A 112,616-nucleotide genomic window follows, 5' to 3' on the forward strand; every position below is an offset into this window, starting at 1 on the left:
CCCAATACCTTTGTGGTGCACAAAACACCGAGCGCTTTCGCCCACCATCCTCAGTACTCCAAAAAACTCACCCGTCGAGGTAGACCGTCACACTCTCGATACGCGAAGAGCCCGGCGCGAAGTCCACGAACACCACCCCACCCGACTCCCCCGTCCGCACACTGACACTCACCGTCCGCCCGGCCGCAATCATCTTGTCCCACTGCATAGACCGCACCATCTCACCGAATTCCGCAGGGCTCAACGTCTCCCCCGACGCCACCCGCACACTCGCCCGCCCGAGCAACTCTTCAACCCGCCCCGAGTCCCCACGAGCCGCCGCGACGAACAACCCCCGCACGATCCGCTTACCGTGCCCACCCACCCCACGCAACGCCCGCATCATCCCCATCGCCCCACCCACACCGAGCTCCCCGACCAACTGCGGCCCGAGTTTCGCCCCCGCGAGCACACCGGCCGACCCGGTCCGCATCAACCGCGCGACCATCACCCCCAACTCCCAGTGCGCGGCGAGCCGGATGATCCGCCACCCACCATCGGACGCCACCAGGTCGTAGCGCAGATGCATCGGCACGACAACGGTCGCGCCCGTCGACATGGTGGTCTCGATGTGCAGGTCGCGCACCACCGTGTGCCCGGCGACGATGTCGCGCTCGACGCGAAACGCGATGGTGTTGGGCGCGATGAAGACGTTGTAGAAGCGCGAGATCGCCTCGGGCCCGATGTGCGCACGCGAGCCGTAGGGGTCGTGCACCGCCGCCTGCTCGGCGAACAGCCCGACCCAGGCGGTCTTGTCGTGGGCAGCCACGGCGCGCGGGGATGCCAGCACCGCCGCCAGCAGGTCTTCAGCGGTCCGGTCGAGCGGCATCTGCGTCCTCCATTGTCGCGTTCCCCCTGCGCGATCCATGATAGAACGTGTTCTAGTTTTGCGTCGGCGATCGTGCCGGACGCCTGGACAGAGGATCTCGATGGACTGGTACACCGGGAACACGACCTACGACACGGTGCTGACCATCGCGTTCGGCTTCGCCGCGTTCGTCATCGTCGGCGGACTGTTCGCGCAGAGCCCGTACGGCCGCTTCGCCTCGAACGCGGTGGGCTTCAATCTGAACCCGAAGCTGGGCTGGTGGCTGATGGAGTTGCCCGCGACCGTGGTGTTCGCGGTGTTCTATCTGAGCGGACCCGACCGCTTCGAGCCCGTCCCGCTGGTGCTTGCCGCCATCTGGGTGCTGCACTACGGCAATCGCGGCTGGTTCTTCCCGCTGTCGATCCGGCAGGTGCCGGGCAAGAAGAGCACCTTCAATGTGTCGGTGGTCGGGGCAGGCGTTTTCGTGACGGCGCTGCACGGCTATCTCAACGGCGCGTTCTTCAGCAACGACTACAAGAACCAGTACGGCACCGCCTGGCTCACCGACCCGCGTTTCCTGATCGGACTGGTCGTATACCTGGGCGGGTTCGCGCTGCTGGTGCGGTCGGAGTCGATCGTGCGGAATCTGCGGGACAAGAACGACCCGGGCGCCGCCGAGTACCGCGTCCCGCACGGCGGCGGTTTCCGCTTCGTCAGCAGTCCGGCCTATCTCGGCGAGCTGATCGCATGGGCCGGGTTCGCGCTGCTCACCTGGTCGTTGGCGGGCGTGGCGATCTTCCTGATCACCGCAGGCAACCTGGTGCCACGCGCCTTCGCCACGCACCGCTGGTACCGCGAGAAATTCGCCGACTACCCGGCGAACCGAAAAGCCCTGATCCCCAAGCTGCTCTGACCAAACCGGCCCCCGCCCTCCCCGACCCCGAGGAGGGGACGCCGCGAAGCGGCGGTCGGCGGCCGTCCCGACGATCAGGCGCCGTGGCGTAGGCGACGAAGGAGCAAGCCACGGTGCCTGATCGTCGGGACCTCAGTGGCCGCCGACTCGAGCGCGCCAGCGCTCCAAAAACACAGCTCAGTTCTTGGGGAACTTCAGCTGGGACAGGTCGATTCCCTCGAGACCGGGCGGCAGCTGGTCGAGACCGGGCGGCATCTGCGAGAGATCCATCCCCGGCGGCATACCGGCGGGCATACCGGGGAACCCACCGCGCATCTTCGGCGGCGTGGGACCGCGCCCGCCCTTCTTGCCCTTCTTACCCTTCTTGGTGTTGCCGCGGCGCCCGCCGGGCAGACCCATCTGACGGCCCATCATGGCCATCATCTTCTTGGCCTCGAAGAACCGGTCGACGAGCTGGTTGACCTCGGAGACCTGCACGCCCGAACCGTTGGCGATGCGCAACCGGCGGGAGGCGTTGATGATCTTCGGGTTGTCGCGCTCGGCGGGGGTCATACCGCGGATGATGGCCTGCACGCGGTCGAGCTGCTTGTCGTCGACGGCCGCGAGCGCGTCCTTCATCTGACCCGCGCCGGGCAGCATGCCGAGCAGGTTGCCGATCGGGCCCATCTTGCGGATGGCGAGCATCTGGTCGAGGAAGTCCTCGAGGGTGAGCTCACCGCTGCCGATCTTGCGCGCGGTCTCCTCGGCCTGCTTGGCGTCGTAGACCTGTTCGGCCTGCTCGATGAGGGTGAGCACGTCGCCCATGCCGAGGATGCGCGAGGCCATCCGGTCGGGGTGGAAGACGTCGAAGTCCTCGAGCTTCTCACCGGTGGAGGCGAACATGATGGGCGCGCCGGTGACATTGCGCACCGACAGCGCGGCACCACCGCGCGCGTCACCGTCGAGCTTGGTGAGCACGACACCGGTGAAGCCGACACCGTCGCGGAAGGCCTCGGCGGTGCTCACCGCGTCCTGACCGATCATCGCGTCGAGCACGAAGAGGGTCTCGTCGGGGTTCACGGCGTCGCGGATGCCCGCGGCCTGGCGCATGAGTTCTTCGTCGATGCCGAGGCGACCGGCGGTGTCGACGATGACCACGTCGTACTGCTTGGCCTTGGCCTCTTCGATACCGCCCGCGGCGACCGCGACCGGGTCGGCGGCGGTGATACCGAGCGGGTTCTCGCCACCGCCGATGGAGGTGCCGCCGTGCGGGGCGAACACGGGCACGCCCGCGCGCTCACCGACGACCTGCAGCTGGGTGACGGCGCCGGGACGCTGGAGGTCACAGGCCACGAGCAGCGGCTGGTGGCCCTGACCCTTGAGCCATTTGGCGAGCTTGCCCGCGAGGGTGGTCTTACCGGCACCCTGCAGACCGGCCAGCATGATGACCGTCGGCGGGTTCTTGGCCAGGTTGAGGCGCCGGGTCTCACCACCGAGGATGGCGACGAGTTCCTCGTTGACGATCTTGACGACCTGCTGGGCCGGGTTGAGCGCCGCGGAGACCTCCGCGCCCTTGGCGCGTTCCTTCACATTGGCGATGAACCCGCGCACCACGGGCAGCGCCACGTCGGCTTCGAGGAGGGCGAGGCGGATCTCGCGCGCGGTGGCGTCGATGTCGGCCGGTGACAGCCGCCCCTTACCGCGCAGATCCTGCAGTGCACCGGTAAGCCGGTCGGACAGGGATTCGAACACCGATCGCGCTCCTGATCTGAAAGGGACCTCTATTGCCCTCCCAGGGTAATGGGTGTTATTCCCCGGAGCGCACGTGCGGTGGCGCGGTGCGGCGCAATTCGTGGTTCTCGATGTTGACCAGGTACACCGCCTCGCGCCCGGTGAGGCCGAGCTCACGCGAGAGCGCCTCGATCCGGTTCCACTCGGATTCGGCGGAATCGGTGTGGTGGGCGGTGGTCGAGGCGATGGTCATCGCGGCCAGGGCCTGAGCACCGGTGAGGGTGCGGCCCGGCAACCACGAAACCACCCACAGGTCACCGCCGACGCAGCGCGCGATGTGCGCGGTCGCGTCGCTGGTCATCATCGATGCGGAGACGACTTCGATAGCCACGGATCAGCTCCCCTCGAACGAGTGACAGCCGGACCTTTCGAATGCTATAGGTCGTGTTTCGACTTATCGGGCAGCGAGTAACCAATACGTAGCAACCCGATAGCAATCGGTGAGTAAACCGTGTCCTAACGTTTCAGGCGTCCGAACCGATATCGGTGGGCTGCGGCGGGGGCGCCGGGCGGGGAACCACGTCCAGAACGGCCTTTTCGATCCGTTCGCGCAGGGCGGGGCTGTCGGCGTCACCGAGTTCGAGGCAGAACGCGTCGACCACGGCCGTACCCATCGTGACCACCTTGGCCCAGCGCACATTCGCGCCCGCCGCGGCGAACGCGCCCGCGAGCCTGCTGAGCAACCCGACCCGGTCCTCGGCGCGCAATTCCAGGATCACCTGTCCCGGTGCGGGTGCGGACTGCCAGATGAGGCGTGGCTGGGCGCGCGCGTAGCGGCCGACGGTCTCGGTCTCGCGTTTCGCCAGCGCCGCTTGCAGATCCAACGCACCGCTGATGGCCCGGATCAGTTCCTGGCGGAGCAGACCCGCGTCGGGTGGGTCGCCGAACTTGGGGGTGACGACGAAGGTGTTGATCGCCGATTCGCCCACCCCGCCGAGCGAGGCCGACAGCACCCGCAGCGAATGCAGCGCCAGCACGCCCGCCGCGTCGGCGAGCAGACCCGGCTCGTCGGGCGCGATGACGGTGACCACGTGGGTGTGTTTGCCCTCCCCCGCGCTCAGCGTCACGTGCACACCGCCGGCTTCCGCCTTGGCGACCAGGTCGGGGTCGATCGGTTCCGGTTGCGGCAGCGGCTCTCCCGCCATCACCAGCCGGCACCGGCGGACCAGTTCGCCGATCAGCGAGGCCTTCCAGTCGCCCCACACACCGGGACCGGTCGCCATCGAGTCGGCTTCGGCCAGGGCGTGCAGCAATTCGAGCAGACCCACGTCGCCGCCGAGCGCGTCGACCACGTGGCCGACGGTGGCCGGGTCGTCGAGGTCGCGCCGCGTGGCGGTGTCGGGCAGCAGCAGGTGGTGGCGCACGATGGCGCTGAGGGTTCGCACATCTGAGGGCCACAGGCCGAGCCTGCGCCCGATGTGGGTGGCCAACTCGGCCCCTACCACGCTGTGGTCGCCGGTGCGTCCCTTGCCGATGTCGTGCAGCAGGGCGCCGAGGATCAGCAGATCGGGGCGGGCGACGCGGGTGCTGAGACCGGTGGCGTAGGCGACGGTTTCCATTAGGTGGCGGTCGACGGTCCAGGTGTGCAACGCGTCGCGCGGGGGTAGGTCGCGGACCGCACCCCATTCGGGAAAGAGCCTGCCCCACAGGCCTGTTCGGTCCAGGGCCTCCACCGCGTCGATCGCGCCTCGGCCCGCGCCGAGCAGCACGAGCAGGTCGTCGAGTGCGTCCTTGGGCCAGGGCTCGCGCAGTTCGGGGGCGTCTTCGGAGAGCCGGTTGAGCGTGGTCGCCGACATCGGCAGCCCGGTCTGGGCCGAGGCGGCGGCGACGCGCAGGATCAGGCCGGGGTCGCGTTGCGGGCGGGCGTCGCGGGCGAGGACCACTTCACCGGCGTGCTCGACCACGTCCTCGTCGAGCGGACGGCGTACCGGGAGGCGGCGCAGCCGGGCCAGTCCGCGCCGTGGCAGCGCGTTCGCGGCGGTGCGCAGACCCACGTCGGTCGAATAGCTCACCGTGCGTGCCGAATCGGTGAGGGTGCGGGCGAGGTCGAACCGGTCGCCGATGCGCAGGGCGGCACCGATCTCGTCGGCGTCCTGTGCGCGTAACTGGTCGCGGGCGCGACCGGCCACGCGGTGCAGCTCGGTGCGCACGTCGAGCAGGCGGCGGTGTGCCTGTTTCAGGCCGCCGCCGGGCACCTCGGGCCCCAAACCCGGTACGGCATCGGTCAATTGGGCGATGGCGAGGGCGTCGAGCAGCTGGATGTCACGTAGCCCGCCGCGACCGTTCTTCAGATCGGGTTCGGCGCGGTGGGCGATCTCGCCGCTGCGCTGCCAGCGGGTGTTCGCCTGGGCGATGAGGTCGTCGAAGCGGGAACGGATGCCGGTGCGCCATTCCCGGCGCACCCCACCGATGAGCAGGTTGCTCAGATCCTCGTCGCCGACGATGTGGCGGGCCTCGAGTAGGCCGAGCGCGGCGATGGTGTCGTCGGCGGCCACCCGAAGCGCCTGCGGCACCGTGCGCACGCTGTGGTCGAGTTTGATGTGGGCGTCCCACAGGGGATACCAGAGCTGATCGGCCACCTCGGCCACCACGGACTGGTCGACCCCGTCGTGCAACAGCACCAGATCGAGATCGGAATAGGGCAGCATCTCGCGCCTGCCGAGCCCGCCGACGGCCACCAGGGCCAGCCCGCTGTCGGGGGTGATGCCGAGTTCGTTGCCCTTGCTGGTGAGCCACAGGTCGAACAGGTCGACCAGCGCCGCGCGCAGCGCCTGTGGGTCGAGCCGCGGATTGCGGGTGCCCGCGCCTTCGAGCAGCGCCGCTCTGGCCTTCACCAGGTCGGCCGCCGCGTTGTTCTGTGTTCCACCCTTGCGCTGTTCCACTGCCCCACCACCCATTCATGCGGGCGGCCCCGCCCCGACCGAATCCGGTAGGAGCGGGGCCGCTCGATCGTTCGCCGTGCGACTGCGGCGAATTACAGTGCGTCGGTACCGCGTTCGCCGGTGCGGACCCGGATGATCGTGTCCACCGGGGTCACCCACACCTTGCCGTCACCGATCTTGCCGGTGCGCGAGGCCTCGACGATCACCTCGACGACCTTCTCCACCGAGGCATCGTCGACGACGACCTCGACGCGCACCTTCGGCACGAAGTCGACGGAGTACTCCGCACCTCGGTAGACCTCGGTGTGCCCCTTCTGGCGGCCGTAGCCCTGGACTTCGCTGACGGTCATGCCGAGCACGCCTGCCTGTTCCAGCCCGGTCTTGACGTCTTCGAGCGTGAACGGTTTGACGATTGCCGTAACCAGTTTCATGTTCGTCATGCCTCCTTGACGAGCGAGCGTGCCGTGCCACCCACAGCAGCGAAATCGTAAGCGGTTTCCGCGTGCTCGGACTCGTCGAGGCCCGCGGCCTCGGACTCTTCACTGGCGCGCAGGCCGATCGTGAACTTGATCGCGTACGCGATGACGGCCGTGGCGACCAGCGAGTAGGCCAGAACCACGAAGGCACCGACAGCCTGCAGCTTCAACTGCTCGACCCCACCACCGTAGAACAAGCCGGCGACGCCCGCCGGGGCTTCGCTGGTAGCGACGAGACCGACCATCAGGGTGCCGACCAGACCACCGACCAGGTGGACGCCGACCACGTCGAGCGAGTCGTCGAAGCCGAAGCGGAACTTCAGGCCGACGGCGAGGGCGCACAGCGCACCCGAGACGACACCGATGGCCAGGGCACCGATCACGTTCACCGAGGAACACGCCGGGGTGATGGCGACCAGACCCGCGACGATGCCCGAGGCGGCGCCGAGGGAGGTGGGGTGACCGTCGCGGATCTTCTCCACGAGCAGCCAGGCCATCATCGCGGCGGCGGTGGCGATGGTCGTGGTGAGGAAGGTGGCGCCGGCGATACCGTTGGCGCCGAGGGCCGAACCGGCGTTGAAGCCGTACCAGCCGAACCACAGCAGACCGGCACCGAGCATCACGAACGGCAGGTTGTGCGGACGGAACGGGGTCTTGGGCCAGCCCTTGCGCTTGCCGAGGATCAGGCACAGCACCAGACCGGCGGCGCCGGCGTTGATGTGGACGGCGGTACCACCGGCGAAGTCGATGGCCTTGAGGTTGTTGGCGATCCAGCCGCCGGCCTCGGCGGTGTAGCCGTCGAAGGCGAACACCCAGTGGGCGACGGGGAAGTAGACGACGGTGGCCCAGATTCCGGCAAAGACGAGCCACGAACCGAACTTCAGGCGGTCGGCGACCGCACCCGAGATGAGGGCGACCGTGATGATCGCGAACATGAGCTGGAAGGCTACGAAGACCGTGAGCGGGATACCCGAGGTGATCGGGGCCGTCGGGTCCTCCGGGGTCGCGGTGAACAGCGGGATGCCCGGGGAATCGGCGGCGGTGCCACCGAAGATGCTCTTCAGACCGAAGTACTGGAGCGGGTCACCGACCAGGTTGCCCTTGTCCTCGCCGAACGCCATGGAGAACCCGTATAGACACCACAGGACGGTGACCAGCCCCATGGCCGAGACGCTCATCATGATCATGTTCAGCACGTTCTTGCCACGGACCATGCCGCCGTAGAAGAACGCCAAACCCGGCGTCATCAACAGCACGAGCGCTGCCGACGCCAGCATCCAAGCGGTATCACCGGTATCCGGTGTACCGATCAATGGAAATGCCACCTTGTCTTCCTCCTCATCTCGGGCCTCGCCGATGACGGCAAAAAGGACCTGTACAGAAGGGTCGCGACTTGGTGTTTCATCCGTTGAGCTGTGGTGTTTCACCTGCGTGAACGGATCGGCCACTTGTGTTGCCACCAGGTTTCGCGAGTTTCGCCACAGCTTGGCAGCTCACCGTGAGGTCGGGACGCAGGTGCGGTTTGCCGCCCGTTCGCGCGGCGGGTCGCCGGTGCGTACCTGCCCTGGACACAGCACTGCCCGCCCGGTTCGCGGTGACCGGGCGGGCAGTGTCGTAGTGCTAGGAAGTGCCGCCGAGCAGGGCGTCGACGAAGGCGCTCGGTTCGAACGGGGCCAGATGGTCGGCGCCCTCGCCCAGGCCGACGAGCTTCACCGGAACACCGAGTTCGTGCTGCACCTGGAACACGATGCCGCCCTTGGCGGTGCCGTCGAGTTTGGTGAGCACCACACCGGTGATGTCGACGACGTCGGCGAACACGCGCGCCTGCATCAGTCCGTTCTGGCCGACGGTGGCGTCGAGGACCAGCAGCACCTCGTCGACCTCGGCCTTCTTCTCCACCACGCGCTTGACCTTGCCCAGTTCGTCCATCAGGCCGGTCTTGGTGTGCAGGCGACCCGCGGTGTCGATGAGCACCGCGTCGACACCGCGGTCGATGCCCGCGGTCACCGCGTCGAAGGCGACGGCGGCGGGGTCGGCGGCTTCCTTGCCGCGCACGGTCTCGGCCCCGACCCGTTCGCCCCAGGTCTGCAGCTGGTCGGCGGCGGCGGCGCGGAAGGTGTCGGCGGCGCCGAGCAGGACCCGGCGGCCGTCGGCGACGAGCACGCGGGCGAGCTTGCCGGTGGTGGTGGTCTTGCCGGTGCCGTTGACGCCGACGACCAGCAGGATGGCCGGTTTGTCGCCGTGCGGCAGCGCGTGGATGGACCGATCGAGTTCGGGGCGCAGCGCCTCGATGAGCACGTCACGCAGGGCGGCGCGGGCCTGTTCGGGGGTGCGCACGCTGCGCGCGGCCATCTCCTCGCGCAGCCGGGTGACGATGGCGGCGGTGCTCGCGGTGCCGATGTCGGCGAGGACGAGGGTGTCCTCGATCTCCTCCCAGGAGTCCTCGTCGAGGTCACCGCCGCCGAGCAGGCCGAGCAGGCTCTTGCCGACGGCGTTCTGCGAGCGGGCGAGGCGACCGCGCAGGCGGACGAGGCGACCGGTGGTCGGGTCGATCTCCTCGATCTCGGTGGCGACCTCGGGCTGGGCCGGGGCGGGGCTCGGCGCTTCGGGTGCCGGAGCAGGAGTGACCGGTGGCGCGGTGTCGGCCGGAGTGGTCTTCGGCGCGGTCTTCGGCGTGTCGGTCGGGGCGACCTCGGTAGGCGCGTCGGTCGTCGGCGCGGTGTCGGTAGGCGCGGTTTCGGCGGGCGGGGCCGTCGTGGGTGTGGTGTCCGGCGCGGGTTCGGTGGGCGCTACCGGAGTCGTGAGCGAGGAGGCGTCGTCCGGGACGACCACCGGCTCCTCGACCGATACGTCGCCCTCGGGCAGCGGCACATCGGTGATATTGCGGCGCGGGGCGTCGCGGGGGACGGCGGCGTCGTCACCGACGTGCGGTTGCCCCTCGGTGTCGGTGCGCTCGACGCGCGGCAGGGGTTCCGGACGCGGCGCGGTAGCCGTCGACCCGCCCTGGGTGAAACTGAATCCGCCGGACGCCGTGTAACCACCGGAGCGGTCCGTCAACTCCTTGTCCGGCTCGGGCGGCGCCAGCGAAATCTGGCGGCGCTTGTACAGGACGAAACCCGCGACGAGCGCCACCAGCAGCACGGCGGCGATCGCGGCGATCAGGATCCACGCTTGCGAACTCACTCGGCCGAGTCTATTCGGCTGCCTCGTCGCGGCACGTCGGCGGCGTCGTCCCGGCGGGTCGGGCGTGGGTTTCGGAGGTGTTCGCCGACCGGCGGAAACACTACAGATTCGTTGTCCTGCGGAACTTCTGGCGTTTCACCCATAGGATCGGCGGAGTGACCGATCGAAACGTGCTTGGGGGGCCGCTGGAAGAGTGCGGCACCGATCCTCTCACGGGCTTCTACCGGGACGGCTGCTGCAGCACCGGTCCGGAGGATCTCGGCAGCCACACCGTGTGCACCGTGGTGACGGCGGAATTCCTGGAACATCAGGCATCCATCGGCAACGACCTCAGCACCCCGCGCCCGGAGAACAACTTCCCCGGCCTGCAGCCGGGCGACCGCTGGTGCGTGGTCGCGGTCCGGTGGCTGCACGCCCACGAGGACGGTGTCGCCGCGCCGGTGGTCCTGGCCGCGACCCACGAGAATGCCCTCGAGGTCATCTCGATGGACATCCTGCGCAAATACGCAGTCGACGTCCCCGACGACGTCAGCGACCTGCTGTAGACGCTCACGCGCGGCGCAGCCGCGGGGAGTTCGACGAGCTGCGGAGCCGGTGGGCTTTCTGACGGCAGGCCGGGGAACAGTAGCGAGCCGGTCTGCCGATCGTCGGCCGGTGGACCGGTGCTCGGCAGACGGGGCACGGCGCCGGGCTTTCGCTACGTCTCGCCGTTTCGTCACGGTCGGTTTTCGCGAGTTCCGTTACGGCCGAGGACGGCGTCCGTAACGCGTCGAGGATGAGCGCGACGGCCGGTGCGACGGGATCTCCGGTCTGCCGATGGCGTTGGATCGCAACGCATCCGGTGAAGATGTCAAGCACGTCGGTGACAGTCACCTCCGCGCGCACCGCGCCCTGACGCTGGGCCGCGACGAGCAGCGCACCGAGGGCACGGTGGAAACGCTCGCCCGCGCCACGCAGCAGCGCACGAGGCCAGCCGTCGTCGGATTGCACCAGGTCGCAGAGGTCTTTGTTGCCCGGCGTCGTCACGATCACATGGGTGGACAGGGCGAAGAAGGCCGCGCCGGGATCCGGATCGGTCAGGTGTTCGGCGGCCAGCGCCGCCAGACCGTCGACCCGCTCCTGCATGACCGCTTCCAGCAGCGCGGTCTTCGTGGGGAAATGGCGGTGGACAGTGCCCGCGCCGACACCGGCGCGGCGGGCCACCTCCATCAGCGAGACGCTGGTGCCGCGTTCGGCCAGGGCACGCTGGGCGGCCGCCAGGATCAGTGCCCGGTTGCGGCGCGCGTCGGCCCGCACCGCCGGTTCCGTGCCGTTAGGGACCGTCATTTCGTTACGCCTTTCCCACTTCGGACGTGGCATACCCGGTCGTCGCGCCCGTACCGTCCGCAATACGGGTCGACCGACCCGATTGTAGACACAGGATCGATCACGAAACGGAGCTCCTCCGCCATGACGTCAGCACTTCCCGTCCTGATCACCGGCGCCACCGGCAAGCAGGGTGGCGTCACCGCCCGCAAGCTGCTCGCCGACGGCCACCGGGTTCGCGCGCTCGTGCGTGACCCGCACTCCCCCGCCGCGCGCGACCTGGCCGAGGCGGGTGCCGAACTGGTCGTCGGGGACTTCGACGACCCTGCCTCGCTGCGCGTCGCGGCGAAGGGCACTCGGGCCGTATTCCTCATCCCGCCCGCCGACTACGGGCCGAGCGGGTGGACCGCGGGTGACGAAGCCCGCCGCGGTATCGCCATGATCGAGGCGGCCCGCGCTGCCGATGTCGACCAGCTCGTGTTCTCCGGAATCGCCACCATGGGCCCGGCCGAGTCGTGGGGGCAGGAGGGCAAGCGCCGGATCGAGGCCGCGATCCGCGCGGTGGGGTTGCGCTACACCCTGTTGCGGCCGGTGCGGTTCATGGAGAACTACCTGATGAACGGCTCGCCGGTGGACGGCATCCGGGCAGGTGGGGAGCACCGCCACCTGTTCCCGGCCGACCGTCCGTTGCAGATGATCGCGCTCGACGACATCGCCGCCTTCGCCGCGCTCGCGTTCGCGGACCCGGACGGTTGGCACGGTCGTGAACTGGAGCTGGCCGGCGAGGCGATCACGCCCATCGAGGCGGCCGCCGCCATCTCGGTCGCCACCGGCCGCCCGATCCACTACCGCGAGGTCACCGAAGCCGAGGCCGCGGCGATCGGACCCCAGCTCGCCAACACCTGGCGGCTCATCCGCGAAACCGGTGGCTGGCACGCTGATCTGACTGCCCTGCGCACCCTCCACCCGGGCCTGACGAGCCTGCCGGACTGGCTGGCCCGTGGCGGCGCCGACCGCATCGCCGCCCAGATGGACTTGACGGCGTGATCGTCAGGCCGGAGCGGACGCCTCGACCGGGGCGGCGGCACGGGTGAGCCGCTGGGAGATCACCTGGGTGATGCCGTCGCCGCGCATACTCACGCCGTAGAGGGCGTCGGCGATCTCCATGGTCGGCTTCTGGTGGGTGATGACGATCAGCTGGCTCTTCTCCCGCAGCTGTTCGAACAGGCCGATGAGGCGGCGCAGGTTGGTGTCGTCCAGGGCGGCCTCCACCTCGTCCATCACATAGAACGGGGAGGGGCGGGCGCGGAAGATGGCGACCAGCAGCGCCACGGCGGTCAGCGACTTCTCGCCACCGGAGAGCAGCGACAGCCGCTTGACCTTCTTGCCCGGCGGCCGGGCCTCGACCTCGATGCCGGTGGTGAGCATGTCGGTCGGGTCGGTGAGCACGAGTCGGCCCTCACCGCCGGGGAACAGTTTGGCGAACACCCCGACGAACTCGCGTTCCACATCGGCATACGCCTCGGTGAACACCTGCAGGATGCGGGCGTCGACCTCGGCGACCACGTCGAGGAGGTCCTTGCGGGCGTTCTTGACGTCCTCGAGCTGGGTGGCCAGGAAGTTGTAGCGTTCCTCGAGCGCCGCGAACTCTTCCAGCGCAAGGGGATTCACCTTGCCGAGGGTGGCGAGGTCCTTCTCGGCGCGTTTGGCGCGGCGCTCCTGGGTGGCGCGGTCGTAGGGCATCGGCTGCGGCGCGGTGACCTGCTCGCCGCGTTCCTTGGCGTCCTCGTATTCCTGCATCTCCAGCGCCGACGGCGGCAGCGGCACGTCGGGACCGTATTCGGCGACGAGATCGGCCAGCGCGATGCCGAACTGTTCGGAGATGGTGGTCTCGAGCTGTTCGATGCGCAGCGCCGCTTGGGCTTTGGCCACCTCGTCGCGGTGCACGGCGTCGGTGAGCTGGGCCAGTTGGGTGTTCAGGGCGCGCGCCCGTTCCTTGACCTGCTCCACGGCCGACGCGACTTCCCCACGGCGCCGGACCAATTCGTCGCGCCGAGCGGCGGCCGCAGCCACCACCTGCTCGAGTTCCTTCGCGATCTTGGCACCGGACTCGGCCACCGCCGCCGCGACGGCGGCCGCCTGCCTCCGCGCGGCCTGCGCCCGTTCGGCCCGCGCCCGCGCCTCCCGCTCGGCACGTGCGGCGCGACGCAACGAATCCGCTTTGCCCCGAACGGATTCCGCCCGCTCCTCGGCGGTGCGCACCGCCAGCCGTGCCTCGACCTCCATGGTCCGTGCCTCGGCGAGCGCAGCGGCGGCTTCCTCGCGGGCCCGTCCAGCGGTCTCTGTACCGGCGGTGCCGTAGCTGTCGTCGCTGTCGTCGTGCTCGGTTTCGGCGTGGCGCAGCCGGTCCTCGAGCTCGGCGAGGGAGGCGAGGGACTTCTCCCTGGTCGCTTCGGCCTCGGCGCGCTGGGCGGTGAGTCGTTCGCCTTCGGTCTGCGCGGCGCGCGCGGTCTGCCCCACCCGGGCGAGCCGGTCGTAGATGGCCAGCAGCGCCTGATCGGATTCGTGCAGCGCCATCAGCGCGTGGTCGGCGGCCTCTTTGCGATCGGTCTGCTCCGCGAGCGCACCGGCCAGCGCGGCCTCGAGCTCCTCGGCGCGGCGCTGCGCGGCAGCCAATTCGGCGGTGGCGGCGTCGATGTCGGCCTGGATCTCGAGCTGACTCGGCATCCGCTCGGAACCGCCGATGACCCACCCCGACCCGGCCAGGTCACCGTCACGGGTGACGACCCGCAGTTCCGGTCGCTCAGCGGCCAGCGCCGTGGCAGCTGCCAGATCGTCAACGACTACAACACCTGCGGTGAGCGCGGCCAACGCGGACCGCACCTGCGCGGCACCGTCCACAACATCAGCGAGCCACCTGGCCCCTCCGGGCAGCGGCGCACGCTCGGCGTCTGCCGAGAGCGCACGACCTCGACCCGACCCCACCGAACTACCCCCGGCATCGGCAAGAGCGCGCGTCACAGCCGGGCCCGCCGACGAGCCGCTCTCAGCAGCGGACGAGGCCGAACTCGCGGTGGCGAAGACGAATGCCACCCGACCACCGTCACCCGCTCGCAGCTCGCGCACAGCCGCATCGGCGGCCGCGGCGGTGTCGGCGGTGATCGCGTCGGCCAGCGGGCCGAGCAAGGCGGCGAGGGCGGCTTCGAATCCCGCTTCCACGCGCAACAGGCCCGACAGCCGGTCGCCGACGCCGCTCACACCGTGTTCGAGCAGCCAGGCGGCACCGTCCTTACGGGCCAGGTTCATCTCCAGCGCTTCGATGCGCGCACCGAGCCGGGCGACTAGTTTGCTCGCCTCGCGGTCCTGCTCGCGCAGTTCACGCACCCGTTCGTCGGCCAGTTCCAAGGCGGCGACGGCGTGTTCGTGCTGGGCGTCGAGCCCCTTCTCCCCCGCGTCGAGTTCGCCGAGTTCGTCCTGCACGGTGTCGTATTCGGCCTGGGCGGCCTCGCCGCGGTGCCGGGCATCGGCGATGGCGACCGAGAGCCGCGCGATTTCAGCGTCCACAGACTGCGCGCGGGTGCGCAGCGTCTCCACTTGACCCGAGAGCCTCGCCAGCCCTTCGCGACGGTCGGCGATGGCCCGCACAGCGGCCAAGTGTGCCTGCTCGGCGGCCTTGGCGGCGTGTTCACGGTCGGCGAGCGCTTCCCGCGCAGCCTCGAGGGTTTCGGCGGCCATCTCCACCGCGTACCGCAGCTCGGCTTCCTCGGCCTCGATCCGGTCGGCCTCGGCTTCGAGCTGTTCTGGGTCGCGGCCGGTGCCCACGGGTGCCTCGGTGTGCAGGTTGCGGGCGCGATCGGCGGCGATGCGGATGGTCGCGTTGACGCGCTCGGCCAGCGCGGAGAGCTGGAACCAGGTCTGCGCGGCCGCCTCGGCGCTCGGGCTCAGCCGCGACAACTGGAACTCCTGCTGGGCAAGTGCGGCATTGGCGGCATCGAGCTCGGACTGCACGGTGATCTGCTGCTCGCGCGCGTAGGCCTCTTTGCTCAGCTGCGACTCGAGTTCGCCGCGCCGGGTCACCAGGTCGTCGGCGGCCAGGCGCAGCCGGGCGTCGCGCAGGTCGGCCTGCACGGTCTGGGCGCGCCGCGCCACCTCGGCCTGCCTGCTGAGCGGTTTGAGCTGGCGGCGCAATTCGGTGGTGAGGTCGGTGAGGCGGGCGAGATTGGCCTGCATCGCGTCGAGCTTGCGGACCGCCTTCTCCTTGCGCCTGCGGTGCTTGAGCACGCCCGCGGCCTCTTCGACGAACGCGCGCCGGTCCTCAGGCCGCGACTCGAGAATCGCCGAGAGCTGACCCTGTCCGACGATCACGTGCATCTCGCGCCCGATACCGGAGTCCGACAGCAGTTCCTGCACGTCCATCAGGCGGCAGCTGCTGCCGTTGATCTCGTATTCGCCCGCGCCGTCGCGGAACATGCGGCGGGTGATGGACACCTCGGCGTAGTCGATGGGCAGCGCGCCGTCGGAGTTGTCGATCGTCAGCGTCACCTCGGCACGCCCGAGGGGTGCACGTCCGCTGGTCCCGGCGAAGATGACGTCCTGCATCTTGCCGCCGCGCAGCGCCTTGGCGCCCTGCTCGCCCATCACCCAGGTGAGCGCGTCGACGACATTGGACTTGCCCGACCCGTTGGGCCCGACGACACAGGTGATGCCGGGTTCGAAGCGCAACGTGGTTGCGGACGCGAAAGACTTGAACCCTTTCAGCGTCAAGCTCTTCAGATGCAACGCCACCCGCCTCTCCGGGAGTTCTGGCCAGACCTAGGTGCGAGAGGGCAAGACACGCGGCCTGCGGTTGGAACATCGCACCGGGCTGTGTTGCCGCCCGTGTGCTCGCGTGAGCCTAGCCGATCGCCGTCGTGGCGCCGTGAACCTCCGGCCGGTCGGCGGACGAAGGGTTGACATTACACAGTGGAGGGTGGACGCTTGGTACCAGCAGATCACTGTGTTTGGTGAACGAGAGGTTGTCGGTATGGACATCACCCCCGGCACGCGCGCGTCCGATGCCGAGCGCAATGCGATCGTGGCCCAGTTGAGCACCCACCTGGCCGACGGCAGGCTCGATCTGGCCGAGTACGACCAGCGCGTCGCGAAGGTCTACGCGACCACCACCCGCGACGACCTCGCCCTCGTCCTGTCGGACCTGCCGGCCCTCCCGGACAAGCAGCCCGCCACCCCACCGAAGCAGGCGCCGCGCATCCCCGTGTGGCAGCGCATCGAAGCGGGCAGCTGGCTCGGCGTGAGCATCATCGTGCTGGTCATCTGGGGCCTGATCTCCCTGACCGCAGGCGAACTCACCTACTTCTGGCCGATGTGGGTGATCGGCCCGTGGGGCGCGGTCCTGCTGTTCCGCGTGATCACCGGCTGGGAGGCCCAGCCGGGCTCGGCCACCCACCTGCGTCAGCTACAGAAGCAGATGAAGCACATCAACCCGCACTAGAGGATGGCGAAGGCCACCACGAGGCCCAGAGCGAAGTGGGCGGCGGCCACGACGAGGACCTCGGGGGTGTAGGTGTCGGCGTGCAGGGTGCGGCCGATGTCGATGCCGGTGACCTTCTCGACCACGCGCACCGAGATCACCTGCGCGACGATGCCGACCAGACCGAACACGACCGCGGTGATCAGTCCCTGGGTCAGTTTGGCGCCCGGATCGGTGGCCAGCACCGCGAACACGACGATGAACGCCATGCTGATCATGCCCGCGGCCGAGACGATGATCGCGTTGGGCTTGCCCGCGATCACCAGGTCGCGCAGCTTGCCGGGGGTGGTCAGGTCGATGGCGAAGAAGCCGATCAGCATCAGGATCAGGCCGATCAGGCAGTACAGGATGATGGCGCCGACGCCTTCACCGAGCGCACTCCAATAACCCGATTCCAGGGCGAGGGCGGTCATCGTGGTCCTTTCGAAACAGTGTTGTGGTCAGTCGACGATGCGGTGCGGGACGAACGCGGCGCCGTCATCGGTGATGAGGCCCGCGGTCTCGCGGATACCGAGCCCGGCGGCGTTGTCACCGACGACCCACGCCCCGAGCACGGGACGCATGCCGTCGAATTCCGGGAGCGGGTCGAGCAATTGGTAGACGAAGCCCTCGGCGCCGTACACGCCACCGGTCGCGGTCTCCATGCCGGGACCGACGATGGTCATGTTGGCGCCTTCGCGGCCGAGCTTGGGTTTGCGGATGTATTCGGTGAGCTCGTGCGGGTCGTCGAGGTAGGCGGGCAACAGGTTCGGGTGGCCGGGATACATCTCCCACAGGATCGCCAGCAGCGCCTTGTTGCTCAGCAGGGTGGTCCACAGTGGTTCGATCCAGGCGGTCTGCGGGATGCTCGCGACGACACGCTTGCCGAAGTCGTCGTCGAGGATCCACTCCCAGGGGTACAGCTTGAAGATCGATTCGATCGGCGCCTCGGCGAGGTCGACGAAGCGGCCGAGTTCGGTGTCGAACCCGACCTCCTCGATCGGCAACGCGACGGTGTCGAAGCCCGCTTCGGCGGCGGTTTCCTGCATGTAGGCGGTGGTGACGTTGTCCTCGCCGGTGGCGTCGGCACCCGACCAGGTGAAGTGCAGTTCGGTGCCGGGCAGCACGTCACGCAGCTCGCCCCAGCGCTCGACCAGCTTCTCGTGCAGTGAATTCCACTGGTCGCCACCGGGATACACCTGCTGCAACCAGTGCCATTGGATGATGGCCGCCTCGAGCAGCGAGGTGGGGGTGTCGGCGTTGTACTCGAGCAGTTTGGCAGGACGGCGTGCGTCGTAGCGCAGATCGAACCGGCCGTACACGTAAGGGTCGCTGCGCCGCCAGGATTCGGCGATCGGGCCCCAACTCCATTCGGGCAGGCCGAAATCGGCGTACCGCTCGGTGAGCACCACGTGTTCGGCCGCGTGCAGACACATCGACTGCAGCAGTTCCACATCGGCTTCCAGCGCGAGGATCTCGTCCATCGAGAATTCGTAGTGCACCGATTCGTCCCAGTAGGGCCGTGGCTGACCGCTGGCATCGCGGCCGGGCACGCCGTAGACGAGTCCCTGGCTCTCGATGATCTGCTGCCAGCCCGGCCGGGGCGTACTCGCGACACGTCGCACTAAGACCCACTCCCACCGGACTTGCTGCCCAGGCCACCGCGCTGAACGGTGGTGCCGGACTTGGTCTTGATCTCGGCGTTGCGCGGTTTCACCGAGGTGCCCCCGCTCGGCGGCCGGCCGATGGTGGCGTTGCCGCCGTAGTGGTAGCGGTACTGCGGCCAGCCGAGCAGGATCAGGCTGCCCATGCCACCGGAGCTGTCGCTGCGGAAGTTGGTCTTGCCGTCACCGCAGTGCTCGTCCGGGACGACGACCTCCTGGCCGTTCTGGTCGATCTGCACGCAGGAGGCGGTGACCTGTTCTGGCGCGTTGACCGCCCGGTAGGCGAGGTAGCCGCCGCCGACGAGGGCCGCGACACCGACCACGGCGACACCGCCGATCATCACCCGTTTCCTGGTGCGGCGCTTGGCTTCTGCGGCTTCGGCGGCGGCCCGTTCGGCCTGCTCGGCCTGTCTGCGTGCCTTCTCGCGCGCCCGTGCCTCGGCGACCGTCGGCGGGCGGGGCTGGGTGCGGCCCGGTTCCTGCCTGGCCACCCGGCCGGGACGTGGTTGCGGCGGTTGTTGTGGTGGCGGAGGCCAGGTGGGCGGCGTGCCCGCGGGTTGTTCCGGCGGGGTCGCGCCGGAGTCGGGCGGGGTCCAGGGCGAGGATCCGCCCGGCTCGTCCGGCTGGTCGGGCGAACCAGGGTTGTGTGTGTTCACTGCCGCCTAACCCCCGAAGTCACTTCTACCGCTCCTCGAATCCGGTCATGTCACCGCGCGCGGGCTCCCAGCTTTCCACAACCAGGTCGACCCGCCCAGGCGCCTTGCCGGACCGTAGCAGTTCCAGCAACTTCTCGCCCGAGGTTCGTTGTCCCTCGGCCACCACGTGGACCCGTCCGTCGGCGTGGTTGCGCGCGTACCCGGTGAGACCGAGTTCCAGTGCACGCGAGCGTGTCCACCAGCGGAAACCCACACCCTGGACGTACCCGTGGACCCACGCGGACAGTCGGACAGGTTCGGTCACAGCGGCTCCTCGGGGTCAGGCGTCGATGTCGAAGTTCAAGGTCACCTTGGTGCCCGCCTTGAGTGTGCGGCCGACGGTGCACACCTTGTCGACGGCGCGCTGCACGGTGACGAGCAGCCGTTCGCGGGCCTCTTCGTCGAGTTCGGACAGGTCGAGCTCGAACACCTCGTCGAGCTGCGGGTACAGCTCGTTCTCGCGGTCGGCGTCGCCGGAGACACGGATGGTCGCGTCGAAGTCGTCGCCGAGGCGACGCGAGAGCGGCAGGTCGGAGCTGAGCCCGGTGCACGCGGCGAGGGCGATCTTCAGCAGCTCACCGGGGGTGAACGCGCCGGGCACACCCTGCGAGGCGATCAGTACCTCGGCGCCACGGTTGCTGCGTCCGGTGTAGGCCCGGGTTCCGGTGCGCTCGACCCACAGTTCGACGGGCGCGGTGGTCACGGGTGCGTTCTGCTCAACTGCCATGGATCTGATCCTGGCATGCCCGCCTCCCCGCGACTCATGCCGACCGGCAAGTGCCACGAAGGTCACGTACCGGACCTGCGTGAATGGGGCTCGAGTGACGAACGTGCCCGACGAGTTACCATGTGCTGACGAAATCACGAGCCGACTGTCATTCTTGGAAACGGTAGCCCATACCTGGTTCGGTGAGCAGGTGGCGGGGGTGGGCGGGGTCGTCCTCGAGTTTGCGGCGCAGCTGGGCGAGGTAGACCCGCAGGTAGTGGGTTTCGGTGGCATAGGCCGGGCCCCATACCTCGCGTAGTAATTCCTTGCGGCCCACCAGTTTTCCGCGATGGCGGACCAGCATCTCCAGCATTCCCCATTCGGTGGGGGTCAGGTGGACGGGTGCGCCGTTCTTGGTGACCTGTTTGGCGGCCAGGTCGACGGTGAAGGAGTCGGTGACGACCACCGGTTCCGCCTCGTCGGCCGCCCCCGCACCGCGCCGGACCGCCGCCCGCAGCCGGGCCAGCAGTTCGTCCATCCCGAACGGCTTGGTGACGTAGTCGTCGGCGCCCGCGTCGAGCGCCTCCACCTTGTCGGCCGAATCGGTGCGCGCCGAAAGCACGATCACCGGTGCCGAGGTCCACCCGCGCAGCCCGGCCAGCACCTCGATCCCGTCCAGATCGGGCAGGCCGAGGTCGAGGATGACCACGTGTGGCTGCTTCTCCGCGGCTACGCGCAACGCGGCGGCGCCGTTGCCCGCGGTGAACACCTCGTACCCGCGCACCGACAGGTTGATCCGCAGCGCGCGCACGATCTGCGGTTCGTCGTCGACCACGAGCACGCGGGTGGCGGACCCGGTCGACCGCGACTCGCCTGGCGGCGGCGCGTCCGTCCCCGATGAGTTGCTCATGTCCTCACTTTCCTCGTCGCGCGGCGGGGGCGGTCGAAGCAGACGCACCGGCAGGCAGGTCGAGCAGTACTGTCAGTCCGCCGCCGGGCGTGGGTTCGGCGTGGACGGTACCGCCCATGGCCTCGGCGAAGCCGCGGACCACCGACAGTCCGAGGCCGACGCCGGTGGTGTTGTCGCGGTCCCCGAGCCGTTGGAACGGTTCGAACAGGTGCTCCTCGCTGCCCGCGGGCACGCCCGGCCCGGTGTCGACGACCGCGACGACGACCCGGTCACCGACGCGGTCGGCGGTCACGCGTACGGGCGTGTCGCGTCCGGCGTGGCGCAGGGCGTTGTCCAGCAGATTCGCCAGCACTCGTTCGAGCAATCCGCTGTCGGCCGACACCGAGTTCTCACCCACCTCCACCGTCACCCGGTCCATCGCCGCGCGCCGTAGCCCCCTCGTGCCCATCCCCACGCTGACCAGCGCCCGATGCACCGCCTCGTCCAGATACACCTGCCGCGTCTGCGGGGTGACCACCCCGACCGCCAGTCGCGACGAATCCAGCAGGTTGCCGACGAGGGCGGTGAGCTGGTCGACGGATTCCTCGATGGCCTCGAGCAGCTCGCCGGTGTCCTCGGGCGAGAATTCCACGTCGTCGCTGCGCAGACTCGACACCGCCGCCTTGGCCCCGGCCAGCGGTGTGCGCAGGTCGTGGCTCACCGCCGACAGCAACGCGCGTCGCAACCGGTCGGCTTCGAGCAGCGCGGCCGCCGCCCCCGCCTCTTCGGTGAGTCGCTGCTGACGCACCAAGCCGACGGCCTGGTTCGCCACCGCGTTGAGCACGGGCCGCTCCCCCGGATCGAGCGGATGCCCGGCCAGCAGCAGCATGCTGGTCGCGTCGCCCGCTTCGATCGCGGTCTCCGCGTCGGCGACCCGATGCGGCGGGTCGGCTCCGACCGAGGCGATCACTTCGTCACCGCAGCGCAGGCTCACCGCGCGTTGCCCGTAGACCTCGCGGACCTGTTCGAGCAGACGCGGCAGATCGGCGCCGTGCAGCACCGCGCCCGCGAACAAGGTGAGCAGCTCGGCCTGGCGGGAGGCCTTGCGCGCCTGCCTGGTTCGCTTCGCGGCGAGGTCGACGAGCGCCGCCACCGCCACCGCGACGATCAACAGCACGACCACGGTGACGAAGTTGTCCGGTTCGGCGATGGTGAGGCTGTAGCGCGGCGTGGTGAAGAACCAGTTCAGCAACAGTCCCGACAGCAGGGCCGAGGCGATCGCGGGCAGCACCCCACCGAGCAACGCGACCGCGACGACCCCGACGAAGAACATCGCGCTGAGCCCACCGAGTTGCAGATGCCGGTCGAGCACCGCCCAGCAGAGCACGCTCACCAGCGTGGGCACGAGCAGGGCAGCCACCCAGGCGACCACGGGCTGGCGCGTCCGCAGCGGATTGCGCCGGACCCCACGGTTGGCTTCCTCGTGGGTCACCATGTGCACGTCGATCTTGCCGGAGCGTTGCACCACGGTGGAGCCGATGCCCTCGTCGAGCATCCGGGCCCAGCGCGAGCGCCGCGAGGTGCCGAGTACCAGCTGGGTGGCGTTGACCTCGCGCGCGAATTCCAGCAGGGCGGTCGGCACGTCGTCGCCGGTGACGGTGTGCAGCGAGGCGCCGAGCGCGGCGGCGAGTTCGCGCAGCCGCGCCAGCCGTTGCGCGGACACTCCGGCCAGACCGTCGCCCCGGACCACATGCACCACAACGAGTTCCGCGCTGGATTTCGAGGCGATCCGCCCGGCCCGGCGCACCACGGTCTCCGATTCGGGACCACCGGTCACCGCGACGACCACGCGTTCACGCGCCTCCCACAGCTCGGTGATGTCGTGGTCGGCCCGGTACTTCGCGAGTGCCGCGTCGACCTGGTCGGCCAGCCACAGCAGCGCGAGTTCGCGCAGGGCCGTGAGGTTTCCGGGCCGGAAGTAGTTCCGCAGGGCCGCGTCGACTTTGTCCGCGGCGTAGACGTTGCCGTGGGAAAGCCTGCGCCGCAGTGCTTCCGGCGTCAGATCGACGAGTTCGACCTGGTCCGCCCCGCGTACCACCGCGTCGGGTACGGTCTCGCGCTGTTCGATGCCGGTGATCTGGGCGACCACATCGTTGAGGCTCTCGAGGTGCTGCACGTTCACCGTGGAGATGACGTCGATCCCCGCGTCCAGAATCGCCTCCACGTCCTGCCAGCGTTTCTCGTGCGCACTGCCCGGCGCGTTGGTGTGGGCGAGTTCGTCGACGAGCACCACGGCGGGCCTGCGCGCGAGCACCGCGTCGACATCGAGCTCGGGCAGTTCGGTGCCCCGGTAACGCACCGCCTTCGGCGGGATCCGCTCGATCCCGTCGAGCAGCTGGGCGGTCTTCGCCCGCCCGTGGGTCTCGACCACGCCCGCCACCACGTCGCGGCCACGCTCGAGCCGCCGGTGTGCCTCACCGAGCATGGCGTAGGTCTTGCCGACGCCGGGTGCGGCACCCAGGTAGATGCGTAGTCGACCGCGTTTCACCGGTTCATCATCGCCCGCGGCACCGTCAACAACCCGCAAAGGCGGCGCCGGAGCGCGCTAAGGATCCGTAAGGAATGCCCGCGTCACCCATCCGAAGGCCTTGACTCGGCTTGGCGCCCCACGGTGGGGCGCGAGGAGGTCGGACATGTCTGTGGTGGTGTTCACGGTGCTCACCGTGGCGGTCTTCGCCCTGCTGGGCCTGATCCAGCGCGGGCTGGAGAAGCTGTGATCGCGAATCTGGTCGGTCTGGTGCTCGCCGCGGGTGTCGCCGTGTTCATGGTGGCGGCCCTGCTCTTCCCGGAGAGGTTCTAGTGACCACGACAACAGCGGGGATCGTCTTCCTCGCGGCCCTTGTGCTCGCGCTGGCACTGGCGCATGTGCCGCTCGGTGACTACATGTACCGGGTGTACAGCGGCGAGCGGCATTCCCGTGCCGAGCGGTTGATCTACCGCGCGATCGGCGCGCACCCCGACGTCGAGCAGACCTGGCCGGTGTACGCCCGCAGCGTGCTGGCCTTCTCGGCCGTCGGCGTGCTCGGCTTGTTCTTCTTCCAACTGGTTCAGGGCGCACTGCCGCTGCATCTGAACGATCCGGGCACCGAGATGACCCCGGCGCTGGCGTGGAACACCGCCGCCAGTTTCGTCACCAACACCAACTGGCAGAACTATTCCGGCGAGTCGACCCAGGGCCACCTGGTGCAGATGGCCGGGTTGGCTGTACAGAACTTCGTGTCGGCGGCAGTGGGTATGGCGGTGGCCGTCGCGCTGGTCCGTGGCTTCGCCCGCCACCGTACCGGTGAGCTCGGCAATTTCTGGGTCGACCTGGTGCGCGGCACCGTGCGCATCCTGCTGCCGCTCGCGTTTGTCGTCGCGGTCGTGCTGGTGGCCGGCGGGGTGATCCAGAACTTCCACCTGCACGACCAGGTGGCGCAGACACTCGGCGGCGGCGTGCAGACGATCACCGGCGGTCCCGTCGCGAGCCAGGAGGCGATCAAGGAACTCGGCACCAACGGCGGCGGTTTCTACAACGCCAATGCCGCGCACCCGTTCGAGAACCCGACCACGTGGACGAACTTCGTGGAGATCTTCGCGCTGATGCTGATCGCGTTCTCGCTGCCGCGCACCTTCGGGCGCATGGTCGGCAGCACGAAGCAGGGCTACGCGATCGTCGCGGTGATGGGAACCCTCGCGCTGGTGAGTGTTTCGTTGCTCAGCATGTTCCAGTTGCAACACCACGGAACCGTGCCCACCGCCGTCGGTGCGTCGATGGAAGGGGTGGAAACCCGCTTCGGCGTGGCCGATTCGGCCGTGTTCGCCGGGGCGACGACCCTCACCTCGACCGGTGCGGTGAATTCCTTCCACGACTCCTACACCAGCCTCGGTGGCCTGGTGACCATGGTGAACATGCAGCTGGGCGAGGTCGCGCCGGGCGGGGTGGGTTCGGGCCTCTACGGCATGCTGATCCTGGCCGTCGTCACGGTGTTCGTCGCGGGCCTGATGGTCGGGCGTACACCGGAATATCTCGGCAAGAAGATCACGCCGCGCGAAATCAAGCTCGCTGCCACATATTTCCTGGTGAGCCCGCTGATCGTGCTGGTCGGGACGTCGGTCTCGACGGCCCTGCCCGGGCCGCGCGACAGCATGCTCAACAGCGGACCGCACGGCTTGTCGGAAGTGCTGTACGCCTTCACCTCCGCCGCCAACAACAACGGTTCGGCCTTCGCCGGGCTGTCCGGCAACACCACCTGGTTCAACACCGCGCTCGGGCTGGCCATGCTGCTCGGCCGGTTCGTCCCGATCATCGTCGTGCTCGCGCTGGCCGGTTCGCTGGCCGCGCAGGGCCACACGCCCGCCTCCGTCGGCACCCTGCCCACCCACCGGCCGCAGTTCGTCGGCCTGGTGGTGGGGGTGACGGTGATCCTGGTCGCGCTCACCTTCCTGCCCGCCCTCGCGCTCGGGCCGCTCGCCGAAGGAATCCACTGACATGTCCGTTCCCACCCTCGCTTCCCCGCGCACCGAGCGGCCCACCGGTGGCGTCCTCGACCCGACGTTGTTGCGCACGGCGCTGCCCGAGGCGATCCGCAAACTCGACCCGCGCACCCTCTGGAAGAACCCGGTCATGCTGATCGTGGAGATCGGCGCGGCGTGGTCGACCGTGCTGGCGGTCGCCGAACCGTCGTTGTTCGCCTGGGCCGTCGTCGCCTGGCTGTGGCTCACGGTGGTCTTCGCGAATCTGGCCGAGGCCGTCGCCGAGGGGCGCGGCAAGGCGCAGGCCGAGAGCCTGCGAAAGGCCAAGACCGACACCGTCGCCCGTCGGCTCACCGACTGGGTGCCGGGCGCCCCGCTCGTCGAGGAGCGGGTCGCCGCCCCTGCACTGCGTCGCGGTGACTTCGTGGTGGTGGAGGCCGGCCAGGTGATCCCCGGAGACGGCGATGTGGTCGAGGGCATCGCGTCGGTGGACGAATCCGCGATCACCGGTGAATCGGCGCCGGTGATCCGTGAATCAGGTGGCGACCGTTCGGCGGTCACCGGCGGCACCACCGTGCTCTCCGACCGCATCGTCGTCCGCATCACCCAGGAACCCGGCGCGAGTTTCATCGACAAGATGATCGCTCTGGTGGAAGGCGCGAACCGGCAGCGCACGCCCAACGAGATCGCGCTGAACATCCTGCTCGCCGCGCTGACGATCATCTTCGTGTTCGCGGTCGCGACCTTGCAGCCGCTGGCGATCTTCTCGAAGTCCAACAACCCGGGCGTGGCCGACACCCTGGCGCTCGACGGCGACGGCATCACCGGCATCGTGCTGGTGTCGCTACTGGTCTGCCTGATCCCCACCACCATCGGTGCCCTGCTCTCGGCGATCGGCATCGCCGGGATGGACCGGCTGGTGCAGCGCAATGTGCTCGCCATGTCGGGACGTGCGGTGGAGGCGGCGGGCGATGTGAACACGCTGCTGCTGGACAAGACCGGAACCATCACCCTCGGCAACCGTCAAGCCGCCGAATTCGTCACCGTGCCAGGGGTTCTCGACGACGAGCTGGCCGATGCGGCGCAGTTGTCGAGCCTGGCCGACGAAACCCCGGAGGGCCGCTCGATCGTCGTCCTCGCCAAGGAAGTGTTCAACCTGCGCGAGCGCGGCGCGGGCGAACTGCCGGGCGCCGTCTGGGTGGAGTTCACCGCCCAGACCCGCATGTCCGGCGTCGATCTCGCCGACGGGCGCCGTCTGCGCAAGGGCGCGGCCGGTGCCGTCGCCGAATGGGTTCGCGCGCAAGGCGGTTCGGTACCGGCCGAAGCGCCCACCATCGTCGACGGTATTTCCGCGTCCGGTGGAACACCGCTGATGGTCGGTGAGGTCGACGGCGGCACCGCCCGCGTGCTCGGCGTCGTCCACCTCAAAGACGTGGTCAAACAGGGCATGCGGGAACGCTTCGACGAAATGCGGCGGATGGGCATCCGCACGGTGATGATCACCGGCGACAACCCGTTGACCGCCAAGGCGATCGCGGACGAAGCGGGCGTCGACGACTTCCTTGCCGAGGCGACGCCGGAGGACAAACTCGCTCTCATCAAGAAGGAACAGAACGGGGGCCGCCTGGTCGCGATGACCGGCGACGGCACCAACGATGCCCCCGCCCTGGCCCAGGCCGATGTCGGCGTGGCCATGAACACCGGCACCTCGGCGGCCAAAGAGGCGGGCAATATGGTCGATCTGGATTCGGATCCGACCAAGCTGATCGAGATCGTGGAGATCGGCAAACAGCTGCTCATCACCCGTGGGGCGCTCACCACGTTCTCCATCGCCAACGACATCGCCAAGTACTTCGCGATCATCCCGGCCCTGTTCGTGCCGTTGTTCCCCGGACTGGACGCGCTGAACATCATGCGGTTGGCCAGTCCACAGTCGGCGATCCTGTCGGCGGTGATCTTCAACGCGATCGTCATCGTCGCGCTCATCCCGTTGGCTCTGCGCGGTGTCGGATACCGGCCCAGCAGCGCCTCGGTCCTGTTGCGCCGCAACCTGACTGTCTACGGGCTGGGTGGCATCGTCGCGCCGTTCCTCGGCATCAAAGCCATCGATCTGTTCGTCCAACTCCTTCCCGGGATGTCCTGACATGCGTACTTCGACCTGGTTCCGCCAGCACCTGGCCGCCCTGCGTGCCCTCCTGGTACTCACCGCGATCACCGGAATCATCTATCCCCTCGCGGTTTTCACGATCGCCCAGCTGCCCGGTCTGGATCACCGAGCCGCCGGATCGCTCGTCGAGCGGGACGGGAGGCTGGTGGGCTCGAGCCTGATCGGGCAGTCGTTCACCGATGCCGACGGCACCGCCCTCGGGCAGTACTTCCAGAGCCGTCCGTCCGCGGCGGGCGAGGGCTACGACCCGCTCGCCTCCGCCGCGAGCAATCTCGGCCCGGAGGACATCGTCGACACAACCGACCGGACCAGCCTGCTCACCACCGTCTGCGCGCGTTCCGTGGAGGTCGGCGACCGTGAGGGGGTCGACGGCCGTCGTCAGTTCTGCACGGAAAGCGGTGTGGGCGCGGTTGTCTCGGTGCTCGGTCCGCGCGATGCCGACGGTGACGTGTCGCGGCCGGAGCGGGTGGTCAGCGTCAACGAGCCGTGTCCGACGCGCCCCTTCACCGCAACCTTCCGTGGTGTCGCGGTGGAATGCGCGCGAACCGGCGAGGACTACTCGACGGGCGTGCTCGTTCCCGTCCGCGGCGACGCACCGACCCACCCGGCGGTGCCCGCCGACGCGGTGACGGCGAGCGGCAGCGGCCTCGACCCGCACATCTCCCCTGAATACGCCGCCATCCAGGTCGACCGGGTGGCCCGGGCGCGCGGCATTTCCCCCGAGCAGGTGCGCACGGTACTCATCGCGCACACCCACGGTCGCACGCTCGGCTTCCTCGGAGAACCGCGCGTGCACATCCTCGAGCTCAATCTCGCACTGGACGAACAGTTCCCGCTGTCGCGCTGAACGGATGCGCCGGGCACCACGGGGGTTCCCGGCGCATCGCCGCGCTATTCGATCACCAGCTCCCAACCCTCGGGCAGGCTCGCGGTGAGTATCTCGGTGCCACGCACTTCCATGTCGATCGTGTCGGTGCCGAGCCGGAAATCGGCCAGGCGCACGATGCCCCACGAGGCGGGCACGCGCGGACGGACCGTCAGGGTCTTGGCGGGGACGTCCGGGTCGATGCCGACGAAGGAGCGGATGAGCAGCAGCGGCGCGGCGCTGGCCCACGCCTGCGGGGAGCAGGAGGTGGGATACGGCACGGGTGCGGCGAAGCGTCCACGGGGGAAACCGCAGAACAGCTCCGGCAGGCGGCCGTCGAAAGCCGCTGCCGCGTCGAGCAGCCCGGCCGAGAGCTGGGTGGCCAGTTCGATCGCGCCCGGCACGTGCTGATACCGCATGAGTCCCGCCACCGCGATGGCCGTGTCGTGCGGCCACACCGAACCGCAGTGGTAGCTCATCGGGTTGTAGGCACCCATGTTGGAAGCCAGTGTGCGCAAACCGAAGCCGGAGTCCATCTCCGGCGAGGACAGGTGCCGGATCAGGATCTCGGCGTGCTCGTCGGTGGCGATTCCCGACCACAGGCAGTGGGCCGCGTTGCTGGTGAGCGCGTCGACCTGGCGCTTGTTGCCGTCCAAGGCCACGGCGTACCAACCACACTGGGGTAGCCAGAACTGCTCGGCGAATTTCGTGCGCAAGGCGACGGCGCGTTCGCGCATCTTGCGGGCCAGCGGTTCGTCGTCGAAGGCATCGGCGAGTTCGGCGCGCGCCAGCAGCGCCGCGTAGACGTACCCCTGCACCTCGCACAGCGCGATCGGCGCCTGCGCGAGCTGGCCGCTCGCGAAATTGATGCCGTCGAAGCTGTCTTTCCAGCCCTGGTTGATGAGTCCACGGTCGGTGGCGCGCACGTATTCGACGAAACCGTCGTCGTCGCGGTCACCGAAATCGGTGATCCAGCCGATGGCGGCGTCGGCGGCGGGCAGCAGGGTGGCGATCGACGCGGGATCAGCGCCCCAGCGCAGACATTCGGCGAGCAGCATCACGAACAGCGGGGTGGCGTCGACCGTGCCGTAGTAGATCTGGCCGCCGAGGACCTGCCCGACGGCCGGGCCACGCCGCATCTCGTGCATGATGCGGCCCGGTTCCTCCTCGACCAGAGGATCCACTGTCTCGCCTTGCAATTCGGCCAGCTGCTGCAGCGTGCCGAGGGCGAGGTCGGTTTCCAGCGGCAGCGACATCCAGGCGGTGAGCAAGGAGTCGCGGCCGAACAGGGTCATGAACCAGGGCGCGCCCGCCGCGACGAACGGCCGGCCGGTCCCGGAATCGCTGTGGATCTGCAGTGCGCCGAGATCGCTTTCGCTGCGTCGCAGTATCCGGTTGAGCATCAGGGAATCGCTGGTGATGTCGGTGGCCGTGGCCCGCCAGGCCTGGATCTTCTTCACCGGCTCGCTCGCCCGGTAGCGTTCGCCCACCGAACCCTGCATCGGCGGGCGCTGGGCCGCGCCCGCGGGCAGGGCCGCGATCTCGGTCTGCCAGCGACCACCCGCGGGCACGACGATGCGCCAGATCATGGTGCCGGGCAACACCATCGGCTCCACCGTCGAGGTGAGGGCGAGCCCGCGCGCCAGGTCGGCGCGGTCGTGCAGCAGCAGTTCGCCGTCGGCGGTGGTCATCTCCGCGCGGCGCCCGCCCGCACGGCCCTCCTTCACCGAGAACAGGTCGACGAAGTCGGCGTCGACGTGCACCTCGAGCACGACCGCGGTGGCTTCGCGGCTCATGTTCTCGAGAGTGATCACCTCGTGCATGCCTTCGGCGACGAGCCGGTCGCGCACCACGAGCAGGGTGCTGTCGGCCATGCCCGCCTGGGGCGGCCTGCGCAGCACGAAACGCGCCGCGAAGGCCTCCGGGCTCAGCACCGACAGCGGCTCGGGCTTCTTGCCGTCGACCAGCAGTTCCCAGCGCGAGATGACCCGCGCGTCACGAAAGAACAAACCCTGCGGTTTGCCCGGCTCCACGTCACCGAGCCGGTCCGAGAGGCAGAAGGTGCCGCCCTCGACCAGGGTCACATTGCCGCCGTGGCCGCCGAGCCCGGCCGGTTCACCCGCGTTCAGCGGAGTCGGGCTCGGCTGCGCGTCGCTGTGGCTCATGCGCGCCCGGTGGTCGCCGCGACGGACGGCATCGCGAAGGCGCCGCCGTATCCGATCGTGGTGCGCGCCAGAATTTCCCGGTACACCTGTTCGTAGCCACGGCCGAGGGTGTCGGCACCGAAGTTCGCCTCCACGTGCGCCCGGCAGGCGGCCGGGTCGTAGGTGGCGACCTCGTGGATCGCGGCGGGCAGTTCGGCGGGATCCTCGCAGATGCGCGCGGTGACTCCGTCGACCAGCACCTCGCTCACCGCGCCGCCGCGCAGGGCGACAACCGGTGTGCCACAGACCATTGCCTCGATCATCACCATGCCGAACGGCTCCTCCCAGCGAATGGGGAACAGCAGACACCGAGCTCCGGCCAACAGTTTACGCTTGGCGGTCGCGTCGGCGAGGCCGAATACATGATCGTCCGCGGTGAGCCGGGGGCGCACGTATTCCTCGAAGTAGGCCTTTTCCGGCGGTTCGGAGCACTTGCCCGCCAGGATCAGCGGGATGCCGGCCTCGTGGGCGGCGTCGAGGGCCAGGTGCGGGCCCTTGTCCATCGAGAAGCGGCCGAGGAACAGCGCGTAGTTGTCCTTCTCCGGCTGGAAGGGCCACTGATCCGGACGGAGCGCGTTGTGCACGCGACCGGCCCAGCCCAGATCCGGCGCCAGTTCGCGCTGCCGATCGCTGATGGCGATCAGCGAGCACTCCTCGCCGAGTTCGCGGTAGTAGCGGTAGCAGTCGTCCTGGACGGGGCCGTGGACGGTGACCACGGTCGGCAGGCCGAGATTGGCGTAGGCGGGGGCGTTGAGCGGTCCGGCGAACGTGTGGTCGTGCACCAGGTCGATGCCCTCGGTGTCGGCCAGTCGCTCGATCGCGCGGCGCACGCGCAGCGCGTGGACCACCTCCGGGAACGGGTCGCCGAGCCGCTCGGGCACGATCCGGTCCCACAGCGGGACGAAATTCGCTTTGGTACCGGCCTCGCCCGCACCGAACAGGGTGACGTGATGGCCGCGCTCACACAGGGAATCGACCAATTCGGCGACAACGGCTTCCACCCCGCCGTACGCCTTGGGGGGAACATCGAAATACGGTGGCACGACCATCGCAATTCGCAGTGGGCCACCATTGTGCTCGATCGAATAGAGATCAGAACTGGAGAACCCGGTCGGCGACATTGCCGACATATCTGTACTCATGACCTTCCTTCCAGGGACACAACCTCGCAACACTTGCGCGAACAAGAGATGGCCGCCTCGGCGGGGTGGAGACCGAGAGCTTCACCGCCGTCCATGGGGCATGGTTGGCCTGGCCAGGCGCGGAGCGCACCGCTGGGGTGCCCGCCTGATCAGAGGGGCCGTCAAGAAACGTACCCCGCTACCGGAAAGTAAACCAGCATGTTGCTGGTTTTGTTGTACGCGATTCCCTGCCGCGACAGCAGATTCCGCCGTCACGGCCGGTCTACGCCGTACAGAGAATTGTCACGGCCGAGTCGCGCTGCGGTCAACCGGCGGCCGTAGCGCATCGAGCGACCGACCAGCACACTTCGATTACGGTTCGCATTCTGATCGCTTGGCCAACTCCAGGCAGGCGATGCCGCCGAATTCGGCGACGACGAGCCGCCCGTCACCATAGACGAGATAGTCGACGAATTTCGCGGCGAGCGATCCGGCGGGCATGTTGCCGCCCGGGTAGTCGTGGAAGGCGAATTCCACCGAGTAGAACGGGTAGCTGCGGTCGGCCACATGGGTTTTGGTCGCCGGCTGCCCATCGATGGTCACCGCGCGCAACCCCTCGCCGACGGTCGTCGCCTCGAGATAGCCCACCGCACCCGGCGTCGCGGCGACCACCTCGGCCATCTCCCCGGTCGAGCCGACCTCGCAGTGCACCAGTCGCGATCTGCCCGCACAGAATTCGGGATGATAGAGCGGGCGCTGCCAGTCGAGCAGCCGGGCTTCGAGGGCGAACCGCGACCCCGACCCGTGCTGGCGATCCACCACGACCACGGGCAGATCCGGACCACCGAGCATTCGCCAGTTGTCGATCTCGCCACGGAACAGGCGCTGGATCTGCGTGGTCGACAGATCGGCGATGCCGAGGTCCGGGTGGGTGACGACGGCGAACGGCGCCACCGCGAACGGTGTTTCGAACAGGTCGGGGAAGGTGTCGCGCTTGGGGCCCTCACCGATGGCGACGGTGTTCGGTGCTTGCTCCGGTTTGTCGAGGACACGCAGACCGTCGCTGGTACCGGCGAAATCGAAGGTGAATTCGGCACCGGAACAGTGTGTTTCGTAGTTTTCGGCGACCTCGCGGACCATCTTCTCCATGGCGGTGGAGCCGACGAGGGTGAGGTTGCCGTCGGCGCAATAGCTCGGTGGCGGGTCGGTGCGCGTCAGGGCAACGCCGAGCTGGACCAGGACGAGGACCAGTAGGAAGACGCTGAGCGCGATCAAGGGCCACGATCGCGAGCCGCTGCGCGTCGTTTTCGCCTGCTGCGCACTACCGCGCAGGCCTGTCAGCGTCGGCTTGTCGAACGCGGCGAGCCCGCGTTTGTTGTTCAGGACGGCGAGGATCTTGTAGTGGCCCTTACGGTCGATCGGCGCCTTCGGCAGGTCGACGATGCCTTCGAGCGTGTCGCCCGCATCGACGTTGCGCCAACCTATTCCCGACTCCGGCCCGAGGCTGCCCGCGTAGACGCCATCCAGTTCCGTGACCGCGACCGCGACCACCTGACGGCCCGGAAATGTCAGGTGCAGACCGGCTTTCGGAAGAGCGGGGTCGGCAAGGGCGTAATCGTCCTTTTCGATGGGCAGCGACCCGACATTCTCGATGCGCACCAGTGCCAGCGACAACTTGTGCAGTTCCAAGTCGTCGCCGCCGGGCGCCCCTGTCTGCAGATTCCGCAACGCCCCGGTGACATCGACCTCCCCCGGCGAACTCGGCGCGGGAAACTGGATCTGCCCGGTCACCGGGGTGTCCATCTGCACCCGGAACCCGATGCGCTTGTAACCGGGGAACACGAACTGCCGCAGGAAGGTCGCGACCGCGACCACCACGCCGAGCACCGACAGCACGATCTCGATCGGAAAGTTCACCAGTCCCCCACGCCACTCGTCCGAATCGAGTTGTATCAGAGGGAAACCCGTCGCCCGGCCGCCGACATCAGCTGTTGGGCAAACCTTCACCCAGCGGATTCCGCCGTCCAGGCGAGCAGGTCGTCCAGCGGCCACGTATTGACGACCCGATCCGCCGTCACCCCGTGCGCGACGGCGCGTTCGCATCCGTAGCCCTGCCAGGACAACTGGCCCGGTGCGTGGGCGTCGGTGTCGATGCTGAAGTAGCAGCCGACCTCGACGGCGAGGTCGATCAGCCGACCAGGTGGGTCGCGGCGTTCGGGGCGGCTGTTGATCTCCACGGCCGTGCCGTACTTGCGGCACGCCTCGAAGACGAGTTCGGCGTCGAACTGGGATTCGGGGCGGGTGCCGCGCCCGCCTTCCACGAGCCGGCCGGTGCAGTGGCCGAGCACGTCGACGTTCGGGTCGGCCACGGCGTAGACCATGCGTTTGGTCATGGTCGCGCTGTCATCGCGCAGGTGCGAGTGCACGCTGGCGACCACGATGTCGAGCCGTTCGAGCAGGTCGGCGCGCTGGTCGAGGGTGCCGTCGTCGAGGATGTCGACCTCGATGCCGGTGAGGATGCGGAAGGGGGCGAGTTCGTCGTTGAGTTCGGCGATCACGTCGAGCTGACGAAGCAACCGTTCGGCCGACAACCCGTTGGCGACTTTCAGGCGCGGGGAGTGGTCGGTGAGTGCGCAGTACTCGTGGCCGAGTGCGGCTGCCATGCGCATCATCTCGCCGATCGGGCTGCCGCCGTCGGACCAGTCCGAGTGGGTGTGCAAGTCACCGCGCAGCACGGTGCGCAGGGGTTCGCCCGCGGGACCGATGGGTTCGGCGGCGGCGCGCAGGTCGGCCAGGTAGGCGGGGATCTCACCGGCACAGGCCTGTTCGATGACCGTGGCGGTCTTGGGTCCGATACCGGGCAGGTCCTGCCAGCTGTGTTCGGCCGCGCGCGAGGCTCTTTCGCCCTCCGACAGCCCCTCGACCACGTCGGCGGCCCGCCGGTAGGCCTTCACGCGATGGGTCTGGGCGCGCGATCGTTCGAGCCAGAACGCGATCTCGCGCAGGGCGGCAACCGGATCGAGGCCCGTCATCGCTACCGGATCCGGCCGTACTTGAGGAAGGCGACACCGTCGGAATACACCCGGCTGGTGATCACCCGGAAGCGTTCGGGCTCGGGCAGTTTCATGCCCCCACCGAACAGTGGCCTGCCGGTGCCGAGCAGCACCGGATACAGCTTCAGGAACACCTGATCGATCTCGGGCAGCAGTGTCTGGGCGAGTTCACCGCCACCGCAGAGCCAGATACCCAGGCCCGCTTGCTTTTTGAGATCGCGCACCGCCGCGACCGGATCGCCCGAGATCACCTCGACACCGGGTGCAGGCGGCTCGGGCATCGTCGTCGACACGACGAACTGGCGCAGATGCTCGTACGGGCTCGCGGTGCCGGTGCGTACCCCGAAGTCGTGCGCCTTGCGCCCCATGATGACGGTGTCGAAGTAGATGTTGCCCGCCGCGACCCCGCGCGCCTCGCGCACCTTGGTCGGCAGTGTCTCCGGGTATTGCGAGATGATCGATGGCACGTGATCACCGCCCACCGGGAAGAAGTCCACCGACCCGTCCTCGGCGGCGATGAAGCCGTCGATCGTCGATGCCACGAAATACGTCAGCTTGCGCATACCCGTCCTCCTGGGACCCCACCTGCGGCAGATCTGTCAGGGAAACGGTATCGCGCGGCGATCAGCGCCGACGAGGCTTCCGCTGACACGTCGGACAGGAAAACGACGAGCGATTCATGAATTGCTCACGGATCAGCAGCGCCCCGCACCGGTCGCACGGTTCGTTCTCGCGGCCGTAGGCGGCCAGTGACCGGGAGAAATACCCGGATTCGCCGTTCACGTTCACATACAGCGCGTCGAAGGAGGTGCCGCCGACGGCCAGTGCCTCGGTCATCACGGCGGTGACGGCGTCGAGCAGGGTGCGCAGCGCGGGACGGGTCAGGCTCGCGGCGATGCGGGTGCCGTGCAAGCCTGCCCTCCACAGGGCCTCGTCGGCATAGATGTTCCCGATGCCCGAGACCACGGTCTGATCGAGCAGCACCCGTTTGATCTCGGTGTTCTTGGCCCGGATCGCGGCGACGACGGCTTCGCGATCGAAACGCGGATCGAGCGGGTCACGGGCGATGTGGGCGACCGTGTCGGGGACGACGCTCCCGTCGACCTCGACGAGACCGGCCAGCGACCACCCGCCGAACGTGCGCTGGTCGACGAACCGCAATTCGGCACCGTCGTCGAGGACCGCCCGGATATGGGCGTGCTTCTCGACGGGCGCGGCAGCGGGTTGAACGAGCATCTGCCCGCTCATCCCCAGATGCACCACCAGCGCGGTGTCTGAAGCACTCCCGCGTGGTGACACCGCACTACCGGCTTGGTGCGGACCAGCGCCCCGAGACGTGCTCGGCGCGGAGTGCCTGCGTGGATCAGCGATATCGGGCTCGTCGAAGGTGAGCCAGAGATACTTGCCGCGGCGGTAGGCGGCGTCGATGCGCAGCCCGGTGAGCTGCGCGGACAGGTCGGCCGGACCCGCCACATGCCTGCGCACAGCACGCGGATGGGTGACGGTCACGTCCTTAATGACCCGGTCGACGGCGTGCTCGGCCAAACCGCGCCGCACCACCTCGACTTCGGGAAGTTCGGGCACGTCAGGCTTGGGCGGCTTCGTCCGCGGCGGCGGTCTTCTCGGTGAGCGCCTTGTAGGCGGCACCGGCGGCCTTCTGCTCGGCTTCCTTCTTGGAGCGGCCGACACCCGAACCGTACGGATTCCCGGCGATCACCGTGGTTGCGGTGAACTCCTTGTTGTGATCCGGGCCGGTGGAGGTGATCTCGTAGGCGGGCACACCGAGACCGCGTTCGGCGGTGAGTTCCTGCAAGCTGGTCTTCCAGTCGAGGCCCGCGCCCATGCGTGGACCGCGCTCGAGGAGATCGGCGAACAGGCGAAGCACCACACCACGCGCGACCTCGATGCCGTGCTCGAGGTGCACCGCACCGAGCAGCGACTCCATGCCGTCGGCGAGGATGCTCGGCTTGTCGCGGCCGCCGGTGAGCTCTTCGCCCTTGCCGAGCAGCAGGTATTGACCGAGTCCGCCGTCGCCGAGGCCACGCGCCACTTCGGCGAGCGCGTGCATGTTCACCACACTGGCGCGCAGCTTCGCGAGTTCACCCTCGGACTTCTCCGGGTGCTCGGTGTAGAGGCGTTCGGTGATGCTCAGGCCGAGCACCGAGTCGCCGAGGAATTCCAGGCGCTCGTTGGTCGGCAGGCCACCGTTCTCGTACGCGTACGACCGGTGCGTCAGCGCGAGGCGCAGAAGCTCCGGTCGTACGTCGACACCGAGGGCGGCGAGGAGACTGGCGTGATCGGTCACGTCGCTACGTTTGATCGGACGATCAGACAGCAGCGGTGACCTGGCGGCCCTTGTAGGTACCGCAGGACGGGCACGCGATGTGCGGGAGGGTCTTCTCACCGCAGGCACGGTTCGGGCAGGTCACCAGGGTCGGCGCGACGGCCTTCCACTGGCTGCGCCGCGACCGGGTGTTGGAACGGGACATCCGGCGCTTGGGAACAGCCACGGCTACTTCTCCTCTTGGTTTTCGCTGACCACACGGGCGTCGTCTGCCCCGGGAGCGGATCGGTCTTGGGGGGTGGAACCCTCGGCGGGATCGCCGGTGCCGGGCGCCTCGGTGGCGAACGATGCCAACTTGGCCCAGCGGGGATCCAGTATCTCATGCCCATGATCGGGACCGGCAATCGCCATCCGCACACCGCATTCGGGGCACAGGCCCGCGCAGTCCGGCGTGCACAGCGGCTGCAGCGGAAGCTCCAGCCCGATGGCGTCGAGAATCACCGGCTCGAGGTCGATGAGGTCGTCTTCCATGCGGTAGACCTCGGCGTCCTCGGTCGTCTGCTCGGTCTTGCTGTCCGGATACGCGAACAGTTCCGTCAGACGAACCTCGACCCGGTCCTCGAACGGCTCGAGGCAGCGCGAGCACTCCCCGACCGTCGGCCCGGACACCGTGCCGGTGACCAGCACGCCCTCCGAGACGGCCTGCAACTGCAGGTCCAGGTCCACCTCGGCGTCGGCCGGGATGGCGATCAGGTCGAGACCCATCCGCTCGTGCTCGGTGACGGTGCGCCGCACCTCCCGCATGGTTCCCGGCCGACGGCCGAGATTGCGGACATCCAGCACGAAACCCGCGTCGGACACAGGACCGTTGCTGGTCTTGTGCGGACGCGAAGGCGAACCGGAACGGGCGGACATCACAAACTCACTTCTGCTGAGGGGATCGTGGGCAACCACTCAACAGTAATGCAGGACCCCGCCCGAATTCAAAACGTCACCGGCGGTGCTCGGCCGCGTATTCGGGATAGTCGGGCGCCGGAGCGCCGCGCATGTGCCTGCGGCCCCGGGTGATCGTGCGCCGGGTGGTGGTGAGCGTCTCCTCGAGTGCGGCGAGTTTGCCGTCGAATTCGGCCATCCGCTGATCGACGTATTCGTCGCATTCGGCGCGGACCCGGTCGGACTCGGCCTGCGCCTCGTCGATCAGGCGCGCGGACTCGGCGTGCGCGGCCCGCACCACCTCGGTCTGCGAGACCAGCCGGGCCTGCTCGGCCTCGCCGTCGGCGACCGAGCGTTCGTAGGAGGCCTTGCCCGCCTCGATGGCGCGGTCGGCATCGATCTGGGCGCGGCCGGTGAGTTCGTCGTATTCGGCGTTGCCGTCGGCGACCACCTGGTCGGCCTCGGCCTGCGCGGCGGCGACGAGCCGGTCGGCGTGCGCCGTGGCCTCGGCGACCATGCGGTCGGCGTGGGCTTTGGCGTCGGCCAGGATCCGGTCGGCCTCGGCGCGGGCGTCCTCGACGGTGGTTCGGGCCTGTTCGTTGGCGGAGGTGATGGTGGTCTCGGCGCCGGCGCGGGCGTCGCCGACGATCTTGTCGCGGTGGTCGAGCACGTCCTGGGCGTCGTCGAGTTCGCCGGGCAGGGCGTCACGGACGTCGTCGAGGAGTTCGAGGACGTCGCCTCGGGGCACGATGCAGCTGCGGGTCGGCGGGATGCCGCGCGCCTCCTCGACGATGGCGACGAGCTCGTCGAGTGCTTCGAATACGCGATACATGCTCACTACCCTCCTGCGGACTCACGGCGAAACGGCTACCGCCGTGCCCAGTCTGCCCGTGATCGGCCGGTGTGCCGAATGTCGGCGCGGTGTGTCGCGACAGTGTCCGAGATCGCACGAATATCAAGTGGAGTGCAACCCTCCACTTCGCTACGATCGAAGGGCACGACAACGGCGTCGACGCCTGTACCGCGATCGGAGCGATCATGACCGTCCTGGAAACACCGAAGTATCCGGTGACGAGCGTTTTCACACCCTGGTTCGCCCCGTACCCGACGACGATGCCCGCCGCACCCGCGGCCCACCCCCGGCTCGACCGCACCCTCGAGTACCTGCGCGGTGACCGCGCCTTCCCCCAGCTCATCCGCTTCGCCCTGGTCGGCGGCGCCAGCAATATCGCCTACGTGCTGCTGTTCTTCACGATGATCGGCACGGGCCCGCTGGTGGCCAATGTAGTCGGCTCGATCGTGAGCACCGTGATCGCCAACGAACTGCACCGTCAGCTCACCTTCCACGCCGCCGATCGCGTCGGCTGGTTCACCGCGCAGTGGGAAGGCGGTGGGCTCGCCCTGCTCGGGCTGGTGATCACGACGGCGAGCCTCGGCGCGCTCGGCGTCTGGGCCCCTGGTCTCGGCGATGTCGCCCAAGCGCTGGCCGTTCTCACCATCACCGCCGCCGTCGGCGGTCTGCGCTTCCTGGCGCTACGGGGCTTCGTCTTCTAGCCGCGCCGCTCGGCCAAGCGGTCGAGGAGGCGCTTGTGGACGGCCGGGGGGAGCATGTCGGTGACGTCGCCGCCGTAGGCCGCTACTTCCTTCACCAGGGAGCTGGACAGGAAGCTCAGTGACGGGTTGGTGGCGATGAAGAAGGTGTCGACGCCCGCCAGTTTGTGGTTCATCTGGGCCATCTGCAGTTCGTAGCCGAAGTCACCCGCGTCGCGCAGACCCTTGACGATCGCCGTGACGCCCACCTGCTTGGCGAAGTCGACGGTGAGCCCCTGCCACGACGCGACGCGGACGTTGGGCAGATGCGCCACCGATTCGCGCAGCAGTTCCATGCGCTCCTCGACGGTGAACATGCCCTGCTTCTTGGGGTTCACCATCACGGTGACGATGACCTCGTCGAATTGCGCGGCGGCGCGGGTGAACACGTCGAGGTGACCGTTGGTGACCGGGTCGAAGGAACCGGGGCACAGTGCTGCAGCAGCCATAGCTCAGACGCTAGCACCGAACTCGGCGAGCTCGATCCTCGTCTCCCCGTATTTGCGTGCCTTCAGCACCGAATACCCTGCGGGCCAGGTGATTTCGGGCGATCGGATGGAACGTTCGACCACCACGAGCGCCTCGGGGGCGAGCCAGCCGTGTTCGGCGAGGGCGCGCAGGTCGGCGGTGACGTCGTCGGTGCTCACGTCGTAGGGCGGGTCGGAGAACACCACGTCGTAGGCCACGGGAGCCGGACGCGCCAGCACCGAGGCGACGCTGCCGAGCCGCAGTTCGGCGCCGGGCAGGTTCAGCTCGGCGATATTGGCGCGCACCACCCCGCCCGCCTTGCGATCGGCCTCGATCAGCAGCGCCTGGGACGCGCCGCGCGAGAGCGCTTCCAGCCCGAGTGCCCCCGACCCGGCGTACAGGTCGAGTACCCGTGCGCCGTCGAGATCGAGCCGGGCGTCGATCGCGCTGAACAACGCCTCACGCACCCGGTCGGAGGTGGGCCGGGTACCGGCGGGCGGCACCGCGAGGCGCCGCCCGCCGGCCACACCGGCGATGATGCGGGTCATTCCGACTCGCGCGCGGCCAGTTCCACCAGCAGATCCCCACCTTCGACCTGCTGCACCTTGGCGGTGGCGATGCGCCGGACCACACCGGCGCGCGGCGCGGTGATGGCCGCTTCCATCTTCATGGCCTCGATGGTGCCGACGGTGTCACCGGCGTTGATGGTGTCGCCCTCGGTGACCGCGAGAGTGACCACACCGGCGAACGGTGCCGCGATGTGACCGGGGTTGTTCTTGTCGGCCTTCTCGGCGGCGGGCACCTCGGAGGCGACCGACCGGTCGCGCACCGCGATCGGGCGCAGCTGCCCGTTCATGATGCACATGACCGTGCGCATGCCCTTCTCGTCCGGCTCGGAGATGGCTTCCAGGCCGATGAGCAGGGTGACGCCCTTCTCCAGCTGCACCCGGTGCTCCTCGCCGCGGCGCAGACCGTAGAAGAACTGGTTCTCCGACAGGCCGGTGGTGTCGCCGTACTTGTCGCGGTGGGCCAGGAACTCGGCGGTCGGGCCGGGGAACAGCAGCCGGTTGAGGGTGGCGCGCCGCTCTTCGGAGGTGCCGTCGAGCCCGGCCTGATCGGCCGGGGTGAGCGGGGTTTCCGGCTTGGGTTCGTTGCGGCCGGCCAGGGCTTTGCTGCGGAACGGTTCGGGCCAGCCACCGGCCGGTTCGCCGAGTTCGCCGCGCAGGAACCCGATCACCGAGTCCGGGATGTCGTAGCGGCCGGGGTCGGCGGCGAAGTCCTCGATGTCGACACCGGAACCGACCAGGGCGAGGGCCAGGTCGCCGACGACCTTCGACGACGGCGTCACCTTGATGAGGCGGCCCAACAGCCGGTCGGCTGCCGCGTACTTGGCCTCGACCTCCTCGAACCGGTCACCGAGGCCGAGCGCGATCGCCTGCTGACGCAGGTTCGACAGCTGACCGCCGGGGATCTCGTGGGTGTACACGCGCCCGGTCGGTGCGGGCAGCCCCGACTCGAACGGCGCGTACACCTTGCGCAGCGCCTCCCAGTACGGCTCGAGATCGCACACGTTCTGCAGGTTCAGGCCGGTATCGCGCTCGGTGTGCGCGGCCGCGGCGACGATCGCCGACAGCGCGGGCTGCGACGTGGTACCCGCCATCGCGGCGCTCGCGCCGTCGACCGCGTCGGCACCGGCCTGCCAGGCGGCGAGGTAGGTGGCGAGCTGACCGCCGGGTGTGTCGTGGGTGTGCACGTGCACGGGCAGATCGAAGTTGCTGCGCAGCGCGGTGACCAGCTTCGCGGCCGCCGGTGCGCGCAGCAGACCGGCCATGTCCTTGATGGCCAGCACGTGGGCGCCTGCGTCGACGATCTGCTCGGCCAGCTTCAGGTAGTAGTCGAGCGTGTAAAGCTGCTCGTCCGGATTGAGCAGGTCGCCGGTGTAGGACATGGCGACCTCGGCGATCGAGGTACCGGTCTCGCGGACCGCGTCGATGGCCGGGCGCATCTGGTCGACATTGTTGAGCGCGTCGAAGATGCGGAAGATGTCGATGCCGGTGGTGGCGGCCTCGGACACGAACGCCCGCGTCACCTGTTCCGGGTACGGCGTGTAGCCGACGGTGTTGCGGCCGCGCAGCAGCATCTGCAGACAGATGTTCGGCACCGCCTCGCGCAGCGCGGCGAGGCGCTCCCACGGATCCTCGTGCAGGAAGCGAAGCGCCACATCGTAAGTCGCGCCGCCCCACGCCTCGATCGACAGCAGCTCGGGGGTGAGCCGGGCGACGTGGCCCGCCACACCGAGCAGGCCGTTGGTGCGCACCCGGGTGGCAAGCAGCGACTGATGCGCGTCGCGGAAGGTGGTGTCGGTGACGCCGACGGCCTTCTGCTCGCGCAGGGCCTTCGCGAAACCTTCCGGTCCGAGGGCGAGCAGCCGCTGCCGCGAACCGTCCGGCGGCGGCACCGTCAGGTCGACGGCGGGCAGCTTGTCGTAGGGGTACACCGTGGTCGGGCGGTCACCGTTGGGCTTGTTGACGGTGACATCGGCCAGGTAGGTCAGGATCTTGGTGCCACGGTCGGCCGACCCGCGCGAGGTGAGCAGCTCCGGGCGCTCGTCGATGAACGAGGTGGTCACCCGGCCCGCCTGGAAATCGGGGTCGTCGAGCACCGACAGCAGGAACGGGATATTGGTCGTCACGCCACGGATGCGGAACTCGGCCAGCGCGCGGCGGGCACGAGCGGCGGCGGCGGGCAGGTCGCGGCCGCGGCAGGTGAGCTTGACCAGCATGGAGTCGAAGTAGGCGCCGATCTCCGCGCCCAGGTTCGCGCCGCCGTCGAGACGGATGCCCGCGCCGCCGGGCGTGCGGTAGGCGGTGATGCGCCCGGTGTCGGGACGGAAACCGTTGGCCGGGTCCTCGGTGGTGATGCGGCACTGCAGCGCGGCGCCGCGGATCGCCACCTTGTCCTGGCTCAGGCCCAGGTCGGCGAGGGTTTCCCCGGCCGCGATGCGCAACTGCGACTGCACCAGGTCGACGTCGGTGATCTCCTCGGTCACCGTGTGCTCCACCTGGATGCGCGGGTTCATCTCGATGAACACGTGGTTGCCGCGCTCGTCGAGCAGGAACTCGACGGTGCCCGCGTTGCTGTACCCGATCTGGCGGGCGAAGGCGACGGCGTCGGCGCAGATCCGCTCGCGCAGCGCCGGGTCGAGGTTCGGGGCGGGCGCGAGCTCGATGACCTTCTGGTGGCGGCGCTGCAGCGAGCAGTCGCGCTCGAACAGGTGCATCACATTGCCGTGCTGGTCGGCCAGGATCTGCACCTCGATGTGGCGCGGGTTGACCACCGCCTGCTCGAGGAACACCGTCGGGTCGCCGAAGGCCGACTCGGCCTCGCGCGAGGCCGCTTCGATCGACTCGCGCAGTTGCTCCGGCGCGGCGACCCGGCGCATGCCGCGCCCGCCACCACCGGCCACGGCCTTGACGAAGATCGGGTACTCGAGCTGCTCGGACGCGGCGAGCAGCTCGTCGATGTCGGCACTCGGTTCGCTCGACTTCAGCACCGGCAGACCGGCGGCCCGGGCGGCCTCGATGGCAGTCGCCTTGTTGCCCGCCATCTCCAGGACCTGGGCCGACGGGCCGATGAAGGTGATGCCCTCGCGTGCGCAGGCCGCGGCGAGGTCGGGGTTCTCCGACAGGAATCCGTAGCCGGGGTAAATGGCGTCGGCGCCCGCGCTCTTGGCCGCGTCGATGATCGCCTCGATCGAGAGGTACGCCCGGACCGGGTGCCCCTCCTCGCCGATCTGATACGACTCGGCCGCCTTCAGCCGGTGGACGGAGTTGCGGTCCTCGTGCGGGAAGACCGCGACCGTTCCGATGCCGAGTTCGTAGGCCGCGCGGAAGGCACGGATAGCGATCTCGCCGCGATTGGCGACCAAGACTTTCGAGAACATTGGACCACGGTACCCGGCCGCATCGACCCGTCCGGCACGCAAGGTGGGTTCGCAGCATTCTTCACCGCCGCCCCCGCCCACCTGCGAACCGGCGGTTACGCGGCCGTCACATCTCACTGCGGCGCGCCGCCTCCGGTGCGATCGGCACCGATGATCGCTTCGCATGTTACGCACGAGTAATCCACGACAGAATCCCTTGCGGGACTGCACTTCTCCTAGGGCATTCCACACTTTCAGCGAACATTGCGAACCGGCGGCGCTAGGATCCTGGCGTGCGGAAGATGTACGCGGGGGCCAGACTTCGACGGCTACGCGAAGAACGACGGATGACCCAGGCCGCGCTGGCCAAATCGCTCGATCTCTCGCCGAGTTACCTCAACCAGCTCGAGCGCGATCAGCGTCCGCTCACCATTCCCGTTCTGCTGAAACTGAATTCGACCTTCGACCTGGACGTGCAGTTCTTCGCCGCCGATTCCGACGCGCGGCTGGTCTCGGACCTGCACGAGGTGCTCGTCGAGGCGGCGGGTGGCGGTGACACCGCACCGATCACCGAGGTGGAGGAGCTGGCCACCCGGTTGCCGGAGGTGGCGCGGATCGTCATCGCCATGCACCGGCGGCTGCGCGCGGCCACCGATCAGCTCGATCTGCTCTCCTCCCGCGTCGATACCCCGACCGGCGCGCCGGGCACACCGCTGCCCTACGAGGATGTCCGGGACTTCTTCTACGACCACCGCAATCACATCGCCACCCTCGATCACGCCGCCGAGCAGCTGTTCGAGGAATCGGGGCTGAGCATCGGTTCGCTTGACCGGCAGCTGGCGCGGATCGCCGAGGAGCGGGCGGGCGTCACCGTGCTCGTGCGAGGCGACGGCGCCGACCCGTCCATCCCCAAACGCCACTACGACCCGGATACCCGCACGCTCACCCTGGCCAGGCGACTGCGGCCCGGGCAGCGCGCGTTCCAGATCGCGTCCACTCTCGGCCTGCTGCTCTACGGCCGCGAGATCGACAATGTGCTCGCCGAATCCCGGGCGCTGGTCGGGGAGTCGCGCACGCTGGCGCGGGTGGGGCTGGCCAACTACTTCGCCGGGGCGCTGATCCTGCCCTACGGGCGGTTCCTGCGGTCGGCCGAGGAACTGCGCTACGACGTCGACCTGCTCGGGTTGCGATTCGAAGTGGGGTTCGAAACGGTGTGCCACCGGCTGGCGACGCTGCAACGACAGGGTCAGCGCGGGGTGCCGTTCTTCCTGGTACGCACCGACCGTGCAGGCAACATCTCGAAACGGCAGTCGGCCACGGCCTTTCATTTCTCCCGCGTCGGCGGCAACTGCCCGCTGTGGGTCACCCACGAGGCCTTCGCCCATCCGGGACGGATCCTCACTCAGGTCGCGGAGATGCCCGACGGGCGCCGCTACCTGTGGATCGCGCGCACCACACCCGCCACGGCACAGGGATACGGCACCGCGGCGAAGAACTTCGTCGTCGCGCTCGGGTGCGATATCGAGTACGCCGACCGGCTGGTGTACTCGCAGGGGATGCAAGTGGACGACCCGAATATCGCCGTGCCGATCGGGGCCGGGTGCAAGGTGTGCGAGCGGCCCGCCTGCCCGCAGCGGGCGTTCCCGCAGATCGGCCGGCCGCTGGCGGTCGCCGAGCACACGGCGACCGACCTGCCGTACCCGCGTCTGCCGCGGTGAACCCTGCCGGTTCTCCCCTGCGCCGAGCCTCGGCGGCTGGTAGGCGTGCGGGCGGTTTCACGAACATCGCCCGCGCCGAACGTCTGTGCGGCGGCGCCGGGAAAACCGCGTGGTCCTCTCGGAACTCCTAAGACTTGGCGAGGTACTCGAGTCGTTCGCCGTCGACAGCGGCGTTCATCATTCCCGCCAGGCCTGGGTGTTTCTCCAAGCCCGGGTCCTCGGCGACGATCCGGCGGGCCAGGTCCTGGGCGGCGGTGATCACCTCGAGGTCGTCGAGCAGGGAGAGCAGGCGCAGCGAGCGCGCGGTGCCGGACTGGGCCGAGCCGAGCACGTCGCCCTCACGGCGCTGGCGCAGATCGAGGACCGACAGTTCGAAGCCGTCGGTGGTGGCGGCCACCGCTTCCAACCGGGCCATCGCGGTGCCGCCGGGTGCGGCATCGGTGACCAGCAGGCACAGGCCGGGGTGTTTGCCGCGGCCGATGCGCCCGCGCAGCTGGTGCAGCTGGCTCACGCCGAACCGGTCGGCGTCGACGATCACCATCACGGTGGCGTTCGGCACGTCGACACCGACCTCGACGACGGTGGTGCACACCAGCACGTCGATCGCGCCGTCGTTGAACTGGCGCATCACGTGGTCTTTCTCGTCGGACGGCAACCGCCCGTGCAGCAGTCCCACGCGCACACCCGCGAGCGGCCCGGTACTCAGCGTCTCGTACATGTCGACCGCGGCCTGGGTCGTCGGGCCTTCCTTCTCTTCGGCCTTCTTCCCCTTGGCCGGTGGCGCGTCCGGGTCCTCGCCAATGCGCGAGCACACCACATAGGCCTGCCTGCCCTGGCCGACCTCTTCCACGATGCGCTCCCATGCCCGCTCGACCCAGGCGGGATGCAGTTTGCGCGCAACGACTTTCGAGGTGATCGGCGAACGGCCCTTGGGCAACTGGGTGAGCGTAGAAGTTTCCAGATCACCGAGGGTCGTCATCGCGATCGTGCGTGGGATAGGGGTGGCGGTCATGACGAGCAGATGCGGACTCACGCCGCCTTTCGCCTTGGCGCGCAGCGCGTCTCGCTGCTCCACGCCGAAACGGTGCTGTTCGTCGACCACCACGAGACCGAGGTCGAAGAACTCGACCGCGTCCTGGATGAGGGCATGGGTGCCGATGACGATGCCCGCCTCACCGGTCACCGCGTCGAGCAGCGCGGACTTCTTCGCCGCCGCCGACATGGAGCCGGTGAGCAACACCACCTTGGTCGAGTTCTCGGCCGCGCCGAGTTCGCCCGCGGTGCCGAGATCGCCGAGCATCGCTCGCAGCGACCGGTAGTGCTGCGCGGCAAGAACTTCCGTCGGAGCGAGCAGGGCGCACTGGCGACCGGCGTCCACCGCTTGGAGCATGGCGTGCAGGGCGACGATCGTCTTGCCCGAACCCACCTCGCCCTGCAGCAGGCGATGCATGGGGCGGGTGCGCGACATGTCGTCGGAGATCTCGTCGATCACCTGCCGCTGCCCTTCGGTGAGTCCGAAGGGCAGTCGTTCATCGAAGTCGGCGGCGATGCCGTCGGTGCGTGGCGGGCAGGCGGGCGCGGTACGACCCTCCACCTCGTGACGGCGTTCGGCCAGCACCAGTTGCAGGGCGAGTGCCTCGTCGAAACGTAGACGGTCCCGTGCCCGCTCGATATCGAGCTTGTGTTCGGGCAGGTGGATCAGGCGCAGAGCGTCCGACACCTCGAGCAGGTTGCGCTCCTCGCGCAGGTCGGCCGGGAGCGGGTCGTCGATCGGGTCGAGCTGGTCGAGGACCTGCCGGATACAGGCCAGCAGATCCCAGCTCTGCACCTTCGCCGTCGCCGGATACACCGGGACGAACTCGCGCTCGAAGAACGAAGCGTCCACTCCCCCGGCACCTTTGGCGCTCTGAGCCAGCCCACGCAACGCACCGCTGCCGCGCACCGACGTGAGCTGCTCCACGCCCGCCTCGGCCTTGTCGGGCAGGATCAGGTAGTCGGGGTGCGAGAGGTTCCAGCGGTCGGGACGCCACCAGTGCACCGTGCCCGACATCATCGCCCGCACACCGTCTTTCACCAGGTAACGGACCTTGTCGCCGTTGAAGAAGGTGGCCTCGATCGGTCGGGTGGCGCCGGTGTCGAGCTGTACCTTCAGCAGCGAGCCGCGGCGGTTCTTCATCGGGCGCAGTTCGGTTTTCGTGATCCGGCCGATGACGGTGATGTGGGCGCCCTCTTCCGGTTCCTCCTCCGTCAGCGGCTGGCCCTGGGTGGCGTAGCGCGCCGGGTAGTGGCGCAGCAGGTCTTCGACGGTGGTCATGTCGAAGGCTTCGGCCAGGCGGTCGGCGGCCTTCACGCCGAGTACGTGGTCGAGCCGGTCGCTCAGTGTCGTCATCGTCTACTCGACCCCAATCTGCACCAGATCCGCTTGCTGCCCACCGGAATACACCACCACATCCACACCGGGGAATCCGGCGCGCACATGATCGGCGAGAATCTGCCCCAATTCGTGCCCGGCGCCCGCGCCCATAAGCAAGGTCACCAATTCCCCACCGAGACCGAGCATCCGGTCGAGCAGGATGCGTCCCGCGCCGACCACGTCCGGGTCGATCACCACCACATCCTCGCCGACCAGGCCCAAACCGTCACCGGGAGAACAGGTTCCGACCATCGTCAACGCACGCACCCGGGCCGCCCGCAGCGCACCCCAGCGGGTGGTCGCCGCCGCCTCGGACATGGCGAAGGCGTCGTCGACGGCGATCCGCCCCCGATCGTGCACCGCGAGCGCGGCGAGCCCCTGCACCATCGATGCGCTCGGCAACAACAGCACGTCGCGCGAACCGTCACGCGCGGCGACACCGACGGCGACCAATTCCTGCGCGGGCAGCGCACCGTTGGGCAGCACCAGCACCTCGCGGTGCGGCATCGCCCGGATCGTCCGCAGGAGGATGTCGGCGTCGAAGGCCTCGTCCTCGCGCAACACCACCGCGCCCGCGTCCTCGAAAAGCTCCGCCGCATCAGCACCGGCCACGACGGCGACGACCCCTCGGTCAGCGACCCCATCGGTGGAAAGGGTGGTTCGCCCCACCGAGTTCGCGTCGACCGGAGCCGACTCCGGGTGGTCTCCGACGCCGTTGTGCGCTGTGACGGCGAAGCTTTCGACCCGGATGGCGCTCAACGTCCCGACCGCGAGCCCCGCCTCGATCGCAGCGCCCGCGTCACGGCAGTGCACATGCGCAGACCAGGTGGTATCCCCGTCGCCGACCACCACGACGGAATCGCCGAGCACCGCCAACCGCTCCCGCAATACCCCCGCGCCTACGTCATCCGTGCCGGAGATCACATACATGACCTCGAAATGCGGGTCGGCGCCGCGCCCCCGGTCCTCGTCCCCGCGTAGACCGTCGCGGTCTCCGCGCACCCCGTCACGACCACAGAACGACTCGTCCAGGTCGCCGCCCGGCCCGCCCTCAACCCCGCGCGCCTCGTCATCCCGGCGTCCCGGCACTTCGCCATCCCGGCGCACCGCCGCCTCGTCATCCCGGCGCCCCGCCGCCTCGTCATCCCGGCGTCCCGGCACCTCGCCATTCCAGCGCCCCGGCGCCTCGTCGTGGTCACCGCACGTCCCGGCGTGTGCGCCGAACCCACGACCACCGAGCGACGCACCGCGATCGCGCCGGGCATCGGCCCCACCCGCATGCGCGCCGACCGGCCTGGGCGGCTGCCCCCCACCACGACCGGGCTCGGAAGCGCTGATCGACTGCCTGTGCCGACGCTCCGCACCCGTTGTCGGCGTCGCGCCGCCACCTCGCTCACGGGCGTAGGTATGGCGTTCGGGAGCCACACCGCACACCTCGGCGACGAGGCAGTCCAGTAGAACCAGCAGACCGCGCGCACCGGCGTCGACCACGCCCGCCGCCCGCAACACACCGAGTTGGGCGGGCGTCTCGTTCAGCGCGCGTGCGGCACCATCGGCCGCTGACTTCGCCACACCTTCGAGCGAGGAATCGCCGGACTCGGCAGCAGCTACCGCGGCGCGATCGAGCACCGTCAGAATCGTGCCCTCCACCGGCGCACTCAACCCCTGCCGCACCAGCACCGCCGCCCGCCGCAACGCCACCCGCAACCGTTCCCCGGTCAACGGCCCGGCCACCACCGCCTCGGCGATCCCCCGCAATACCTGCGAAAGAATGATCCCGGAATTGCCCCGCGCCCCGGCCGTGGCGCCACGGGCCAGCGCCTTCGCCACCTCCCCGGCCCGACCATCGCCCAGCGCGCCGCCGCCCGCGATCTCCGATCGCTCCCCGGGAACCGGCGTCTGCACAGCACGATCACCTGGCACCGCATCAGCCGACCGCGCGCCGGTCGAAGCCGGCACACCCGGCGGAGAGTCAGCCGACATGGCCTCAGCCGCCCCACCCGAAACCGCTCCACCCAGTGGCGCGACGGCTACCGAGTCGGTCGCATAACGCGTCTGCCCCGGCTCGGGCCGCACGCGCGACCGCTCCTGTGCATCGCCGTCGGTCTCGGCGGCAGCGAGGGCGGCCCGCATCGTGGCCAGGAGGTTGGTTCCGGTGTCGGAATCGGCGATGGGGAAGACGTTGAGGGCGTCGATCTCCGATCGGCGGGACTCGAGGCCCGCACAGCAGGACCTGGCCCACGACAGCAGCGCGGCGCCGTCGAGCGCCTCGGGCACCTGCGTCACCGTCACCTCGTTCCCCGTCGGCCGTGCTCGCCCGCCGAGCATCGCAGCCAGGTTAGCGCCAGCGACCGACAGCAGTACCCTGACCACGGACGCACCCCGTGTCCGCGCTGTCGAGCAGGACACCCGGTTTGGAAGTTCCCGGGCGGGCCCGCTACGCTTGCAGGGTTGCCTCGTGCGGCCTCGACAGGTCTGCGCTGGCCGATGCAAGTCGGCAAGGCATTTGACGACATCAGTTTCCGGTTCAGCGGCACACGTGCGCGCTGACCGCTTATGACATGAAGGAGCTCGCGACATGGCTGCCGTTTGCGACGTCTGCGCCAAGGGCCCCGGTTTCGGGAAGTCGGTCTCGCACTCGCACCGGCGCACCAACCGTCGCTGGAACCCGAACATCCAGACCGTGCGTGCGCAGGTTGCCCCTGGCAACACCCGCCGGATGAACGTGTGCACCTCCTGCCTGAAGGCGGGCAAGGTCGTCCGCGGCTGATTTCCGGCCCGTACATTCTGCCGACAGTGCCCCGGCACCCTTCATGGGTTGTCCGGGGTTTTGTCGTCGAACGGGTGATTCGTGGCTGAGTGGCGGATCGCCCCGGCGGACGCCGCGCACATCACCGCGCTCGCGGCCTGCCACATCGCCAGCTGGCGGGAGGCCTACGACTCGCTGGTCCCCGCCCACCTGCTCGCCGCGTTCGATCTCGACAGTTCGGCGATCACCTGGGAACGCCGCCGCACCGACGACCGCTATCGGCTGCTCGTCGCCTGTCATGGCGACGACCTGATCGGCTTCGCCGCCGCGTCACGACAGCCGACCGGCAGCGAGCTGGAAGCGCTGTACGTGCGCGCGGCCTGGCACGGCACCGGCGTCGCCGACGACCTGCTCGCGGCCACCGTTCCCGATGCGCCCTGCACGCTGTGGGTGCTCGGCGACTATCCGCGCGCGCACGCCTTCTACCGCAGGCACGGCTTCGCCGATACGGGTCTGCGCCGCACCGACCCGTTCACGCTGCTGCCCGAACAACAGTGGCGGCGCGCCCCTCGCTAATGTGACGGGCATGAGTAGCGAACCGGTCGTCGTCGACGGCGTACTGCACCTGACCATCGCGACCGCGGCCGCGGGCACCTCCCTCGATTTCGACCTGATCAACGCGGGCACCGCCGCCCTGCGTTCGCTCGGCGACGAGGTGGGCGCGATCCTGATCACCGGTGCGGGTGCCAACTTCTGCGCGGGCGGCAATGTCCGCCACTTCGCCGGTGCCGACGACCGAGGCGCTTTCCTGCACGAGCTGGCCACCCAGCTGCACGATTTCGTGCGTGCCCTGACCGCCGCACCCGTCCCGGTCGTCGCGGCGGTGCACGGTTGGGCGGCCGGTGCCGGCATGAGCCTGGTCTGCGCGGCCGACATCGCCATCGGCGGCCCGTCGACCCAGATGCGTCCCGCTTACCCCGGAATCGGCTTCACCCCAGACGGCGGGATGTCGTGGTCGCTGCCGCGCATCGTCGGCGCCGGCCGGGCCCGCGAGATCCTGTTGACCGACGCCGTGATCGGCGCCGAGCAGGCCGAACGACTCGGACTGCTCAGCCGGGTCGTCCCCGACGACGAGATCCGCACCGAGGCCCTGCGCGTGGCCACCGGCTTCACCACGGGCCCCCGCGCCGCCTACACGGCCATGAAAAAGCTGCTGGCCCAGTCGCCGACGGCAACGTTGGACCAGCAGCTCGACGCGGAACGCGACAGCATCGCCGCCGCCGCGAACAGCAGCACCGGGCGCGAAGGCGTCGACGCCTTCGTCGCCAAGCGCAAGCCGGACTATCGCGGAGTCAATTGACTCAGCACGCAGCGCCGAGGGCGCTGAAGGTGTTCTGCAGGATGCAGGTGATCTTGGCGTTGACGCCGGAGGAGATGGTCGAGGTGCCGGTGGAGGTCCATTCCTCGCCGACGGGGCTGGTCGCGACCGGGGTCGCCTGCTCGTTGTAGGGCTCGAGCTGCAGGCCCGCGGCCGAGGCCGAGCCCGCGCCCGCGGTGATGGCGGCGGCGACGGCGGCGGTCGCCAGTGCGGCGCGAACGGTTGTGGTGTGCATCCGGTTGTGCTCCTTCATCATTTTCTTCTCGTGCGGGCGGCACCCCGGGTCAGGGCAACCGCCAGTCGACAGGATCGGCGCCGAGTTCGTCGAGCAGTTCGTTGACCCGGGAGAAGGGTCGCGACCCGAAGAACCCGCGCGAGGCGGACAGCGGCGAGGGGTGTGCCGATTCGATGTAGGGGACCTCGGCGGCGACCAGGGTCGGCTTCAGCGAGCCCGCGTCCCGACCCCACAGCACGGCGACGAGGGGTTCGTCACGGTCGACGAGCGCGCGAATCGCCTGCTCGGTCACCGCTTCCCAGCCCTTGCCACGATGTGAGGCCGGGGTGCCGGGGGTGACGGTGAGCACTCGGTTCAGCAGCAGCACACCCTGATCCGACCACGGGCTCAGGTCGCCGCACTTGGGCGTATCGAAGCCGAGATCTTTGGTGTACTCGGCGAAGATGTTTGACAGGCTGCGCGGGATCGGCGAAACATCCGGCGCGACAGAGAAACTCAGTCCCATCGCATGGCCGGGAGTCGGGTAGGGGTCCTGGCCGACGATCAGCACGCGCACCGCGTCGAACGGGCGCCGGAACGCGCGGAGCACGTTCTCCCCGGCGGGTAGATATCCGCGTCCGGCGGCGTTCTCCGCGCGCAGGAACTCACCCATCTCGCTGATGCGGTCGGCAACCGGTTCCAGGGCCCGGGCCCAGCCCGGGTCGATGATCTCCGACAGTGGTTTGGCACCCATGACCGCACAACCTATCGTTTGCCGGGCTCGGCCGTGGCGCCTGCCCCACGGAACGATTCCCACCCAGTGGCACCGGCGGGCCGCGCGCCGTCGACGGTGACGCCGCTGCCTGCGGTAACGACGCCGATGGGCCGCCAGCCCGGCGGCAGCGCGGTCGCGGGCGACCACGTGCCGACGAACGCGTGGTCCTCTCCCCCGGCCAGAATCCATTGCCCCGCATCGGCTTCGAGCCGGGCGGCGACGGCGTCGAGTTCGGGGTCGGTGAGAGCGGCGGCGTGCACGTCGATCGCGACGCCGGAGGCGGTGGCGAGGTGGCCGAGGTCGGCGAGCAGCCCGTCGGAGACATCGGTGAGGGCGTTGGGGATGTGGACACCGAACACGTCGATCACCTCGGCGTAGGGCGGCTGCGGAACCCGGTGTGCCGCAAGCGCGTGCGCGAAGGCCGGATCAGAAACATCCGCCCCGCTGGACAATACGGCCAGACCCGCGGCCGACCAGCCGAGTTCACCTGCGACAGCGACGATATCGCCCTCGACCGCACCGGAGCGGGTGAGCGCACCCTGCCCACCGAGGTCACCGAACGCGGTCACCGAGATCACCAACTGCTCGCTGTGCACGAGGTCGCCGCCCGCGATGGAACCGCCGGCCCGCACGGCCTCGATCCACATGCCGTCGGCGATGCCCTCGACGACCCGTACCGGAGTGTCGCCGGGACAACCGAGCGCGACCACGAAGCCGGTGGGACGCGCGCCCATCGCCACCACGTCGGCGGCGTTCTGCGCGATCGCCTTGCGCCCGATATCGGCGGGCGTCGACCAGTCGAGCCGGAAGTGCCTGCCCTCCACGAGCATGTCGGTGCTCACCACGAACCGGCCGTCGGGCGCGGCGAGCAGCGCGGCGTCGTCGCCCGGGCCGAGCAGCACGTGCGCGGCCTGCTCGCGACCGGCGTTGATCCGGTCGATCAAGGCGAATTCACCCAGCTCACGCACCGTCTGCGAACGGCTGTCCTCGCTGATGACCGACTCCTTCCCGCTGTGCTCCCGACCGACGAAATCGCCACGACGGTACCCTTTCGGAGGCGATCGGGCACCACCGACGGTGCGCGGCGCAGGCGACGAGGAAAGGACCACGCGGCTATGGCGGAATCGTCGGACCCGACAGCGGACGATCGCGACGAGGCGACCGGGCCCGAGGACACCGCTGAACCGTCAGCCCTCCGCAAAGCCTCTCCAGGAGCGGAAGCGGCCGACGACGCGAGCCACGACGACGACAGCGCCGACGACACACCGGCCGCCGACAGCCAGTACTCCCCCGCGCTGATCGCCACCGCCGTCGCCCTGCCCATCGTGCTGATCGTCGGCGTGCTCGTAGCCGCCTTCCTGATCCTTCGCGCACCCGTCGAACGCGAACCGCTCGCGCTGGGACCGGTCCCCGCCCCCGCCGCCGACGGCCCCGCCTGCGCGGCCCTGCTGCCCGCCCTGCCCGCCGACCTGGGCGACTACACCAAATCCACCCTCGCCGAACCGGCCCCGCCCGCCACCCGCGCCTGGCAACTGCCCGAGGGCGGGGAAGCGATCGTGCTGCGCTGCGGCCTGGACCGGCCGCTCGAATTCAACCGGGCCTCACCGCTGCAAGAGGTCGACGGGGTGAAGTGGTTCCAGATTCGCGACGAGACGGCCAAGACAGGCACATGGTTCGCCGTCGATCGCGAAACCTACATCGCCCTGACAGTCCCCGACGGGTCGGGCACAGCCGCGGTGCAAACGGTCTCCGACACGATCACCGCGACCCTCCCCGCCCAACCGATCAACCCTGGCGAGCTGTGACATTGGCGGCTGGCGCCGCGGGATTTTCGGCCCGGAAGGCCTCGAATCCGAGGGGCGATACTTCGGCTTCGCCGTTACGTCTCGCCCTTCGGATTCGAGGCGGCCGAAAATCCTTGGTGGTTTCGCCGCCGGGTCAGCGCAGGCCGGTTCCTCGGGCTACGGCGGTTTCGATGAGGGTGGACACCAGGGTGGGGTAGTCGATGCCGGTTGCTTCCCACATGCGGGGGTATTGGGAGATGGGGGTGAAGCCGGGCATGGTGTTGATCTCGTTGATCACCGGGCCGTCGGCGGTGAGGAAGAAGTCGACTCGGGCCAGGCCCTGGCAGTCCAGGGCGCGGAAGGCACGCACCGACAGGGCGCGGATCTCGTCGGCGATGGCGTCGTCGAGCTTGGCGGGCACGTCGAATTCGCACACGTCGTCGAGGTATTTGGTGGCGAAGTCGTAGAACTCGGGGGCCGCGGCGTCGGCGTCGGGCATGCGGATCTCGGAGACGACGCTGCCGCGCACGTCGCCGTCGGCGAATTCGAGGACACCGCATTCGACTTCACGCCCGACGATGCCCGCCTCGACGATCACCTTGGGGTCGTGAGCGCGGGCGGTGGCGACGGCGTCGTCGAGGGCCGACCAGTCGGTGATCTTGGTGATGCCGATGGACGAACCGCCGCGCGCGGGTTTCACGAAGGCGGGCAGGCCGATGCGGTCGCGTTCCTCGGCGGTCATGGTCTGCGTGCCGGGACGTAACACCACCTGGACACCGACCGGAAGCGATTCGGCGGCCAGCAGTTTCTTGGTGAATTCCTTGTCCATCCCGGCCGCGCTGGCCAGCACACCGGCACCCACATAGGGCACCCCGGCCAGCTCGAGCATGCCCTGCAGGGTGCCGTCCTCGCCGAACGGGCCGTGCAGGATGGGGAAGACCACATCGACGGTGCCGAGCGTGGCGGTCGGATCGTCCAGGGCGACGAGCGCGCCGGAACGGCCGGGGTCGGCGGCCAGGGTGAGCGCGGTGCCCGCGGCATCGACGGCGGGCAGTTCGCCGTGGCTGAGCGTGAGTTCACCGATCCCCTCGGCAAGCACCCAGCTGCCGGTGGTGGTGATCCCGATAGGCACCACCTCGTAGCGCCGCGGATCGAGGTTGCGCAGGACGCTGCTCGCCGACACACACGAGACGGCGTGCTCGCTGCTGCGCCCGCCGAACACCACAGCTACCCTGATCCGTTCCGTCATGAACGTCACCGTAGTAGGTTCGCGCCGCCGCGGCGGCATCGGCCTTATTCGGGTTTCATGCGCCTGCCGAGCAGGCTGCCGACGGCCTCGTTCACCGAAAGTCCCTCGTGGCACACCTTGTGCACCGCGTCGGTCAACGGCATCTCCACCTGGTGTTCGGCCGCGAGCGCCCGCACCGATGTGCACGACTTCACACCCTCGGCGACCTGACCGTTGGTCGCCTCCTGCGCGGCCTGCATCGACCCGCCCTGTCCGAGCACATACCCGAAGGACCGATTGCGCGACAACGGCGAGGTGCAGGTGGCGACGAGGTCACCCACGCCGGCGAGCCCGGCCAGCGTCACCGGTTGCGCACCGAGCGCCACCCCGAGCCGCATCACCTCGGCCAGCCCACGGGTGATGAGACTGGCCACGGAGTTGTCGCCGAGTCCCATGCCCGAGGCGATGCCGCAGGCCAGGGCGATGACGTTCTTACACGCGCCGCCGATCTCGCACCCGACCACATCGGTATTGGTGTAGGGCCGGAAATAGCCGGTGGCACAGGCATGTTGGGCCTGCTGTGCGCGTTCGGTGTCGGTGCAGGCGATCACGGTGGCCGCGGGCTGGCGTTCGACGATCTCGTGGGCGAGATTGGGTCCCGACAGCACCGCGATGCGGCCCTGTTCGGCGCCGGTCACCTCCGCGATCACCTGGCTCATCCGCAGCAGCGTCCCGGTCTCGATGCCCTTGGCCAGGCTCATCAGCGTGGCATCGGCGCCGATATCGTCCTTCCAGTGGCCCAGATTGGCCCGCAGGGACTGCGACGGCACCGCGAGCACGACCAGATCCGCGCCGTCGAGCGCGATCCGGTGATCGTGGGTGGCCCGCACGGGCGGCAACTGCACGCCCGGCAGGTAGAACGGATTCTGATGCTCGGTGTCGAGCGCGCGAGCCACCTCTTCGCGCCTGGCCCAGATCGTCACCTCGGTACCCGCCTCGGCCAACACCTTCGCGAATGCCGTACCCCACGACCCAGCACCCATAACCGCAGCCCTCGTCATCAGCCCAATATGCCATGCAAGGATCGAGACCATGCACACCGTGCACGCCGTGATGGCGGTCAAGCACCGAGACCGGGCCAAGAGCCGGTTGTCGGCCGTGCTCAGCGCCGACCAGCGCGCCCGGCTGGTGCTCGCCATGTTCGCCGACACCGTCGAGGCGGCCGCCGCCGTGCCCGCGATCGGTTCGCTGACCGTCGTCACTCCCGACGCCGTCGTCGCCGCCCGCGCACGCGAACTCGGCGCACACGTCCTGGCCGAGCCGCCCGCCGACCGCGACCCCCTCAACACCGCCCTCACCGCCGCGGCCGACGACGTGCGCCACCGCAGTGGCCCGGTCCGCCTGCTCGCCCTGCAGGCCGACCTGCCCGCCCTGCGCACCGCCGAACTCACCGACTTCCTCGCCGTCGCGCCCGCCACCCGCGCGGTGGTGATCGATCACACGGGGACCGGCACTTCGGCATTGCTGGCCGGTACCGCACCGGATGCGCTGGCACCACGTTTCGGCCCCGATTCGGCCCGCGCCCACCGCGAATACGGCGCCGTCGTCGTGCCCGGCCACTGGCCGGGCCTGCGCTGTGACGTCGACACACCCGAGGATCTGGACGCCGTGCGCGCGCTCGGCGTCGGCGTCCACACCGCCGACGCGCTGCGGGAGTTCGGAATCACCACCCACCGAAGCGATCCCGTCCGCACGGTGTGCTAGCCGGTCGCCGCACCAGGAGTTCACCCGATGTCATGCTGCGGACCACGCGGTCCGTAGGGGATGATTGACAGCGTGAGCGACACGGAAACCATCAAGTCCCTGCCCCCGATTTCCCCGCCACCTGCGGCCGCCATCGCCTCGGGCGCCGACGGCAGTTCGCAGCGATTGCCACGCGATCGCTACCTCAACCGGGAATTGAGCTGGCTGGACTTCAATGCCCGCGTGCTCGCCCTCGCCGAGGATGCCTCCCTGCCGTTGCTGGAGCGCGCGAAGTTCCTCGCGATCTTCGCCTCCAACCTCGACGAGTTCTACATGGTCCGGGTCGCCGGGCTCAAACGCCGCGCCGAGACCGGGCTCTCGGTGCGTTCCGCCGACGGCCGCTCACCGTCCGAACAGCTCGAGATGATCACCGCCCGCGCACAGGAACTCGCCGAGCGGCACGCGAAGGTCTTCATCGATTCGGTGAACCCGGCGCTGGCAGGCGCGGGCATCGACATCATCGGCTGGTCGGGCCTCGACGAAGCCGAACAGCAACGCCTTTCGAGCTATTTCACCGATCAGGTCTTCCCGGTCCTCACACCGCTGGCCGTCGACCCGGCCCACCCCTTCCCTTACATCTCCGGACTGAGCCTCAATCTCGCCGTGACGGTGAAGGACGCGGGCACCGGCGGCGAGCACTTCGCGCGCGTGAAGGTGCCCGACAACGTCGACCGGTTCGTCCGCGTGCGCCGCACCGGCGCGCCGTCGGCCATCGCGGCCTTCCTGCCGATGGAAGAACTCATCGCCGCCCACCTCGATCTGCTGTTCCCCGGCCTGACCGTGGTGGAGACCCACTCGTTCCGGATCACCCGCAACGCCGATTTCGAGGTCGACGAGGACCGCGACGAGGACCTGCTGCAGGCGATGGAACGCGAACTGGCGCGTCGCCGTTTCGGCAAGCCGGTGCGGCTCGAGGTCTCCGACGACATGACCGAGCACATGCTGGAGTTGCTACTACGTGAGTTAGAGGTCGACCCCGCCGATGTGATCCAGGTGCCCGGCCTGCTCGACCTGTCGTGCCTGTGGCAGGTGTACGGCGTCGACCGGCCCGAACTCAAGGACGCGCCCTACGTACCGGCCACCCCCGCCGCGTTCGGTGAGCGCGAGACCCCGCGCAATGTCTTCAGCGCGCTGCGCGAGGGCGACGTGCTGGTGCACCACCCCTACGACTCGTTCTCCACCAGCGTGCAGCGGTTCATCGAACAGGCAGCCGCCGACCCGCAGGTGCTGGCGATCAAGCAGACCCTGTACCGCACCTCCGGTGACTCCCCCATCATCAACGCCCTGATCGAGGCCGCCGAGGCGGGTAAGCAGGTGGTGGCCCTGGTGGAGATCAAGGCCCGGTTCGACGAGCAGGCCAACATCAAATGGGCGCGGGCGCTGGAACAGGCGGGCGTGCACGTGGTCTACGGCCTCGTCGGCCTCAAGACCCACTGCAAGACGTGCCTGGTGGTGCGCCGCGAGGGTTCGACCATCCGCCGCTACTGCCACATCGGCACCGGCAACTACAACCCCAAGACCGCGCGCCTGTACGAGGACGTCGGATTGTTCACCGCGGCACCGGAGATCGGCGCCGATCTGACCGACCTGTTCAACTCGCTCACCGGGTACTCCCGCAAGGAGGACTACCGGAACCTGATGGTCGCCCCGCTCGGCGTCCGGGCGGGCATCATCGAGCGGATCGACCGTGAGATCGAGCTGGCACGTGAGGGTTTCGACGCCCGCATCCGGCTCAAGGCCAACGCGATCGTCGACGAGCAGATCATCGACGCCCTCTACCGCGCCTCTCAGGCAGGCGTGCCGGTGCAGATCGTCGTGCGCGGCATCTGCGGCCTGCGCGCGGGCGTGCCGGGCCTCAGCGAGAACATCGAGGTGCGCTCGATCCTCGGTCGCTTCCTCGAGCACTCGCGGGTACTGCAGTTCCAGGCACAGGAACAGACCTGGATCGGCAGCGCCGACATGATGCACCGCAATCTCGACCGCCGAGTCGAGGTGATGGTGCAGGTGAAGGATCCGCGCCTGACCGAGCAGCTCGGTGTGGTCTTCGATTCCGCGCTCGACCCCATGACGCGCTGCTGGGTGCTGCTGCCCGATGGTTCCTGGCAGGCGAGCCCCACCGACGCCGACGCCAACCAGGTGCGCGATCACCAGGAATTCCTCATGCGGTTGCGTCGTCCCGAACAGCCGTGAGCAAGCACGCACAGGAGAAGCCCGAACCGATGCGCGACCCGCGGGTCCGGCCCAATATTCATGCCGCGGGAGCGGTTCTGTGGCGTGCGGGCGCCACCGGACCGGAGATCGCGGTGATCCACCGACCCAAGTACGGCGACTGGTCACTGCCCAAGGGCAAGCTCGATCCCGGCGAAAGCCCGGTGGTCGCGGCCGTGCGCGAGGTCGGCGAGGAGACCGGCCTACCGTGCACGCTCGGGCGATATCTCGGCCGGGTCACCTATCCCATCCCGGGGCACCGGCAGCTCAAACGGGTGGACTACTGGGCCGCCGAGGCGGCCGAGGGCGAGTTCACCGAGAACTCCGAAGTCGACCAGCTGCGCTGGATTCCGCTCGACGACGTGATGGACGAGCTGTCGTACCCGATGGACCGCCAGATCGTGCGCGTCTTCGCCCGTCACCCACCGAAAACCTCCACCGTGCTGCTCGTCCGCCACGCCAAGGCGGGCAAGCGCTCCGAGTTCGACGGTCCGGACGATCAGCGCCCACTCGAGCCCGCCGGGCTGCGGCAGGCCGCGGCGCTCGTCCCGAATCTGCTGGCGTTCGGAGCATCCCGGATCTATTCGGCCGATCCCCTGCGCTGTATCCAAACCGTTACCCCGTTGGCGGAGCATCTGAACGCCGAAATCAATTGCGAGCCAATGTTTTCCGAGCAAGGTTACGATTCAGCGAAAGATGCGGCGCGGCAACGATTTCTGTCGTTGGTAACAGATCGGGGTGTACCGGTGGTCTGCAGTCAGGGCGGCGTGATTCCCGATCTGACACAGTGGCTGGCTCAGCGCGACGGACTCACCCTGCCGCCCGCGCGTAATCGCAAGGGCAGCGTCTGGGCTTTGTCGTTCATCGGGGACCGATTAGTCGCGGCGAACCATATGGATCGTGCCTTGTCTACGGGAATCGTCACCGGCTGAACAAAAGTTACCCCGCACAGCCGAAACGGCCCCGGAAATTCCGGGGCCGTTCTCGGTCCAGTGGTGGGTGATGCGGCTTTACGTGCACATTCCCCGACCTGATCCCGCTGCGGCAGGATCAACGAGCACGACGGGTGGCTGTCTTCTTCGCAGCAGTCTTCTTAGCAGGAGCCTTCTTAGCAGCGGTGGTCTTCTTGGCCGCCGTGGCCTTGGTGGCGGTGGCCTTGGCGGCAGTGGCCTTGGTGGCAGTCTTCTTGGCCGGGGCCTTCTTTGCCGCCGTGGTCTTCTTGGCGGCGGTGGCCTTGGCCGCCGTCGTCTTCTTGGCGGCAGGAGCCTTGGTCGCGGCCTTGCGGGCCGTGGTCTTGGCCGGACCCTTCGACGGCGTGGCCTTCTTGGCCGCGGTCTTCTTCGCCGCGGTCTTCTTGGCTGCCGCCTTCTTCGCCGCCACGGGCGCATTCACGCCACGCTTCACGGCAGGGCCGGACGCGGCCAGCTTCTGCTTACCCGCGATCACCGCTTTGAACTGAGCGCCCGGACGGAAGGCAGGCACCGAAGTCGCCTTCACCTTCACGGTTTCACCGGTACGCGGGTTACGGGCAACCCTGGGAGCACGCTTGCGCTGTTCGAACACACCGAATCCGGTGATGGTGACGCTTTGACCTTTGTGCACGGCACGGACGATGGTGTCGACCACGTTCTCGACAGCCGCAGTAGCCGTGCGCCTGTCCGTACCCAACTTTTCGGTCAGAACGTCGATCAGTTCCGCCTTGTTCATTGAATCCTCCGCAGACTAATGGCCCGTCGTCGGACCGACTAGGTACCACGGTAAACCCAGTTTGAGCAAGAGTCTATGTGCCACGCCAAAATTCATGTGGTTTAGCACACGTCCAGCTACCGCTCCCAGGGAAGCGCCCCTAAGCGCCCCAGCCGATTACGCCGGTGAAATAGGCTCCGGCAGCGTCACGGGTTTCCATGACGGCCTTCCCTTTTCGAACTCGGTGATCGCGTCGCCTTGCCGCAGCGTGAGGCCGATGTCGTCCAAACCCTCCAGCAGACGCCAGCGGGTGTAGTCGTCAATATCGAACGGCAACACGATGGTTCCCGCCGTGACGGTGCGCGCCGACAGGTCGACAACCAATTCGAGGCCGGGTTGTTCCTCGATGAGCTTCCAGAGCATTTCGACATCGTTCTGTGACATCTGCGCGGCCAGCAGACCACCCTTGCCCGCATTCCCACGGAAGATGTCGGCGAAACGCGAGGAGATCACCACTCGAAAGCCGTAGTCCGACAGCGCCCACACCGCGTGCTCACGCGAGGAACCGGTGCCGAAATCCGGCCCGGCCACCAGAACGCTGCCGCTGCGGTACGGCTCGGTGTTGAGAATGAAGTCCGGATCGGTACGCCAACCGGCGAACAGACCGTCCTCGAAACCGGTACGAGTCACGCGCTTCAGGTAAACGGCGGGGATGATCTGATCGGTGTCGACATTGGACCGGCGCAGCGGTACCCCGATGCCTTTGTGAACAGTGAAGGCTTCCATAACGATTCTCCTTCGATCGTGGTGGTTCGGGGCCGCTCAGGCCAGATCGGCGGGCGAGGACAGGGTGCCGCGCACCGCCGTGGCGGCGGCGACCAGCGGCGAGACCAGGTGGGTACGCCCGCCCTTGCCCTGTCGGCCTTCGAAATTGCGGTTGGAGGTGGAGGCGCAGCGCTGACCCGGTTCCAGCTGATCCGGATTCATCCCGAGGCACATCGAACAGCCCGCCTGGCGCCATTCCGCACCGGCCGCGGTGAAAATCTCGCCGAGTCCTTCTTTTTCCGCCTGCGCGCGCACCCGCATCGAGCCGGGTACGACCAGCATTCGCACACCGTCGGCGACGCGGCGGCCCTTCAAAACATCGGCGACGGCACGCAGATCCTCGATCCGGCCATTGGTGCAGGAACCGACGAAAACGGTATCCACGCTTACCTCACGCAGCGGCATTCCCGGCGTCAGGTCCATGTAGCGCAAGGCCTTCTCGGCGGCCTCGCGCTCGGACTCGTCGGCGATCTGGGCCGGGTCGGGCACGTTCGCACCGAGCGGCAGGCCCTGACCGGGGTTGGTACCCCAGGTGACGAACGGGGTCAGCTGGTTGGCGTCGATGTGCACCTCGGCGTCGAAAACCGCGTCGTCGTCGGTCTTCAGCGCCTCCCAGGCGGCGACGGCGGCATCCCAGTCGGCGCCCTGTGGTGCGTGCGGGCGGCCCTTCAGGAATTCGTAGGTCACCTCGTCGGGGGCGATCATGCCCGCGCGGGCGCCCGCCTCGATCGACATGTTGCAGATCGTCATCCGCGCTTCCATCGACAGCTTGCGAATGGCCTCGCCGCGATATTCGAGCACATACCCCTGGCCGCCGCCGGTGCCGATTTCGGCGATCACGGCCAGGATCAGGTCCTTACTCGTGACGCCGGGCGCCAATTCGCCGTCGACGGTGATGGCCATCGTCTTGAACGGGCGAAGCGACAGCGTCTGGGTGGCCAGCACGTGCTCCACCTCGCTGGTGCCGATGCCCATGGCCAACGCGCCGAACGCGCCGTGGGTGGAGGTGTGGCTGTCGCCGCACACCACGGTCATGCCGGGCTGGGTCAGACCGAGCTGCGGACCGACCACGTGCACGATGCCCTGTTCGGCATCGCCCATCGGGTGCAGGCGCACACCGAACTCGGCGCAGTTGCGGCGCAGCGTCTCCACCTGGATGCGCGAGATCGGATCGGCGATCGGCTTCTCGATGTCGGCCGTGGGGACATTGTGGTCCTCGGTGGCGATGGTGAGGTCGGGCCGGCGGACCGGCCGTCCGGCCGCGCGGAGCCCGTCGAAGGCCTGCGGGCTGGTCACCTCGTGCACGAGGTGCAGATCGATGTAGATCAGGTCGGGTTCGCGGGAAGTACCGTCACCGTCGCCGGGGACGACGACGTGCTGTTCCCACACCTTCTCGGCCAGTGTGCGGGCGCGCTCGGCCATTGCTTGATCACCTTTCGACGGGCATACTTGGTATCTCAACATATGAGAAGTTAGTATCGTTCTATGAGACAGCATAGCGGTATCGGTGTTCTCGACAAAGCCGTGGCGGTGCTCTACGCCGTCGCCGACGAGCCATGCGGTCTCAACGACCTGTGCACCCGAACCGGTCTGCCACGTGCCACCGCGCACCGGCTGGCGGTCGGGCTGGAGACGCACCGGCTGCTGGCGCGCGACGCCAACGGGCTGTGGCGGCCGGGTCCCGCGCTCAGCGAGTTGTCGGCGGGGGCCGCCGATCCACTGGTCGAGGCGGCGGGAGCCATTCTGCCCCGGCTGCGCGAGATCACCGGCGAGAGCGTCCAGCTGTACTGCCGCGACGGCAACGCCCGCGTGTGCGTGGCCGCGCTGGAGCCGCCCGTGGGCCTGCGCGACACGGTGCCTGTCGGCTCGCGACTACCGCTCACCGCGGGCTCGGCGGCCAAGGTGTTGCTGGCCTGGGCCGACCCGGAGCTACAGCGCACCGTCCTGGCCGACGCCGTGTTCGGCGAGCGGGCGCTGGCCGAGGTCCGCAGGCGGGGCTGGGCGCAGAGCGCGGCAGAACGCGCACAGGGCGTGGCGAGCGTCTCGGCCCCGGTGCGTGACGCCTCGGGCGTACTGGTGGCGGCGGTATCGGTGTCGGGCCCGATCGACCGGATGGGCCGCAGGCCGGGCGCGCGCTGGGCGGCCGATCTGGTGGCGGCGGCGGAGGCGCTGCACAAACGATTGTGAAACGAAGAAGGCCCCCGGTCGGATTCGACCGGGGGCCTTTCTTGGTAGCCCCGACGGGATTCGAACCCGCGCTACCGCCTTGAGAGGGCGGCGTCCTAGGCCGCTAGACGACGGGGCCAGGACGATTTCACCGAAGTGAAACCTTGCTGGGGTACCAGGACTCGAACCTAGAATGGCTGAACCAGAATCAGCTGTGTTGCCAATTACACCATACCCCAAGGATGGAAACGCTCGGCCCGGCGCTCACCGAGTGGTTGTCGGTGTTGCGAGGCCGTGTTCCGCGGCGATGAGAAGATTACCAAACAGCAGGGGGTAAACTACAAATCGCCTGGTCAGCGGCCGGTTTTCGAGCGATTTCCGGCTGCAGGCGGGTGCGGCGCGTGCCGCACCCGCCTGCCGTACGGCTACTGCGCGGTCGGCTGCCAACCGCGTGCGGCACGCAAACGGTCGAGCGAGACCTCGCGGCCGAGCAATTCCATCGATTCGTAGAGCGGCGGGCTGATGTGCGAGCCCGTCACCGCCACTCGCACGGGCGCGAAGGCCTTGCGTGGCTTGAGGCCCAGATCGTCGATCAGCGCCTTCTTCAGGGCCTCTTCCAGGGCCGGTGTGGTCCATTCGGCCAGCGGCTCCACCGCGGCGATGGCGGCGTCGAGCACCTGGTCGGCTTCGGCGCCGAGGTTCTTCGTGCCCGCGGCCTGGTCGATCGCGAACTCCTCCGGCGCCACGAAAAGGAACTTCAGCAGGTCCCAGGCGTCGCCGAGCACCACGATCCGGGTCTGCACGAGTTCGGCGGCGGCCAGGAACGTCTTCTCGTCGATTTCGGCACCGATATGCCCCTGCGCGGTCAGGAACTCACGCAAACGGTGTCCGAAATCACCGGGCTCGAGCAGACGAATCTGTTCGGCATTGATCGCATCGGCCTTCTTCTGGTCGAAACGAGCCGGATTCGAATTCACGGTGGAAATGTCGAACGCCGCCACCATTTCCTGCATGGAGAACACGTCGCGGTCCTCGGCGATACTCCAGCCGAGCAGTGCGAGGTAATTCAGCAAACCCTCGGGAACGAATCCCCGATCGCGGTGCAGGAACAGATTCGATTCCGGGTCGCGCTTGGACAGTTTCTTGTTGCCCTGACCCATCACGAACGGCAGGTGACCGAACTCCGGAGTGAAGTCGGCAACACCGATACGCTGCAGCGCGGCATACAGCGCGAGCTGACGCGGTGTCGACGAGAGCAGGTCCTCGCCGCGCAGTACATGGGTGATCTTCATGAGCGCGTCGTCGACCGGATTCACCAGTGTGTACAGCGGGTCACCATTTCCACGGGTGAGCGCGAAATCGGGAACCGTGCCCGCTTTGAAGGTGGTTTCCCCGCGAACAAGATCATTCCAGCCGAGGTCGGAATCGGGCATGCGCAAACGCACCACCGCGGGCCTGCCCTCGGCTTTGTAGGCGGCGATCTGCTCGGGCGTCAGATCCCGATCGAAATTGTCGTAACCGAGTTTCGGGTCGCGACCGGCGGCGCGATGGCGGGCCTCGACCTCCTCGGGCGTGGAGAACGCCTCGTAGGCCTCGCCGGCCTCGAGCAGCTTGCGCACGACGTCGAGATGCTGGTCGCGGCGCAGCGACTGCCGGTACGGCTCGTACGGGCCGCCGACCTCCGGACCCTCGTCCCAGGTGAGCCCGAGCCAGCGCAGCGCGTCGAGCAGCGCGCGGTAGGAATCCTCGGAATCGCGTGCGGCATCGGTGTCTTCGATGCGGAACACGAAGCTGCCGCCGTGGTGGCGGGCGAACGCCCAGTTGAACAGCGCCGTGCGGATCAGGCCGACGTGCGGCGTGCCGGTCGGCGACGGGCAGAAACGGACCCGTACTTGTGTCATGACTCTCTTCTCCGCTATCAGCGCTTGGTGGCAACAGGATTGGTGAGGGTGCCGATGCCCTCGACGGTGACCGACACGTTCTGCCCGGCCGCCAGCGGGCCGACGCCTTCCGGTGTGCCGGTGAGGATCACGTCGCCGGGCAGCAGCGTCATCACCGAGCTGATCCACTCGATGATCTTCGGGATGTCGTGCAGGAACAGCGACGTGCGGCTGCGCTGGCGGACTTCGCCGTCCAGCTCGGTGGTGATCTCCAGATCGCTTGGGTCGATGGCGGTTTCGATCCACGGACCGAGCGGGCAGAAGGTGTCGTAGCCCTTGGCCCTCGTCCACTGCCCGTCGTGGCGCTGCTGGTCGCGCGCGGTGACGTCGTTGGCGACGGTGTAACCGAGGATCACATCGGCGGCCTTGGCAGCGGGCACGTCCTTGCAGGGGCGGCCGATCACCACGGCCAGTTCGCCCTCGAAGTCGACCTGAGAGGAGCTGGGCGGCAGGATGATCGGGGCGTTCGGCCCGACGATCGAGGTGTTCGGCTTGATGAAGATCACCGGATCCTTCGGCGCCTCACCACCCATTTCGGCCGCGTGGGCGGCGTAGTTCTTGCCGATGCAGATCACCTTGCTGGCCAGGATCGGCGCCAGCAGGCGGATGTCGGCCAGCGGCCAGCTCCGCCCGGTGAACGTCGGCGTGCCGAACGGGTGTTCGGCGATCTCCTTGGCGACGGCGTCGCTTCCGTCGCCTTCGATGCTGACGAACGCGACTCCATCGGGACTGGCAACTCGACCTAAGCGCATGCCGGGGAGTCTATCGAGGCGCGCCCACCTGCCCGAACGCGCCCGGGATCGCCTCGCGCGGCCGAACCGGGAGGGCGAGCGAAGTCACATTCGTGTGATTTCGAACCTGCTGCCCGCGTTCGTGATTCGCATTACGCACGGTCGCCACCGGATGTGATCCGTCAGACACCGACGCCGAGCACCGGAACCCGGGGTCACCGGTGTAGCGTGATCTTCGATGTTCACAAGATGAGACATCGATCTCAAATAATGAGATGCAATCGTGCAATTCGGCGAGGTGAGTATCGTGACGAACGCGCGGCCGACGGCCGGGGTGTCCCAGATCAGCAACGGCAGACGCTGGCTGATGCTCGCCCTCGGCGTGCTCGCGCAGACGTCGAGCGCCACCTTCGTGCACGGCACCCCTTTCCTCCTGCCCGCCCTCACCGATCGCGGTGATTCGCTGGCTGCCGCGGGCGCGCTGGTCGCCCTGCCGACCGTCGGTCTGGTGTGCACCCTGATCGCGTGGGGTTATGTCGTCGACCGCATCGGTGAGCGAATCGTGCTGGTCGCGGGCACGACGCTGATGTTCGCCGCCGGCCTCGGCGCGGCCCTGGTCGAGGACCCGATCGCCTTCGGCGTGCTGCTGTTCCTCGGCGGTGTCGGCGCGGCCAGTTCCAACGGTGCGAGCGGGCGGGTGATCGTCGGCTGGTTCCCGCCGGACCGGCGCGGGCTGGCCATGGGTATCCGCCAGACCGCCCAGCCGCTCGGCGTCGGCCTGGCCGCGCTGACCATCCCGTGGGTCGCCGATGGGTACGGCATCGCGGCCGCCCTGCTGGTGCCCGCGCTGTTGGCAGGCGCGGGCGCGATCGGTTGTCTGACAGGCATCGTCGACCCGCCGCGTCCGCCCGCCAAGGCCGCCGACCGCACCAACCCGTACCGCGGCGACTCCACGCTGTGGCGCATTCACGCGGTGTCCATCCTGCTGGTCTTCCCGCAGGCCACGCTGTGGACGTTCGGGCTGATGTGGTTGCACCGCGATCTGGGTTGGTCGCTGGCGGCGGCGGGCGCACTGATGACGGTCACCCAATTGCTGGGCGCCGCTGGACGAATCGGCGCGGGCGCGTGGTCGGACCGGGTCGGCAACCGGCTCGGGCCGCTGCGTCAGGTGGCTGTCGCCGCGGTGTTGGCGATGGCCGCGCTGGCGGTCGCCGCGGGAACGGGCTGGGGATGGATCGCGGTGCCACTGATGGTGGCGGCGTCGGTGATCTCGGTGTCGGACAACGGATTGGCGTTCACCGCGGTCGCCGAGATCGCCGGACCCTTTTGGAGCGGGCGCGGTCTCGGCATTCAGAACACGGGCCAGAACCTTGTATTGGCCGCGATCCCACCGGCGTTCGGCGCGCTGATCACGGTGAGCGGGTACCCGACGGCGTTCGCGTTCGCGTCCGTCATGGCGATGGCGGCGGTGCCATTGGTACCGAGGGGCACCGGAAGGTAGTCACCCGCAACAGCTCCGGCGCGGGTCGGCGCCTGCGACGCGCGGCCCGCGCCGGACGGGAGGCTCGGCGCTCGGTCTCCGGATCAGGCGGTGCCGGAGCGGTCGGACAGGCCGAGGCGCAGGTGTTCGCTGTGGTACACAGCTTCGTCGAGCAGTTGGGCGACGTGGTTGTCGTGCAGGCTGTAGACGATGCTGCGGCCCGCGCGGGTGCCGATCACGAGACCGAGGTTACGTAGCAGGCGCAACTGATGGGAGACGGCCGACTGTTCCATTCCCACCGCCTCGGCCAGTTCGGTCACCGGGCGCGGACCCTGGCGCAGTTCGGACAGGATCAGAAGCCTGCTCGGGGTGGCGAGGGCCTGCAGAGTGGTCGCGACGTGCGCGGCCGTATCGGCGTCCAGCCGGGTGGTCGGCCGGTCGCGGCCCTCCACACCGTGTCCCATGGCAGGAGTCTAACCGACCCGTTGAAATGAAGACCTCTTCATATGTTCTGTTATTCTCGGGTTGTTCTGTTCCCGTCTCACGGAGGTTTCCCGTGGCCATGCCCACCGCCGTCGCGGCACGCCCCGGCGCCGCCGCTCCCGCGCGCTCGCGACGGACCCGGCTGTTCGAGATCGCCGAAATCCGCTGGGCGGCCGCCTCGCTCGTGCTGTTCCTGGTGGGCCTGGCCGCGCAGCTGTCCGGTGCGCCGTCGTGGTCGTGGTGGGCGCTGTATCTGGCCTGCGCCGTCACCGGCGGATGGGAGCCGGCGCTGGGCGGGTTACAGGCGTTGCGGGAGAAGACGCTCGATGTCGATCTGCTGATGGTTGTCGCGGCGATCGGCGCCATGTCGATCGGGCAGGTGACCGACGGTGCGCTGCTGATCGTCATCTTCGCGACCTCCGGCGCGATGGAGGCGCTGGCCACCGCACGGACCGAGGATTCCGTGCGCGGACTGCTCGACCTCACCCCCGACGTCGCCGTCGTCCTGCGCGACGGCGACGAACAGACGGTGGACGCGACGGATCTCGTCATCGGTGACGTGGTGCTGGTCCGCCCGGGCGACCGTATCGCGGCGGACGGGACCGTGGTCGGCGGGTCGAGCGAGGTCGACCAGGCCACCATCACCGGCGAACCGCTGCCCGTCGACCGGACCGTCGGCGACGAGGTTTTCGCGGGCACCCTCAACGGCACCGGCACGCTGCGGATCCGGGTGGATCGGCGGGCGAGTGACTGGGTCGTCGCGCGGATCGCCGGCCTGGTCGACGAGGCCGTGCGCACCAAGGCGGGCACCCAGCTGTTCATCGAGAAGATCGAGCAGCGCTATTCGATCGGCATGGTGGCGGCGACGATCGCCGTGTTCGTCGTGCCACTGTTGTGGGGTGAGCCGGTCCGCGAATCCCTCTTGCGCGCCATGACTTTCATGATCGTCGCGTCCCCCTGTGCCGTGGTTCTCGCGACCATGCCGCCGTTGCTGGCCGCCATCGCCACGGCAGGCCGCCACGGTGTGCTGGTGAAGTCCGCCGCCGTGATGGAACAGCTCGGTACCACCACCCGCGTCGCGTTCGACAAGACCGGCACGCTCACCCGTGGCACGCCCGAAGTGGCCGAGATCCACGTGCTGCCCGGTACCGCCCTCACCGACGACGCGGTCCTGCGGCTGGCCGCGGCAGCCGAGCACGGCAGTGAACATCCGTTGGCCGAAGCCATCGTGCGTGCGGCTCGTCAGCGCGGCCTCGGCTTGCCCGATGCCGTGAACTTCACGTCCGAACCGGGGCGCGGCGTTTCCGCCACCGTCGACGGGCATGCGATCCGAATCGGTTCGCCCACAGCACTACTCGCCACGCCAGCCGCGGATCGAGCTGTTGCCGTGGAGGTGGCGACTCAGCAGTCGCGTGGCCATACCGCGGTGGTCGTCGTCTGCGACGGCTGCCCGGTAGCGGTCCTCGGCATCACCGATCACGACCGTCCTGAATCAGCCGCCACCGTCGCCAGACTCACCGAATCGACGGGCACCTCACCGGTTCTGCTCACCGGCGACAGTCACACCACCGCAAGCCATCTCGCCACCCGCGTCGGAATCACCGACCTGCGAACAGACCTGCTCCCCGAGGACAAGGTCACCGCCATCCGGACCCTGCAGTCCGGCGGCGACCGCATCACCATGGTCGGCGACGGCATCAACGACGCCCCCGCCCTGGCCACCGCCCATGTCGGAATCGCCATGGGCCCCACCGCCTCCGACCTCACCCTGCAAACCGCCGACGCCGTGGTGGTCCGCGACGACCTCTCCACCATCCCCACCGTCATCGCCCTGTCCCGCCGAGCCCGCCGCCTGGTCATCGCCAACCTCGCCATCGCCGCCACCTTCATCGCGATCCTGGTCACCTGGGACCTGGTCGGCCACCTACCCCTCCCGCTCGGCGTGGCAGGCCACGAAGGATCGACAGTGATCGTCGCCCTCAACGGCCTCCGCCTCCTCAGCTCCTCCGCCTGGCGCCGCGCCGAGTCGGGTCGCTAGCCGTCCAAGGGACTCACCCAGCAGCGTCTGATGATCCGCGAAGCTGAAAGGCGCTAAACGGCAAGCGACTTACGGATCCTTCGCCGCCGTAGCTGTTCACTGTGTCTTCCGTGCCGATGAGCACACACGAAAGGGCCCGCACCGGCGAGTTGCCGGCGCGGGCCCTTCTTGTCGGTGTCCTCAGACAGTGGCGGCGATACGGTCGCCGATCTCCACGGTGGAGGCGGTGCCCGTGCGGGCGGCCAGGTCCTTGGCGACAGCGGATTCGATGCGGGCGGCGCCTTCGGTGTTGCCCAGGTGGTTGAGCAGCAGGGCCACCGAGAGGATGGCGGCGGTCGGGTCGGCCTTGGACTGGCCGGCGATGTCGGGGGCACTGCCGTGGACCGGCTCGAACATCGACGGGTTCACACCCGAGGCGTCGATATTGCCCGAGGCGGCCAGGCCGATGCCACCGCTCACGGCGGCGGCGAGGTCGGTGATGATGTCGCCGAACAGGTTGTCGGTGACGATCACGTCGAAGCGGCCCGGGTCGTTCACCATGTGGATGGTCGCTGCGTCGATGTGCTGGTAAGCCGTTGCCACATCGGGGAATTCGGCGCCGACCTCGTCGACGGTGCGCTGCCACAGCGACCCGGCGAAGGTGAGCACGTTGTTCTTGTGCACCAGGGTGAGGTGCTTGCGGCGGGCCTGCGCGGTGGCGAAGGCGTAGCGGACCACGCGCTCGATGCCGAAGCGGGTGTTGTTGGAGACCTCGGTCGCCACCTCGTGCGGCGTGCCGACGCGGATCGCGCCACCGGTACCGGTGTACGGCCCTTCGGTGCCCTCACGCACGACGACGAAGTCGATGTCCGGGTTGCCGCTGAGCGGGCTGGTGACACCCGGGTACAGCTTCGAGGGCCGCAGGTTCACGTGATGATCCAGCGCGAACCGGGTCTTCAGCAGCAGCCCACGCTCGAGCACACCGCTCGGCACCGACGGGTCGCCGATCGCGCCGAGCAGGATCGCGTCGTGCTGCTTCAGCTCGGGCAGCACCGACTCCGGCAGGATCTCCCCGGTGCGGTGGTAGCGGGCGGCGCCGAGGTCGTACTCGGTCTTCTCGACGCCGGGCGACACCACGTCGAGCACCTTGAGCGCCTCGGCGATGACCTCGGGACCGATGCCGTCACCGGCGATGACTGCGAGTTTCATGAACAAGCTCCGTTTCGAAGCCGGGGCGGTTCGCCACCGGGATACGAGTGCGCGCCGCCACCGTGGGGTGACGGCGCGCAGCTGCCGATGTCCCGGCGTCGAACCGGGACGTCAATCTCAGGCCAGGTCGACCAGGACAACCTTGGCGGCACCGACGGCCTCGCCGATCGCGGTCTGCACCTCGGCGGGCACCTCGCGGTTCACGCGCAGCACGACGGTGGCGCCTTCGGCATCCACGTCCTGGCTCAGCTGAGCGGCCAGGATGTCGATCTCGGCCTCACCGAGCAGGGTGCCGATCTTGCCGAGCGCGCCCGGCTTGTCGCCGTAGTTCAGCACGGCCAGGTTCAGGCCCTCGGCGCGCATGTCGTAGTTGCGGCCGTTGATGTTGACGATCTTCTCCACCTGGGCGGGCTCGGTGAGCGACCCGGCCACGTTCAGGGTGGAGCCGTCGCCGAACACGGCGCGCAGGTCGACCATGCTGCGGTGGTTGGGGCTCTCGGTGGCGGTGGTGACGGTGGCGGTGATGCCACGCTCCTTGGCCAGCGACGGCGCGTTGACGAAGGTGACCTGGTCCTCGACCAGCGCCGAGAACACACCGCGCAGCGCCGACAGCTCGAGCACGGCCACGTCCTGGGCGGCCAGCTCGCCGCGCACCTGCACCTCGATGCTGACGGGCAGCTCGTTGGCGATGGCGCCGAGCAGCGCGCCCTGCTTGCGGACGACGTCGAGCCAGGGGGCGACCTCGTCGTTCACGGCACCACCGGTGACGTTCACGGCGCCGGGCACGAACTCACCGGCCAGCGCGAGCAGCACCGACTTGGCGACGTCGGTGCCCGCGCGGTCCTGGGCCTCCGAGGTGGACGCACCCAGGTGCGGGGTCACGACGACCTGCGGCAGGTCGAACAGCGGCGAGTCGGTGCACGGCTCGGTCTCGAACACGTCGAGGCCCGCGGCACGCACGTGACCCTTGGTGATCGCGTCGGCCAGCGCCTGCTCGTCGATCAGCCCACCGCGCGCGGCGTTGACGATGACCACGCCCGGCTTGGTCAGCGCCAAACGCTCGGCGTTGAGCAGGCCCTTGGTCTCGGGGGTCTTGGGCAGGTGCACCGAGATGAAGTCGGCGCGCTGGAGCACCTCGTCGAGCGTGAGCAGCTCGATGCCGAGCTGGGCGGCCTTGGCCGGCGACACGTAGGGGTCGTAGGCGACGATCTTGGTCTCGAACGCGGCCAGGCGGGCCGCGAACAGCTGACCGATGCGGCCGAGGCCGATCACGCCGACGGTCTTGCCGAAGATCTCGACACCGTTGAACTTGCTGCGCTGCCAGGTCTTCTCACGCAGGGTGGCGTCGGCGGCCGGGATCTGGCGGGCGGCGGCGAGCAGCAGGGTGACCGCGTGCTCGGCGGCGGTGTGGATGTTGGAGGTGGGCGCGTTCACGACCATCACGCCACGCTCGGTGGCGGCGGGCACGTCGACGTTGTCGAGGCCGACGCCGGCACGGGCGACGATCTGGAGCTTCTTGCCCGCGTCGAGCACCTCGGCGTCGACGGTGGTGGCGGAACGCACGAGCAGCGCGTCGGCCTCGGGGACCGCGGCGAGCAGCGCCGGGCGGTCGGGGCCGTCGACCCAGCGAACCTCGACACCGTCACCGAGCGCGTCGACGGTCGACTGGGCGAGCTTGTCGGCGATCAGAACTACAGGACGGCCTGCTTGGCTCACTGTGGGGTACTCCTGGGGAAGAAAGGGGTCGGCAGTTACCGCGGCCCAGAATAGTCGCCGGGGTTCGGGTCCCCTTACCCCCCTGCCCGAAAACCGGGTGAACCCTGGGAGCCGCGCCCCTTAACATCACCGCATGTCGCTGCGCACCGTCCCCGAGTCGATGGATCCGGCCGTGGTGGCCGCCGTCGACGCCGAGCTCGACCGGGTGGCCGCCGAGCACGGTGTGCGCATCCGTCTGGCCATCGAAAGCGGCAGCCGCGCTTGGGGTTTCCCGTCCCCCGATTCCGATTACGACTGCCGTTTCGTCTATGTCGCGGGCCTGGAGACGTATCTGTCGCCGTGGCGTACCCGCGATGTGATCGAGACGCCGCTGGCCGGCCTGCTCGATGTGAACGGCTGGGATCTGGCCAAGGCGCTGCGCCTGCTGGTGCAGGGCAACGCGGTGCTGGTGGAGTGGCTGATGTCACCCATCGTCTATCGCGGCGACGAGGATTTCCGTGCTCGGTTGCGTGAAGTCGCAGCTCAGGTGGCCGATCGCGACCGCATCGCCCGTCACTATCTGCACCTGGGTGCCCGGCAGTGGGGGCTCTACGCGCGCAACGGCGGGTTGAAGAAGGTGTTCTACTCGCTGCGCCCGGCGATGGCGCTGCGCTGGTTGCGCGAGCATCCCGGCGCGGCAGTGGCGCCCATGCACCTGCCGACATTGATGGCGCAGTGCGAGCTGCCCGCCGATCTGGTCGCGGCGGTCACCGAACTCACTGACCTGAAGTCGCGCACCCGCGAGATGGGGGCATGCGCACCGCCTGCCCTGATCCCCGCCTTCATCGACGACGAGTTCGCCAGGGCGGCAACAGAGTTCACCGCACGTGCGCCGCGCGACCTCAGCACGGCGCAGGCGGTGACCGACGAGTTCTTCCGTGCGGAGGCCCTGAAATAGCAGAAACTCCGCACCATCCGGTGCGGAGCTTCACGTTCGTACGCTGGTTCGCGCAGAATCAGAGGACGCGGACGTCCTGAGCCTGGGGGCCCTTCTGACCCTGGCCGATCTCGAACTCCACACGCTGACCCTCATCGAGGGAGCGGAAGCCCGAGCCACTGACAGCCGAGTAATGCACGAAGACGTCGGGGCCTCCGCCGTCTTGCGCGATGAAGCCGAAGCCCTTCTCGCTGTTGAACCACTTCACAATGCCCTGAGCCATTTCAAAAACTTTCCTGTAGACGAGCCAGGTCCTAATAGTCCGGTCCCGGTCTCACTGTTCAACAATGCCACGGTTTCGGAAATTCCTCCACACCTCCACCGGAGCGCTGTGAGCAAGCCAACCCTGTTAGCTGCCAGTTGGTGCTGTCACATAGTCACCGAGGTGGATGCTGCGCGGATGCCGGTGCGGTTGCCACAGGGATGCGGCGAATTGTCCGGAACACGAACCGAACCGACTGGCACGCATCACCATCGATAACCCTATTGCGCGGTGACCGGCCACCGTCAGCGACCCTAGACATTTTCGATAAAACCAGTACGGCAAATTCTCTACCAGCGTACTTTCCGTTTCGTGAGGGTGCACACACCCCCGACGAGAAAACGCGCAAGGAGCTGAGCGTGCTGAACATCAACCATTTCACTTACGGCTGGCTGACCCCGCTGCTCGCCTATCTCATGTCGGTCCTCGGATCGATGCTGGCACTGCGTTGCATGGTTCGCTCGCGCGCCTCCGGCATCCACGGCGGATGGCTCACCGCGGCCGCGATCGCACTCGGCGGAACCGGCATCTGGGTTATGCACTTCATCGCCATGCTCGGTTTCTCCGTGCAGGGCGCGACCATCCGCTACAACGTGCCGATCACGCTGTTCAGCGCCGCCGTCGCCATGGCCGTGGTGTGGCTCGGCTTGTCGATCGTCGTACGCCGCAGCTGGGACACCGCCGCGCTCCCGGTGGGCGGGGCGATCACCGGTCTCGGCGTGGCAGCCATGCACTACGCCGGGATGTACGCGATGAAAACCGACATCGAGATCGTCTACGAGCCGACCGTCGTGGTCGCCTCGCTGGTGATCGCCGTGGTCGCCGCCACCGCGGCCCTCTGGTTCGCCCTGCACATCCACGGTTTCCTCGCCACCATCGGCGCCGCCCTGCTGATGGGCGTGGCCGTCACGGGCATGCACTACACCGGCATGTTCTCCATGAGCGCCCACACCAGCGCGCACGTCGCCCATGCCACGGGCGCTACCGCGTCACAGCTGCTCACACCGCTGATCGTGGCCATCAGCATGGTCACCATGATCCTGCTCATGCAGGTCGGTATCACCGAGGCCGAGGATCCGAATCTCACCCGCCCGATCCACGGGCAACGCGCCAGCCGTTTCTGGCCGAGCGGCCAGAACTAGTCGACGACGCGCACCCGCTGCGCCTCGGGACCGCGCCGCGTCTCGTGCACCGCGAACTCCACGCGCTGACCGGCCCGCAGTGTCCGGAACCCCTCGCCGACGAGTTCGGTGTACTCCACGAACACCTCCGGTCCGCCCGCGTCCGGGGTGATGAAACCGAACCCCTTGCCGCCGTCGAACCAGCTCACCACGCCGCCGGTCATCCACCGACCTTCCTAATCATTTGCCTGACATGCCGATTCGTTCATGGTCGCATGCCCTCGGGCGCGACACGAAAGCGCACGGACCGGTCGACGCACCCGAGCTGGATAAACTCCAGCCAGGTTCGTCCGCGAGAACGGAGATCCGGTGTCTCACCATCCTGCGCGACCCCCGCTCCGGCACGGCTGCTCATGATCCGCATCGCGGCGAGGCCCGCCGCCGAGGCACTCACGGTCGTCGTCGCCACCTCCGTGGCGGTGCTCGCGATCATGATGCCCATCAGTTTCGCCGATCTGGGCGAATCCGCCCACCACGATCTGCTGGTGTTCAACATCCCGCGGGCGATGACCGGCGGCGCGTTCATCGCGGTCATCACCGCCGCTGTCACCGTGGCGGTGGGCAGTGTGCGCACCGCCCGCTGGACAGCCCTGCTCGCGCTCGCCGGGATTCTGTTGAGCCACCTGCTCGCCGTCGGCGACAGCAGCGACGGTCGTCTCGACAGCGGTGTGTCCCTGGCCACCCTGAACTTCGTCGACGCGCTGCTGGCCGGGATGGCGCTCGGCGCGACCGCGGTGGCGGTGTGGAACGAGCAGCGGCTGCGCATCGCGTTCCTGTTCGCCGCGATCGCCGCCACGGTCCTCGGTGACATCACCCAGACGCCGACCGACGACACCACCGGCGGTTTCGACGGGGCGCTCGCGGGCTCCCTGCCGCTCTGGTTCATCGGGGGCAGCGTGCTCGCACTCGCCTATTTCGCGGTCACCAGCGCCGCGCCCGCCCCGTCACACACCGATTCCGCGATCCCGCTCGCGCCGGTGCTCGCCGCCGTTTTCGTCTACTCGGCGATCATCTTCACCTCGCTGAACGTGTCGCACCACAAGACCAGCCTGCGGCACGTGGTGATCGCCTCGATCATTGTGCTCGCCGCCACCGCGGCCGCCGCCCTCGTGCTGCCCGAGCGCGACGGCGTGCTCACAGTATTGATGTCATCGTTCTCGGTGGCGGGCAGCCTGGTCATCACCCTGCCCCGCAACGGCTGGGTGGATCTGGGCACCCTCGTCGCCATCACCCTCGGTCTCGGCCTCGGCCTGCACCGCCCACGCCCCCTCGCCGCCGCCCTCTGGATCGTGGCGCTGGCCGGCCTCACCCTCGCCGCCGACATGACCGCGCCGCCGGCGACACTCACCGCGGCCGTCGGCTGCCTCGCGCTCGGCGCCATCTGTGGTTACGGCGTGGGCAGTGCGGTTCCGGTCAACTCCTCGTCGGCGGTCGTCGGTTTCTGCGTGCTGTTCGTCCCTTCCCTCGGAGTCGCACTGAGCGACACCGAATTCGGCCACCTCGCCTACTCCTCGGCCTGGTACCGCACCGCGGAGGTGGACCGTGGGCCTGTGCCTGGCACCGTCGCGGTGATCATCGCGCTCGTCTGCGCGGCCATCGTCGCCCTGATCCTGCGCCGGCGTCAGCCCTCCTTGCCGGATCAGTCCCTCTAGTCAGCGCCTGCCGCAACAGCTTTCGGGGTATACCCAGTTCATGAGTTTCCCGGTGTCCTTCGGGCTCCCCCAGATCGGCCTGCTCGCCCTGCTCACGGTCGGCGTCGCCCTGCTCGTCGCGGCAGTCCTGGCCCGCCGCCGCGGCCTCAAATCCGTGCTGGGCCGCGCGATCCCCGGCCTCGCCCTCCTCCTGGCCGCGACCGTGCTGCTGTGGATCGCCACCCTCCTGCAGACTTATCTCGGCCTCACCGGCGAGATCAAAGCGGCCCACGTGACCGCGAAAACCGTTGGGGACCAATCCCTCGAACTCGACGTCACCACCTTCGACACCGATGGAACTGTCACCGACCGCACCACCCACCGCGTCGAAGGCGACCTGTGGGTGATGCAGGCAGCCATCGTCGAACTGGAACCCTGGGTCAACGCCCTCGGCTTCCACTCCGGCTACACCCTCACCCGCCTCTACGGCCAGCGCCTCGACGGCCGACCCACCACCCAGTCCCACATCTTCCTCAACGGCTCCGACCGCGACTTCTTCGAAGACATGCGCGAAAACCGCTGGTACACCTCCCCCTTCATCCGCTCCGCCTACGGAAACGCCGTCATCGCCTCCCCCGGTGAATACGACGTCTGCATCTCCCGAGACGCCATCAAGATCTGCCCACCTCGCTGAAACCTCTGAGTCCGCACGAGCTTTCGTGCGTACATTGGATCAGTGGAGATTCGCAGATACACCGAGGCCGACCGTCCGGAACTGACGGCCCTGGCCTCCCACGTCGGCGAGGGCTCCCCGACGGCCACCCTCTGGGGCCACCCCGAATCCGAGAAAGCCGTGTACCTGACCCCCTACATGGACCTCGCCCCCGACTCTCTCTTCCTCGCAGTGGACGACGGCCGCCTGGTCGGCTACCTCACCGGCTGCGTCGACAGCACCACCTTCCCGACCGAAGAGGCCCGCCTCGAATCCGCAATCCGCGACCACCGCCTGCTCCTCCGCCGCAAACCCGTCACCTTCTTCGCCCGCGCCCTCACCGACACCGCCCTCGCCAAACTCCGCCACCACCCCCTCGCCACCGAACTCACCGACCCCCGCTGGCCCTCCCACCTCCACATCAACCTCACCCCATCCGCCCGCGGAACAGGCGCCGCCGACGCCCTGATGCACCACTTCTTGGACCACTTGAGCGCGAGCGAATCCCCCGGCTGCTACCTACAAACCCTCGTCGAAAACCCCCGCGCCATCCGCTTTTTCGAACGCCACGGCTTCACCGCCCACGGATCCCCTGCCGCAGTCCCCGGCCTGCGCTACCAAGGATCAAAGGTCCACCAACAGACCATGGTCCGCCCAACCTCACCCCTCTGATCAGGAACTACTCCGCCAATCGAATTCGAGCCGCTTCGATTTCATCGGCCAAGCGCCTATGCAGATCAGCCGCATGCACATCGACGACGACCCAGACAATGTCGTCATCGAACGCGGCTCGTCCTCGAGCGGCAGATCGGCAATTTCATTCAGCGTGGCGTCGAATCAGCGCAGCCGCTAGTCGACCGTTCGTCAAGCGCGCCAGGACGGCTTCGAATTCACTCCGGCGTTCCTCGAGCAGCACGCTCGTGCGCACCGCATTCACCAGAGCCGTCCCCAACCGGAACCCAGCCGCACCCAACAACTGCTCGACCATCGCGAACGAGGGCTGCCTCCGCCCCGCCTCCACAGTCGCGACCGTCGACTGCGCAACCCGTGCCGCTTTGCCAACTCACGCTGGGACAACCCGCGACGACGTCGAGCCTCGGGAACCACGCCCCTGCAGTCGACTGTCGCTTGCCCCAAAACTGTTCGCTCGAGTGGAAGTCAGCAGGTCACTACTCGGCCGCAGGCGTAGAGACCATCCACTCAGCGCGAGCCAGCAGCTCGTCGAAAGTCACCACCTCGGGCAGTTGCATCTCGCGCCGGTACAGCTCGAAAGATCGAATCTTCGGCTGATGGTCGCCGCCTGCTTCCCCTACGAGCTGCTCGAGCCGGCCGACGACGACGTAGGCGCGGGGACGGAACATGTAGGTCCAGTCGCCGGCGATATCACTGCCGTCTTCGGCAGTAGCCTGCAGCCGATCGGTTATCTCACGCGTAGCCATATGGACCGTCGACTGTGCCTGTGCAACAGCACCTGCCAATTCCTTGGACGGACCCCAGACACCGGGTCGGTATTCACTTGCGGTGAGCAGTGGCGTGTCGTGGGTCTTGAACTCGACGAAGACCATAGATCGGATCCGCCCCGACGTACGTAGGAGTCCATCCACCCGCTTCCCGGCACCGGTGACCGAGAACCCAGCCACCACCTTCTCCAAGCTCTTCGCATCCCATTTCGTCAGCACCTGAGTTGCCAGCGACGTGCCGAGAATCCACGGGTTCTGTTCGAAGAAGCGCTGCCAGACCTTCTCCTTGCCTTTTCCTGGAATCTCCTCGGCCTCCTGCGCGAAGGCATCCGCGTCGGTCAACAACGTGCGGAAACGTTCTACCTGGACTCGACGGTGCGCCAGTCCGATCACGTCTCGGGCATCGACGTCGTTCACGATGAGTTTGCGGAAGAGCCCAGGATTCGCCCGGTATGCGGCGATCAGGCGCGGTTCGTAGTCATCACCGGGCGTTGCGAGTCCGAAGGTTTCGCAGAAGAGCTCGACCAGGCTCACACCGATCGTACGGTCGATCTGCAGCGATTGACTGCTCTTCGGGTGCGATACCCGATTCTTCGAGCCGAAGGTCGACAAGTGAATGAGCTGTTCGCCGTCCGCGTCGGTGATCAGCTGGTACCGGCACTCGACACTGGTCTCGGTCTTGTGCGGTTTGATGCGTTGCGAGTTCTCGGTTACCCCGGTTACTCGAGCCACCCTGCACCCCACTCGAATCATCTGCACTACAACGACATCGCCCGCGCACTTCCTTCATCTTGTACGCCACCCCACCCGCTGTCAACGGAACAACACGGCGCCGGTGAGATGTCAGCCAGAAGTCACAGCACTAACTCCAGTTACATGTATTTGTGAGGGTCGATTCGTTGCTACACACAGATATTCAGGGAAATCTGCGCACGCAAGGTAGGTAAGGCGCATCCTCGAACTGCTAGGACTGTGTATTGGGGAGCTCGTATGACCATCCGTCGTGGGGATGATGAGGGTGGGTCGGCTGGGTTGCCTGCGCTGCAGCGGCTGCCTGTGCGCGAGGCCAGGGATTTGTTCGAGCTGGTCAGGGCGGCGGGGGCGTTCGAGGCGGCGACTATGGACAGGTCGATCGACTCGTTGGTGGGGGCCTTGCCGCGGCCGTTGCGGCGGGTGGCGAAGAAGATCATGTTCGGTGGCCGATGACGGATCTGACTACGCGGGCGCAGTTGATTCTGTTGGCGCGGACGTTGCATGTGCATCCGCAGCGGGTGCATCATCTGCGGTATCTGGGGGCGGCGCGGTTGCACGAATTGCAGGCGCAGGTGTCGGCGGTGTTGTTCGATCAGCATGCGACGACGTTTCGGCGGATCAGTGCGCTGGTGCCGTATATTCCGCTGACGATCTCGATTCCGTTGGTGCAGAAGCTGGTTCCGCCGATGATGACGGGGCGGGCGGCGGGGGCTGTGGGGGTCGAGCATCCGCAGAAGGCTGTGGAGACGTTGGCGATGCTCGATACAAGTTATGCGGCCGATTGCGCACCGTATCTGGATCCTCGGGCCATCGCGCAGCTGGCCGATCAGGCGCCCGCGCGGCCGGTGGTGCGGATCGTCAACGAGTTGTTGCGGCGGCGCGACTATGTGACGGCGGGGCCGTTCCTGTCCTGTGCGACACCGGAATTGATCGCGGCGGTCGAGGCCGGTGTGGGTGACGATGCGGGGCTGATCTACTCGGCGGCGTACTCGTTCGATGCCGAGGTGCTGAGTGCTGTTGTGCGCCAGCTACTCGACGGGCCGCATCACCGGATCCCGCGCATGCTGCAGACGGTGCTCAACGGGCCGCCGGGGTTGCAGCATGCGGCGCTGTCGGTGTTTTCGCGTTGCGAGGACGACGTGGTGCGCCGGGTGGGCGACGTGCTGTTCGGTAATGCCCAGCCTGCCGACGTCACCAAACTGGTGCGGAACGCGCTGACCGTCGGTGCCATACCCGAATTCCTCACACTGGTAGGGCATCTGACACCGCTGGGGTTGTGGTCGCTGGTCGGCAACCGGGTGTTCGACGAGCCGGGTGTCGGTGCGCGGGTCGTGTCGACGCTGGAACATCGTGACGATGTCGAGAGCTGGCGCGGGTTGTTCACCCTGGCCTCGCGCATGGATGAGCGGGCCAGGAACGAGGTCGGCGATACGCTGGCGTCACTGTCGGACACGGCGGTGGCGGAGCTGCCCGCGCGGGCGACCGAAACCGGGTGCTGGCCCGCACTACTCGATCTCGTCGCCGCGTCGGGACCCGAGGCACAGAATCGTTTCGGAAAGGTGTGGGGCGGGCTGGGACCGGAGCGGCGCGCCCGGCTGCACCGGTGCATCACCGAACATCGGTACGACAGCAGGCTGGCCGAGATCACGGCGATGGTGGAGCCGGTGGAAGTGGACCAGTTGTTCTTCGAACGTCGGCGGACGCAGCGTCATCGGGGGTGACCCCGAGGCGTGGCACGACAGTTGGGCGGGTATGGGTCAGAGTGGTTGCAACCGAATCTTGGAGGACCCCTGATGCATCCCGACCTGGCACAACGACCGCCGAGCGGGGGAACAGCGATCATCGCCGGGGTCTCGGCGCTGGTCGGCGGCCTCATCGAGTTGATCTCTGCGGTCGTGTGGATGGCGACTTCGGACTACTCGCTGTTCGCGTGGGGGTTCGCGCCCGCGTGGGCTTCCTTTGTCTCCGCGGTGCTGATGGTGGTCGATGTCATCGCCGCTGTGCTGCTGCTGATCGGCGCGATCATGCTGTTGCGGCGCGGCAGACCAGGGCCGACGGTAGTGGCGCTGGGCTGTGCGGGAGTCGTCGGCGCCTACGTGGTCGGCGTGATTTCGAATGTCGCGCAGTTCGGCCGATTCGATCCCGGCAGCAAGATCTTCCTCGAGTTGACGTTCGGGCAGTCGGCGGTGAGGTCCCTGCTCGGATCGTACGTCGATCTGCCGTGGTTCCTACCGATTCTGCTGCTCGTATTCCCCGCGGTCACATTCCTGCTCGCGCTCCTGCCGTCGACGCGAAGGTGGTGCGGACGAGGGAATCAGCGGCCGGCTTGGGCGTCGGCCGCGCCCCGGATGCCGTACCAGCACCCCGGCATGCCGCAGGCGCCCGGATACGCGGCACCACAGGCACCGTGGGCTTCACCGGGACGCCACCCCCAGGTGCCGCGTCCGCAAGACGGATACCGATAGCGAGCACCCCCGGGTCCACCCCACTGAACATCACGCGACAACGGCGACGAACTAGGCGAGAGTGGGGTCCGAAGGTTTCACCCGAAAGGATCTGCCCATGTTCGACCGTTCTCCGCACCGCACCGTGATCCGGGTCGCCGTGATCGGTGCGTTCGTCGCCGCTCCCCTGGCCGGCGTGACCGCCCAGGCTTCGGCCGCCCCCGAGACACCCTCGCAGTCCATCGAATTCGTCGATCGGAACGGTCATCACGACAACGGCCTGCACCTCGGCCACTACCCGCTGCGAAAGCTGCTGCACCACCTCCTGCCGCACGGTGCCTTCGGCAGCGTGGACTGACCCGCCGGGATCGGCCGTCGACGGCGGCCGATCCCCAGCCGTGGGACAGGACCCGCGATCCTCATGCCGTCCCAGCCCGGTCCGAATTTGTCGCGCGGACGAATCGAGATCCCCAACCACTCACGGCTGCGATGAGTTCCGGCGGTTCGATGATGGTGAACTCGGCCTCCACCCGGCCGAGGAGATAGGTGGGCCAGTCGAGGGAATCGACGGTCTGCTCGACGCGGGTGCGGTTGCCCGGCAGAGGCGTGATGGCGCACCAGCGGCCCACCCGTGAACGGACGTGCTCGGGGGACGCCTCTATCTCAGCGACCACCCTGTAACCCGTTCGTGCACCGCCTATTCCGTTGCGAACGAAAGTGGCCGCATCGGAAGCGGGCAACTCGCGCGGGCGGAAGTGGATTCCGGTGGCATGGGAGTCGGTGAGGCGGTCCACGCGGAACGAGCGCCAATCGTGACGGCCGAGGTCGTAGGCGACGAGATACCAGCGGCGGCCGAGGGAGACCAGGCGGTGGGGTTCCACCTCGCGGCTGCTCGTCCGACCGTCGGCGGCGGTGTAGGTGAAGGTGAGGCGTTCCTCGCGGCGACAGGTGAGGGCCAGGTCGGTGAGGACCGAGGGGTCGACGTCGGAGAGCGGGACGGCGTGCCAGCCGGCGGAAACTGTCATGGCGCGCAGGGCATCGACGCGGCGGCGCAGCCGGGCGGGCAGGACGGTGCCGAGCTTGCCGAGAGCGCGCACGGAAGGTTCGGCGAGGCCGTCACCAGCGCCTTCGGAACCGGCCTGTAGACAGACGGTGATCGCGACGGCCTCGTCGTCGTCGAGTACCAGCGGGGGCATGGCCGCGCCCGCGGCCAGCTGATAGCCGCCCTCGATGCCGGGGCGAGCGTCCACGGGGTAGCCCAGGTCGCGCAGGCGGTCGATGTCGCGGCGCAGGGTGCGCGGTGACACCTTCAGCCGCGCCGCGAGTTCGGTGCCCGGCCAGTAGCGGTGGGTCTGCAGCAACGACAGCAGCCGCAGGGTGCGTGCACTGGTATCAGCCATATTCCCAGTATCCGTTCATTGCGGACAGAAACTGACCGCAATACCTTCTACCTTGGGATTCATGACCGAAACAGTGCTCGACACCGAACGCGCCGACCTCCTCGAGATGCTGGCCAAGCACCGCTACTTCCTGCGCAACACCACGCGCGACCTCACCGACGAACAGGCCGCGCTGCGCACCACCGTGAGCGAACTGTGCCTGGGCGGGCTCATCAAACACGTGGCCGCGGTGGAAGCGAACTGGGCGAAGTTCATCGTCGAGGGCCCCGCGGCGGGCCCGAGTTTCGACTCGATGACCGAGGAGCAGCTCGCGGAATGGACCAATGCCTTCCGCATGCTGCCGGGCGAAACGCTCGCCGGACTGCTCGCCGAATACGACCAGGTCGCGGCCCGCACCGACGAACTGGTGCGCACGCTGCCCGACCTGAACGCGACCCAGCCGCTGCCCGAGGCGCCCTGGTTCGAACCCGGCGGCCGGTGGAGCGCGCGACGCACCTTCATGCACATCATGACCGAGACCGCGCAGCACTCGGGCCACGCCGACATCATCCGGGAGGCCCTCGACGGGGCTAAGTCGATGGGCTGAGTTCGCTCAGCAACTCCTCGGCCGCCGCGCGATGCTGTTGCGCGGCAGCCGGATCGGTGTCGTCGAGGACGTCGGCGATGCCCTGGTTAGCCCTGGCCTGCTCGAACCGGTACCCGAGTCGTGGTGCGAGGTCGAGGGTTTCGTTGTACAGGCGCAGCGCCTCGTCGGAAAGCCCTGCCAGTCGGCATGTTTCGGCGTAGCCGTTGAGGAAGTGGATCTTCCAATGCGGTTCGAACAGGTCGTCGAGCAGGGCGAAGGCCTCGCGGTGGCTGTCGAGGGCCTCGTCGTAGCGGCCCATTTCCCGCAGGGCGACGCCGCGACAGTTCAGGCACCACGCCTCGTTGTGCTTGTGACCGTCGGCGCGGGCGGCGGTCAGCGCGCTGTCCAGATGCCGCAGGGCCGCATCGGGGTCGTCGGGGGCGATCGAGACGCCGAGGGCGATCTGGGCCTGCAGCGACGGCGGCTGGTCCGGGTCGTCGGCGGAGATGCCGAGTGCGCGTCTGGCCAGCTCGGCCGCCTCGTCGCGTTTGCCGAGTTGCAGCATCGCCCAGGCCTCGCCGGCGAGTGCGTCGGCGGCGCTCAGCGGACAACCGCTGCGCGTGTAGAGGTCGTGGGCCTGGCGGAACAGTTCGAGCGGTTCGGTGACATCGCCTTCGTCCCAGCGCAATTGGGCGCAGCGCATGGTGAGTTCGGCGCGGGGCAGCGGGTCGCCCGCCTCGGCGACCAGTGGGGCGGCGGCGGCATAGGCGGCGGCCGCCTCGGCCATGCGGCCGGCGTTGTAGCGGGCGAAACCCAGATCGCTGTGGGCTTCGGCCAGCTGACGCGGATCACCGAGTTGTTGTGCGGCGCTGAGGGATTGCTCGAACAAGGCATTGAGGTGGGTGGTGCCGCAGCGCCGTGCGAAGAAGGTGCGCAGGAAGCGGGGCAGTTCGCAGACGTGCTCGTTGGCGCCGATCTCCACGGCGGCGTAGAACACCGCCATCAGATTGGTGTACTCGCTGACGAACCAGAAGAAGGCGACGTCGCGATTCGGGAAGTGCGGCACCGCTTTCGGTGCGGGACCGGCCGACACGGGACGGGTCGGTGACAGGAACGGCATGGCGGCGTCGGCGGCGGCCGCGGTGTGCACGTAGTAGTCGAGGATGCGGCGCAGCGCCCGTTCGCGGTCGACGTCGGTGTCGTGTTCGGCGCTTGCCTGACGGGCGTGCCTGCGTACCAGGTCGTGCAGCCGGTAGCGCCCCTCGGCGGGTTGCTCCACGAGGTGGGCGTCGAGCAGGTCCTCGAGCATGTCGCGGGCGGCGCGCAACGGCACATCGGCCACCGCCGCGGCGACATAATCGGTGAAGGTGGAGCCCGGCACCAGGCCGAGCAACCGGAACAGGCGACGCTGGTCGCGATTGAGCTGACGCACCGACATCCCGAAGGCGGTATCGAATTCCGTTGCGCCCTCGGCCATTCGCTCGACCAGGATGCCCACCGACCAGCCGGGCCGATGCCGCAGCCGGGCCGCCGCGAGCCGCAGGGCCAGGGGCAGATTGCCGCACAGCCGCAACACTTCCGCCGCCTGCTCGGGTTCCCTGGCCAGCCTGCCGTCGGGACCCCGTGAATCGCCGCTGGCGCGGGCGAGCAGCTCGGCGCTCTCCTCGGGGATGAGCACGTCGAGGGTCACCGGCGGCACCTCGTCGAGTTCGAGCAGACGGTTGCGGCTGGTGATGATGGCGACCGATTCGCCTGCGCCGGGCAGCAATTGGCTCACCTGGGCGGCGTCGACAGCATTGTCGAGCACGATCACCGCCCGCAATCCGGCCAGTTCCGAACGCCAGCACGCCGCGCGCAGTTCGACTCCGCCGTCCTGCGGGACCTTTTCCGACGGGACGCGCAGCGCCGAGAGCAAGGCGCGTACGGCGGCGTCGGGATCGAGGGGCTGACGGCCGTCGGTGAAGCCGTGCAGGTCGAGATACAGCTGGGCATCGGGGTATTCGGCGGTCAGCTGGTGGGCGGCGTGTACCGCCAGCGACGACTTGCCGACACCGGCCATGCCGTCGATGGCCACCACCCGGTTCGTGCGCACGGCGGCGAGCACCTCGGCCAGGGCCTCTTCGCGACCGGTGAAGTCGGGGACGTCGCGGGGCAGGTCGTTGCGTGGGGGGACGGCTTCGGCGGGCAGGTTGGGTGGGGCCACCTGGCGGCTCGTCTTGGGCGGGGCGGGCAGCGGGTTGTTGGCGCGCTCCCACAGCGGGCGCAGCGGGCGCGGATCACGCTTCACCAGACGGCACAGTTCCAGCACGGCAGGCCACGGCGGCACCGTCTGCCCGTTGAGATAGCGCGACAGCGACGACGAACTCAGCCCCGTGTCGCGCGCCAGCGCCCGCACTCCGCGCCCGGACAGCTCCTGGAGCATGCGCAGCCGCGCCGCCAGCTCGTCCTGCGGGTACGCCCGCTGTTGCACCACCACTGTTCCGCACTCCGTGTCCCGGTATGAAACGACTATTTTCCCACCGACAATCCGGAGGTCAGAGCCGTTTTCCACTGTCCCAGAGTGTCCCACAGACCTCGTTTCGGAGCACGCGTCGGGCTGTTATAGGGACACACCGCTAGCAGCGGAGAACAAGCGAAACCGAGGAGAACATCATGCAGTCCCGTATGCAGAACCCCGCGATGATCCTGACCGGCGCGATGGGCCCCATCCAGGAGATCTTCGGCGCCATCAAGACCGGCGGCGTGGAAGGCGAGATCCTGGAGCTGGTGCATCTGCGGGTCAGCCAGATCAACGGATGCAGCTCCTGCGTCGACGCGGGCACCAAGACCGCACGCAAGGCCGGTGTCAGCGAGGAGCGCCTGGCCACCGTCGTCGCCTGGCGGGAAACGCCCTACTTCAGCGACGAGGAACGCGCCGCACTGGAACTGGCCGAGGCAGCCACCCGGATGGCCGACCGGGCCGATGCCGTCACCGACGAGGTCTGGGACCACGCGGCCAGCTACTTCGACGAGCGCCAGCTCGCCGCCATCGTGCTGATGATCGGCATCACCAACATGTTCAACCGGCTCAACGCCACCACCCGCCAGGTCGCCGGCGCCTGGGGCTGATCCCCTCCCACCACCCGAAAGGACCTTTGCGATGAGCACGAAGCAGCAGACCCACAGCGGTTTCTCCCGCTGGATGCAGCACAAGATGAATGCCCGGATGAACCGCAAGATCCGCCGCGGCAACGGCAGCTTCATGGGCATGGACGTGCTCATCCTGCACACCGTCGGCCGCCGCAGCGGTGAGCCGCGCCAGACACCGATCTCCTGGTTCTCCGACGGTGGCGACGGCTGGCTGCTGGTGGCCTCCGGCGGCAAGAACGGCGACCCCGACTGGTTCCGCAACCTGATGGCCCACCCCGAACAGGCCACCATCGAATTGCCCGGCGACCGGCCGGTTCCGGTCACCCCGCACGTGCTCACCGGCGCCGAACGGGCGAGTGCCTGGGACGCGATCACCACCGCCCAGCCCCGCTACGGCAAGTACCAGGCCAAGGCAGGCCGCGAGTACGCGGTCGTCCGTCTCACCACCTGACGATGCGTGTGCAAGCCCAGCGGCCCATCGAGCAGTTCCGTACCGAGCGATGGGCCGGGCGTCAGGCGGGCAGGAGTCTGCTGATCACCTCGGTGAGCTGGCGGACGTTGCGGCACTCGTGCATGGTGACGATGTCGGTGTAGGTGTCGGCGGCGGAATCGCCGGTCGACCATGAGCTCGACGGTTCCGGGTTGAGCCAGTACACCGCTTTCGCACGCTCCGACATCACTTCCAGCGCACCGAGATTCGGGTCGGTGCGGTTGGTGCGGGCGTCACCGAGGATCAGCACGCAGGTGCGTGGGCCGAGGGCGTCCAGATAGTGGTCGACGAAACCCTGGAAGGCCTCGCCGTAGTTGCTCGACCCGAAACGGGCCACCCCACCCTCACGCACAATGCTCTGCGCGAAGCCGGGCGGTGGGGGTTCACCCGGTGTGAAGAAGTGCGTGATCTCGGCGCACGTGTCGACGAAACCGAAACTGCGGACCTTGCTGAACTGGTCCTGCAGCGCCTGCACCAATTGCAGGGTGAACTCGGAGAATCCGGTCACCGACCCAGAAACATCCGCCAGCACAACCAGATCGGGACGACCGTGTCTGCGGGCGCGCAGCACCGGGTCGACGGGCACACCACCGGTCGCCATCGAACGGCGCAGGGTGCGGCGCAGATCGATCTGACCGCGCACCGCCTTCTTACGGCGCACCGCCAAACGGGTCGCGAGTTTGCGCGCCAGCGGATGCACCAACCGGCGCATCTCGGCCAGGTCCTGCTCGCGGGCGCCGAGGAAATCCGTTCGGTCCGCCGAGTTCTCGACACCGCGGCGGGCGATGTAATCGGTGCCGCGCAGTTCGGCCGAGCGCAGCCGGGCCTCGTTCTGCACCGCCGTCCGGAACTGGTCGACGCGTCGACGCGCTTCGATGGTGTGCACGGCGGCATCGAATTGCCCGGTGCCGCCCATGGTTTCGGCGACCTGTTCGGAGATCTCGTCGGGGCGAAGGGATTTCATCGTCAGATACGACGACCAGCCCGCACCCGATGCCTGCGTGACCCGGCCCGCGCTCTCCCCTGCCCCGCCGTAGGCGCCGAAAGTGTCGAGCGCCTCCCTGGCCAGTTCCGCCGTGTCGGCGCCCTGGACGAGGGTCGCGATCAGTCGGTCGCGCAGGGATTCCGGGTCGTCGCTCGGGCTCGGCACCGGCAGTTGTGTGCCGAGGAAATACAGGTCGAAGAGCTGGTCGAAGACCGAACGCTGACCGTTGCGGCGCAGCAGGCAGGCGGCGAGACCGGAGCGCAGGCGGTCGGTGTCGTCCATGCCGAGGGCGACGATCGCCGACGCGGCATCGATGGTTTCGCTGGGACCGGCGAAGATGCCGTGCTCACGCAGGAGACCGACGAAGTCCACCAGGCGATCGGTGGGCGCGGTCATGGCCGGGGGCTCTCCCCGTCGAGTGCCAGACGTTCGACGGCGACCCGATGGTCGGACTGATACTTCAGAAGCACGCCGAGGGTCGACCGCACCACCGACGAGGTGATCTCGCGGGTACGCAAGGCCACCAAGGTCTTCGCCCAGTCGACCGTCTCCGCGATCGACGGTGCTTTGCGCAACGGGAGCTGACGCAACGCGGCCACCGTGCGAACCACGGGCTCGGCCAACATCTCGTCCAATTCCGGGACCTTCAAGCGGACGATCGAACGCTCCAGCTCGGCGGTCGGGTAATCGATGTGCAGATACAGGCAGCGCCGTTTCAGGGCCTCGGACAGGTCGCGGTTGGCGTTCGACGTCAGCACGACGAACGGACGGCGCACGGCCTTGACCGTGCCCAGTTCGGGGATCGAGATCTGGAAATCACCGAGCACCTCGAGCAGCAGCCCCTCCAGCTCCACATCGGCCTTGTCGAGTTCGTCGATGAGCAGGACGGTGGGGTCCGGATTGCGGATGGCCGCCAGGAGCGGCCGGGCCAGCAGGAACTCCTCGGAGAACACATGATCGCGAGTGCTGTCCCACCCCTCGCCCGAGGTGGCGGTGATGCGCAACAACTGCTTGGCGTGATTCCACTCGTACAGCGCGCGGGCCTCGTCGATGCCCTCGTAGCACTGCAGCCGCAGCAGGTCCGCGCCCGCCGCGGCGGCGACAGCCTTGGCCAGCTCGGTCTTGCCGACTCCGGCGGGCCCCTCGATCAGCAGGGGCTTGCCGAGGTGATCGGCGAGGAAGACCGCCGTCGCGATGTCGAGGGACGGCAAGTAACCGGCCGCTGCCAGCCGGTCGGTCACCTGATCCACCGAGGGAAAGAAGTTACTCATCAGTAATGAGTATATCGAGAGGGTTCCCGACGGTTGCGGTAGCGGCCCGGAGTCACGCCGACCGGGCGATGGCGGCGGCGATCCCGTCGAGGATCAGCTCCAGACCGAAGGCGAAATCGTCGTCCGCCGATTCGTCGTCCGGCGGGATATCGGCGAAGGCCTGGGCGGCGAACAGGGCCGCGATCTCCGGAAAACCGGAGAGGTCGACGGCCGCCACATCACGCTGATACGCGGCGAGGTCCTGCGCCTCGGTGAGCTGGTCGGCGCCGCGCCGTTGCGCCATGTGCCGGTCGGTGACGAACGCCTGCCGGACATAGCCGCCGACGACGGTGATCGCACCGATCTTGGCGCGCCAGTCCAGGCCGGTGTCGCGTAGCGCGGCAAGGCCCGCGTCCATCCAGGCGAGCGCATTGATGCCGCGCGGGGGGCCGGCGACGGGTATCTGGGTGACCCAAGGATGACGGGCGAACGCGGCACGCTGACCATTCGCCCAATCCCGCAGGGCCGCACGCCAGTCGGACCCGATGGCAGGCGGCGAGCCGAAGGCGGCGTCGGCCATCAGGTCGGTGAGGCCGTCTCTGGAACCGATATGACGGTAGAGCGACATCGCGGTGACATCGAGTGCCGCAGCGACTTTCGTCAGCGAAGCGCCACGTAGACCGTCGCGATCGGCGAGTGCGATGGCGGTCGCGACGATGCGTTCCGCGTCCAACTCGGCCGGGCGGCCGACGCGCGGCCGTGGCTTGCCGGTCACCGTCTCCTCATTCGTCGGGGTATCGCCAACTTAACATAAGCCCTATAGTTTAATCCCTATACTAATTCGAAGCCGGGGTCGCCTGCCCGGCAGTGAGGTCCGATAGCTATGGGTATCAACAGAATTCAACGGATCACCGGGGCGGCCGCGTTCATCGGCGCGGGCTGCACACTGATCGAATTGCCGCTGTACTTCGTGTACCCGGGCGCACCGCCGGACGCGAACGTGCTCACCCGCTGCTTGCTCGGACTGGTCGCAGCGACGCTGTTCGTGGTGTTCATGAGCGGATTCGCCCACCTGGTCCGCCGGCGTGACCCGGCACGCGAATGGTTCGGATCGCTGGCCGCCGCCGCCGGAACAGCTTGGCTCACGGTGGTTTTCGTATCGACGGGGCTCGAGGTGGGCGCGGTGATCGCGGCACCCGAACCGATCGACCCCACCATCACCGTTACCGGAACCTACATCCTGTACGGCACCGTCGCGCGACTGCTCGAAGGACTGTTCCTGGTGGCTTTCGCGACCGCGGCCGCACGGCTGCTCCCCCGCTGGTGCATCGTGATCAGCTGGGCGCTGGCTGCGGTGAATTTCGCGTTCGTGCCGTCGTTGTTCTTCGGGAACGTTCCGGCCGAGTTCTACGCGGCCAACGGGTGGGGTACCACCGCGACCGTCGGTGGGCTCACCCTGCTGTGGTTGTTCGCGATCGGCAGCGCGCTGTTCTTGTCGAGCCGCGACGCTGCCGACCGGCCTGCGGTGTCAGTACGGGTGGGCGGCGGCCTGCACCCGGCCGGAATCGATCGCGGCGAGTAGGGCGTCGCGGTCTACGACGGTCTGGTCGGCGTAGGCGAGGGCGAACTCGCTCATCGCGCTGTCGAACTTGTCGCTGTCGCCCAGGTAGGAGTTGATCGCCAATCGGTCACCGGAGCGGGCGTGGGCGCGGGCGAGTACGCCGCCGCACAGGCCCGCGTATCCGGTGAGCTCGTGGTGGCTGAGGGCGCCGATGTCGACCGAGCCTTTCATGTCCTTGAGCTGACGCCAGTAGAAGTAATTGCCCGCCGGGCCCGTCGCCCAGCCGAGGAAGATGTCGCTGGCAGCCTGCATCAGGCGCTGGCCGGCCACCACGCGGTGTCCCTGATGGTGGTACTTGCTCGGCTTCGTGTGTGCGGCGAGAACCGACACTTCCGCCTGCTTGACCTGCAGGAACAGCGGGGCGCCCGATTCGGAGTCCATGAAGAGCACGATGAAACAGCGAGTGCCGACGCTGCCGACGCCCACCACCTTCATCGCCATGTCCACGACGGTGTAGCGGTCGAGCAGAATGCGCAGCTCGTCGGGCAGGCTGCGGCGGTAGTCGCTGAGGACCGCCTTGATGTCCTTCTCCGTGAGGGCCTCGATCGGCACCAGCAGCGGCGGTTGGTTCTTGATCCGGGGCACACCGTCGCCATCGGGTTCGGTGAGTTTCTCCAGCGCGTCGAGGCTGGTGCGGGTCCGCGCGGATTTGATCGTCTTCTCCGCGAGCTTGCGCCGCTTCTCCTTCGGGATCGTCGCCGTCACGACGTCGGCGTCGACGCGCTCGTACCAGATGGCGAGCGAGTCGAGTTCGGCCATCGCGGCCATCGCCTCCCGGTAACCGCGCGCGGCGGCCTCGGCCGCTCGTCCGGCCCGCTGGTCGGAACAACCGTTGTCGCGGGCGGCGACGGCGACGCTGGCGGCCAGGCGTTTCACGTCCCATTCGAAGGGGCCGGGCAGGGTCTCGTCGAAGTCGTTGACGTCGAAGACGAGGTTGCGTTCCGGGGAGGCGTACAGCCCGAAATTGGACAGATGCGCGTCACCGCAGAGCTGCACGGTCAGCCCGGTGTCGGGACCGCTCGCCAGATCGGCCGCCATGATCGCGGGCGCCCCACGCAGAAAGGTGAACGGCGAGATGGCCATTCGCGCATACCGGATGGGCAGCAGGCTCTGGACCCGCGACTCCCCCTGCCGCTCCAGAACCGTCACGGGATCCTCCCGCTTCGGCCCCGCCCGCCACTCCCCCAACCCCGAACGCGAAACCATCTTCCGCGCGGCACGCCCCAACTCCACCGCATCACGATCGAATTCCTCGACGGTTGTCATCGGGCAAGTCTTCCGCTACACGGTCCGAACGGCAAGACCAGGACATCCGCGTATCCGACCGTGTCGCCGCAAACCCCATGCAAACCGAAAGGGTAATGCGGCCTGCCCGGTCGATCAGCGCACAAGGAGCGTATCGAGGCACTCTTCCAGGTCACGACCACGATGAAAACCGCGCTCGGTGATGAGGCGCACCGCGTTGCGTGCCTCTTGGATGTCGTGCTCTGTCGCCGCCGCGATCAGTTCGTGCAGGTCTGCCAGATCCTGCGGGCGCGTGTTGTCATCACGCGAAAGAAGTTTGAGCGTTCCGGCGCAAGCGGATCGTGGCGAGCCGTCCACTGTCGTGCTCGACGGACGCGTACATGACGTAGCCCGCGTCGAACATGCTTCGCACCACAGCTTCGGCATCGGCGTCGTCGCCTACTGCGACTGCGAGGTCGATGTCGTGTGTGAATCGGGGAATCGAGCGAGCCGAGACGGCGAACCCACCGACGAGGGCCCACCGATACCCCAGCTTGTCTATATCGGCTCGCGCGCGCCGCAGCGCAGATTCGAGTGCGTTCACGCGAATCGGGCGGTCGGCTGACCGACTGCTTCACCGGTTCCAGATCGGGACAAGAGCCAGGCAGCGACCTTGGCGTCGATTTCGGCTGCCGGTGCATTCGGATACAGACGACGCATCCGTGTGCGGTACATCTGCACGCCGAATTCGGACATCTCGAGGGCAAGCCGCAGCCTCTGAGCTGGTGTTCCTTCTGTCACTCCCCCAGGTTACGTCAGAACGCCGACGGACCCGTTCGCACATGCGAACGGGCCCGTCGGGGAACTGCGGAACTTACGCGGTTTCGGTGATGGGGCGGTCGACCCAGCTCATCAGGCCGCGCAGCTTGGCGCCGGTGACCTCGATGGGGTGCTCGGCGTTGGCCTTGCGCAGGCCCTCGAGCTCGGTGTTGCCGTTCTCGACGTTGGCGACCAGGCGCTTGACGAAGGTGCCGTCCTGGATGTCGGACAGGATCGCCTTCATGCGCTCCTTGGTGCCCGCGTCGATGACGCGCGGGCCCGAGAGGTAGCCACCGAACTCGGCGGTGTCGGAGACCGAGTAGTTCATGCGGGCGATGCCGCCTTCGTACATGAGGTCGACGATCAGCTTCAGCTCGTGCAGCACCTCGAAGTAGGCCATCTCCGGGGCGTAGCCCGCCTCGACCATGACCTCGAAACCGGTCTTGACCAGTTCCTCGGTGCCACCGCAGAGCACGGCCTGCTCACCGAACAGGTCGGTCTCGGTCTCTTCCTTGAAGGTGGTCTTGATGACGCCGGCGCGGGTGCCGCCGATGCCCTTGGCGTAGGACAGCGCCAGCGCCTGGCCCTCACCCTTCGGGTCCTGGTCGACGGCGATCAGGGCCGGAACGCCCTTGCCGTCGGCGAACTGACGACGCACCAGGTGGCCGGGGCCCTTCGGGGCGACCATGGCGACGGTGACGTCGGCCGGGGGCTTGATCAGACCGAAGTGGATGTTGAGGCCGTGGCCGAAGAACAGCGCGTCGCCGTCCTTCAGGTTGGGCTCGATGTCGTTGGTGAAGATCGACGCCTGGGCGGTGTCGGGCGCCAGGACCATGATCACGTCGGCCCAGGCCGAAACCTCGGCGGGGGTGCCGACGGTGAGGCCGGCCTCTTCGGCCTTCGGGCGCGACTTCGAACCCTCGGCCAGGCCGACGCGCACGTCGACACCGGAGTCGCGCAGGCTCAGCGAGTGCGCGTGACCCTGGCTGCCGTAGCCGATCACGGCGACCTTGCGGCCCTGGATGATCGACAGGTCAGCGTCGTCGTCGTAGAACATCTCGACTGCCACTTGATTGGTCCCTTCTGATGATGGTTAAGAAAAGTTATCGCGGAGGTCGCTGAGGTCGGCTCAGCGGGTCGCGGTGATGGACTTGGGACCGCGGCCGACGGCCACGACACCGGACTGCACGATCTCGCGGATCCCGTACGGCTCGACCATGCGCAGCAGCGCGTCGAGCTTGGACCGGGTGCCGGTCGCCTCGATGGTGAGCGCGTCGGGCGACACGTCGATCACCTTGGCGCGGAACAACTGCACGGCCTCGATCACCTGCGTGCGCACCGAGGCGTCGGCGCGCACCTTCACCAGGATCAGCTCGCGGGCCACCGACGCGTCGGCGTCCTGCTCCACGATCTTGATGACGTTGACCAGCTTGTTGAGCTGCTTGGTGACCTGCTCGAGCGGCAGATCGTCGACGGTGACGACGATCGTCATGCGCGAGATCTCGGGAATCTCGGTGCCGCCCACGGCAAGAGACTCGATGTTGAAGCCGCGGCGCGAGAACAGGCTCGCGACACGCGCCAGCACGCCCGGCTTGTCCTCGACGAGAACGCTCAGCGTGTGGGTCGTACTCATGCTTCGGTGCCCTTCTCGAATGCGCCCTGCTCACGTTCCATCGCCTCGTGGATGACGGCGGGTTCGGAGACCTGCTCGTCGTCGTCGAACAGCGGGCGGATACCGCGGGCGAACATGATCTCGTCGTTGCTGGTGCCCGCGGCGACCATCGGCCACACCTGGGCGTCCTTGCCGACGATGAAGTCGATCACGACCGGCCGGTCGGTGATGGCCTGCGCCTGGCGGATGGCGTCCTCGACCTCGTCTTCCTTCTCCACGCGGATGCCGACGCAACCCAGCGCCTCGGCCAGCTTGACGAAGTCGGGGATACGCAGGGTGTGCGTGCCCAGATCGGTGTTGGAGTAGCGCTGTTCGTAGAACAGGGTCTGCCACTGGCGGACCATGCCGAGGTTGCCGTTGTTGATGAGCGCGACCTTGATCGGCACACCCTCCACCGCGCAGGTGGCCAGCTCCTGGTTGGTCATCTGGAAGCAGCCGTCACCGTCGACCGCCCAGACCTCCTTCTCCGGAGCACCCATCTTGGCGCCCATGGCGGCGGGCACCGCGTAACCCATGGTGCCCAGGCCACCGGAGTTCAGCCAGGTGCGCGGCTTCTCGTACTTGACGAACTGCGCGGCCCACATCTGGTGCTGGCCGACACCGGCGCAGTACACCGCGTCGGGTCCGGCCAGGCGGCCGAGGGTCTCGATGACGTATTCCGGCGACAGCGAACCGTCGCTCGGGGTCTTCCAGCCCAGCGGGTAGTTGTCGCGGATGTCGCTGAGGTAGGCCCACCACTCGGTGAGGTTCAGCAGCGGCGCCGCACCGGACTGCGGGTCGGCCTTGAGGGTCTCGATGAGCTCGATGATGACCTCGCGCGCGTCACCGACGATCGGGACGTCGGCGTGGCGGTTCTTGCCGATCTCGGCCGGGTCGATGTCGGCGTGGATGACCTTCGCGTCGGGCGCGAAGGAATCCAGCTGACCGGTGACGCGGTCGTCGAAACGGGCGCCGAGGGTGATCAGCAGGTCCGACTTCTGCAGGGCTGCAACAGCACCGACGGTGCCGTGCATGCCGGGCATGCCCATGTTCAGCGTGTGGCTGTCGGGGAACGCGCCACGCGCCATCAGGGTGGTGACCACCGGGATGCCGGTCAGCTCGGCGAGTTCGAGCAGTTCGGCCGAGGCGTCGGACTTGATGACACCGCCGCCCACATACAGCACGGGCTGCTTGGACTCGAGGATCATCCGGGCCGCTTCGCGCACCTGCTTGCCGTGCGGCTTGGTGACCGGACGGTAGCCGGGCAGACGCATCTCCGGCGGCCACGAGAACGTGGTCTGGGCCTGCAGGGCGTCCTTGGTGATGTCGACGAGCACCGCGCCCGGACGGCCGGAGGAGGCCAGGTAGAACGCCTCGGCCAGGATGCGCGGGATGTCGGCGGGGTCCTTCACCAGGAAGTTGTGCTTGGTGATCGGCATGGTGATGCCGGAGATGTCGGCTTCCTGGAAGGCGTCGGTGCCGACCAGGCTCGACGGCACCTGGCCGGTGATCGCCACGATCGGGACCGAGTCCATCTGGGCGTCGGCCAGCGGGGTCACCAGGTTGGTGGCGCCGGGGCCGGATGTGGCCATACACACACCGACCTTGCCGGAGGCCTGCGCGTAACCGGTCGCCGCGTGACCGGCGCCCTGCTCGTGGCGCACCAGCACGTGGCGGACCTTCTTGGAGTCGAAGAGCGGGTCGTAGACGGGAAGGACCGCACCGCCCGGAATGCCGAATACGGTGTCGACGTCGAGCTCTTCGAGGGATCGGACCACCGACTGCGCGCCGGTGACGCGCTCGGGCGCGACCTGGCGACGGGCGGGGGTGGTCGCCGGGTTAGCGGCTCCCGTTGAAGGCGCTGACCTGCGGGCCGATGGCCCGGGTCGTGCGGTAGGTGCACTCACCGTCTTCGTTCCTAACTGTGTTGTTCTGACTCCGGACTGGCGCGGAATTCGCCGGAACACAAAAAAGCCCCCGATCAGCGCATGGCTGTTCGAGGGTGGCGCGTCGCAACGCGAGCTGACGTATTCGACTCAGGCAGTCAGGCTCAACGCTGGACGCGCCGGCCGAGTACGAGCTCGCTTCGATTCACGGCTACGACGTTATTCGTGTGTGAACCGATGAGTCAAACAGGCTACCTTTCGTGTCCCATTATGTGGGACGCGAGTGGTTGCGTGGGTCCGTATACCGAGATGCGAGGATGGTGGGGTGTCATCACCGCATCAGTCCGTGCCACCGGCTAAATCGTCCCACACCGCCGACGAGACGACCGCGACGGGTCGGCCCGCGCGACCCGGTGGCCTGCGCGCCGCCGGTCCCGGCAGGCTCGCGGCCATCGCCGCGGTGGTACTGGCGTACCTGATCTTCGTCGTCGTCGGCACCGCGCAGGACTGGTCGCTCGGGCTGCGGATCGGGCTCGTCGTGCCGACCGCCGTCGTCGTGTGGTTGCTGATTCCACGCAAGGAGAGCGGGCCGACGCCGGGCGTGCACGTGATCGGTGTGCCACGGCTGGCCTACATCGGCGTGCTGGTCCTGGCGTTCTGCGTGTTCTTCGCGTTCGTCGGCTGGCCGATCGCCCTGTGGTGGCTGCTGCTGGCGCCGGTGATCGCCGTGTGGTGGGTGACGCGCACGCACACAACGGTTTCCGATGCGGGGCTCGACCTCTCCACGATGGTCTCCTCGAAGCACCTCGACTGGGCACAGGTCAAGGGCATCAGCATCCCCAAGCGTGGTTACATCCGGGCCCGGCTCGCCGACGACTCCGAGGTGAAGCTGCCCGCCGTCGGTTACGACCGGTTGCGTGAGCTGATCGAGGCATCCGACGGCCGGTTGCCTGATGTGTTCGCGGCGGCCGAAGCTGCCGAAGCCGAGCGTCTCGCCGCTGAGCGCGCGCAGGCCGACGCGTCGACCGACACCGATGCCGACGCGCCGGGAGCACCCACCGGCGAGACCGAAACGCACTCCGGCGAGACCGAGGAGCCCGGCACCACACGGTGACCACCTCGCCCCGGCCCGACCCTGGGCGCCGCGGAATGCCGAGCCACTCGGCACATCGGCGCCGAGAGCTACGCGCCACCGAGCGCACTGTGGGAATCCACACGATGCCGCACAGAGTTGCACCGGTAAGCTGACGGCACCGGGCACCCTCGCGCCGACGGCACCACCGCGGCGACACCCTCCGGAGCGACACTCCCGCCTCGAGCCCGGTTCCCCACCCCTGCACCGACGACCGGCGCGACGCGACCACCGCCCGCCGGAGTAACGTGCAGGGTTGCCGGACGCACCGCGCCCGCGCTCTGTGCCGCGCAGGTCAGCCCCCTGCGCGCCCGCCGCGAGCGCACCCAGCGACATTTGACGAGGACTCCCATGCCACCGCTTCGCTCACGCACCACCACCATCGGCCGCAATGCCGCGGGCGCTCGTTCGCTCTGGCGCGCGACCGGCATGACCGACTCCGATTTCGGCAAGCCGATCATCGCGATCGCGAATTCCTACACCCAGTTCGTGCCCGGCCACGTGCACCTGAAGAACATGGGCGACATCGTGGCCGAGGCGGTGCGCGCCGCCGGTGGTGTGCCGCGCGAATTCCACACCATCGCCGTCGACGACGGTATCGCCATGGGCCACGGCGGCATGCTCTACTCGCTGCCCTCCCGCGAGATCATCGCCGACTCGGTCGAGTACATGGCCAACGCGCACACCGCCGACGCGCTGGTGTGTATCTCCAACTGCGACAAGATCACTCCCGGCATGCTCAACGCCGCGATGCGCCTCAACATCCCCGCCGTGTTCGTCTCCGGTGGGCCGATGGAGGCCGGTAAGGCCGTGGTCGTCGACGGTGTGGCGCACGCACCGCTCGACCTGGTGAGCGCGATCTCGGCGAGCGCGAGCCAGGCGGTGTCCGACGAAGGCCTCGACGAGGTCGAACGGTCCGCCTGCCCCACCTGTGGTTCGTGTTCGGGCATGTTCACCGCCAACTCGATGAACTGCCTCACCGAGGCGCTCGGCCTCGCCCTGCCGGGCAACGGTTCCACCCTCGCCACCCACGCCGCGCGCCGCGCGCTGTTCGAGCGGGCGGGCACCGTCATCGTCGATATCGCCAAGCGCTGGTACCAGGACGACGACGCCTCGGTGCTGCCCCGAAACGTCGCCAACGCCAAGGCCTTCCGCAACGCGATGGCCCTCGACGTGGCGATGGGCGGTTCAACCAACACGGTGCTGCACACTCTCGCCGCCGCTCAGGAAGGCGAGATCGACTTCGATCTGCAGACCATCGACGAGATCAGCCGCCGGGTGCCGTGTCTGTCGAAGGTGTCGCCCAACTCCGACTACCACATGGAAGATGTGCACCGCGCCGGCGGCATTCCCGCCATCCTCGGTGAGCTGCGCCGCGGCGGCCTGCTCGAGTTGGACGTCACCACCGTGCACACCGCGAGCTACGAGGAATTCCTCGACACCTGGGACATCCGCTCCGGCAAGGCTTCCGAGGAGGCCATTGAACTGTTCCACGCCGCCCCCGGCGGGGTCCGCACGGTGGAACCGTTCTCCACCAGCAACCGCTGGTCCTCGCTCGATACCGATGCCGCCGGTGGCTGCATCCGCGACATCGAGCACGCCTACACGGTCGAAGGCGGGCTGTGCGTGTTGCGCGGCAACATCGCTCCCGACGGCGCGATCCTCAAGACCGCGGGCATCGACGAGGAACTGTTCACCTTCGAGGGCCCGGCCGTGGTGGTCGAGTCGCAGGAGGAGGCGGTGTCGATGATCCTCGGCAAGAAGATCCAGCCCGGCGATGTGGTCGTCGTGCGCTACGAGGGCCCGGCCGGTGGTCCCGGCATGCAGGAGATGCTGCACCCCACCTCGTTCCTCAAGGGCCTCGGCCTGGGCAAGGTGTGCGCGCTGATCACCGACGGCCGCTTCTCCGGCGGCACCTCGGGCCTGTCGATCGGTCACGTCTCCCCCGAGGCCGCCTCCGGCGGTGTCATCGGCCTGATCGAGAACGGCGACCGCATCCGCATCGACGTCCACACCCGTGCCCTCGAGGTGCTGGTGTCCGACGAGGTGCTCGCCGAACGCCGCGCGAAGATGGAAGCCTCGGAGCGCCCGTGGCAGCCGGTGAACCGCGACCGCACGGTCACCACTGCCCTGCGCGCATACGCGGCCCTGGCCACGTCGGCCGACAAGGGCGCGGTCCGCAAGCTGCCGTAAGTCGAAAAGAGATGGCGGCCCCCGGAAATCCGAGGGCCGCCATTCCCATTTGCCATGGGCGACAACTGATCGGGTCAGCTCAGAAGGGGCCGATGCCCTTCAAGGGGTTGCCGCCGTGGAGGAACCAGTAGGTGCCGATGGCAGCGGCGATCGCCAGCAGGACCACCACGAAGGAGCCGTAGGCGGGGCGGGTGGCCCAGCCGCGGGTGCGGTCGAGGGACCAGCGGCCCGGGCCGGTGAGGATGATCGCCAGCGCGGCACCGGCGAGGATGGTGTCGATCTCCACGCCGGACTTGGTCGCCGCGTTGTACTGGAAACCCGGGATCATGCCCTGCTTCCACATCCACGCGTTGGAGATGGTCGCGAGGATGGCGCCCGCGGCGAGCGGGGTGGCCAGGCCGAGGACGAGCAGCACGCCGCCACCGAGTTCACCGGCGATCACCAGGGCGGTGGCCAGCGACGGGTGGTCCCAGCCGCCGCCCGCCATCATGTCCTTGGTTCCGTCGATGCCGGGGCCGTGGAACCAGCCGGTCAGCTTCTGCAGACCGTGGTAGATGAAAGTGCCGCCGACCACCAGGCGCAGCACGAACAGGCCGAAGTCGAGAGTGCCGCGCCGGGCCTCACGGTTGCGGCGCTGCAGGCGGACCGATTCCGCCGACGCGGCCGTCGCGGGCGGGATCGTCGCGTAGCCGTAGTCGTCGTCGCGGGCGGCACCGGTCTCGGCGCTGCTCGCGGTGGGGACCTCGTCGCCGGGATCCAGGCCGAGGTCCTCGTCGGTGCGCGGCACGTCCTTGGGATCGGGCTTGCGCATCTGCGTGGTCGGCGAATCGAAGGGGCTGGTCACCGGCCGACCCGCCGCGGAGGCGGCCTCTCCGGCCCGCGCCGTCCCGTCATCGGGGGAAGTGTCGTTCGACTTGTCGGTCACGGTCTCACCTTAGGACGTGGGATCGCGGTGCGCCGCCCTTCGCCGCATCAGGCGTGTCAGCCCCGCTCGACTGCCGGTAACGTCTGCACCATGAGTTCGGTATTCGCGGGCCGCGTGGCAGTCGGATTGGCGCTCGGCACGATTCTGGTCGCCGGGTGTGCCCGATTCGACGAGTCGGCGTCCAGCCCGTTCACCACCGAGCCGTCGATCGGCGGTGCCAACGCGGAACCGAAGCCGCCGCAGGACTCGCCCTCGCAGGCGCCGCGCCCGACCGGGCCGTGTATCGACCCTGATCCCAATGTCATCGCCACCTGCCTCGATTCGGCCGCCGGGCTGATCGCGGTGGGTGACGGCGCGCTGGTCGCCGAGCGCCGCACCGGTCGCATCCTGTCGGTGACCCCGGTCGACGCGAGCACTCCGCAGCCACCGCCGGAGGAGGTCGCGGTGCTGCCCGTCGACGGGTCGGGCGACGGTGGCATCTCCGATATCACCTTGTCCCCGACCTTCTCCGAGGACGGGCTGATGTACGCCTACATCACCACCGGCAGCGACAACCGGGTGGTCCGCCTGTCCCGCGACGGCGCGCCGAAGGAGATCCTCACCGGAATCCCCAAGGGCGCCACCGGGAATCGCGGCGCGCTGGAATGGGCGACACCGACCCAGCTGCTGGTCCTCACCGGCGATGCGGGCAATCCCGGCACCGCGGCCGATCCCGGCTCGCTCGGGGGCAAACTGTTGCGGCTGGACTCGCCGTCGTCGGGCGCGAACACTCCGCAGGTGGTCGCCTCGGGCATCGGCACCGCCGGAGACCTGTGCCGTGACGGCAAGGACGGCATGTGGGTCACCGACCGCACCGCCGCCGAGGACCGACTGCAGCATCTCGGCACCGACGGCACCCTCACCGTGTCGTGGACCTGGCCCGACCGCCCCGGCGTCGGCGGGTGCGCGGCGACCACCGACGGTGTGGCCGTCGCCCTCACCGAAGGAAAGGCACTCGCCGCCGTCACCGCCGACATGACCACCTTCGCGGTCACCACCGCGCCCACCCTGATCGCCCAGGACAAGTACGGCAAGCTGCTCGGCGCCACGGGTGGTGCCGACGGCGCCGTGTGGGTGAGCACGGTCAACAAAACCGACGGCGCCCCAGGCGAATTCGACGACCGCGTCGTGCGCATCCCATCGCCCCAGGGCGGCGCGGGCGGCCCCGACTAGAGCTTCGGCGGCCGAGAGCCGGCCCAACTGTTCTCCGCGAACAGCGAGAACAGTTGGGCTGCTTCGTTTCTCAGCTACAGGCCGCGATGACCAGGTCGCGGACGCGCGCGGCGTCGGCCTGGCCACGGGTGGCCTTCATGACATCGCCGACGATCTTGCCCGCCGCCTGGACCTTGCCCGAGCGGATCTTGTCGGCGATATCGGGGTTGGCGGCGAGGGCCTTTTCGACCTCCGCCTGCAGGGCGGTGTCGTCGCTGACCATGCCGAGACCCTTGGCCTCGACGATCTGGGCGGGTTCGCCCTCGCCGGCCAGCACGAAGTCGACGACCTGCTTGGCGACCTTGTTGTTCACCGTCTTCGCCTCGACCAGGGCGATGACCGCCGCCACCTGCGCGGGGGTGATCGGCAGGTCGACCAGGGCGACCTCGCGTTCCTTGGCCTTCTCGGTGAGGTACGCGACCCACCAGGAGCGGGCCTCGTTGGCGGGGGCACCCGCCTCGACGGTGGCGATGATGAGGTCGAGGGCGCCCGCGTTCACCAGGTCGCGCATCACCTCGTCGGACAGGCCCCAATCGGCCTGGATGCGCGCGCGGACCAGCCACGGGTACTCGGGGATGGTGGCGCGCAGTTCCTCGATCCACTCGGCGGCCGGGGCGACGGGCTCGAGGTCGGGTTCGGGGAAGTAGCGGTAGTCCTCGGCGGTCTCCTTGCGGCGACCCGCCGACGTGGACCCGTCGGCCTCGTTGAAGTGGCGGGTCTCCTGCACGATCTCCCCGCCCGCGGTGAGCACGGCGGCCTGACGGCGCATCTCGTAGCGCACCGCGACCTCGACGCTCTTGAGCGAGTTCACGTTCTTGGTCTCGGTGCGGGTGCCGAATTCCTTCGCACCGATCGCCATCAGCGACACGTTGGCGTCGCAGCGCAGCGAGCCCTGTTCCATCTTCACGTCCGAGACGTTGAGCGAGCGCAGCACCTCGCGCAGCGCGGTGACGTAGGCGCGGGCCACCTCGGGCGCGCGTTCGCCCGCGCCGGTGATCGGCTTGGTGACGATCTCGATCAGCGGCACACCCGCCCGGTTGAAGTCGAGCAGCGAGTGGCTCGCGCCGTGGATGCGGCCGGTGGCACCGCCCACGTGCAGCGACTTGCCGGTGTCTTCTTCCATGTGGGCGCGCTCGATGTCGACGCGGAAGGTGCTGCCGTCGTCGAGCACCACGTCGAGGAAGCCGTCGGTGGCGATGGGTTCGTCGTACTGGCTGATCTGGTAGTTCTTCGGCTGGTCTGGGTAGAAGTAGTTCTTGCGCGCGAACCTGCCCCACGGGGTGATCGAACAGTTCAGCGCCAGGCCGATGCGGATGGCCGACTCGACGGCCTTCTCGTTCACGACCGGCAGCGAGCCGGGGAGCCCGAGGCACACCGGGCACACCTGGGTATTGGGTTCGGCACCGAACTCGGTGGGGCAACCGCAGAACATCTTGGTCGCCGTGGACAACTCGACGTGGACCTCCATGCCGAGCACCGGCTCGTACCGGGAGATGACATCGGCGTAATCCATCAACTCGACCGTGGGTGCGCTCATGCCTAGCAGTCTATGTAAGCCGCTCACGGCGGCGGCCGGTGGTCCTAGCGCGGCGGGACACGACGGGTGAGCCAGTCGGTGACGTAGGTGAGAACGGCCGGATCGATGGTGGTCTCGATGCTCGAGTATTCGCTGGGGTTGCCGGTCTCGGTGGGCTGCATCAGGTGATTGAGGCCGGGGAAGGTGTGCACCGTCGGGTCGGGCGCGCCCGCCAGCGCCTCGCGCATGGGGCCCTCGCTCTGGGCGGCGGGAACCTGCAGGTCCTTGCCGCCGAAGAAGGCGAGCACCGGCACGCGCAGCGCGCGCAGCGACGGTTGTGGGTCGAAGGTCATGAAGGAGGTCATGTAGGGGGTGTTGAACGAATCGACCGCTTCCTTCGGTGCGCGCTCGTTCTCGGGTAAGGACTCGTTGTGCTGCTGGGAGTACACCCGGGCGCCCTCGAGGTCGCCGGCGCGCAGCATCGCGGTCCATTTCGTGAGGTAGTCGACCTGCTGATCGATCTTGTCCTGTGGCGCGCCCGAGGCGGCCATGATGACCTTGTTCTGTTCGATCAGCACGTCGGCGCCCGGCACCGACGGGCCGGCCATCAGGATCGCGAACGCGATATCGCTTCCCGGCCTTGCCGCGACCAGCGGTGCGAGGTAGCCGCCCTCGCTGTGGCCGAACAGGCCGACCTTCTCGTCGTCGATCTCGGGCCGCTCGCGTAGGAACGCCACACCGGCCGCGGCGTCACCGGCGAGGGTGTCGTAGGTGGCGTCGTCGAGCTTGCCGCCGGTTCCGCCGACGCCGCGGTCGTCGGTGCGCAGCACGGCGTAGCCCGCGCGGGTGAGGGTGTCGGCGAGCACGAGGAACGGGCGGTGCCCGAGGAGTTCCTCGTTGCGGTCCTGCGGGCCGCTGCCGGTGATCATCAGCACCACCGGGAACGGGCCCGGCCCTTCGGGTTCGGTGAGCGTGCCCGCGATGGTGATGTCGCCGCTGCGATAGGTGACGTCCTCGCTGCGGTAGGGGAACGGCGGCTTCGGGTCCTGCGGACGGGCGACGTTCTCGATCTTGCCGCGCCGCAGCGTGAGTGGCGCCGACTGGCCCGATTGCGTCCAGTCACCGGTGATCTGCTCCCCCTCGAGCTTGCCGCGGAACCGCGGGTCGCCCGGCGCGTCGGGGAGCGCGAACTCGACCTTGTCCGGCTCGGCGACAACGTCTTTCAGCGGCGCGTCACGCAGACCCTGGATGGGGATGTCGAGGGTGGCCGAACCGTCTTCGGCGAAACTCACCCCGATCGGGATCGGCTGCCCCGGCAACTCGATCGCGCCGTTCCAGTTGCCGTGCACGGTGGTTTCCCCGGAATCCGGTGTGGACCCGGAGCATCCGCCGACCAGGGCGGTGAGGACTGCAAGAACCGAAACGAACACTCGACCGGTGCGCATGGAACCACGGTACCGACGCCCACCGACAAGTCCACGCAACGCCTCGCCAGGCAGCCCTCAGCCGAAGAAGGCCTGCGCCTCGCTGAGCCGTTCGGCCGGAACCCGTTTGAGCTGCTTGGTCGCCTCCGACAGCGGGACCAGACCGATGGTCGTGCCGTGCAGGGCGACCATCATCCCGAAATGGCCGGCGTGCACGGCCTCTGCCGCGTGCACGCCGAAGCGGGTGGCCAGGATCCGGTCGTAGGGTGTGGGGCTGCCGCCGCGCTGGACGTGGCCGAGCACCGTGGTGCGGACTTCTTTGCCGATCCGGCGCTCGATCTCGGATCCCAACTGCTGGGCGACACCGGTGAACCGCTCGTGCCCGAATTCGTCGATTCCGCCTTCACGCAGCGTGAACCCGGAATCCGGTGCGGGGTGGGCACCTTCGGCGACGACACAGATGAAGCTCTTCTCGCCGCGCTGGAAGCGGGACTTGATCATCGCGCACACCTGTGCGACATCGAAGGGTTCCTCGGGCACCAGCGTCAGGTGCGCGCCCGCGGCGATGCCGGAGTTCAGCGCGATCCAGCCCGCGTGCCGTCCCATCACCTCGACGAGCATCACCCGCTGATGCGATTCGGCGGTGGTGTGCAGGCGGTCGATCGCCTCGGTGGCGATCGACAGCGCCGTGTCGTGGCCGAAGGTGACGTCGGTGCAGTCGATGTCGTTGTCGATGGTCTTGGGCACGCCGACCACCGGCACACCCTCCTCGGCCAGCCAGCTGGCCGCGGTGAGGGTGCCTTCGCCGCCGATCGGGATCAGGGCCTCGATGCCGTTGTCGTCGAGGGTCTGCTGGATGCGTGGCAGCCCGGCGCGCAGGACGTCGGGATTGGTGCGGGCGGTACCGAGCATGGTGCCGCCCTTGGTGAGCAGCCGGTCGGTGCGGTCGTCGTTGTGGATGCGGATCTTGCGGTCCTCGAGTAGGCCGCGCCAACCGTCCTGGAACCCGACGATCGCGTCGCCGTAGCGGCCGTTCGCGGTTCGGACCACCGCCCGGATCACCGCGTTCAGCCCTGGACAGTCTCCGCCTCCGGTCAAGACTCCGATGCGCATGGCGTTCATCTTGCCCCACCAGCGCGGATCAGGGGCAGTGGCCTCCGGCGAGCTCGTCGAGGTGGCCCGAGAGCAGGGTCGCCATCTTGTCGAGCATGGTCATACCGTCGGCGAAAGCGCCCGAATCGGGTTTGGCCGCAAAGGCAACCGCGATGCGGCCCGAGGGCGAATCGATCAGCCCGAACTGACGGACCAGGTACTTTCCGGACGTATCCGGCCCCCACCCGCCCTTGAACTCGGCGCTGGTGAATGCCCCGAGGCCCCAGCGGTGGCTGACGACGATCTGCTGCATCAAACCGACCACCCGCTCGCTCTGCGGCAGGCAGGGCAGTTGGGCGGCGAACCGGACCTGATCGGCCAGCGCCCACTCGGCCTGGCCGTAGATGGAGGCGTCCGAGCGGGTACGTACGGTCGGCACGGTCGTCGTGGTGTCGCCGCCTTCGCGCAGGACCCCTTCCACCGCGGCGGCCGCGTCGGCGTTGTCGCCGAAGGTCGACCACAGAGCGTCGGCGGCGGCGTTGTCGGAGGCGGTGATGGCGGCGTTCACCGACGAGTTGTAGGCGCTGCTGCGACGCGAGACCGCGATGGCGAGCGGCACCTTGATCGTCGACCAGGCCGGGCCGGTCGTCCAGTCGCCGAAGGTGACCATCTTGGTCCCGGCGACCGGCATGATCGCCATGCCCACGCTGCCACGCAGACCGCGTTGCAGATCGGCGAAGTCGGCGGCCAGGCTGCCGGGCACCGCGACGGAGACCTCGGCTGTCACCGGGCCGCCCGGCAGGGTGGCCGGGCTCTTCGTGGTGACCTGCGGCGCGGCGGGGCTGCTGTCGGAACCACAGCCCGCGGTGACCAATACGGCAACGCCCAGCAGTGCTGACAGCGCCACCCGTATCGGGTGGCGTCGGTTGTTCGTCATGATGTGAAGCATTTTCGTTTGTGAACTCCCCCGGGCTTTCGGTGCTGGGTAGCCGTGTCCGACACCGTACTGGGCTGTATGGCCCAACGCCCACTTCGTCCGTAAACCGTCAGGTCACACGGTTTTCACCCGAGTAGATGTTCATCGATTCGCCACGGACGAATCCCAGTAACGTCGATCCGGACTCCACGGCGAGGTCGACGGCGAGGGCACTCGGCGCCGATACCGCGGCCAGAATCGGGATACCCGCCATCACGGCCTTCTGGACCAGTTCGAAGGAGGCCCGGCTGCTCACCACGAGCACCAGATCGTGCGCGGGGATCCGGTTCTCCCGCACCGCCCAGCCGATCACCTTGTCGACGGCGTTGTGCCTGCCGATGTCCTCGCGCAGGGCGAGCAGGGTGCCATCGGTGGTGAACAGGCCCGCCGCGTGCAGACCGCCGGTGGCGTCGAAGAGTTTCTGCCCTTCGCGCAGCAGGCCGGGCATCCGCGTCAGCACCTCGGTGCCGACGGCCGGGACCGCGGGCGGCAGCGGGAAGCGGGTGTGGGTGCGCACCTCGTCGAGGGCGCTCTTGCCGCACAGGCCGCAGCCGCCGGTGGTGACGAGGTTGCGCGGGTGCAGCGGCACGGGATCGCGCAGCCGCACGTCGAGCACGTTGTAGGTGTTGCGGCCCTCGCTGTCGGTGCCCGCGCAGTAGCGGGCGGTGACGATGTCGTCGGCGGTGCCGATGATGTTCTCACCGAGCAGGAAGCCGTGCACCAGGTCGATGTCGTTGCCCGGTGTCCGCATGGTGACCGAGAGCGACTGCCCGTCGACCCTGATCTCGAGTGGTTCCTCGACCGCGAGGGTGTCGGGGCGCTCGACCCGCCCGGCCGGTGACAGCCGGACGGTCTTGCGTCGTGCGGTGACTCTGCTCATCAGGTGTGCCGATCAGTCGGTGACGAGTGGTGCTCGTCGTCGCCGGAACGACGGTAGGCGAACCGGCCGGGTCTAGTCGTCTTCGTCGTCGGCGGCCTTGTTGCGTGCCCGCGCGATCTCGAGCGCCCGCTCGGCCGTCGCCTGGTCCGGGTACGGCCCCATCCGGTCGCCGTACCAGCAGGACTTGCCCTGCTCGGCCTTGTGATGCTTGAGGCAGTAGTACCACTGGTCGTCATCAGCCATACCGACAGTATGCAACGATTCGCATATCTGCGTCCGCAGGTCGGCGCGGCGTGGTGCCGAGCCGGTGGTCAGTACACGTAGACGACCGCGTTCTCGCCGCCGGTGCAGGTGACGAGCTTGCCCGCGGGCGTGCACGTCATCGTGTAGGTGCGTCCGGTCACCGGGCTAGTCGCCACCACCTCGCGGGCACCGCTCGCGCTGCCACCGCCCGCGTACGCCTCGCGGACCGCCTGCGCGAACGGGCAGCTGGTGACGGTGTTGCCGACCGCCGCCTTGCTGAAACTGCCACTGCCCGAACCGGAATCGCACGGTTGCGCCCCCGCGGGCAGGGTGACCGGGCCTGCCGAGGTGGTCGGTGCGGCCGTGGTCGCCCGTGGTGCGGTGGTGCCGGTCGGTCCGGCGGGCACCAGCGAGGTCGACGGCGCGCCCGCGGTGTCGGTGGAGTCGGTGGCCGCCATCAGCCGCCAGCCGATCGCCCCGCCGATGGCGACGACGATGACGGCGAGCACGCCGACGAGGATCGGCAGCAGCATGGATCGGCGGTTCGAGTCCTGGTGGGACCAGGCGGGTTCCGGGGCATAGGCCGGTTCGGGACCGTAGGGGCCGTCGTTGTCGCGGTAGGCGTGGTCGCCGTAGGCCTGCTGGTCGTCGTACTGGGAGTAGGCGGCCTGATCGTTGTACGGATTCGCCGGGTCGACGGCATTGTGCGCACCGAAGGGCGCCGCGCCACCACGGTATTGGTGGGTGGGCTGGGAACGCTGCGGGTCCGGGTCGTCGAAGCCGTAATGCTCCGTCGGCTGAGAGCGCTGTGGATCCGGGCTGTCGAAGCCGTAATGCTCGGTCGGCTTGGAACGCTGCGAGTCCGGCCCGTCGAACCCGTAGTGCTCGGTCGGAGCGGAGCGGCGCGCCTCCGGGCCACCGGGGTAGTGCTCGGTGGGCGCGGAGCGTTGGGCGTCCGGGTAGTGCCGGGTCTGCGCGGACCGCTGGTCACCGATGTCCGCCGGGTCGAATTGTTCGGTGGGCGGGCTGAATTGATCGTTCTGCCCGTAGTGCTCGGTGGGCGCCGACCGCCGATGTTCCGAACCGAACACCTCGGTGGGCGGGGCGAAGTGGTTGCCGCTGCCCGGCTGGGCCGGGTCTCGACGGTCGTCGGGCCGATCTTTTCGCTGGTCGTCGGCGGACCGTGGGTCGTACTGCTCGGTCGGCGGACCGAAGCCATCGGGACGCCGCGAAGCCGAGTCCTCGTCGGCCGGGAACCGGTCACCACTGTCCGGACCGAATCGATCACCACCGTGCGCCGAACTCGCCTCCGCCGCATACGGACCGAACGGATTGGCTGCGCCAGCGGACCGGGAATCCGGTGCGTGACCAGGCCCCGGGAATCGCTCGTCGTCGAATTGCCCGGCAGCAGGGCCGAATCGATCCGCATCGAACTTCTGAGTCGCGGGCGCGGGCGTGTTCGCGCTCTCGCCCGGTCGCGGCCCGTACGGCTGACCCGGACGTGGTTCCGGACCGTTCTCGGAACCGAAAGGTTCTGCGGGAGAGCCGAATCCGGGGCTGCGCTCGGGCAGGTCGGTGCCGGGGAGCGGGTGCGGTCCGGTGCCACCGGGGACCGGCGGGGAGACCAACCGGGCGGGTGGAGCCGGACGGTCACCCGGGTTCTGACGGGAACCGAGATCAGCGGGCGGCTGCCCACCCGGCACCGGGTACTCCCCGGAGTAGCGCTGGGTCGGGGCACTGCGTGGCGGCACCAGCGGGCCACGCTGAGCGTCGGCGGGACCACCGAATTGCGGCACGGGCGAGGAGGTTTCGCCGGGACGACCGCCGCCGTATGCGGGACCGCCGGGGTGCGATCCGCCGGGTTGCGGGACAGGCGACGAAGTCTCGCCCGGCAGACCACCACCATACGCGGGACCACCGGGAAGAGAGCCCCTCGCGGCGCCGGGTTGCGGGACAGGCGAGGAAGTTTCGCCCGGGCGATCGACGCCGTACGCGATACTGCCGGGTTGCGGGACGGGCGAAGATGTTTCGCCTGGCCGACCGACGCCGTACGCGAGACCG

The 112,616-nt window shown here is 68.5% G+C and carries 103 protein-coding genes and 2 tRNA genes; 36 read left to right on the top strand and 69 right to left on the bottom strand.

Features of this window, described 5'->3' with window-relative positions; all coding sequences use genetic code 11:
• Positions 1-67: 67 nt before the first annotated feature.
• Positions 68-868, bottom strand: a complete 801-nt coding sequence (locus NCO8_RS04815) for a nuclear transport factor 2 family protein (protein ID WP_067636755.1) — start codon at positions 866-868, stop codon at positions 68-70.
• Between the two features lie 100 nt (positions 869-968).
• Here NCO8_RS04815 and NCO8_RS04820 point away from each other — a divergent pair, with 100 nt between their 5' ends.
• Entirely contained in the window at positions 969-1,760 is a 792-nt protein-coding gene (locus NCO8_RS04820) for a phosphatidylethanolamine N-methyltransferase family domain-containing protein (RefSeq protein ID WP_067636757.1), read from the top strand.
• A gap of 177 nt (positions 1,761-1,937) precedes the next feature.
• Here the strand turns inward: NCO8_RS04820 and ffh are convergent, their stop codons facing one another.
• The 6 genes from ffh to ftsY form a co-directional block, all read right to left on the bottom strand.
• Positions 1,938-3,491 carry a signal recognition particle protein gene (gene ffh, locus NCO8_RS04825; RefSeq protein WP_067493421.1) on the bottom strand — a complete coding sequence of 518 codons (1,554 nt, stop codon included), beginning with the start codon at positions 3,489-3,491 and terminating at the stop codon, positions 1,938-1,940.
• A gap of 55 nt (positions 3,492-3,546) precedes the next feature.
• On the bottom strand, positions 3,547-3,861 hold the full coding sequence (locus tag NCO8_RS04830) for a hypothetical protein (RefSeq protein WP_225279181.1): 315 nt from the start codon (positions 3,859-3,861) through the stop codon (positions 3,547-3,549).
• A 133-nt stretch (positions 3,862-3,994) separates the two neighbouring features.
• On the bottom strand, positions 3,995-6,427 hold the full coding sequence (locus NCO8_RS04835) for a [protein-PII] uridylyltransferase (protein ID WP_067636759.1): 2,433 nt from the start codon (positions 6,425-6,427) through the stop codon (positions 3,995-3,997).
• 77 nt (positions 6,428-6,504) lie between these two features.
• Positions 6,505-6,843: a P-II family nitrogen regulator gene (locus NCO8_RS04840; protein ID WP_067493492.1), complete on the bottom strand. Its 339-nt coding sequence runs from the start codon at positions 6,841-6,843 to the stop codon at positions 6,505-6,507.
• Between the two features lie 5 nt (positions 6,844-6,848).
• Entirely contained in the window at positions 6,849-8,213 is a 1,365-nt protein-coding gene (locus NCO8_RS04845; protein WP_067493415.1) for an ammonium transporter, read from the bottom strand.
• A gap of 295 nt (positions 8,214-8,508) precedes the next feature.
• Positions 8,509-10,071, bottom strand: coding sequence for a signal recognition particle-docking protein FtsY (gene ftsY / locus NCO8_RS04850; RefSeq protein ID WP_067636761.1), 1,563 nt, complete (start codon positions 10,069-10,071; stop codon positions 8,509-8,511).
• A 155-nt stretch (positions 10,072-10,226) separates the two neighbouring features.
• On the opposite strand from ftsY, the gene NCO8_RS04855 reads away from it, so the two are divergent.
• The gene (locus NCO8_RS04855; RefSeq protein WP_019048221.1) at positions 10,227-10,616 is read left to right on the top strand and encodes a DUF2237 family protein; all 390 of its coding nucleotides are present in this window, start codon (positions 10,227-10,229) and stop codon (positions 10,614-10,616) included.
• A gap of 4 nt (positions 10,617-10,620) precedes the next feature.
• Here the strand turns inward: NCO8_RS04855 and NCO8_RS04860 are convergent, their stop codons facing one another.
• On the bottom strand, positions 10,621-11,397 hold the full coding sequence (locus NCO8_RS04860) for a TetR/AcrR family transcriptional regulator (RefSeq protein WP_067636764.1): 777 nt from the start codon (positions 11,395-11,397) through the stop codon (positions 10,621-10,623).
• Between the two features lie 123 nt (positions 11,398-11,520).
• On the opposite strand from NCO8_RS04860, the gene NCO8_RS04865 reads away from it, so the two are divergent.
• Positions 11,521-12,423 carry an NmrA/HSCARG family protein gene (locus tag NCO8_RS04865; RefSeq protein WP_067636768.1) on the top strand — a complete coding sequence of 301 codons (903 nt, stop codon included), beginning with the start codon at positions 11,521-11,523 and terminating at the stop codon, positions 12,421-12,423.
• A gap of 3 nt (positions 12,424-12,426) precedes the next feature.
• Here the strand turns inward: NCO8_RS04865 and NCO8_RS04870 are convergent, their stop codons facing one another.
• Positions 12,427-16,155 (bottom strand): AAA family ATPase, encoded by a 3,729-nt coding sequence (locus NCO8_RS04870; RefSeq protein WP_067636885.1) that lies wholly within the window; start codon positions 16,153-16,155, stop codon positions 12,427-12,429.
• 244 nt (positions 16,156-16,399) lie between these two features.
• On the opposite strand from NCO8_RS04870, the gene NCO8_RS04875 reads away from it, so the two are divergent.
• Entirely contained in the window at positions 16,400-16,867 is a 468-nt protein-coding gene (locus NCO8_RS04875; protein ID WP_084456581.1) for a DUF1707 SHOCT-like domain-containing protein, read from the top strand.
• Here NCO8_RS04875 and NCO8_RS04880 read toward each other — a convergent pair.
• The 7 genes from NCO8_RS04880 to NCO8_RS04910 form a co-directional block, all read right to left on the bottom strand.
• Complete coding sequence (locus tag NCO8_RS04880; RefSeq protein ID WP_067636770.1) at positions 16,864-17,319, bottom strand: DUF350 domain-containing protein; 456 nt, start codon at positions 17,317-17,319, stop codon at positions 16,864-16,866. The genes NCO8_RS04875 and NCO8_RS04880 overlap by 4 nt on opposite strands.
• Before the next feature lie 27 nt (positions 17,320-17,346).
• On the bottom strand, positions 17,347-18,510 hold the full coding sequence (locus NCO8_RS04885; protein WP_067493406.1) for a glutathionylspermidine synthase family protein: 1,164 nt from the start codon (positions 18,508-18,510) through the stop codon (positions 17,347-17,349).
• On the bottom strand, positions 18,510-19,205 hold the full coding sequence (locus NCO8_RS04890; protein ID WP_067636772.1) for a hypothetical protein: 696 nt from the start codon (positions 19,203-19,205) through the stop codon (positions 18,510-18,512). Before NCO8_RS04890 ends, NCO8_RS04885 begins: the two co-directional genes overlap by 1 nt.
• A 25-nt stretch (positions 19,206-19,230) precedes the next feature.
• A complete protein-coding gene (locus NCO8_RS04895) occupies positions 19,231-19,509 on the bottom strand; it encodes an acylphosphatase (protein ID WP_067493403.1) in 279 nt (92 codons plus the stop codon).
• Between the two features lie 15 nt (positions 19,510-19,524).
• Entirely contained in the window at positions 19,525-19,971 is a 447-nt protein-coding gene (locus NCO8_RS04900; RefSeq protein WP_067636773.1) for an OsmC family protein, read from the bottom strand.
• 148 nt (positions 19,972-20,119) lie between these two features.
• A complete protein-coding gene (locus NCO8_RS04905; protein WP_210740964.1) occupies positions 20,120-20,860 on the bottom strand; it encodes a response regulator in 741 nt (246 codons plus the stop codon).
• A 4-nt stretch (positions 20,861-20,864) separates the two neighbouring features.
• On the bottom strand, positions 20,865-23,387 hold the full coding sequence (locus NCO8_RS04910; protein WP_067636775.1) for a sensor histidine kinase: 2,523 nt from the start codon (positions 23,385-23,387) through the stop codon (positions 20,865-20,867).
• Positions 23,388-23,487: 100 nt separating this feature from the next.
• On the opposite strand from NCO8_RS04910, the gene NCO8_RS32725 reads away from it, so the two are divergent.
• The 4 genes from NCO8_RS32725 to NCO8_RS04930 all read left to right on the top strand — a co-directional run bounded on the left by NCO8_RS32725 (position 23,488) and on the right by NCO8_RS04930 (position 28,368).
• Complete coding sequence (locus NCO8_RS32725; protein ID WP_281201968.1) at positions 23,488-23,616, top strand: hypothetical protein; 129 nt, start codon at positions 23,488-23,490, stop codon at positions 23,614-23,616.
• Positions 23,617-23,698: 82 nt separating this feature from the next.
• Positions 23,699-25,369, top strand: a complete 1,671-nt coding sequence (kdpA, locus tag NCO8_RS04920; protein WP_067636780.1) for a potassium-transporting ATPase subunit KdpA — start codon at positions 23,699-23,701, stop codon at positions 25,367-25,369.
• Between the two features lies 1 nt (position 25,370).
• Complete coding sequence (gene kdpB / locus NCO8_RS04925) at positions 25,371-27,497, top strand: potassium-transporting ATPase subunit KdpB (protein WP_067636782.1); 2,127 nt, start codon at positions 25,371-25,373, stop codon at positions 27,495-27,497.
• Position 27,498: 1 nt separating this feature from the next.
• A complete protein-coding gene (locus tag NCO8_RS04930; protein WP_067636784.1) occupies positions 27,499-28,368 on the top strand; it encodes a potassium-transporting ATPase subunit C in 870 nt (289 codons plus the stop codon).
• Between the two features lie 44 nt (positions 28,369-28,412).
• Here the strand turns inward: NCO8_RS04930 and NCO8_RS04935 are convergent, their stop codons facing one another.
• From NCO8_RS04935 to NCO8_RS04980, 10 genes are all read right to left on the bottom strand, one after another.
• Entirely contained in the window at positions 28,413-30,551 is a 2,139-nt protein-coding gene (locus NCO8_RS04935) for an amylo-alpha-1,6-glucosidase (RefSeq protein ID WP_067493389.1), read from the bottom strand.
• Positions 30,548-31,711: a glycosyltransferase family 4 protein gene (locus tag NCO8_RS04940; RefSeq protein ID WP_067636786.1), complete on the bottom strand. Its 1,164-nt coding sequence runs from the start codon at positions 31,709-31,711 to the stop codon at positions 30,548-30,550. Before NCO8_RS04940 ends, NCO8_RS04935 begins: the two co-directional genes overlap by 4 nt.
• Positions 31,712-32,083: 372 nt before the next feature.
• Entirely contained in the window at positions 32,084-33,628 is a 1,545-nt protein-coding gene (locus tag NCO8_RS04945) for a substrate-binding domain-containing protein (RefSeq protein WP_067636788.1), read from the bottom strand.
• An 86-nt stretch (positions 33,629-33,714) separates the two neighbouring features.
• Positions 33,715-34,743 carry a PHP domain-containing protein gene (locus NCO8_RS04950; protein ID WP_067636791.1) on the bottom strand — a complete coding sequence of 343 codons (1,029 nt, stop codon included), beginning with the start codon at positions 34,741-34,743 and terminating at the stop codon, positions 33,715-33,717.
• Between the two features lie 2 nt (positions 34,744-34,745).
• The gene (locus NCO8_RS04955; RefSeq protein WP_067636794.1) at positions 34,746-35,327 is read right to left on the bottom strand and encodes a dihydrofolate reductase family protein; all 582 of its coding nucleotides are present in this window, start codon (positions 35,325-35,327) and stop codon (positions 34,746-34,748) included.
• A 61-nt stretch (positions 35,328-35,388) separates the two neighbouring features.
• Entirely contained in the window at positions 35,389-36,348 is a 960-nt protein-coding gene (gene mutM, locus NCO8_RS04960) for a bifunctional DNA-formamidopyrimidine glycosylase/DNA-(apurinic or apyrimidinic site) lyase (RefSeq protein ID WP_067636796.1), read from the bottom strand.
• A gap of 1 nt (position 36,349) precedes the next feature.
• Positions 36,350-37,069, bottom strand: coding sequence for a ribonuclease III (gene rnc, locus NCO8_RS04965; protein ID WP_225279164.1), 720 nt, complete (start codon positions 37,067-37,069; stop codon positions 36,350-36,352).
• Between the two features lie 22 nt (positions 37,070-37,091).
• Positions 37,092-37,274, bottom strand: a complete 183-nt coding sequence (gene rpmF, locus NCO8_RS04970) for a 50S ribosomal protein L32 (RefSeq protein WP_022565580.1) — start codon at positions 37,272-37,274, stop codon at positions 37,092-37,094.
• A gap of 2 nt (positions 37,275-37,276) precedes the next feature.
• A complete protein-coding gene (locus NCO8_RS04975) occupies positions 37,277-37,963 on the bottom strand; it encodes a YceD family protein (RefSeq protein ID WP_067636798.1) in 687 nt (228 codons plus the stop codon).
• Between the two features lie 76 nt (positions 37,964-38,039).
• Positions 38,040-38,813, bottom strand: a complete 774-nt coding sequence (locus tag NCO8_RS04980; protein ID WP_067493372.1) for a DivIVA domain-containing protein — start codon at positions 38,811-38,813, stop codon at positions 38,040-38,042.
• A gap of 206 nt (positions 38,814-39,019) precedes the next feature.
• On the opposite strand from NCO8_RS04980, the gene NCO8_RS04985 reads away from it, so the two are divergent.
• Entirely contained in the window at positions 39,020-39,535 is a 516-nt protein-coding gene (locus NCO8_RS04985; RefSeq protein WP_067636892.1) for a GtrA family protein, read from the top strand.
• Here NCO8_RS04985 and coaD read toward each other — a convergent pair.
• Genes coaD through NCO8_RS05000 form a run of 3 tightly spaced genes read right to left on the bottom strand, consistent with a single transcriptional unit; the run spans position 39,532 to position 43,982 of the window.
• On the bottom strand, positions 39,532-40,020 hold the full coding sequence (gene coaD / locus NCO8_RS04990; RefSeq protein ID WP_067636799.1) for a pantetheine-phosphate adenylyltransferase: 489 nt from the start codon (positions 40,018-40,020) through the stop codon (positions 39,532-39,534). The two genes, NCO8_RS04985 and coaD, sit on opposite strands and share 4 nt — an antisense overlap.
• Before the next feature lie 3 nt (positions 40,021-40,023).
• A complete protein-coding gene (rsmD, locus tag NCO8_RS04995) occupies positions 40,024-40,587 on the bottom strand; it encodes a 16S rRNA (guanine(966)-N(2))-methyltransferase RsmD (RefSeq protein ID WP_067636802.1) in 564 nt (187 codons plus the stop codon).
• Positions 40,584-43,982: a pyruvate carboxylase gene (locus NCO8_RS05000; RefSeq protein WP_067636804.1), complete on the bottom strand. Its 3,399-nt coding sequence runs from the start codon at positions 43,980-43,982 to the stop codon at positions 40,584-40,586. The genes rsmD and NCO8_RS05000 overlap by 4 nt, the downstream gene beginning before the upstream one ends.
• Positions 43,983-44,254: 272 nt before the next feature.
• Between NCO8_RS05000 and NCO8_RS05005 the strand changes: the two genes are divergently transcribed.
• Positions 44,255-45,679: a short-chain fatty acyl-CoA regulator family protein gene (locus tag NCO8_RS05005; protein ID WP_084456592.1), complete on the top strand. Its 1,425-nt coding sequence runs from the start codon at positions 44,255-44,257 to the stop codon at positions 45,677-45,679.
• Positions 45,680-45,806: 127 nt separating this feature from the next.
• Here NCO8_RS05005 and recG read toward each other — a convergent pair whose 3' ends face one another.
• Both recG and NCO8_RS05015 read right to left on the bottom strand, forming a co-directional pair.
• Positions 45,807-48,068 (bottom strand): ATP-dependent DNA helicase RecG, encoded by a 2,262-nt coding sequence (recG, locus tag NCO8_RS05010; RefSeq protein WP_067636806.1) that lies wholly within the window; start codon positions 48,066-48,068, stop codon positions 45,807-45,809.
• Positions 48,069-48,071: 3 nt separating this feature from the next.
• Complete coding sequence (locus tag NCO8_RS05015; RefSeq protein ID WP_067636808.1) at positions 48,072-50,420, bottom strand: DAK2 domain-containing protein; 2,349 nt, start codon at positions 50,418-50,420, stop codon at positions 48,072-48,074.
• 250 nt (positions 50,421-50,670) lie between these two features.
• Between NCO8_RS05015 and rpmB the strand changes: the two genes are divergently transcribed.
• The 3 genes from rpmB to NCO8_RS05030 all read left to right on the top strand — a co-directional run bounded on the left by rpmB (position 50,671) and on the right by NCO8_RS05030 (position 52,201).
• A complete protein-coding gene (gene rpmB / locus NCO8_RS05020; RefSeq protein WP_011210730.1) occupies positions 50,671-50,862 on the top strand; it encodes a 50S ribosomal protein L28 in 192 nt (63 codons plus the stop codon).
• A gap of 81 nt (positions 50,863-50,943) precedes the next feature.
• Positions 50,944-51,417 (top strand): GNAT family N-acetyltransferase, encoded by a 474-nt coding sequence (locus NCO8_RS05025; RefSeq protein ID WP_067636809.1) that lies wholly within the window; start codon positions 50,944-50,946, stop codon positions 51,415-51,417.
• 10 nt (positions 51,418-51,427) lie between these two features.
• Positions 51,428-52,201: an enoyl-CoA hydratase/isomerase family protein gene (locus NCO8_RS05030; protein WP_084456602.1), complete on the top strand. Its 774-nt coding sequence runs from the start codon at positions 51,428-51,430 to the stop codon at positions 52,199-52,201.
• A 1-nt stretch (position 52,202) separates the two neighbouring features.
• Here the strand turns inward: NCO8_RS05030 and NCO8_RS05035 are convergent, their stop codons facing one another.
• From NCO8_RS05035 to NCO8_RS05045, 3 genes are read right to left on the bottom strand one after another with little or no spacing between them, the layout of a single operon-like run.
• Entirely contained in the window at positions 52,203-52,454 is a 252-nt protein-coding gene (locus NCO8_RS05035; RefSeq protein ID WP_067636896.1) for a hypothetical protein, read from the bottom strand.
• 49 nt (positions 52,455-52,503) lie between these two features.
• Entirely contained in the window at positions 52,504-53,187 is a 684-nt protein-coding gene (locus NCO8_RS05040; RefSeq protein ID WP_067493352.1) for a uracil-DNA glycosylase, read from the bottom strand.
• An 11-nt stretch (positions 53,188-53,198) separates the two neighbouring features.
• A complete protein-coding gene (locus tag NCO8_RS05045; RefSeq protein WP_245655245.1) occupies positions 53,199-54,176 on the bottom strand; it encodes a thiamine-phosphate kinase in 978 nt (325 codons plus the stop codon).
• 147 nt (positions 54,177-54,323) lie between these two features.
• Between NCO8_RS05045 and NCO8_RS05050 the strand changes: the two genes are divergently transcribed.
• On the top strand, positions 54,324-55,013 hold the full coding sequence (locus tag NCO8_RS05050) for a DUF3515 domain-containing protein (protein ID WP_067636816.1): 690 nt from the start codon (positions 54,324-54,326) through the stop codon (positions 55,011-55,013).
• A gap of 133 nt (positions 55,014-55,146) precedes the next feature.
• Here the strand turns inward: NCO8_RS05050 and NCO8_RS05055 are convergent, their stop codons facing one another.
• Both NCO8_RS05055 and NCO8_RS05060 read right to left on the bottom strand, forming a co-directional pair.
• Entirely contained in the window at positions 55,147-56,241 is a 1,095-nt protein-coding gene (locus NCO8_RS05055; protein ID WP_067636899.1) for a D-alanine--D-alanine ligase family protein, read from the bottom strand.
• A 44-nt stretch (positions 56,242-56,285) separates the two neighbouring features.
• Positions 56,286-57,281, bottom strand: coding sequence for an NAD(P)H-dependent glycerol-3-phosphate dehydrogenase (locus NCO8_RS05060; protein WP_067636818.1), 996 nt, complete (start codon positions 57,279-57,281; stop codon positions 56,286-56,288).
• 31 nt (positions 57,282-57,312) lie between these two features.
• Here NCO8_RS05060 and cofC point away from each other — a divergent pair, with 31 nt between their 5' ends.
• From cofC to NCO8_RS05075, 3 genes are read left to right on the top strand one after another with little or no spacing between them, the layout of a single operon-like run.
• On the top strand, positions 57,313-57,984 hold the full coding sequence (gene cofC, locus NCO8_RS05065; RefSeq protein WP_067636820.1) for a 2-phospho-L-lactate guanylyltransferase: 672 nt from the start codon (positions 57,313-57,315) through the stop codon (positions 57,982-57,984).
• Between the two features lie 60 nt (positions 57,985-58,044).
• Positions 58,045-60,213 (top strand): RNA degradosome polyphosphate kinase, encoded by a 2,169-nt coding sequence (locus NCO8_RS05070; RefSeq protein WP_067636822.1) that lies wholly within the window; start codon positions 58,045-58,047, stop codon positions 60,211-60,213.
• Positions 60,214-60,242: 29 nt separating this feature from the next.
• A complete protein-coding gene (locus tag NCO8_RS05075; RefSeq protein ID WP_067636902.1) occupies positions 60,243-61,163 on the top strand; it encodes an NUDIX hydrolase in 921 nt (306 codons plus the stop codon).
• A gap of 118 nt (positions 61,164-61,281) precedes the next feature.
• Here the strand turns inward: NCO8_RS05075 and NCO8_RS05080 are convergent, their stop codons facing one another.
• The 3 genes from NCO8_RS05080 to leuC all read right to left on the bottom strand — a co-directional run bounded on the left by NCO8_RS05080 (position 61,282) and on the right by leuC (position 64,164).
• Positions 61,282-61,938, bottom strand: a complete 657-nt coding sequence (locus NCO8_RS05080) for an HU family DNA-binding protein (protein WP_067493341.1) — start codon at positions 61,936-61,938, stop codon at positions 61,282-61,284.
• A gap of 156 nt (positions 61,939-62,094) precedes the next feature.
• Positions 62,095-62,703, bottom strand: coding sequence for a 3-isopropylmalate dehydratase small subunit (leuD, locus tag NCO8_RS05085; RefSeq protein ID WP_067493338.1), 609 nt, complete (start codon positions 62,701-62,703; stop codon positions 62,095-62,097).
• A gap of 36 nt (positions 62,704-62,739) precedes the next feature.
• Positions 62,740-64,164, bottom strand: coding sequence for a 3-isopropylmalate dehydratase large subunit (gene leuC, locus NCO8_RS05090; RefSeq protein ID WP_067636824.1), 1,425 nt, complete (start codon positions 64,162-64,164; stop codon positions 62,740-62,742).
• 63 nt (positions 64,165-64,227) lie between these two features.
• On the opposite strand from leuC, the gene NCO8_RS05095 reads away from it, so the two are divergent.
• Positions 64,228-64,929, top strand: a complete 702-nt coding sequence (locus tag NCO8_RS05095) for an IclR family transcriptional regulator (RefSeq protein ID WP_067493334.1) — start codon at positions 64,228-64,230, stop codon at positions 64,927-64,929.
• 42 nt (positions 64,930-64,971) lie between these two features.
• On the opposite strand, the gene NCO8_RS05100 is transcribed toward NCO8_RS05095, so the two are convergent.
• The 4 genes from NCO8_RS05100 to NCO8_RS05115 all read right to left on the bottom strand — a co-directional run bounded on the left by NCO8_RS05100 (position 64,972) and on the right by NCO8_RS05115 (position 67,600).
• A tRNA-Glu gene (locus tag NCO8_RS05100) sits at positions 64,972-65,047 on the bottom strand.
• A gap of 28 nt (positions 65,048-65,075) precedes the next feature.
• Positions 65,076-65,147, bottom strand: a tRNA-Gln gene (locus tag NCO8_RS05105).
• 186 nt (positions 65,148-65,333) lie between these two features.
• Complete coding sequence (gene gltX / locus NCO8_RS05110; protein ID WP_067636826.1) at positions 65,334-66,809, bottom strand: glutamate--tRNA ligase; 1,476 nt, start codon at positions 66,807-66,809, stop codon at positions 65,334-65,336.
• 17 nt (positions 66,810-66,826) lie between these two features.
• A complete protein-coding gene (locus NCO8_RS05115; RefSeq protein ID WP_067493329.1) occupies positions 66,827-67,600 on the bottom strand; it encodes a fumarylacetoacetate hydrolase family protein in 774 nt (257 codons plus the stop codon).
• 346 nt (positions 67,601-67,946) lie between these two features.
• Between NCO8_RS05115 and NCO8_RS05120 the strand changes: the two genes are divergently transcribed.
• The gene (locus tag NCO8_RS05120; RefSeq protein ID WP_067636904.1) at positions 67,947-69,080 is read left to right on the top strand and encodes an MFS transporter; all 1,134 of its coding nucleotides are present in this window, start codon (positions 67,947-67,949) and stop codon (positions 69,078-69,080) included.
• Positions 69,081-69,163: 83 nt separating this feature from the next.
• Here the strand turns inward: NCO8_RS05120 and NCO8_RS05125 are convergent, their stop codons facing one another.
• Positions 69,164-69,523, bottom strand: a complete 360-nt coding sequence (locus tag NCO8_RS05125; RefSeq protein ID WP_067493327.1) for an ArsR/SmtB family transcription factor — start codon at positions 69,521-69,523, stop codon at positions 69,164-69,166.
• Between the two features lie 92 nt (positions 69,524-69,615).
• Here NCO8_RS05125 and NCO8_RS05130 point away from each other — a divergent pair, with 92 nt between their 5' ends.
• Positions 69,616-71,580: a heavy metal translocating P-type ATPase gene (locus NCO8_RS05130; RefSeq protein WP_376739962.1), complete on the top strand. Its 1,965-nt coding sequence runs from the start codon at positions 69,616-69,618 to the stop codon at positions 71,578-71,580.
• A 180-nt stretch (positions 71,581-71,760) separates the two neighbouring features.
• On the opposite strand, the gene NCO8_RS05135 is transcribed toward NCO8_RS05130, so the two are convergent.
• Together NCO8_RS05135 and serA are read right to left on the bottom strand one after the other, a co-directional pair.
• A complete protein-coding gene (locus NCO8_RS05135) occupies positions 71,761-72,768 on the bottom strand; it encodes a 3-isopropylmalate dehydrogenase (RefSeq protein ID WP_067493324.1) in 1,008 nt (335 codons plus the stop codon).
• 117 nt (positions 72,769-72,885) lie between these two features.
• Positions 72,886-74,484: a phosphoglycerate dehydrogenase gene (serA, locus tag NCO8_RS05140; RefSeq protein ID WP_067636828.1), complete on the bottom strand. Its 1,599-nt coding sequence runs from the start codon at positions 74,482-74,484 to the stop codon at positions 72,886-72,888.
• A gap of 133 nt (positions 74,485-74,617) precedes the next feature.
• Between serA and NCO8_RS05145 the strand changes: the two genes are divergently transcribed.
• Positions 74,618-75,421 carry a nucleotidyltransferase domain-containing protein gene (locus NCO8_RS05145; protein ID WP_067636830.1) on the top strand — a complete coding sequence of 268 codons (804 nt, stop codon included), beginning with the start codon at positions 74,618-74,620 and terminating at the stop codon, positions 75,419-75,421.
• A 58-nt stretch (positions 75,422-75,479) separates the two neighbouring features.
• Here the strand turns inward: NCO8_RS05145 and NCO8_RS05150 are convergent, their stop codons facing one another.
• The gene (locus NCO8_RS05150) at positions 75,480-75,683 is read right to left on the bottom strand and encodes a cold-shock protein (protein WP_014987157.1); all 204 of its coding nucleotides are present in this window, start codon (positions 75,681-75,683) and stop codon (positions 75,480-75,482) included.
• A gap of 398 nt (positions 75,684-76,081) precedes the next feature.
• On the opposite strand from NCO8_RS05150, the gene NCO8_RS05155 reads away from it, so the two are divergent.
• Positions 76,082-76,864 (top strand): MHYT domain-containing protein, encoded by a 783-nt coding sequence (locus NCO8_RS05155; RefSeq protein WP_067636832.1) that lies wholly within the window; start codon positions 76,082-76,084, stop codon positions 76,862-76,864.
• Here NCO8_RS05155 and NCO8_RS05160 read toward each other — a convergent pair.
• Positions 76,861-77,067: a cold-shock protein gene (locus NCO8_RS05160; RefSeq protein WP_067493316.1), complete on the bottom strand. Its 207-nt coding sequence runs from the start codon at positions 77,065-77,067 to the stop codon at positions 76,861-76,863. The two genes, NCO8_RS05155 and NCO8_RS05160, sit on opposite strands and share 4 nt — an antisense overlap.
• 189 nt (positions 77,068-77,256) lie before the next feature.
• Between NCO8_RS05160 and NCO8_RS05165 the strand changes: the two genes are divergently transcribed.
• From NCO8_RS05165 to NCO8_RS05175, 3 genes are read left to right on the top strand one after another with little or no spacing between them, the layout of a single operon-like run.
• Positions 77,257-78,555: a hypothetical protein gene (locus tag NCO8_RS05165; RefSeq protein ID WP_067636833.1), complete on the top strand. Its 1,299-nt coding sequence runs from the start codon at positions 77,257-77,259 to the stop codon at positions 78,553-78,555.
• 40 nt (positions 78,556-78,595) lie between these two features.
• A complete protein-coding gene (locus NCO8_RS05170) occupies positions 78,596-79,228 on the top strand; it encodes a hypothetical protein (protein WP_067636834.1) in 633 nt (210 codons plus the stop codon).
• A gap of 42 nt (positions 79,229-79,270) precedes the next feature.
• Positions 79,271-79,918: a GNAT family N-acetyltransferase gene (locus NCO8_RS05175; RefSeq protein ID WP_084456596.1), complete on the top strand. Its 648-nt coding sequence runs from the start codon at positions 79,271-79,273 to the stop codon at positions 79,916-79,918.
• A 497-nt stretch (positions 79,919-80,415) separates the two neighbouring features.
• Here the strand turns inward: NCO8_RS05175 and NCO8_RS05180 are convergent, their stop codons facing one another.
• On the bottom strand, positions 80,416-81,438 hold the full coding sequence (locus NCO8_RS05180; protein ID WP_067636838.1) for a Shedu immune nuclease family protein: 1,023 nt from the start codon (positions 81,436-81,438) through the stop codon (positions 80,416-80,418).
• A gap of 258 nt (positions 81,439-81,696) precedes the next feature.
• On the opposite strand from NCO8_RS05180, the gene NCO8_RS05185 reads away from it, so the two are divergent.
• From NCO8_RS05185 to NCO8_RS05200, 4 genes are all read left to right on the top strand, one after another.
• Positions 81,697-81,912: a hypothetical protein gene (locus NCO8_RS05185; RefSeq protein ID WP_067636840.1), complete on the top strand. Its 216-nt coding sequence runs from the start codon at positions 81,697-81,699 to the stop codon at positions 81,910-81,912.
• A complete protein-coding gene (locus NCO8_RS05190; protein ID WP_067636842.1) occupies positions 81,909-83,180 on the top strand; it encodes a hypothetical protein in 1,272 nt (423 codons plus the stop codon). The genes NCO8_RS05185 and NCO8_RS05190 overlap by 4 nt, the downstream gene beginning before the upstream one ends.
• Positions 83,181-83,252: 72 nt before the next feature.
• Positions 83,253-83,924, top strand: a complete 672-nt coding sequence (locus NCO8_RS05195; RefSeq protein WP_067636844.1) for a hypothetical protein — start codon at positions 83,253-83,255, stop codon at positions 83,922-83,924.
• Between the two features lie 97 nt (positions 83,925-84,021).
• Positions 84,022-84,261 carry a hypothetical protein gene (locus NCO8_RS05200; RefSeq protein WP_067636846.1) on the top strand — a complete coding sequence of 80 codons (240 nt, stop codon included), beginning with the start codon at positions 84,022-84,024 and terminating at the stop codon, positions 84,259-84,261.
• 61 nt (positions 84,262-84,322) lie between these two features.
• On the opposite strand, the gene NCO8_RS05205 is transcribed toward NCO8_RS05200, so the two are convergent.
• A complete protein-coding gene (locus tag NCO8_RS05205) occupies positions 84,323-85,303 on the bottom strand; it encodes a helix-turn-helix transcriptional regulator (RefSeq protein WP_067636848.1) in 981 nt (326 codons plus the stop codon).
• A gap of 61 nt (positions 85,304-85,364) precedes the next feature.
• Between NCO8_RS05205 and NCO8_RS05210 the strand changes: the two genes are divergently transcribed.
• Positions 85,365-85,889, top strand: coding sequence for a DinB family protein (locus NCO8_RS05210; protein WP_067636851.1), 525 nt, complete (start codon positions 85,365-85,367; stop codon positions 85,887-85,889).
• Here NCO8_RS05210 and NCO8_RS05215 read toward each other — a convergent pair.
• A complete protein-coding gene (locus tag NCO8_RS05215; protein ID WP_245655243.1) occupies positions 85,873-88,344 on the bottom strand; it encodes an ATP-binding protein in 2,472 nt (823 codons plus the stop codon). The two genes, NCO8_RS05210 and NCO8_RS05215, sit on opposite strands and share 17 nt — an antisense overlap.
• Positions 88,345-88,520: 176 nt before the next feature.
• Between NCO8_RS05215 and NCO8_RS05220 the strand changes: the two genes are divergently transcribed.
• Complete coding sequence (locus NCO8_RS05220) at positions 88,521-88,976, top strand: carboxymuconolactone decarboxylase family protein (protein WP_067636853.1); 456 nt, start codon at positions 88,521-88,523, stop codon at positions 88,974-88,976.
• Positions 88,977-89,007: 31 nt separating this feature from the next.
• Positions 89,008-89,448: a nitroreductase family deazaflavin-dependent oxidoreductase gene (locus tag NCO8_RS05225; protein WP_067636856.1), complete on the top strand. Its 441-nt coding sequence runs from the start codon at positions 89,008-89,010 to the stop codon at positions 89,446-89,448.
• A gap of 61 nt (positions 89,449-89,509) precedes the next feature.
• Here the strand turns inward: NCO8_RS05225 and NCO8_RS05230 are convergent, their stop codons facing one another.
• From NCO8_RS05230 to NCO8_RS05240, 3 genes are read right to left on the bottom strand one after another with little or no spacing between them, the layout of a single operon-like run.
• The gene (locus NCO8_RS05230) at positions 89,510-90,868 is read right to left on the bottom strand and encodes a vWA domain-containing protein (protein ID WP_067636858.1); all 1,359 of its coding nucleotides are present in this window, start codon (positions 90,866-90,868) and stop codon (positions 89,510-89,512) included.
• Positions 90,865-91,743 carry an AAA family ATPase gene (locus NCO8_RS05235; protein ID WP_067636861.1) on the bottom strand — a complete coding sequence of 293 codons (879 nt, stop codon included), beginning with the start codon at positions 91,741-91,743 and terminating at the stop codon, positions 90,865-90,867. Before NCO8_RS05235 ends, NCO8_RS05230 begins: the two co-directional genes overlap by 4 nt.
• Before the next feature lie 52 nt (positions 91,744-91,795).
• The gene (locus NCO8_RS05240) at positions 91,796-92,497 is read right to left on the bottom strand and encodes a TetR/AcrR family transcriptional regulator (protein WP_067636863.1); all 702 of its coding nucleotides are present in this window, start codon (positions 92,495-92,497) and stop codon (positions 91,796-91,798) included.
• 108 nt (positions 92,498-92,605) lie between these two features.
• Between NCO8_RS05240 and NCO8_RS05245 the strand changes: the two genes are divergently transcribed.
• A complete protein-coding gene (locus tag NCO8_RS05245) occupies positions 92,606-93,304 on the top strand; it encodes a hypothetical protein (RefSeq protein WP_067636865.1) in 699 nt (232 codons plus the stop codon).
• On the opposite strand, the gene NCO8_RS05250 is transcribed toward NCO8_RS05245, so the two are convergent.
• From NCO8_RS05250 to NCO8_RS05270, 7 genes are all read right to left on the bottom strand, one after another.
• Positions 93,251-94,609 carry a DUF2252 domain-containing protein gene (locus tag NCO8_RS05250; protein WP_067636867.1) on the bottom strand — a complete coding sequence of 453 codons (1,359 nt, stop codon included), beginning with the start codon at positions 94,607-94,609 and terminating at the stop codon, positions 93,251-93,253. The genes NCO8_RS05245 and NCO8_RS05250 overlap by 54 nt on opposite strands.
• A 114-nt stretch (positions 94,610-94,723) precedes the next feature.
• On the bottom strand, positions 94,724-94,945 hold the full coding sequence (locus NCO8_RS32980) for a hypothetical protein (protein WP_245655246.1): 222 nt from the start codon (positions 94,943-94,945) through the stop codon (positions 94,724-94,726).
• The gene (locus NCO8_RS32985) at positions 94,890-95,171 is read right to left on the bottom strand and encodes a nucleotidyl transferase AbiEii/AbiGii toxin family protein (RefSeq protein ID WP_067636869.1); all 282 of its coding nucleotides are present in this window, start codon (positions 95,169-95,171) and stop codon (positions 94,890-94,892) included. Before NCO8_RS32985 ends, NCO8_RS32980 begins: the two co-directional genes overlap by 56 nt.
• Complete coding sequence (locus NCO8_RS32845; RefSeq protein ID WP_369689844.1) at positions 95,168-95,368, bottom strand: hypothetical protein; 201 nt, start codon at positions 95,366-95,368, stop codon at positions 95,168-95,170. Before NCO8_RS32845 ends, NCO8_RS32985 begins: the two co-directional genes overlap by 4 nt.
• Positions 95,369-95,441: 73 nt before the next feature.
• The gene (ilvC, locus tag NCO8_RS05260; RefSeq protein ID WP_174550273.1) at positions 95,442-96,443 is read right to left on the bottom strand and encodes a ketol-acid reductoisomerase; all 1,002 of its coding nucleotides are present in this window, start codon (positions 96,441-96,443) and stop codon (positions 95,442-95,444) included.
• A gap of 72 nt (positions 96,444-96,515) precedes the next feature.
• Positions 96,516-97,019, bottom strand: a complete 504-nt coding sequence (gene ilvN / locus NCO8_RS05265; protein WP_067493262.1) for an acetolactate synthase small subunit — start codon at positions 97,017-97,019, stop codon at positions 96,516-96,518.
• Positions 97,016-98,944 (bottom strand): acetolactate synthase large subunit, encoded by a 1,929-nt coding sequence (locus NCO8_RS05270; protein ID WP_067636873.1) that lies wholly within the window; start codon positions 98,942-98,944, stop codon positions 97,016-97,018. The genes ilvN and NCO8_RS05270 overlap by 4 nt, the downstream gene beginning before the upstream one ends.
• Before the next feature lie 304 nt (positions 98,945-99,248).
• Here NCO8_RS05270 and NCO8_RS05275 point away from each other — a divergent pair, with 304 nt between their 5' ends.
• Positions 99,249-100,037 (top strand): PH domain-containing protein, encoded by a 789-nt coding sequence (locus tag NCO8_RS05275; protein ID WP_245655244.1) that lies wholly within the window; start codon positions 99,249-99,251, stop codon positions 100,035-100,037.
• 369 nt (positions 100,038-100,406) lie between these two features.
• Positions 100,407-102,248 (top strand): dihydroxy-acid dehydratase, encoded by a 1,842-nt coding sequence (gene ilvD / locus NCO8_RS05280; protein WP_067636875.1) that lies wholly within the window; start codon positions 100,407-100,409, stop codon positions 102,246-102,248.
• 79 nt (positions 102,249-102,327) lie between these two features.
• On the opposite strand, the gene NCO8_RS05285 is transcribed toward ilvD, so the two are convergent.
• Positions 102,328-103,173, bottom strand: coding sequence for a DoxX family protein (locus NCO8_RS05285; RefSeq protein WP_067636877.1), 846 nt, complete (start codon positions 103,171-103,173; stop codon positions 102,328-102,330).
• Between the two features lie 90 nt (positions 103,174-103,263).
• On the opposite strand from NCO8_RS05285, the gene NCO8_RS05290 reads away from it, so the two are divergent.
• Entirely contained in the window at positions 103,264-104,385 is a 1,122-nt protein-coding gene (locus NCO8_RS05290; protein WP_067636879.1) for a PQQ-dependent sugar dehydrogenase, read from the top strand.
• Between the two features lie 70 nt (positions 104,386-104,455).
• Here the strand turns inward: NCO8_RS05290 and gatB are convergent, their stop codons facing one another.
• The 7 genes from gatB to NCO8_RS05320 form a co-directional block, all read right to left on the bottom strand.
• Positions 104,456-105,961, bottom strand: a complete 1,506-nt coding sequence (gene gatB / locus NCO8_RS05295) for an Asp-tRNA(Asn)/Glu-tRNA(Gln) amidotransferase subunit GatB (RefSeq protein WP_067493247.1) — start codon at positions 105,959-105,961, stop codon at positions 104,456-104,458.
• 44 nt (positions 105,962-106,005) lie between these two features.
• Entirely contained in the window at positions 106,006-107,385 is a 1,380-nt protein-coding gene (locus NCO8_RS05300; protein ID WP_067636881.1) for an alpha/beta hydrolase family protein, read from the bottom strand.
• Positions 107,386-107,442: 57 nt separating this feature from the next.
• Positions 107,443-108,477, bottom strand: a complete 1,035-nt coding sequence (locus tag NCO8_RS05305) for an ATP-dependent 6-phosphofructokinase (RefSeq protein WP_067493464.1) — start codon at positions 108,475-108,477, stop codon at positions 107,443-107,445.
• 28 nt (positions 108,478-108,505) lie between these two features.
• Positions 108,506-109,393 carry an LPS-assembly lipoprotein LptE gene (locus tag NCO8_RS05310; RefSeq protein ID WP_067636909.1) on the bottom strand — a complete coding sequence of 296 codons (888 nt, stop codon included), beginning with the start codon at positions 109,391-109,393 and terminating at the stop codon, positions 108,506-108,508.
• 109 nt (positions 109,394-109,502) lie between these two features.
• Entirely contained in the window at positions 109,503-110,312 is an 810-nt protein-coding gene (gene fdhD, locus NCO8_RS05315) for a formate dehydrogenase accessory sulfurtransferase FdhD (RefSeq protein ID WP_067636883.1), read from the bottom strand.
• Positions 110,313-110,384: 72 nt separating this feature from the next.
• Entirely contained in the window at positions 110,385-110,555 is a 171-nt protein-coding gene (locus tag NCO8_RS31770) for a hypothetical protein (RefSeq protein ID WP_166655716.1), read from the bottom strand.
• A 68-nt stretch (positions 110,556-110,623) separates the two neighbouring features.
• The gene (locus tag NCO8_RS05320; RefSeq protein ID WP_067636884.1) at positions 110,624-112,351 is read right to left on the bottom strand and encodes a hypothetical protein; all 1,728 of its coding nucleotides are present in this window, start codon (positions 112,349-112,351) and stop codon (positions 110,624-110,626) included.
• Positions 112,352-112,616 lie beyond the last annotated feature (265 nt).

The organism is Nocardia coubleae NBRC 108252, assembly GCF_001612805.1.
GTDB classification, from domain to species: domain Bacteria; phylum Actinomycetota; class Actinomycetes; order Mycobacteriales; family Mycobacteriaceae; genus Nocardia; species Nocardia coubleae.

Coding starts and splice junctions, on each gene's coding strand:
- rsmD (WP_067636802.1), bottom strand. CDS start 40,587: ATGACCCGCATCATCGCCGGTGTGGCCGGCGGGCGGCGCCTCGCGGTG.
- NCO8_RS04835 (WP_067636759.1), bottom strand. CDS start 6,427: ATGGGTGGTGGGGCAGTGGAACAGCGCAAGGGTGGAACACAGAACAAC.
- NCO8_RS05050 (WP_067636816.1), top strand. CDS start 54,324: ATGGCGGAATCGTCGGACCCGACAGCGGACGATCGCGACGAGGCGACC.
- ilvD (WP_067636875.1), top strand. CDS start 100,407: ATGCCACCGCTTCGCTCACGCACCACCACCATCGGCCGCAATGCCGCG.
- NCO8_RS04860 (WP_067636764.1), bottom strand. CDS start 11,397: ATGACGGTCCCTAACGGCACGGAACCGGCGGTGCGGGCCGACGCGCGC.
- ilvC (WP_174550273.1), bottom strand. CDS start 96,443: ATGTTCTACGACGACGACGCTGACCTGTCGATCATCCAGGGCCGCAAG.
- ilvN (WP_067493262.1), bottom strand. CDS start 97,019: ATGAGTACGACCCACACGCTGAGCGTTCTCGTCGAGGACAAGCCGGGC.
- NCO8_RS05165 (WP_067636833.1), top strand. CDS start 77,257: ATGATCCGCATCGCGGCGAGGCCCGCCGCCGAGGCACTCACGGTCGTC.
- NCO8_RS05170 (WP_067636834.1), top strand. CDS start 78,596: ATGAGTTTCCCGGTGTCCTTCGGGCTCCCCCAGATCGGCCTGCTCGCC.
- NCO8_RS04865 (WP_067636768.1), top strand. CDS start 11,521: ATGACGTCAGCACTTCCCGTCCTGATCACCGGCGCCACCGGCAAGCAG.
- NCO8_RS05225 (WP_067636856.1), top strand. CDS start 89,008: ATGAGCACGAAGCAGCAGACCCACAGCGGTTTCTCCCGCTGGATGCAG.
- gltX (WP_067636826.1), bottom strand. CDS start 66,809: ATGACACAAGTACGGGTCCGTTTCTGCCCGTCGCCGACCGGCACGCCG.
- NCO8_RS05080 (WP_067493341.1), bottom strand. CDS start 61,938: ATGAACAAGGCGGAACTGATCGACGTTCTGACCGAAAAGTTGGGTACG.
- NCO8_RS05145 (WP_067636830.1), top strand. CDS start 74,618: ATGTCGCTGCGCACCGTCCCCGAGTCGATGGATCCGGCCGTGGTGGCC.
- NCO8_RS05310 (WP_067636909.1), bottom strand. CDS start 109,393: ATGACGAACAACCGACGCCACCCGATACGGGTGGCGCTGTCAGCACTG.
- NCO8_RS04975 (WP_067636798.1), bottom strand. CDS start 37,963: ATGTCCGCCCGTTCCGGTTCGCCTTCGCGTCCGCACAAGACCAGCAAC.
- NCO8_RS05125 (WP_067493327.1), bottom strand. CDS start 69,523: ATGGGACACGGTGTGGAGGGCCGCGACCGGCCGACCACCCGGCTGGAC.
- NCO8_RS05055 (WP_067636899.1), bottom strand. CDS start 56,241: ATGACGGAACGGATCAGGGTAGCTGTGGTGTTCGGCGGGCGCAGCAGC.
- NCO8_RS04900 (WP_067636773.1), bottom strand. CDS start 19,971: ATGGCAGTTGAGCAGAACGCACCCGTGACCACCGCGCCCGTCGAACTG.
- NCO8_RS05015 (WP_067636808.1), bottom strand. CDS start 50,420: ATGCTCGGCGGGCGAGCACGGCCGACGGGGAACGAGGTGACGGTGACG.
- NCO8_RS05070 (WP_067636822.1), top strand. CDS start 58,045: ATGATTGACAGCGTGAGCGACACGGAAACCATCAAGTCCCTGCCCCCG.
- NCO8_RS05190 (WP_067636842.1), top strand. CDS start 81,909: ATGACGGATCTGACTACGCGGGCGCAGTTGATTCTGTTGGCGCGGACG.
- NCO8_RS05035 (WP_067636896.1), bottom strand. CDS start 52,454: ATGCACACCACAACCGTTCGCGCCGCACTGGCGACCGCCGCCGTCGCC.
- NCO8_RS04980 (WP_067493372.1), bottom strand. CDS start 38,813: ATGTATCGCGTATTCGAAGCACTCGACGAGCTCGTCGCCATCGTCGAG.
- NCO8_RS05150 (WP_014987157.1), bottom strand. CDS start 75,683: ATGGCTCAGGGCATTGTGAAGTGGTTCAACAGCGAGAAGGGCTTCGGC.
- NCO8_RS04905 (WP_210740964.1), bottom strand. CDS start 20,860: ATGAGCAACTCATCGGGGACGGACGCGCCGCCGCCAGGCGAGTCGCGG.
- recG (WP_067636806.1), bottom strand. CDS start 48,068: ATGACGACACTGAGCGACCGGCTCGACCACGTACTCGGCGTGAAGGCC.
- coaD (WP_067636799.1), bottom strand. CDS start 40,020: ATGGCTGCTGCAGCACTGTGCCCCGGTTCCTTCGACCCGGTCACCAAC.
- gatB (WP_067493247.1), bottom strand. CDS start 105,961: ATGAGCGCACCCACGGTCGAGTTGATGGATTACGCCGATGTCATCTCC.
- rpmB (WP_011210730.1), top strand. CDS start 50,671: ATGGCTGCCGTTTGCGACGTCTGCGCCAAGGGCCCCGGTTTCGGGAAG.
- cofC (WP_067636820.1), top strand. CDS start 57,313: ATGCACACCGTGCACGCCGTGATGGCGGTCAAGCACCGAGACCGGGCC.
- NCO8_RS05305 (WP_067493464.1), bottom strand. CDS start 108,477: ATGCGCATCGGAGTCTTGACCGGAGGCGGAGACTGTCCAGGGCTGAAC.
- NCO8_RS04880 (WP_067636770.1), bottom strand. CDS start 17,319: ATGACCGCCCTCGCCCTGGAATCGGGTTATTGGAGTGCGCTCGGTGAA.
- NCO8_RS04985 (WP_067636892.1), top strand. CDS start 39,020: ATGACCGTCCTGGAAACACCGAAGTATCCGGTGACGAGCGTTTTCACA.
- NCO8_RS05210 (WP_067636851.1), top strand. CDS start 85,365: ATGACCGAAACAGTGCTCGACACCGAACGCGCCGACCTCCTCGAGATG.
- NCO8_RS04815 (WP_067636755.1), bottom strand. CDS start 868: ATGCCGCTCGACCGGACCGCTGAAGACCTGCTGGCGGCGGTGCTGGCA.
- NCO8_RS05235 (WP_067636861.1), bottom strand. CDS start 91,743: ATGAGTAACTTCTTTCCCTCGGTGGATCAGGTGACCGACCGGCTGGCA.
- NCO8_RS05245 (WP_067636865.1), top strand. CDS start 92,606: ATGGGTATCAACAGAATTCAACGGATCACCGGGGCGGCCGCGTTCATC.
- NCO8_RS04955 (WP_067636794.1), bottom strand. CDS start 35,327: ATGCGCAAGCTGACGTATTTCGTGGCATCGACGATCGACGGCTTCATC.
- leuC (WP_067636824.1), bottom strand. CDS start 64,164: ATGGCCGAGCGCGCCCGCACACTGGCCGAGAAGGTGTGGGAACAGCAC.
- NCO8_RS05220 (WP_067636853.1), top strand. CDS start 88,521: ATGCAGTCCCGTATGCAGAACCCCGCGATGATCCTGACCGGCGCGATG.
- NCO8_RS04950 (WP_067636791.1), bottom strand. CDS start 34,743: ATGACGGGCCTCGATCCGGTTGCCGCCCTGCGCGAGATCGCGTTCTGG.
- leuD (WP_067493338.1), bottom strand. CDS start 62,703: ATGGAAGCCTTCACTGTTCACAAAGGCATCGGGGTACCGCTGCGCCGG.
- NCO8_RS05060 (WP_067636818.1), bottom strand. CDS start 57,281: ATGACGAGGGCTGCGGTTATGGGTGCTGGGTCGTGGGGTACGGCATTC.
- NCO8_RS04820 (WP_067636757.1), top strand. CDS start 969: ATGGACTGGTACACCGGGAACACGACCTACGACACGGTGCTGACCATC.
- NCO8_RS05095 (WP_067493334.1), top strand. CDS start 64,228: ATGAGACAGCATAGCGGTATCGGTGTTCTCGACAAAGCCGTGGCGGTG.
- NCO8_RS05160 (WP_067493316.1), bottom strand. CDS start 77,067: ATGACCGGCGGCGTGGTGAGCTGGTTCGACGGCGGCAAGGGGTTCGGT.
- NCO8_RS05135 (WP_067493324.1), bottom strand. CDS start 72,768: ATGAAACTCGCAGTCATCGCCGGTGACGGCATCGGTCCCGAGGTCATC.
- kdpB (WP_067636782.1), top strand. CDS start 25,371: ATGTCCGTTCCCACCCTCGCTTCCCCGCGCACCGAGCGGCCCACCGGT.
- NCO8_RS05205 (WP_067636848.1), bottom strand. CDS start 85,303: ATGGCTGATACCAGTGCACGCACCCTGCGGCTGCTGTCGTTGCTGCAG.
- fdhD (WP_067636883.1), bottom strand. CDS start 110,312: ATGAGCAGAGTCACCGCACGACGCAAGACCGTCCGGCTGTCACCGGCC.
- NCO8_RS05000 (WP_067636804.1), bottom strand. CDS start 43,982: ATGTTCTCGAAAGTCTTGGTCGCCAATCGCGGCGAGATCGCTATCCGT.
- NCO8_RS05300 (WP_067636881.1), bottom strand. CDS start 107,385: ATGCGCACCGGTCGAGTGTTCGTTTCGGTTCTTGCAGTCCTCACCGCC.
- NCO8_RS05075 (WP_067636902.1), top strand. CDS start 60,243: ATGCGCGACCCGCGGGTCCGGCCCAATATTCATGCCGCGGGAGCGGTT.
- NCO8_RS31770 (WP_166655716.1), bottom strand. CDS start 110,555: ATGGCTGATGACGACCAGTGGTACTACTGCCTCAAGCATCACAAGGCC.
- NCO8_RS05185 (WP_067636840.1), top strand. CDS start 81,697: ATGACCATCCGTCGTGGGGATGATGAGGGTGGGTCGGCTGGGTTGCCT.
- NCO8_RS05040 (WP_067493352.1), bottom strand. CDS start 53,187: ATGGGTGCCAAACCACTGTCGGAGATCATCGACCCGGGCTGGGCCCGG.
- NCO8_RS05200 (WP_067636846.1), top strand. CDS start 84,022: ATGTTCGACCGTTCTCCGCACCGCACCGTGATCCGGGTCGCCGTGATC.
- NCO8_RS04840 (WP_067493492.1), bottom strand. CDS start 6,843: ATGAAACTGGTTACGGCAATCGTCAAACCGTTCACGCTCGAAGACGTC.
- NCO8_RS05115 (WP_067493329.1), bottom strand. CDS start 67,600: ATGCGCTTAGGTCGAGTTGCCAGTCCCGATGGAGTCGCGTTCGTCAGC.
- NCO8_RS04875 (WP_084456581.1), top strand. CDS start 16,400: ATGGACATCACCCCCGGCACGCGCGCGTCCGATGCCGAGCGCAATGCG.
- NCO8_RS05230 (WP_067636858.1), bottom strand. CDS start 90,868: ATGACCGCGCCCACCGATCGCCTGGTGGACTTCGTCGGTCTCCTGCGT.
- NCO8_RS05120 (WP_067636904.1), top strand. CDS start 67,947: ATGCTCGCCCTCGGCGTGCTCGCGCAGACGTCGAGCGCCACCTTCGTG.
- NCO8_RS05250 (WP_067636867.1), bottom strand. CDS start 94,609: ATGACAACCGTCGAGGAATTCGATCGTGATGCGGTGGAGTTGGGGCGT.
- NCO8_RS05030 (WP_084456602.1), top strand. CDS start 51,428: ATGAGTAGCGAACCGGTCGTCGTCGACGGCGTACTGCACCTGACCATC.
- NCO8_RS04940 (WP_067636786.1), bottom strand. CDS start 31,711: ATGTCGCCGACCGGGTTCTCCAGTTCTGATCTCTATTCGATCGAGCAC.
- NCO8_RS04935 (WP_067493389.1), bottom strand. CDS start 30,551: ATGAGCCACAGCGACGCGCAGCCGAGCCCGACTCCGCTGAACGCGGGT.
- NCO8_RS05195 (WP_067636844.1), top strand. CDS start 83,253: ATGCATCCCGACCTGGCACAACGACCGCCGAGCGGGGGAACAGCGATC.
- NCO8_RS04930 (WP_067636784.1), top strand. CDS start 27,499: ATGCGTACTTCGACCTGGTTCCGCCAGCACCTGGCCGCCCTGCGTGCC.
- NCO8_RS05290 (WP_067636879.1), top strand. CDS start 103,264: ATGAGTTCGGTATTCGCGGGCCGCGTGGCAGTCGGATTGGCGCTCGGC.